The sequence below is a fragment of the Salmonella sp. 741265116_PST genome (genome assembly GCF_046567715.1).
Classification (GTDB): Bacteria; Pseudomonadota; Gammaproteobacteria; order Enterobacterales; family Enterobacteriaceae; genus Salmonella; species Salmonella enterica.
Window position 1 is genome coordinate 1 of record NZ_JBKFPH010000011.1, and the last position, 115343, is coordinate 115343.

The 115343-nt window shown below is 52.3% G+C and carries 103 protein-coding genes, 1 tRNA gene and 10 pseudogenes (1 of these 114 running past the window's edge); 39 read left to right on the forward strand and 75 right to left on the reverse strand.

From position 1 onward, the window contains the following. Both ACLD11_RS09605 and ACLD11_RS09610 read left to right on the forward strand, forming a co-directional pair. The coding region (locus tag ACLD11_RS09605; RefSeq protein WP_411014837.1) for an IS630 family transposase at positions 1-664 on the forward strand (664 nt) is incomplete at its 5' end. A 19-nt stretch (positions 665-683) separates the two neighbouring features. Further along, a pseudogene (locus tag ACLD11_RS09610) lies at positions 684-908 on the forward strand (PLP-dependent cysteine synthase family protein); the annotation flags it as partial. 52 nt (positions 909-960) lie between these two features. Here the strand turns inward: ACLD11_RS09610 and cof are convergent. Then, entirely contained in the window at positions 961-1779 is an 819-nt protein-coding gene (gene cof / locus ACLD11_RS09615) for an HMP-PP phosphatase (RefSeq protein ID WP_151354163.1), read from the reverse strand. A gap of 100 nt (positions 1780-1879) precedes the next feature. Here cof and ACLD11_RS09620 point away from each other — a divergent pair, with 100 nt between their 5' ends. After that, positions 1880-3580 carry an SgrR family transcriptional regulator gene (locus ACLD11_RS09620; RefSeq protein WP_411011431.1) on the forward strand — a complete coding sequence of 567 codons (1701 nt, stop codon included), beginning with the start codon at positions 1880-1882 and terminating at the stop codon, positions 3578-3580. Between the two features lie 64 nt (positions 3581-3644). Continuing rightward, complete coding sequence (gene queC, locus ACLD11_RS09625; RefSeq protein WP_080208067.1) at positions 3645-4340, forward strand: 7-cyano-7-deazaguanine synthase QueC; 696 nt, start codon at positions 3645-3647, stop codon at positions 4338-4340. Between the two features lie 79 nt (positions 4341-4419). Here queC and fadM read toward each other — a convergent pair whose 3' ends face one another. The 9 genes from fadM to bolA form a co-directional block, all read right to left on the reverse strand. Further along, positions 4420-4818, reverse strand: coding sequence for a long-chain acyl-CoA thioesterase FadM (gene fadM / locus ACLD11_RS09630; RefSeq protein ID WP_001194543.1), 399 nt, complete (start codon positions 4816-4818; stop codon positions 4420-4422). A 103-nt stretch (positions 4819-4921) separates the two neighbouring features. Next, positions 4922-5296: a helix-hairpin-helix domain-containing protein gene (locus ACLD11_RS09635; protein WP_000680322.1), complete on the reverse strand. Its 375-nt coding sequence runs from the start codon at positions 5294-5296 to the stop codon at positions 4922-4924. 149 nt (positions 5297-5445) lie between these two features. Then, the gene (ppiD, locus tag ACLD11_RS09640; RefSeq protein ID WP_023201994.1) at positions 5446-7317 is read right to left on the reverse strand and encodes a peptidylprolyl isomerase; all 1872 of its coding nucleotides are present in this window, start codon (positions 7315-7317) and stop codon (positions 5446-5448) included. 290 nt (positions 7318-7607) lie between these two features. Next, positions 7608-7898, reverse strand: coding sequence for a nucleoid-associated protein HU-beta (hupB, locus tag ACLD11_RS09645; protein ID WP_254888479.1), 291 nt, complete (start codon positions 7896-7898; stop codon positions 7608-7610). Between the two features lie 190 nt (positions 7899-8088). Next, on the reverse strand, positions 8089-10443 hold the full coding sequence (gene lon / locus ACLD11_RS09650; protein ID WP_001067723.1) for an endopeptidase La: 2355 nt from the start codon (positions 10441-10443) through the stop codon (positions 8089-8091). 185 nt (positions 10444-10628) lie between these two features. Next, positions 10629-11900 carry an ATP-dependent protease ATP-binding subunit ClpX gene (gene clpX / locus ACLD11_RS09655; RefSeq protein WP_000130314.1) on the reverse strand — a complete coding sequence of 424 codons (1272 nt, stop codon included), beginning with the start codon at positions 11898-11900 and terminating at the stop codon, positions 10629-10631. Between the two features lie 250 nt (positions 11901-12150). Next, on the reverse strand, positions 12151-12774 hold the full coding sequence (gene clpP / locus ACLD11_RS09660; RefSeq protein WP_000122257.1) for an ATP-dependent Clp endopeptidase proteolytic subunit ClpP: 624 nt from the start codon (positions 12772-12774) through the stop codon (positions 12151-12153). Positions 12775-13020: 246 nt separating this feature from the next. Beyond that, positions 13021-14319: a trigger factor gene (tig, locus tag ACLD11_RS09665; protein ID WP_411014838.1), complete on the reverse strand. Its 1299-nt coding sequence runs from the start codon at positions 14317-14319 to the stop codon at positions 13021-13023. A 346-nt stretch (positions 14320-14665) separates the two neighbouring features. After that, positions 14666-14983 carry a transcriptional regulator BolA gene (gene bolA, locus ACLD11_RS09670; RefSeq protein ID WP_000973433.1) on the reverse strand — a complete coding sequence of 106 codons (318 nt, stop codon included), beginning with the start codon at positions 14981-14983 and terminating at the stop codon, positions 14666-14668. A gap of 303 nt (positions 14984-15286) precedes the next feature. Here bolA and ACLD11_RS09675 point away from each other — a divergent pair, with 303 nt between their 5' ends. The 9 genes from ACLD11_RS09675 (at position 15287) to ACLD11_RS09715 (ending at position 25834) form a co-directional block, all read left to right on the forward strand. Continuing rightward, positions 15287-15865 carry a lipoprotein gene (locus ACLD11_RS09675; RefSeq protein WP_001539323.1) on the forward strand — a complete coding sequence of 193 codons (579 nt, stop codon included), beginning with the start codon at positions 15287-15289 and terminating at the stop codon, positions 15863-15865. A 43-nt stretch (positions 15866-15908) separates the two neighbouring features. Then, complete coding sequence (gene ampG, locus ACLD11_RS09680; RefSeq protein ID WP_411011432.1) at positions 15909-17384, forward strand: muropeptide MFS transporter AmpG; 1476 nt, start codon at positions 15909-15911, stop codon at positions 17382-17384. 452 nt (positions 17385-17836) lie between these two features. Then, positions 17837-18793, forward strand: a complete 957-nt coding sequence (cyoA, locus tag ACLD11_RS09685; protein ID WP_001239448.1) for a cytochrome o ubiquinol oxidase subunit II — start codon at positions 17837-17839, stop codon at positions 18791-18793. A 10-nt stretch (positions 18794-18803) separates the two neighbouring features. Beyond that, entirely contained in the window at positions 18804-20795 is a 1992-nt protein-coding gene (gene cyoB / locus ACLD11_RS09690) for a cytochrome o ubiquinol oxidase subunit I (RefSeq protein WP_000467158.1), read from the forward strand. Next, complete coding sequence (locus ACLD11_RS09695) at positions 20785-21399, forward strand: cytochrome o ubiquinol oxidase subunit III (protein WP_000179833.1); 615 nt, start codon at positions 20785-20787, stop codon at positions 21397-21399. The genes cyoB and ACLD11_RS09695 overlap by 11 nt, the downstream gene beginning before the upstream one ends. Then, positions 21399-21728, forward strand: a complete 330-nt coding sequence (locus ACLD11_RS09700) for a cytochrome o ubiquinol oxidase subunit IV (RefSeq protein WP_000019878.1) — start codon at positions 21399-21401, stop codon at positions 21726-21728. Before ACLD11_RS09695 ends, ACLD11_RS09700 begins: the two co-directional genes overlap by 1 nt. Before the next feature lie 11 nt (positions 21729-21739). Continuing rightward, entirely contained in the window at positions 21740-22630 is an 891-nt protein-coding gene (gene cyoE, locus ACLD11_RS09705) for a heme o synthase (protein ID WP_172496742.1), read from the forward strand. A gap of 333 nt (positions 22631-22963) precedes the next feature. Next, on the forward strand, positions 22964-24022 hold the full coding sequence (locus ACLD11_RS09710) for a peptidase inhibitor family I36 protein (RefSeq protein WP_183059582.1): 1059 nt from the start codon (positions 22964-22966) through the stop codon (positions 24020-24022). A 447-nt stretch (positions 24023-24469) separates the two neighbouring features. Then, positions 24470-25834: an MFS transporter gene (locus ACLD11_RS09715; RefSeq protein ID WP_411014839.1), complete on the forward strand. Its 1365-nt coding sequence runs from the start codon at positions 24470-24472 to the stop codon at positions 25832-25834. Positions 25835-25880: 46 nt separating this feature from the next. Here ACLD11_RS09715 and ACLD11_RS09720 read toward each other — a convergent pair whose 3' ends face one another. Then, a complete protein-coding gene (locus tag ACLD11_RS09720; RefSeq protein WP_001138913.1) occupies positions 25881-26372 on the reverse strand; it encodes a YajQ family cyclic di-GMP-binding protein in 492 nt (163 codons plus the stop codon). Positions 26373-26497: 125 nt separating this feature from the next. Here ACLD11_RS09720 and panE point away from each other — a divergent pair, with 125 nt between their 5' ends. Together panE and yajL are read left to right on the forward strand one after the other, a co-directional pair. After that, positions 26498-27409 (forward strand): 2-dehydropantoate 2-reductase, encoded by a 912-nt coding sequence (gene panE / locus ACLD11_RS09725; protein WP_261908284.1) that lies wholly within the window; start codon positions 26498-26500, stop codon positions 27407-27409. Further along, on the forward strand, positions 27372-27962 hold the full coding sequence (gene yajL / locus ACLD11_RS09730) for a protein deglycase YajL (protein ID WP_001275809.1): 591 nt from the start codon (positions 27372-27374) through the stop codon (positions 27960-27962). The genes panE and yajL overlap by 38 nt, the downstream gene beginning before the upstream one ends. A gap of 109 nt (positions 27963-28071) precedes the next feature. On the opposite strand, the gene ACLD11_RS09735 is transcribed toward yajL, so the two are convergent. The 3 genes from ACLD11_RS09735 to ACLD11_RS09745 are packed head-to-tail and all read right to left on the reverse strand — an operon-like array spanning position 28072 to position 31755. Beyond that, entirely contained in the window at positions 28072-28860 is a 789-nt protein-coding gene (locus ACLD11_RS09735) for a dimethyl sulfoxide reductase anchor subunit family protein (protein ID WP_058331281.1), read from the reverse strand. A 10-nt stretch (positions 28861-28870) separates the two neighbouring features. Continuing rightward, positions 28871-29419: a 4Fe-4S dicluster domain-containing protein gene (locus tag ACLD11_RS09740; protein WP_001533962.1), complete on the reverse strand. Its 549-nt coding sequence runs from the start codon at positions 29417-29419 to the stop codon at positions 28871-28873. Between the two features lie 2 nt (positions 29420-29421). Further along, positions 29422-31755 carry a molybdopterin-dependent oxidoreductase gene (locus ACLD11_RS09745; RefSeq protein WP_411014840.1) on the reverse strand — a complete coding sequence of 778 codons (2334 nt, stop codon included), beginning with the start codon at positions 31753-31755 and terminating at the stop codon, positions 29422-29424. A gap of 167 nt (positions 31756-31922) precedes the next feature. On the opposite strand from ACLD11_RS09745, the gene ACLD11_RS09750 reads away from it, so the two are divergent. Then, complete coding sequence (locus ACLD11_RS09750; RefSeq protein ID WP_000808044.1) at positions 31923-32609, forward strand: helix-turn-helix domain-containing protein; 687 nt, start codon at positions 31923-31925, stop codon at positions 32607-32609. Positions 32610-32656: 47 nt separating this feature from the next. Here ACLD11_RS09750 and thiI read toward each other — a convergent pair whose 3' ends face one another. Beyond that, positions 32657-34105, reverse strand: a complete 1449-nt coding sequence (gene thiI / locus ACLD11_RS09755) for a tRNA uracil 4-sulfurtransferase ThiI (protein WP_183059577.1) — start codon at positions 34103-34105, stop codon at positions 32657-32659. Between the two features lie 209 nt (positions 34106-34314). Here thiI and xseB point away from each other — a divergent pair, with 209 nt between their 5' ends. The 5 genes and pseudogenes from xseB to ACLD11_RS09780 all read left to right on the forward strand — a co-directional run. Further along, positions 34315-34557 carry an exodeoxyribonuclease VII small subunit gene (gene xseB / locus ACLD11_RS09760; protein WP_001124944.1) on the forward strand — a complete coding sequence of 81 codons (243 nt, stop codon included), beginning with the start codon at positions 34315-34317 and terminating at the stop codon, positions 34555-34557. Further along, complete coding sequence (gene ispA / locus ACLD11_RS09765) at positions 34558-35457, forward strand: (2E,6E)-farnesyl diphosphate synthase (RefSeq protein WP_024797529.1); 900 nt, start codon at positions 34558-34560, stop codon at positions 35455-35457. 23 nt (positions 35458-35480) lie between these two features. Continuing rightward, positions 35481-37343, forward strand: a complete 1863-nt coding sequence (gene dxs, locus ACLD11_RS09770) for a 1-deoxy-D-xylulose-5-phosphate synthase (RefSeq protein ID WP_411014841.1) — start codon at positions 35481-35483, stop codon at positions 37341-37343. A 56-nt stretch (positions 37344-37399) separates the two neighbouring features. After that, complete coding sequence (locus ACLD11_RS09775) at positions 37400-38374, forward strand: aldo/keto reductase (RefSeq protein WP_411014842.1); 975 nt, start codon at positions 37400-37402, stop codon at positions 38372-38374. A gap of 7 nt (positions 38375-38381) precedes the next feature. Then, positions 38382-38470, forward strand: a pseudogene (locus tag ACLD11_RS09780) (hypothetical protein); the annotation flags it as partial. Positions 38471-38477: 7 nt separating this feature from the next. Here the strand turns inward: ACLD11_RS09780 and pgpA are convergent. The 6 genes from pgpA to nrdR form a co-directional block, all read right to left on the reverse strand. Next, positions 38478-38993, reverse strand: coding sequence for a phosphatidylglycerophosphatase A (gene pgpA, locus ACLD11_RS09785; RefSeq protein WP_000154062.1), 516 nt, complete (start codon positions 38991-38993; stop codon positions 38478-38480). Continuing rightward, entirely contained in the window at positions 38971-39948 is a 978-nt protein-coding gene (gene thiL / locus ACLD11_RS09790; RefSeq protein WP_000752138.1) for a thiamine-phosphate kinase, read from the reverse strand. Before thiL ends, pgpA begins: the two co-directional genes overlap by 23 nt. A 78-nt stretch (positions 39949-40026) precedes the next feature. Next, complete coding sequence (nusB, locus tag ACLD11_RS09795; protein ID WP_000801129.1) at positions 40027-40446, reverse strand: transcription antitermination factor NusB; 420 nt, start codon at positions 40444-40446, stop codon at positions 40027-40029. A gap of 20 nt (positions 40447-40466) precedes the next feature. Then, positions 40467-40937 carry a 6,7-dimethyl-8-ribityllumazine synthase gene (ribE, locus tag ACLD11_RS09800; RefSeq protein ID WP_001021370.1) on the reverse strand — a complete coding sequence of 157 codons (471 nt, stop codon included), beginning with the start codon at positions 40935-40937 and terminating at the stop codon, positions 40467-40469. A gap of 88 nt (positions 40938-41025) precedes the next feature. Continuing rightward, entirely contained in the window at positions 41026-42129 is a 1104-nt protein-coding gene (gene ribD / locus ACLD11_RS09805; RefSeq protein ID WP_411014843.1) for a bifunctional diaminohydroxyphosphoribosylaminopyrimidine deaminase/5-amino-6-(5-phosphoribosylamino)uracil reductase RibD, read from the reverse strand. Between the two features lie 3 nt (positions 42130-42132). Further along, the gene (nrdR, locus tag ACLD11_RS09810; RefSeq protein ID WP_000543533.1) at positions 42133-42582 is read right to left on the reverse strand and encodes a transcriptional regulator NrdR; all 450 of its coding nucleotides are present in this window, start codon (positions 42580-42582) and stop codon (positions 42133-42135) included. 151 nt (positions 42583-42733) lie between these two features. Here nrdR and ACLD11_RS09815 point away from each other — a divergent pair, with 151 nt between their 5' ends. Together ACLD11_RS09815 and ACLD11_RS09820 are read left to right on the forward strand one after the other, a co-directional pair. Then, complete coding sequence (locus tag ACLD11_RS09815; protein ID WP_000198486.1) at positions 42734-43273, forward strand: DUF3251 domain-containing protein; 540 nt, start codon at positions 42734-42736, stop codon at positions 43271-43273. A gap of 299 nt (positions 43274-43572) precedes the next feature. Then, on the forward strand, positions 43573-44436 hold the full coding sequence (locus ACLD11_RS09820) for a nucleoside-specific channel-forming protein Tsx (RefSeq protein ID WP_000752021.1): 864 nt from the start codon (positions 43573-43575) through the stop codon (positions 44434-44436). Positions 44437-44519: 83 nt separating this feature from the next. Here the strand turns inward: ACLD11_RS09820 and ACLD11_RS09825 are convergent, their stop codons facing one another. The 9 genes from ACLD11_RS09825 to queA form a co-directional block, all read right to left on the reverse strand. Then, a complete protein-coding gene (locus ACLD11_RS09825; protein WP_000176312.1) occupies positions 44520-44627 on the reverse strand; it encodes a type I toxin-antitoxin system toxin Ldr family protein in 108 nt (35 codons plus the stop codon). A 437-nt stretch (positions 44628-45064) separates the two neighbouring features. Continuing rightward, a complete protein-coding gene (yajD, locus tag ACLD11_RS09830; RefSeq protein WP_000974818.1) occupies positions 45065-45412 on the reverse strand; it encodes an HNH nuclease YajD in 348 nt (115 codons plus the stop codon). Between the two features lie 169 nt (positions 45413-45581). Then, the gene (locus ACLD11_RS09835) at positions 45582-46274 is read right to left on the reverse strand and encodes a helix-turn-helix transcriptional regulator (RefSeq protein WP_000198318.1); all 693 of its coding nucleotides are present in this window, start codon (positions 46272-46274) and stop codon (positions 45582-45584) included. 25 nt (positions 46275-46299) lie between these two features. Continuing rightward, positions 46300-46665 carry a VOC family protein gene (locus tag ACLD11_RS09840; protein ID WP_000793037.1) on the reverse strand — a complete coding sequence of 122 codons (366 nt, stop codon included), beginning with the start codon at positions 46663-46665 and terminating at the stop codon, positions 46300-46302. Positions 46666-46812: 147 nt separating this feature from the next. Further along, complete coding sequence (gene secF, locus ACLD11_RS09845; protein ID WP_000046629.1) at positions 46813-47784, reverse strand: protein translocase subunit SecF; 972 nt, start codon at positions 47782-47784, stop codon at positions 46813-46815. A 10-nt stretch (positions 47785-47794) separates the two neighbouring features. Beyond that, entirely contained in the window at positions 47795-49642 is a 1848-nt protein-coding gene (secD, locus tag ACLD11_RS09850; protein ID WP_193580130.1) for a protein translocase subunit SecD, read from the reverse strand. Between the two features lie 27 nt (positions 49643-49669). Beyond that, the gene (gene yajC, locus ACLD11_RS09855) at positions 49670-50002 is read right to left on the reverse strand and encodes a preprotein translocase subunit YajC (RefSeq protein ID WP_000007628.1); all 333 of its coding nucleotides are present in this window, start codon (positions 50000-50002) and stop codon (positions 49670-49672) included. 22 nt (positions 50003-50024) lie between these two features. Next, positions 50025-51152, reverse strand: a complete 1128-nt coding sequence (gene tgt / locus ACLD11_RS09860) for a tRNA guanosine(34) transglycosylase Tgt (RefSeq protein ID WP_000667305.1) — start codon at positions 51150-51152, stop codon at positions 50025-50027. Between the two features lie 196 nt (positions 51153-51348). After that, positions 51349-52413 carry a tRNA preQ1(34) S-adenosylmethionine ribosyltransferase-isomerase QueA gene (gene queA / locus ACLD11_RS09865; RefSeq protein WP_411011439.1) on the reverse strand — a complete coding sequence of 355 codons (1065 nt, stop codon included), beginning with the start codon at positions 52411-52413 and terminating at the stop codon, positions 51349-51351. Positions 52414-52506: 93 nt separating this feature from the next. On the opposite strand from queA, the gene acpH reads away from it, so the two are divergent. Together acpH and ACLD11_RS09875 are read left to right on the forward strand one after the other, a co-directional pair. Continuing rightward, positions 52507-53088 carry an ACP phosphodiesterase gene (acpH, locus tag ACLD11_RS09870; RefSeq protein WP_001009858.1) on the forward strand — a complete coding sequence of 194 codons (582 nt, stop codon included), beginning with the start codon at positions 52507-52509 and terminating at the stop codon, positions 53086-53088. Positions 53089-53297: 209 nt separating this feature from the next. Then, on the forward strand, positions 53298-53900 hold the full coding sequence (locus tag ACLD11_RS09875; protein ID WP_000244731.1) for a peroxiredoxin: 603 nt from the start codon (positions 53298-53300) through the stop codon (positions 53898-53900). Between the two features lie 71 nt (positions 53901-53971). On the opposite strand, the pseudogene ACLD11_RS09880 reads toward ACLD11_RS09875, so the two are convergent. From ACLD11_RS09880 to phoB, 5 genes and pseudogenes are all read right to left on the reverse strand, one after another. After that, a pseudogene (locus tag ACLD11_RS09880) lies at positions 53972-55172 on the reverse strand (alpha amylase N-terminal ig-like domain-containing protein). Positions 55173-55333: 161 nt separating this feature from the next. After that, complete coding sequence (gene proY, locus ACLD11_RS09885; protein ID WP_183059574.1) at positions 55334-56704, reverse strand: proline-specific permease ProY; 1371 nt, start codon at positions 56702-56704, stop codon at positions 55334-55336. A 74-nt stretch (positions 56705-56778) separates the two neighbouring features. Continuing rightward, entirely contained in the window at positions 56779-58098 is a 1320-nt protein-coding gene (gene brnQ / locus ACLD11_RS09890; RefSeq protein ID WP_000149625.1) for a branched-chain amino acid transporter carrier protein BrnQ, read from the reverse strand. A gap of 408 nt (positions 58099-58506) precedes the next feature. Then, a complete protein-coding gene (phoR, locus tag ACLD11_RS09895) occupies positions 58507-59802 on the reverse strand; it encodes a phosphate regulon sensor histidine kinase PhoR (RefSeq protein ID WP_411014844.1) in 1296 nt (431 codons plus the stop codon). Positions 59803-59871: 69 nt separating this feature from the next. Next, positions 59872-60561, reverse strand: a complete 690-nt coding sequence (gene phoB / locus ACLD11_RS09900) for a phosphate response regulator transcription factor PhoB (RefSeq protein ID WP_000113921.1) — start codon at positions 60559-60561, stop codon at positions 59872-59874. Between the two features lie 213 nt (positions 60562-60774). Here phoB and sbcD point away from each other — a divergent pair, with 213 nt between their 5' ends. The 3 genes from sbcD (at position 60775) to araJ (ending at position 66459) form a co-directional block, all read left to right on the forward strand. Further along, positions 60775-61977, forward strand: a complete 1203-nt coding sequence (gene sbcD, locus ACLD11_RS09905) for an exonuclease subunit SbcD (protein ID WP_080208016.1) — start codon at positions 60775-60777, stop codon at positions 61975-61977. Beyond that, positions 61974-65114 carry an exonuclease subunit SbcC gene (gene sbcC, locus ACLD11_RS09910; RefSeq protein ID WP_411014845.1) on the forward strand — a complete coding sequence of 1047 codons (3141 nt, stop codon included), beginning with the start codon at positions 61974-61976 and terminating at the stop codon, positions 65112-65114. Before sbcD ends, sbcC begins: the two co-directional genes overlap by 4 nt. A gap of 172 nt (positions 65115-65286) precedes the next feature. Then, the gene (gene araJ, locus ACLD11_RS09915) at positions 65287-66459 is read left to right on the forward strand and encodes an MFS transporter AraJ (RefSeq protein ID WP_411014846.1); all 1173 of its coding nucleotides are present in this window, start codon (positions 65287-65289) and stop codon (positions 66457-66459) included. Here araJ and ACLD11_RS09920 read toward each other — a convergent pair. Further along, positions 66448-66570: pseudogene (locus tag ACLD11_RS09920) on the reverse strand (hypothetical protein); the annotation flags it as partial. The gene araJ and the pseudogene ACLD11_RS09920 overlap by 12 nt on opposite strands. A gap of 22 nt (positions 66571-66592) precedes the next feature. Between ACLD11_RS09920 and tnpA the strand changes: the two are divergent. Beyond that, the gene (gene tnpA, locus ACLD11_RS09925) at positions 66593-67009 is read left to right on the forward strand and encodes an IS200/IS605 family transposase (protein ID WP_411014847.1); all 417 of its coding nucleotides are present in this window, start codon (positions 66593-66595) and stop codon (positions 67007-67009) included. Between the two features lie 5 nt (positions 67010-67014). On the opposite strand, the pseudogene ACLD11_RS09930 reads toward tnpA, so the two are convergent. Next, positions 67015-67089: pseudogene (locus ACLD11_RS09930) on the reverse strand (hypothetical protein); the annotation flags it as partial. A 125-nt stretch (positions 67090-67214) separates the two neighbouring features. Here ACLD11_RS09930 and rdgC point away from each other — a divergent pair. Further along, entirely contained in the window at positions 67215-68126 is a 912-nt protein-coding gene (gene rdgC / locus ACLD11_RS09935; protein WP_000964305.1) for a recombination-associated protein RdgC, read from the forward strand. Positions 68127-68164: 38 nt separating this feature from the next. On the opposite strand, the gene ppnP is transcribed toward rdgC, so the two are convergent. The 5 genes from ppnP to ACLD11_RS09960 form a co-directional block, all read right to left on the reverse strand. Beyond that, positions 68165-68449 (reverse strand): pyrimidine/purine nucleoside phosphorylase, encoded by a 285-nt coding sequence (gene ppnP, locus ACLD11_RS09940; protein WP_115178581.1) that lies wholly within the window; start codon positions 68447-68449, stop codon positions 68165-68167. A gap of 70 nt (positions 68450-68519) precedes the next feature. After that, positions 68520-69197, reverse strand: a complete 678-nt coding sequence (locus ACLD11_RS09945) for an AroM family protein (protein WP_411011446.1) — start codon at positions 69195-69197, stop codon at positions 68520-68522. A gap of 250 nt (positions 69198-69447) precedes the next feature. After that, complete coding sequence (gene yaiA, locus ACLD11_RS09950; protein ID WP_001143166.1) at positions 69448-69639, reverse strand: protein YaiA; 192 nt, start codon at positions 69637-69639, stop codon at positions 69448-69450. A 26-nt stretch (positions 69640-69665) separates the two neighbouring features. Continuing rightward, positions 69666-70211, reverse strand: coding sequence for a shikimate kinase AroL (gene aroL, locus ACLD11_RS09955; RefSeq protein ID WP_411014848.1), 546 nt, complete (start codon positions 70209-70211; stop codon positions 69666-69668). A 184-nt stretch (positions 70212-70395) separates the two neighbouring features. Continuing rightward, a complete protein-coding gene (locus ACLD11_RS09960) occupies positions 70396-70851 on the reverse strand; it encodes a YaiI/YqxD family protein (RefSeq protein ID WP_000158134.1) in 456 nt (151 codons plus the stop codon). Between the two features lie 139 nt (positions 70852-70990). Here ACLD11_RS09960 and proC point away from each other — a divergent pair, with 139 nt between their 5' ends. Continuing rightward, positions 70991-71800 (forward strand): pyrroline-5-carboxylate reductase, encoded by an 810-nt coding sequence (gene proC, locus ACLD11_RS09965; RefSeq protein ID WP_000412193.1) that lies wholly within the window; start codon positions 70991-70993, stop codon positions 71798-71800. Between the two features lie 14 nt (positions 71801-71814). On the opposite strand, the gene adrA is transcribed toward proC, so the two are convergent. The 5 genes from adrA to ACLD11_RS09990 all read right to left on the reverse strand — a co-directional run bounded on the left by adrA (position 71815) and on the right by ACLD11_RS09990 (position 76348). Beyond that, positions 71815-72927 (reverse strand): diguanylate cyclase AdrA, encoded by a 1113-nt coding sequence (gene adrA / locus ACLD11_RS09970; RefSeq protein WP_023228277.1) that lies wholly within the window; start codon positions 72925-72927, stop codon positions 71815-71817. Between the two features lie 91 nt (positions 72928-73018). Continuing rightward, the gene (gene psiF / locus ACLD11_RS09975; protein WP_411014849.1) at positions 73019-73339 is read right to left on the reverse strand and encodes a phosphate starvation-inducible protein PsiF; all 321 of its coding nucleotides are present in this window, start codon (positions 73337-73339) and stop codon (positions 73019-73021) included. Positions 73340-73697: 358 nt separating this feature from the next. Then, positions 73698-73958 carry an anti-adapter protein IraP gene (gene iraP, locus ACLD11_RS09980; RefSeq protein ID WP_183058721.1) on the reverse strand — a complete coding sequence of 87 codons (261 nt, stop codon included), beginning with the start codon at positions 73956-73958 and terminating at the stop codon, positions 73698-73700. 296 nt (positions 73959-74254) lie between these two features. Further along, the gene (locus ACLD11_RS09985) at positions 74255-75466 is read right to left on the reverse strand and encodes a multidrug efflux MFS transporter (RefSeq protein WP_000446772.1); all 1212 of its coding nucleotides are present in this window, start codon (positions 75464-75466) and stop codon (positions 74255-74257) included. Between the two features lie 168 nt (positions 75467-75634). Continuing rightward, on the reverse strand, positions 75635-76348 hold the full coding sequence (locus tag ACLD11_RS09990; protein ID WP_411014850.1) for an extensin family protein: 714 nt from the start codon (positions 76346-76348) through the stop codon (positions 75635-75637). A gap of 77 nt (positions 76349-76425) precedes the next feature. Between ACLD11_RS09990 and ddlA the strand changes: the two genes are divergently transcribed. Further along, the gene (gene ddlA, locus ACLD11_RS09995) at positions 76426-77520 is read left to right on the forward strand and encodes a D-alanine--D-alanine ligase (RefSeq protein WP_411014851.1); all 1095 of its coding nucleotides are present in this window, start codon (positions 76426-76428) and stop codon (positions 77518-77520) included. A 25-nt stretch (positions 77521-77545) separates the two neighbouring features. Here the strand turns inward: ddlA and ACLD11_RS10000 are convergent, their stop codons facing one another. Continuing rightward, positions 77546-77761 carry a DUF2754 family protein gene (locus tag ACLD11_RS10000; protein ID WP_001239240.1) on the reverse strand — a complete coding sequence of 72 codons (216 nt, stop codon included), beginning with the start codon at positions 77759-77761 and terminating at the stop codon, positions 77546-77548. 267 nt (positions 77762-78028) lie between these two features. Here ACLD11_RS10000 and ACLD11_RS10005 point away from each other — a divergent pair, with 267 nt between their 5' ends. Beyond that, positions 78029-78337: a YaiY family protein gene (locus ACLD11_RS10005; protein ID WP_000763139.1), complete on the forward strand. Its 309-nt coding sequence runs from the start codon at positions 78029-78031 to the stop codon at positions 78335-78337. Positions 78338-78374: 37 nt separating this feature from the next. On the opposite strand, the pseudogene yaiW reads toward ACLD11_RS10005, so the two are convergent. Continuing rightward, positions 78375-79468 (reverse strand): annotated as a pseudogene (gene yaiW / locus ACLD11_RS10010) (surface-exposed outer membrane lipoprotein YaiW). 14 nt (positions 79469-79482) lie between these two features. Then, positions 79483-80703, reverse strand: a complete 1221-nt coding sequence (gene sbmA / locus ACLD11_RS10015; RefSeq protein WP_183074141.1) for a peptide antibiotic transporter SbmA — start codon at positions 80701-80703, stop codon at positions 79483-79485. A 346-nt stretch (positions 80704-81049) separates the two neighbouring features. Here sbmA and ampH point away from each other — a divergent pair, with 346 nt between their 5' ends. Further along, entirely contained in the window at positions 81050-82207 is a 1158-nt protein-coding gene (gene ampH / locus ACLD11_RS10020; protein ID WP_000830775.1) for a D-alanyl-D-alanine-carboxypeptidase/endopeptidase AmpH, read from the forward strand. 44 nt (positions 82208-82251) lie between these two features. On the opposite strand, the gene iprA is transcribed toward ampH, so the two are convergent. Together iprA and ehaB are read right to left on the reverse strand one after the other, a co-directional pair. Next, a complete protein-coding gene (gene iprA / locus ACLD11_RS10025) occupies positions 82252-82875 on the reverse strand; it encodes a hydrogen peroxide resistance inhibitor IprA (protein ID WP_411014852.1) in 624 nt (207 codons plus the stop codon). A gap of 85 nt (positions 82876-82960) precedes the next feature. Continuing rightward, entirely contained in the window at positions 82961-85972 is a 3012-nt protein-coding gene (ehaB, locus tag ACLD11_RS10030) for an autotransporter adhesin EhaB (RefSeq protein ID WP_411014853.1), read from the reverse strand. Between the two features lie 513 nt (positions 85973-86485). Here ehaB and hemB point away from each other — a divergent pair. Continuing rightward, entirely contained in the window at positions 86486-87460 is a 975-nt protein-coding gene (hemB, locus tag ACLD11_RS10035; protein WP_000130729.1) for a porphobilinogen synthase, read from the forward strand. A gap of 103 nt (positions 87461-87563) precedes the next feature. Here hemB and prpE read toward each other — a convergent pair whose 3' ends face one another. The 4 genes from prpE to prpB form a co-directional block, all read right to left on the reverse strand. Continuing rightward, positions 87564-89450: a propionate--CoA ligase gene (gene prpE / locus ACLD11_RS10040; RefSeq protein ID WP_001749094.1), complete on the reverse strand. Its 1887-nt coding sequence runs from the start codon at positions 89448-89450 to the stop codon at positions 87564-87566. Positions 89451-89490: 40 nt separating this feature from the next. Further along, positions 89491-90942: a bifunctional 2-methylcitrate dehydratase/aconitate hydratase gene (locus ACLD11_RS10045; protein ID WP_411014854.1), complete on the reverse strand. Its 1452-nt coding sequence runs from the start codon at positions 90940-90942 to the stop codon at positions 89491-89493. 39 nt (positions 90943-90981) lie between these two features. Beyond that, positions 90982-92151 carry a 2-methylcitrate synthase gene (prpC, locus tag ACLD11_RS10050; RefSeq protein WP_411014855.1) on the reverse strand — a complete coding sequence of 390 codons (1170 nt, stop codon included), beginning with the start codon at positions 92149-92151 and terminating at the stop codon, positions 90982-90984. A gap of 111 nt (positions 92152-92262) precedes the next feature. Next, on the reverse strand, positions 92263-93150 hold the full coding sequence (prpB, locus tag ACLD11_RS10055; RefSeq protein WP_000052221.1) for a methylisocitrate lyase: 888 nt from the start codon (positions 93148-93150) through the stop codon (positions 92263-92265). A 265-nt stretch (positions 93151-93415) separates the two neighbouring features. Here prpB and prpR point away from each other — a divergent pair, with 265 nt between their 5' ends. After that, on the forward strand, positions 93416-95041 hold the full coding sequence (prpR, locus tag ACLD11_RS10060) for a propionate catabolism operon regulatory protein PrpR (protein ID WP_411014856.1): 1626 nt from the start codon (positions 93416-93418) through the stop codon (positions 95039-95041). Between the two features lie 135 nt (positions 95042-95176). Here prpR and yahO read toward each other — a convergent pair whose 3' ends face one another. Continuing rightward, positions 95177-95452 (reverse strand): DUF1471 family periplasmic protein YahO, encoded by a 276-nt coding sequence (gene yahO, locus ACLD11_RS10065; protein ID WP_000848026.1) that lies wholly within the window; start codon positions 95450-95452, stop codon positions 95177-95179. 231 nt (positions 95453-95683) lie between these two features. On the opposite strand from yahO, the gene ACLD11_RS10070 reads away from it, so the two are divergent. Continuing rightward, on the forward strand, positions 95684-96316 hold the full coding sequence (locus ACLD11_RS10070) for a LysE family transporter (RefSeq protein WP_000433131.1): 633 nt from the start codon (positions 95684-95686) through the stop codon (positions 96314-96316). A 40-nt stretch (positions 96317-96356) separates the two neighbouring features. On the opposite strand, the gene foxA is transcribed toward ACLD11_RS10070, so the two are convergent. The 14 genes and pseudogenes from foxA to ACLD11_RS10140 all read right to left on the reverse strand — a co-directional run bounded on the left by foxA (position 96357) and on the right by ACLD11_RS10140 (position 110771). After that, positions 96357-98465: a ferrioxamine B receptor FoxA gene (gene foxA / locus ACLD11_RS10075; RefSeq protein WP_141028734.1), complete on the reverse strand. Its 2109-nt coding sequence runs from the start codon at positions 98463-98465 to the stop codon at positions 96357-96359. 145 nt (positions 98466-98610) lie between these two features. Then, complete coding sequence (gene foxR, locus ACLD11_RS10080) at positions 98611-99615, reverse strand: ferrioxamine uptake transcriptional regulator FoxR (RefSeq protein WP_088524231.1); 1005 nt, start codon at positions 99613-99615, stop codon at positions 98611-98613. A gap of 95 nt (positions 99616-99710) precedes the next feature. Next, a pseudogene (locus ACLD11_RS10085) lies at positions 99711-99903 on the reverse strand (hypothetical protein). Next, positions 99822-100007: a DUF2474 domain-containing protein gene (locus ACLD11_RS10090; RefSeq protein ID WP_305954967.1), complete on the reverse strand. Its 186-nt coding sequence runs from the start codon at positions 100005-100007 to the stop codon at positions 99822-99824. Before ACLD11_RS10090 ends, ACLD11_RS10085 begins: the two are co-directional and overlap by 82 nt. Continuing rightward, positions 99953-100963, reverse strand: a complete 1011-nt coding sequence (gene cydB, locus ACLD11_RS10095; protein ID WP_183058706.1) for a cytochrome d ubiquinol oxidase subunit II — start codon at positions 100961-100963, stop codon at positions 99953-99955. The genes ACLD11_RS10090 and cydB overlap by 55 nt, the downstream gene beginning before the upstream one ends. Further along, positions 100960-102363, reverse strand: a complete 1404-nt coding sequence (locus ACLD11_RS10100) for a cytochrome ubiquinol oxidase subunit I (RefSeq protein ID WP_000393711.1) — start codon at positions 102361-102363, stop codon at positions 100960-100962. The genes cydB and ACLD11_RS10100 overlap by 4 nt, the downstream gene beginning before the upstream one ends. Positions 102364-102479: 116 nt before the next feature. Then, positions 102480-102581, reverse strand: a complete 102-nt coding sequence (gene ssaA / locus ACLD11_RS10105; RefSeq protein WP_000934834.1) for a small effector SsaA — start codon at positions 102579-102581, stop codon at positions 102480-102482. Between the two features lie 277 nt (positions 102582-102858). Continuing rightward, positions 102859-105831 carry a type III restriction-modification system endonuclease gene (locus tag ACLD11_RS10110; RefSeq protein WP_411014867.1) on the reverse strand — a complete coding sequence of 991 codons (2973 nt, stop codon included), beginning with the start codon at positions 105829-105831 and terminating at the stop codon, positions 102859-102861. Positions 105832-105840: 9 nt separating this feature from the next. Beyond that, positions 105841-107799: a site-specific DNA-methyltransferase gene (locus ACLD11_RS10115; RefSeq protein WP_411014857.1), complete on the reverse strand. Its 1959-nt coding sequence runs from the start codon at positions 107797-107799 to the stop codon at positions 105841-105843. 187 nt (positions 107800-107986) lie between these two features. After that, entirely contained in the window at positions 107987-109240 is a 1254-nt protein-coding gene (locus tag ACLD11_RS10120; RefSeq protein ID WP_000288502.1) for an MFS transporter, read from the reverse strand. Between the two features lie 291 nt (positions 109241-109531). Further along, positions 109532-109651 (reverse strand): annotated as a pseudogene (gene golB / locus ACLD11_RS10125) (gold resistance metallochaperone GolB); the annotation flags it as partial. Next, a pseudogene (gene golS / locus ACLD11_RS10130) lies at positions 109641-109895 on the reverse strand (Au(I) sensor transcriptional regulator GolS); the annotation flags it as partial. The pseudogenes golB and golS, both read right to left, overlap by 11 nt. Positions 109896-110265: 370 nt before the next feature. Further along, positions 110266-110526 (reverse strand): Txe/YoeB family addiction module toxin, encoded by a 261-nt coding sequence (locus ACLD11_RS10135; protein ID WP_023218457.1) that lies wholly within the window; start codon positions 110524-110526, stop codon positions 110266-110268. Further along, on the reverse strand, positions 110526-110771 hold the full coding sequence (locus ACLD11_RS10140; protein WP_052932205.1) for a type II toxin-antitoxin system Phd/YefM family antitoxin: 246 nt from the start codon (positions 110769-110771) through the stop codon (positions 110526-110528). Before ACLD11_RS10140 ends, ACLD11_RS10135 begins: the two co-directional genes overlap by 1 nt. Before the next feature lie 478 nt (positions 110772-111249). On the opposite strand from ACLD11_RS10140, the gene ACLD11_RS10145 reads away from it, so the two are divergent. Beyond that, positions 111250-111522, forward strand: coding sequence for an ogr/Delta-like zinc finger family protein (locus ACLD11_RS10145; protein WP_080108854.1), 273 nt, complete (start codon positions 111250-111252; stop codon positions 111520-111522). On the opposite strand, the pseudogene ACLD11_RS10150 reads toward ACLD11_RS10145, so the two are convergent. The 4 genes and pseudogenes from ACLD11_RS10150 to proB all read right to left on the reverse strand — a co-directional run. Further along, positions 111499-111669 (reverse strand): annotated as a pseudogene (locus ACLD11_RS10150) (Arm DNA-binding domain-containing protein); the annotation flags it as partial. The gene ACLD11_RS10145 and the pseudogene ACLD11_RS10150 overlap by 24 nt on opposite strands. Before the next feature lie 165 nt (positions 111670-111834). Further along, a tRNA-Thr gene (locus tag ACLD11_RS10155) sits at positions 111835-111910 on the reverse strand. Positions 111911-112025: 115 nt separating this feature from the next. Then, a complete protein-coding gene (gene proA, locus ACLD11_RS10160) occupies positions 112026-113276 on the reverse strand; it encodes a glutamate-5-semialdehyde dehydrogenase (RefSeq protein ID WP_000893221.1) in 1251 nt (416 codons plus the stop codon). A gap of 11 nt (positions 113277-113287) precedes the next feature. Further along, positions 113288-114391, reverse strand: coding sequence for a glutamate 5-kinase (gene proB / locus ACLD11_RS10165; RefSeq protein ID WP_001285275.1), 1104 nt, complete (start codon positions 114389-114391; stop codon positions 113288-113290). Positions 114392-114673: 282 nt separating this feature from the next. On the opposite strand from proB, the gene phoE reads away from it, so the two are divergent. Beyond that, positions 114674-115343: the 5' portion of a phosphoporin PhoE gene (gene phoE, locus ACLD11_RS10170; protein WP_411014858.1), read on the forward strand. Its footprint extends 383 nt past the window's final position; only the first 670 of its 1053 coding nucleotides appear in the window; its start codon is at positions 114674-114676; the stop codon falls past the right edge of the window.

Genomic DNA, 115343 nt, shown 5'->3' on the forward strand with positions numbered 1-115343 from the left:
CGGTTGCCAGTTACATGCCGGAACCGTTCGCCGCTGGTTGCCGTCTGCGGGGCTTGTGTGGCGCAGGGCCGCGCCAACCCTGCGTATCCGTGACCCGCATAAAGATGAAAAGATGGCGGCAATCCACAAAGCGCTGGACGAATGCAGCGCAGAGCATCCGGTATTTTATGAAGATGAGGTGGATATCCATCTTAATCCCAAAATCGGTGCGGACTGGCAGCCACGCGGGCAGCAAAAACGCGTGGTGACGCCGGGACAGAATGAAAAATATTATCTGGCTGGCGCACTGCACAGCGGAACAGGTAAGGTCAGCTACGTGGGTGGAAACAGTAAAAGTTCAGTGTTGTTTATCAGTCTGTTAAAGCATCTGAAGGAGACGTACCGACGGGCAAAAACAATAACGCTCATCGTGGACAACTACATTATCCACAAAAGCCGTGAAACACAGCGCTGGCTGAAGGAGAACCCGAAGTTCAGGGTCGTTTATCAGCCGGTTTACTCGCCATGGGTGAATCATGTGGAACGGCTATGGCAGGCACTTCACGACACAATAACGCGCAATCATCAGTGCCATTCGATGTGGAAACTGTTAAGAAAAGTTCATCATTTTATGGAAACGGCCAGCCCATTTCCCGGAGGCAATCATGGGCTGGCAAAAGTGTAGCGGTATTTGGCACAGCTATTTAGGCCGTAAAGTCGGCGCCTCTACCGGCACGAATATGTGGGGAGCTCTGCAGCTTGCGGCCCGGATGCGCGAGGCTGGAGAAACCGGCGCTATCGTGACGTTATTGTGCGATAGCGGCGATCGCTATCTGGATACCTATTACCATCCGGCCTGGGTTAGCGACCATATCGGCGATTTGACGCCGTGGTCAGCGGCCATCGCAAAATTACTTACCGGCGACTAGAAACCCCAAAAAAAAAGCCAGACTGAATGTCTGGCTTGCTGGAAGAGATCTCTCATTCGGGGGAATAAGGTAGATGCGGATTGTCCAGCCAATGCGTCAAAAAGTGTGATACCGCTTGATTACCACAATGTCCGATAACCGAAAGGTGTGGCAGCGCGGCGATAAGCTGCGGCATGGCATTGCCCATAATGAGCCCCCGCCCGACGCTGCCCAGCATTTCCCGATCGTTCATCGCGTCGCCAAATGCCATGCAATCTGCCAGTGAAAGCCCTAAATGGTTGCTCAATACCGCCAGCGCCGATCCTTTATTGCACCCCAGCGGTAGCACTTCCAGGCAGTCGACGGCAGAGAAACAGAGGTGCGCGCGTTCTTCCAGCGCCTCATTGAGCTGAATGCGCAAACGGATCAGATCGTCATGATCGCCGCAAAAACAGATCTTCGTCACCTGATGGGCCGGAATGCTTTTTATATCGATAACCTGATAACGAAAGCCGCTGTAGACGTGCGCCTGGAGTAGCGCAGGGATCTCCTGGCCTGTAAACCAGCCGTTGTCATTAAACACATGCATACTGGCTTGGGTATCCCAGGCATGGTGCATCACCGTATCGGCAACCTGAGGATCGAGATCCTGACGATGCAACACGTCGCCTTCCAGCGAGTGAATTCGCGTCCCGTTACCGGTAATAAGATAAGCATCCAGTGAAAGCGTCCCCAGAATATGCCGCATTTCCAGCACATGACGACCCGTAGCGAATGTCAGGGTGATATCGCGTTCGCGCAGACGCGCCAGCGTGGCGATCGTTTCTCTACCCAAATGGTGATCGGGCATTAATAACGTGCCATCCATATCAAATGCTGCCAGACGGGCCATCTCTTTCTCCACACTGTGACGCGGTTAACTTGTTGTTCAGTATTACCTGAGATATACGGAAGTAATAGTGAACAGATAAAAGGAAGTGTTCCGGGTTTCTATGAGGCTACTGAATCGGCTTAATCAATATCAACGTCTCTGGCAGCCTTCCGCCGGGGAAACGCAGCATGTCACCGTTAGCGAACTGGCCGAACGCTGTTTTTGTAGCGAGCGCCATCTGCGAACGCTGCTGCGTCAGGCCCAGCAGGCGGGTTGGCTAAGATGGGAGGCGCAGTCCGGGCGCGGGAAACGTGGACGACTCCAGTTTCTGGTCACGCCGGAATCGCTCCGCACCGCCATGATGGAACAGGCGCTGGAAAAAGGGCAGCAGCTCAACGTACTGGAACTGGCGCAACTGGCGCCTGGCGAGTTACGGGCGATGCTCCAGCCTTTTATGGGCGGCCAATGGCAAAACGATACGCCGACATTGCGTATTCCCTACTATCGTCCGCTTGATCCGCTGCAACCGGGTTTCCTGCCAGGACGCGCGGAACAGCATCTCGCAGGGCAAGTTTTTTCCGGGTTAACGCGCTTCGACCGCGACAGTCAATATCCTTGCGGGGATTTGGCGCATCACTGGGAGGTTTCCGCCGACGGTTTACGCTGGGATTTTTATATTCGCTCCACGCTGCACTGGCATAATGGCGATGCGGTGGATACCGCGCAGCTACACGAACGCCTGGAAAGGCTGCTTACCCTACCCACGCTAAGCAAATTGTTTATTAGCGTCGCACGGATCGAAGTAACGCATCCTCAGTGCCTGACCTTTCTCCTTCACCGACCTGATTACTGGCTGGCGCATCGTCTGGCGAGCTATTGTAGCGGTCTGGCGCATCCTGACCTGCCGCTTATCGGCACCGGTCCTTTTCGCCTGGCGTTGTTCACGCCGGAACTGGTGCGTCTGGAAAGTCATGATCATTACCACCTCAGCCATCCGCTGCTGAAAGCGATTGAATTCTGGATCACCCCGCAACTGTTTGCCCAGGATCTGGGCACCAGTTGCCGCCATCCGGTGCAGATTGCCATCGGCAAACCGGAAGAGCTGGCGACGCTGAGTCAGGTAAGTAGTGGTATCAGTCTTGGCTTTTGTTATTTAACCCTCAAAAAGGGCTCACGGCTCAACGTACAGCAGGCGCGGCGTCTGATGCATATTATCCATCATACTTCGCTGCTGAAAACCTTGCCAGTAGATGAGAACTTGATTACGCCAAGTCAGGGGCTGCTACCCGGCTGGACAATCCCACAATGGCAGGATGTTGATGAAACGCCATTACCGAAAAAACTTACCCTGGCGTACCACCTTCCCGTAGAGCTGCATACGATGGCGGAACAGCTTCGACATTACCTGGCGACGCTCGGCTGTGAGTTAACGTTGATTTTTCATAATGCCAAAAACTGGGATAACTGCCCTGCGTTGGCGCAAGCGGATCTGATGATGGGCGACAGGCTGATCGGCGAAGCGCCGGAATATACGCTGGAGCAGTGGCTACGTTGCGATCAGATCTGGCCGCATGTCCTGGACGCGCCTGCGTTTTCCCATCTGCAGGCTACGCTTGACGCTCTGCAAATTCAGTCCAATGAAAAGGATCGCCGCGCCGCGCTACAACAAGTTTTTGCCAACCTGATGGATGACGCCACACTTACGCCGCTGTTTAATTATCACTATCGCATCAGCGCCCCACCGGGCGTTAACGGCGTTCGACTCACCCCTCGCGGCTGGTTTGAATTTAGCGAAGCCTGGCTTCCGCCGCCTTCGCCGTGAAGGAGCTGGTCGGGATTATCCGTACGCGTTACCATATTGGTTTACGTCATTGATCAGGATAACTATGAAACGCGCCGTTGTTGTATTTAGTGGAGGTCAGGACTCCACCACTTGTCTGGCGCAAGCGCGGCATCAGTATGATGAAGTGCATTGTGTCACGTTTGATTATGGTCAGCGCCACCGCGCAGAGATTGATGTCGCGCGCGCACTGGCGTTAAAACTTGGCGCACGCGCGCATAAAGTGCTGGATGTCACTTTGCTGAACGAACTGGCGGTCAGTAGCCTGACGCGGGATAGCATTCCGGTGCCGGACTATGAACCGAACGCGGACGGTATCCCCAATACTTTCGTACCGGGACGCAATATTCTCTTTCTGACGCTGGCGGCGATTTACGCTTATCAGGTCAAAGCCGAAGCGGTGATCACCGGCGTTTGCGAGACCGATTTTTCCGGCTACCCAGACTGTCGCGATGAGTTCGTCAAAGCGCTGAATCACGCGGTGAATCTGGGCATGGCGAAAGATATCCGTTTCGAAACGCCCTTAATGTGGATTGATAAAGCTGAAACCTGGGCGCTGGCCGATTATTGGGGTCAACTGGATTTGGTTCGCGAGGAGACGCTGACCTGCTATAACGGCATTAAAGGCGATGGCTGTGGTCATTGCGCGGCCTGTAATCTGCGCGCTAACGGCCTGAATCATTATCTGTCGAATAAAGCGGCGGTGATGGCGGCAATGAAGCAAAAAACCGGGTTAATGTGATTGTTTTGCCGGATGGCGATATTCACCATGGTCAATATCGCCAGGCCGGACAAGTTCAACGCCATCAGACAGCGAGGCGTTATTGCACCATCTGTTCCAGCTTTTCACGCAATTCGCCTTCCAGCGGCAGCGCTTTTTGCGTTTTTAAATCAATACAAACAAACGTGATGAGCGCATCGGCCACCACCTGCCCTTCTGGCTCCAGCGTAATCGTCTGGCTTAATACGCCGCTTTTACCGTTAAGCTGTTGTACCTGGCTGGTCACGGTCAGTAGATCGCTCAATACCGCCGGGCGACGGTAATTTATATTGATGTTTACCACCACAAAGGCAATATTGCGGGCCGTCATCCACTGAAAGCTGTCGCTGTTTTCCAGCCCATCCCAACGGGCCTCTTCCAGAAACTCCAGATAGCGGGCATTATTAACATGTTGATAAACATCAAGATGATATCCACGAACTTTGATTTGTGTTTGCATAGCGCAATAACCTTACGTTGTTGTTATAAGTAAACGACAAGTACAGAGGTCATAACTGGTATGACCTCTACAGTCTGGCAAATTTTGGCCACTGTGCAAGTGATTACAATGTTAAAACTGCCAGATTACGCTCCACCAGCGCGCTTCCCATTCCCGGCACCTGCTTTAAATCATCCACCGTTTTAAAAGGACCATACTCCTCCCGATAGCTCACAATAGCCTGCGCTTTTTTCAGCCCAACGCCGTTCATCACCCGCGCCAGATCCTCCGCAGACGCGGTATTAATGCTCACCCTGGTACCTTCATCATCGCTGGCTTTAGCAGGTAATGCCGCTTTGGCGGAGGATGAAGAAGGCGTATCCGCTTTTGTTTCCACCGCTGCATTTTTTGCGACAGGCGTCGCCGCCAGCGCGCTATGGGCCATGCCCGCGCAGGTTAAAGAAAGTGTAATAAGCAGTGCTTTAATTCCGTGTTTCATACTGTTTTCTCCTTGTTTGTTAACAGTGCAGCCACGATAGCGGGGTGGAGAAAAACGAACAAACGGCAATTCTCAGAAATGGAAAAGGCCGCGAAAGCGGCCTTTGTGGGATACAACGTTTTGCAATTTTTTGCGAAGCGCCTCGACGATTACTGCTGTTCCAGAGCGTCGCCGATTTTGATTTTCGCCTCTTTACGCAGATTGCTCATCAGCGCCTCAAAGACAATTTGCGCATTGTTCTGCGTGATGCCCTGCACCATCGCTTTTTTCTGCGCTTCCGGCATGGCGCCCGCTTTCACCTCGTCAAACGCCAGCAGAACGACGTTACCCTGCATATCGTTCGCCACGCCATAAACTGGCTTATCTTTCGTCGGAAGGCTTAACGCAAAGGCCGCCTGACTCACCGGATCCTGACTGGTACGACTTAACGTTTTAGGCTCGCCAAAACTCAGACCCGCCGCTTTCATCGCTTCCGCGCCTTTGCCCGCTTTCAGCTCGACCAGCAGTTTTTCCGCATCCAGCTTCGCCTGTTGTTCCGCTTTGTTATGCTTCACCAGGGCAGTGACCTGTTCTTTCACTTCTGCCAACGGCTTCACGGCTTCAGGTTTATGTTCGCTCACGCGCACAACAAAAGCCCGGTCGCCATCTACGGTGATAATGTCTGAATTCGGCCCCGGCGTACCATTTTCGCCCACCAGACCGCCATTAAAGATAGCATCGGCTACCGGTTTGAAGTTCAGCTCTTCCGGTAAGGTGTCATGACTAAACCAGCCGGTTTCAACCGTTTTTACGCCAGCGACCTGTTCAGCGCCTGTTAACGACTCATTGTCGTTGCTTGCCGCATCGCTCACTTTCTGCTGCAACGCATAGTAAGCATCCAGCGCTTTTTCTTGTTTCACTTTCGCGGCAATGTCGTCGCGAACCTCGCTTAACGGTTTCACTTTGGCAGGCTGAACATCATCCAGACGCGCCACCAGAAAACCGACAGACGACTTAATCACGCCAGATATCTGGCCTTTTTCTTTTAACCCGGCGTTTTTCAGTTCCGGCACCGTGGCAGACTCTTCCAGCCAGCCCATATCGCCGCCATTACGCGCAGAGATGATATCGGTAGATTTCTCTTTCGCCAGCGTGGCGAAATCTTCGCCCTTGTTCAGCGCATCCAGTACCGCTTTCGCATCATCTTCCGTTTTGGTCTGAATAATGCTGTAACGAATGCGCTCCGGCTGAGTAAACTGATCTACATGCTGGTCATAATAGGCCTGAATATCCGCATCGCTGACCGGTGCCTGCATCGTCGCAGCATCCAGCTTGATATAGCTTACGCGGAACTGTTCCGGCGTCATAAAGCGGGCTTTATTCTGATCGTAGTAGCTGGACACTTCCTGATCGGTCACCTGCTGCTTCGCCGCCAGCGCGTTGACATCAATAACGGCTTCACGCACCACGCGCTGTTGAGAGACTAATGCCGCCAGTTCGTCGGTTTCCCCTTTCAGCATAAAATCAGTGCCGGCCACGCCGTTGATCAGTTGCTGAGTGGTAAGCTGGTTACGCAGCGCCTGAGCGTACTGATCGGCCGTCATTCCCATCTGATTCACAATCGCGTTATAGCGGTTGTTGTCAAACTTACCGTCCACCTGAAAAGCGGGAGTGGCGAAAATCGCCTGCTTTACCTGCTCATCGCTGATGCCCAGTTTCAGTTCGCGGGAATATTGATCCAACAGCGCTTCATCTATCAGACGATTCAGCACCTGCTGGCGCAGGCTTTTCATATAACCTTCGTTGGCCGCCAGTTCAGAATACCTGTCGCCCAACTGCTGCTGCATACGGTTACGTTCGTTATTAAACGCATTCTCAAACTGTGCCCGGCTGATTTCCTGGCCATTCACTTTTGCGGCGTAGTTATTGCTTCCGCCAATCAGGTAACCACTAACGCCGGTCAAAATGAACGACACGATAATGATAACGAAAATAATCTTGAGCACGAGACTGTTTGCAGCCGTGCGTAAGCTGTCCATCATGGTGTAACCACACTCCGCTGTAGGTGACTTTACACTTTATCTTTCAGGCAGCTTCTCTGCTGGCAACCGAGTGATTCGCTCAGTTGCCGCGTCGACGCAACCTGAATGATTTGCGTATAGAGACTTCACGCGCATCGCATTTTCTGAACGCGGCGCGCAAAAGCCTATTGTGACAAGAAACGAGGGCAATTGTCAGCCCGCAACGCACAGAAAGTCCCGAATCGTCAATAAAAAAGGCACATCAGTTGATGCGCCCTTGTACTTTTTCACATCCCCCAAGGGGATCACGCTTAGTTTACCGCGTCTTTCAGCGCTTTACCTGCACGGAAACTCGGCACTTTGGCAGCGGCGATGGTGATCTCTTTACCTGTTTGCGGGTTGCGACCAGTACGGGCAGCACGCTCTTTAACAGCGAAAGTACCAAAGCCTACCAGTGCAACGTCATCCCCTTCTTTCAGAGATTCGGTAACAGAAGCAATAATCGCATCTAACGCACGTCCAGCCGCAGCCTTAGAGATATCAGCCCCTGCAGCAATTTTTTCGATCAGTTGAGATTTATTCACTCTTCTCTTCCTCTTTATAATTTATATCGCACCTGAATCCTTCGAAGTACGACCGCGCAGCAGTTATATCAGGCCTGCCACGCCCTTACAACACCCGTTAATGGTGGCAGACCCAATCAACCATCTAAATTAGCTATACAAAAAAAAGCTGGCAAGTCCGAAATAGCCTGCCAGCCCTGTTTTTATTAGCGCTATTTGCGCGGGGTCACTATTTTGCGGTTACAACCTGCATTCCAGACGGTTCGTTTTGCAGAGCAAGCGTCAGAACTTCCTCAATGCGCTTCACAGGATGAATATCCAGATCGGCAATCACGTTGTCCGGAATTTCCTCCAGGTCACGTTTATTCTCGAATGGAATTAAGACCGTTTTAATCCCGCCGCGATGCGCCGCCAACAGTTTTTCTTTCAGGCCGCCGATCGGCAACACCTGACCACGCAGGGTGATCTCACCGGTCATTGCCACATCTGCGCGCACCGGATTACCGGTCAGGCAGGAAACCAGCGCGGTACACATCGCGATACCGGCGCTTGGACCATCTTTCGGCGTTGCGCCTTCCGGCACGTGAACGTGGATATCGCGTTTTTCGTAAAAGTCCGGATTAATACCCAGTTTTTCCGCGCGCGCGCGCACCACGGTCAGCGCCGCCTGAATAGACTCCTGCATCACTTCACCGAGCGAGCCGGTGTAGGTCAACTTGCCTTTGCCCGGTACGCAGGCGGTTTCGATGGTCAACAGATCGCCGCCCACTTCCGTCCACGCCAGCCCCGTCACCTGACCTACGCGGTTTTCGCTATCCGCGCGGCCATAATCAAAGCGCTGCACACCGAGGTAGTCGTGCAGATTATCGCCGTTAATTTCGATATGTTTTAACGACTTATCGAGCAACAGTTGTTTAACCGCTTTGCGGCACAGTTTGGAGATTTCACGCTCCAGGCTACGTACACCCGCTTCACGCGTGTAATAGCGGATAATACCGATAATTGCGCTATCGTCGACCGTCAGTTCGCCTTTCTTCAGCGCGTTACGCTCGATCTGCTTCGGCAGCAGGTGACGTTTAGCAATATTCAGCTTCTCGTCTTCGGTATAACCGGACAGACGGATTACTTCCATACGATCCAGCAGCGGCGCCGGAATGTTCATGGAGTTGGAGGTGGCGACGAACATCACATCGCTGAGATCGTAATCCACTTCCAGGTAATGATCGCTGAACGCCACGTTCTGCTCTGGATCCAGCACTTCCAGCAGTGCGGAAGCCGGATCGCCGCGCATGTCCGAGGACATTTTGTCGATCTCATCGAGCAGGAACAGTGGGTTTTTAACCCCCACTTTGGCCATTTTTTGGATCAGTTTACCCGGCATAGAGCCAATGTAAGTCCGGCGATGACCGCGGATTTCCGCTTCATCACGCACGCCGCCCAGCGCCATACGGATGTATTTACGCCCTGTTGCTTTAGCGATGGACTGGCCCAACGAGGTTTTACCTACCCCCGGCGGTCCCACCAGACACAGGATCGGCCCCTTGATTTTATTTACACGGCTTTGTACCGCGAGATACTCAAGGATGCGGTCTTTCACGCGCTCCAGACCATAATGGTCAGTATCGAGGATTTCCTGCGCCTGACGCAGGTCTTTTTTGACCTTGCTACGCGCATTCCACGGCACCTGCACCATCCAGTCGATGTAGCCGCGCACCACGGTCGCTTCCGCCGACATCGGAGACATCATTTTCAGCTTCTGCAGTTCCGCTTCCGCTTTCTCTTTCGCCTCTTTCGGCATTTTCGCCGCGTCGATTTTACGCTTCAGCGCTTCGTTTTCGTCCGGCGCGTCGTCCATCTCGCCAAGTTCTTTCTGAATCGCTTTCATTTGCTCGTTCAGATAGTACTCGCGCTGGGATTTCTCCATCTGCTTTTTCACGCGGTTGCGAATGCGTTTCTCAACCTGCAGCAGATCGATTTCAGATTCCATCATCGCCATCAGATATTCCAGACGTTCGTTAACGTCGGACATCTCCAGTACGGACTGTTTATCCGCCAGTTTCAGCGGCATATGCGCGGCGATGGTGTCAGCCAGACGTGCGGGGTCGTCAATGCTATTGAGTGACGTCAGCACTTCCGGCGGAATTTTTTTGTTCAGCTTGATGTAGCCTTCGAACTGGCTGATAGCGGTACGCACCAGCACTTCTTGTTCTCGCTCATCAATGGCTGGCGAATCAAGGTACTCCGCCTTTGCGGAGAAATGTTCGCCGTTGTCAGACAGCGCAGAAATACGCGCACGCTGTAACCCCTCGACCAGCACTTTTACGGTGCCGTCAGGCAGTTTCAACATCTGCAAAATAGAGGCCACGGTCCCGACGGTGAAAAGATCGTTTACACCCGGCTCATCCGTTGATGCTTCCTTCTGGGCGACTAGCATGATTTTTTTATCATGGTCCATAGCCGCTTCCAGACAACGGATAGATTTTTCCCGCCCTACAAATAAGGGTATGACCATGTGCGGATAAACCACCACATCGCGCAACGGCAATACGGGGATTTCAATGCGTTCAGAACGCTCAGGATTCATAGAGCTCTCTCTTAGTTTAGTGTCCGCCAGGTAATCAGATAGTATAGCTGTGCTCCATACCACCTATAACATGTACGTCAGTATATGGGGATGTTTCCCACACATTCAACGGCGTGTTTACAGGAAAAACGAAAGGGGAGATAAAATCCCCCCTTTTTTGGCTAACTGATTGTATGAATGTTTAATTATTCGCCAGAAGCCTGCGCTTCCGGTTTGCCGTAAATCAGCAACGGCTTACTCTGACCGGCAATAACGGACTCGTCGATCACCACTTTTTCGACGTCTTCCATAGATGGCAAATCGTACATGGTATCCAGCAGCGCCGCTTCGACGATAGAACGCAGACCACGGGCGCCGGTTTTACGCGCCATTGCTTTCCTGGCGATAGCGTCCAGCGCTTCGTCACGGAATTCCAGATCGACACCTTCCAGGTTAAACAGCGCCTGATACTGCTTGGTCAGCGCATTTTTCGGCTCTTTCAGGATTTGAATAAGCGCTTCTTCGCTGAGTTCGTTCAGCGTCGCCACCACTGGCAGACGACCGATAAACTCAGGAATCAGACCAAATTTGATCAAATCTTCCGGTTCAACCTGCGACAACAACTCGCCTTCGCTGGCTTTGTCGGATTTCGCTTTCACCGTCGCGCCAAAACCAATGCCGGAGCCGGTTTCAACACGGTTAGCGATCACTTTATCCAGACCGGCAAACGCGCCGCCGCAGATAAACAGAATCTTAGAGGTATCTACCTGTAAGAACTCCTGCTGCGGATGTTTGCGACCGCCCTGCGGTGGAACCGCGGCGACGGTGCCTTCGATCAGTTTCAGCAACGCCTGCTGTACGCCTTCGCCGGAAACGTCGCGGGTAATGGACGGATTGTCTGATTTACGCGAAATCTTATCGATTTCATCAATGTAGACAATCCCACGCTGCGCTTTTTGCACGTCGTAGTCGCATTTCTGCAACAGTTTCTGAATGATATTCTCGACGTCTTCACCCACGTAACCCGCTTCGGTCAGCGTGGTCGCATCCGCCATAGTGAACGGCACATCCAGCAAGCGCGCCAGCGTTTCCGCCAGCAGCGTTTTACCGGAACCGGTCGGTCCAATCAGCAGAATGTTGCTTTTGCCTAACTCGACGCCATTGCTGGTATCGCCGTTACGCAGACGCTTGTAGTGGTTATAGACCGCCACCGCCAGCACTTTTTTCGCCTGCTCCTGGCCGATAACGTAATCGTCCAGGTGAGTACGAATTTCATGCGGCGTCGGCAGCGCACTACGTTCACGGTGCGGAGCAACTTCTTTAATTTCTTCGCGAATAATGTCGTTACATAAATCGACGCATTCGTCGCAGATATACACGGATGGACCGGCAATCAGCTTGCGCACTTCATGCTGGCTTTTGCCGCAAAAAGAGCAGTACAACAATTTGCCCGAGCCATCTTTGCGTTTATCTGTCATGAGTCAAAACCTCTTCTTTGTTCTTTGTGCCGCACACGACGACGCAAATGCCATTCTCAGGCGCAAGCCGCTAATCAGCGTTGTGCCGCCCTTCATTAGTATATACACAAAATCATTCGAGCTACATCAAGGCGGCAACTCAGCGACTCCACAGCGCTTACATAAGTAAGTCACCGGGAGGCGCGCTGGCAGCCAACACCGAGGTAGCGTGAAGGATGAAGTGTATAGCGGCACACTTGCGTCCAGGGCATCAATTACGATGGGTCAAAATTGAGTCAACCAAACCGTACTCTACCGCTTCAGGCGCGGAGAGGAAGCGATCGCGCTCAGTATCACGTTCAATCTGCTCAAGAGATTGACCCGTATGGTGCGCCATAAGTTCATTCATGCGCCCTTTTACTTTCAGAATTTCGCGGGCGTGAATTTCAATATCCGTCGCCTGGCCCTGGTAACCGCCCAGCGGCTGGTGGATCATGACGCGAGAGTTCGGCAAGCAGAAACGTTTGCCTTTCGCCCCGGCAGTCAGCAGAAACGCCCCCATAGAGGCCGCCTGTCCCATACAAATGGTGCTGACGTCTGGCTTAATAAACTGCATGGTGTCATAGATGGACATCCCCGCAGTAATTACGCCGCCAGGAGAATTAATGTACAGATAGATATCTTTTTCCGGGTTTTCCGCTTCCAGGAACAGCATCTGCGCCACGATCAAGTTAGCCATATGGTCTTCGACCTGGCCGGTCAGAAATATGACGCGTTCCTTAAGTAGACGAGAATAGATATCAAAAGAGCGCTCACCGCGTGAGGTCTGTTCAATGACCATCGGCACCAGCGCCATATGAGGGGCCAAATTATCTCGTTCTCCGCTGTATGACATTTCCGTCTCCTGGATAAAAATTGAAAAAATCTGCTGTACTGATTGTAACCTGATGGACGGATTATCAGCCAGTCCCTCTGTAATGGGTACGGCATCGCCATAATTCAAGCATAACAATCTTTTGCTCTAACGCTAACACTGAAACGCGGTTTTCGCACCCTTACCATGCAAAATGCGTGACAAAAAAAACCCGTCACTGAAAGGTGACGGGTTTTTGTGCAAATTTCGTGCTTTTAACGCGAAAAATTACGCCTGCTGGTTCATCAGCTCATTGAAGGAAGTGGCTTTTTCAGACACTTTCGCTTTTGCCAGAACCGCTTCAACAGCCTGTTCTTCCAGAGCGACGTTACGCATATTGTCCATCAGCTCTTTATTTTTGCTGTAGAACTCAATCACTTCTTGCGGATCTTCGTAAGCAGACGCCATCTCTTCGATCAGGCCTTTAACGCGTTCTTCGTCCGCTTTCAGCTCGTTGGTACGAATGACTTCGCCGAGCAGCAGACCGACAACTACACGACGCTTAGCCTGTTCTTCGAACAGTTCGCGCGGCAGCTCCAGAGCCTGTTTCTCGTTACCACCAAAACGCTGCGCAGCCTGACGACGCAGAACGTCGATTTCGCTGTCGATCAGCGCAGCCGGTACGTCGATGTCGTTAGCTTTTACCAGACCTTCGATCGCCTGAGACTTAACGCGGTTACGCACCGCACCTTTCAGCTCGCGTTCCATGTTTTTACGTACTTCAGCGCGCAGACCGGCTACGGAACCATCTTCAACGCCGAAACGTTTGATGAATTCTTCGGTCAGTTCCGGCAGTTCGCGTTCTTCAACTTTCTTCAGGTTGATAACGAACTTAGCCGCTTTACCTTTCAGGTTTTCAGCGTGGTACTCTTCCGGGAAAGTCACATCGATAGTGAACTCTTCGCCAGATTTGTGGCCTTTAACGCCGTCTTCAAAGCCCGGAATCATACGACCCTGGCCCATCGCCAGAACGAAATCGGTCGCTTTGCCGCCTTCGAACTCTTCGCCGTCTACAGAGCCGGTGAAGTCGATGGTCACGCGGTCTTCCGCATCGGCAGCGCCGTCTTTTTCTTTCCAGGTCGCCTGCTGCTTACGCAGGGTGTCCAGCATCACATCAACGTCAGCGTCGGTGACTTCAACAACCGGTTTTTCAACTTCGATGGACTCGAGGCCGGTCAGCTCAACTTCCGGATAGACTTCAAACTCGACGGAGTAAGTGAAGTCTTCACCCACTTTGTATTCGCCCGGAACATAGTTCGGCGCGCCTGCCGGGTTAATTTTTTCTTTGATGATCGCGTCAACGAAGTTGCGGCTCATCAGATCGCCCAGCACGTCCTGGCGAACAGAAGCGCCATAACGCTGAGCGACGATATTCATCGGTACTTTGCCTTTACGGAAGCCGTCAATACGTACTTTTTTCGCTACGTTGACCAGCTCGCTTTTTACAGCGGTCTCGATGCTGTCAGCAGCGATTGTAATCGTTACACGGCGGCCAAGGCCCTGAGTGGTTTCAACTGAAACTTGCATCTTGTTACCTCAAAAAATCACAGTGCTCGGTCAACTCTACTCCGCAAGCACGTGCTATTTGCTTCGCGGAACCGGGATGTTCTCATAATCAATCACATTCCCTGTCGTCAGAATCATCCCGAAGACGTTCATATATAAGACGGCGCATTATAGCGGCATCACTTTTGTGAGTCGAGAACGGTGATTGTGCGATGCTGCGGCGGTTTTCACAATTCTCGGCTAATTTTTGTCTGAATACTGTACGACACGCTCAAAATTCAGACAAAACAAAACGGCCCGCAGGCCGTTTTCACATAATTCTGTAGCAACATACTGGAAAAGCGGAGGTAGTTGCAAATCCGTTTTGCTACGCGATGCTTCCCGCGCCGCGACAAGGAGGCGACGCGAAGATAGTATCCTGCAACCCTTCCCACTCTTTGAGGGTATAAGTATGCAGTGCCAGCGCATGTACGGTTGTGGAGAGTTCCGCCGTTAACGTACCGTAAATCATCCGATGACGATTAAGAAAACGTTCGCCTGTAAAGCGATCGCTCACCAACACGACCTTAAAATGGCTTTCCGATCCTGCAGGAACATTGTGACGATAGCTTTCATCCACAACTTCGAGAAACACGGGGTCGAACGCTGTCCTTAATTTTTCTTCTATTTGCTCACGTATCATCATGAAAATCTCCTCCGACAACGCTGTGATGTCACCCATCCCTTTAAATACTAGCCGCTTTTACCGTTTCCATTACAGCATGACAACAAAAATTTAGCTTTCGTCTGATTATTTCAGCCAAACGTATGAAGTTTACTGCCTTAATCATTCTTTTAGCGCTCAAAATCCCCGCTTGCGCCGTTATCAATAACAAATCGGACATTGCGACGAATTTACCTGCGTTGACCACTTCCCCTCGCCGTTAGCGGTGTTATGATGGCGGGAATTTTTACCTATCACGTTTTAAGCGCCATTGAGAGCCTGAATATGTTAAAAAAACTTCTCTTTCCGTTAGTCGCTCTGTTTATGCTGGCAGGATGCGCCACACCGCCGACGACCATTGACGTCGCGCCGAAGATCACCTTGCCACAGCAGGACCCAAGCCTGATGGGCGTCACCGTTAGCATTACCGGCGCGGACCAACGCCAGGATCAGGCGTTAGCGAAAGTCACGCGTAACAACCAGTTGGTAACGTTAACCGCCTCCCGCGATTTACGCTTCCTGTTACAAGAAGTTCTGGAAAAACAGATGACGGCGCGGGGCTATATGATCGGGCCTAACGGCGCGGTTAATCTGCAGATTATTGTTAACCAACTGTATGCAGATGTTTCCCAGGGTAGCGTGCGCTACAACATCGCGACCAAAGCAGATATCGCGATTATTGCGACCGCGGCAAATGGCAACAAGATGACCAAAAACTATCGCGCCAACTACTCTATTGAAGGGGCGTTCCAGGCCTCTAACCAGAATATTGCCGACGCGGTGAACAGCGTTCTGACCGATACCATCGCTGATATGTCTCAGGACACCAGTATTCACGATTTTATCAAGCAAAACGCCCGTTAATAGCAACAACAAGACCCGGCAGAAGCCGGGTCTGTAGATGCCTATGTCAAGTCAATATTTACGTATTTTCCAGCAACCGCGCTCAGCCATTCTGCTGATATTGGGTTTTGCCTCCGGCCTCCCGCTGGCGCTCACCTCCGGTACGCTACAGGCGTGGATGACCGTCGAGAATATCGATCTTAAAACGATTGGCTTCTTCTCGCTGGTTGGTCAGGCCTATGTGTTTAAGTTTCTCTGGTCCCCGCTGATGGACCGCTACACGCCGCCTTTTTTAGGTCGTCGCCGCGGTTGGTTACTCGCCACGCAACTGTTATTACTGGCGGCGATTGCGGCGATGGGCTTTCTTGAACCCGGTACGCAGCTACGCTGGATGGCGGCGCTGGCGGTGGTGATTGCTTTTTGCTCCGCCTCGCAGGATATCGTGTTCGACGCCTGGAAAACCGATGTTTTACCCGCAGAAGAACGCGGCGCTGGCGCGGCAATCAGCGTGCTTGGCTACCGGTTGGGGATGCTGGTTTCCGGCGGACTGGCGTTATGGCTGGCCGATCGCTGGCTCGGCTGGCAGGGCATGTACTGGCTAATGGCGGCATTGCTGCTTCCCTGCATTATCGCCACCTTACTGGCGCCGGAGCCGACCGAGACCATCCCGTCCCCGAAATCGCTGGAACAGGCCGTCGTCGCGCCGCTACGCGATTTTTTTGGCCGTAATAACGCCTGGCTGATTTTACTGCTCATTGTGCTTTATAAATTAGGTGACGCCTTCGCCATGAGCCTGACCACCACCTTTTTGATTCGCGGCGTCGGCTTTGACGCCGGCGAAGTCGGCGTGGTCAATAAAACGCTGGGCCTGCTGGCAACGATCGTCGGCGCGTTATACGGCGGTATATTAATGCAGCGTCTTTCTCTGTTTCGCGCGCTGCTGATTTTCGGCATTTTGCAAGGCGCGTCCAACGCCGGTTACTGGTTGCTCTCCATTACCGATAAAAACATGTTCAGCATGGGCGCGGCGGTCTTTTTCGAAAATCTGTGCGGCGGGATGGGTACTGCCGCCTTTGTCGCCTTATTAATGACGCTATGTAATAAGTCGTTTTCCGCAACACAGTTTGCCCTACTGTCGGCCCTCTCCGCAGTAGGCCGCGTTTATGTTGGTCCTGTAGCGGGCTGGTTCGTTGAAGCGCACGGCTGGCCGACATTCTACCTCTTCTCAGTTGTCGCCGCCGTTCCCGGGCTGTTACTGTTGCTGGTCTGTCGGCAAACGCTGGAATATAGCTGGCAGAGCGAACGTTTCATTCCCCGCACGCAATACCGTGGCGCCTACAATTTCGCGCTTTCAATCCTGCTCGCGGGCGCCGCTTTGCTGGCGGTCTGGGTACTCCTGCTGACCATGAACGCGGTGGATTACACTAACTTCTTATTCCTGCCCGAATTGCTTGAGACTGCGGTAGCGGTTGCCGTGTGCGGCATTGTCTTTGGCGGGTTGCTGGACTACCTGGCGCTACGAAAAACACGCCTGCTCTAAAACATTATTTGCCGTTGTAATAACGACCCGGAATTATAACGGCTAAATAACCATCAATTGATAAAAAATATATTTGTCTTTTTGTGCGCAACAGAATTTTGGAAATTATTGGTAATTTCTACGCTACCTATTTTCTTTACACGATTCAGCCGATTAAATTTAAATTTCTGCCGTTGATTGTCCTTTTATTGATAATAAATTGTTAAGTAATTGTTTTATTTTTACATTGGTTATACCAATTATCCCTCAACATCCCACTTACAGACCTCATCCGTTATAACGCAAAGTTTCAACAGTGTCTTAAAGTTATTTCGACATACCTGGCAACATATGTGACATGCGCGGCAGAACTTGGTAACACAGAACCAATCATGTTTACAGTAATGTAACCTTACCGTAAAATGCCCCTACACTTTAAACGCCACCAGGTCCCGTGGAATTGAGGTCGTTAAATGAGACTCAGGAAATACAATAAAAGTTTGGGATGGTTGTCATTAATTGCAGGCACTGCATTACTCAGTGGCTGTAATTCTGCGCTGCTGGATCCCAAAGGACAGATTGGACTGGAGCAACGTTCGCTGATACTGACGGCATTTGGCCTGATGTTGATCGTCGTTATTCCTGCCATCTTGATGGCTGTTGGTTTCGCCTGGAAGTATCGCGCGAGTAATAAGGATGCGAAGTATAGCCCGAACTGGTCACACTCCAATAAAGTGGAAGCTGTGGTCTGGACGGTGCCTATCTTGATCATCATTTTCCTTGCCGTACTGACCTGGAAAACCACGCACGCGCTTGAACCAAGCAAGCCGCTGGCGCATGACGAAAAACCGATCACCATCGAAGTGGTTTCCATGGACTGGAAATGGTTCTTCATCTATCCGGAGCAGGGTATCGCCACCGTCAACGAGATCGCCTTCCCGGCGAACACGCCGGTTTATTTCAAAGTGACCTCCAACTCCGTGATGAACTCCTTCTTTATTCCGCGTCTGGGTAGCCAGATTTATGCCATGGCCGGTATGCAAACACGTTTGCATCTGATCGCCAACGAACCCGGAACCTACGATGGCATCTCCGCCAGCTATAGCGGACCGGGCTTCTCTGGTATGAAGTTTAAAGCTATCGCCACCAAAGACCGCGCAGAATTCGACCAATGGGTCGCAAAAGCGAAGCAGTCTCCGAACACCATGAATGATATGGCGGCGTTCGAGAAAGTGGCTATGCCAAGCGAGTACAACAAGGTGGAATATTTCTCCAGCGTGAAACCAGATTTGTTCAAGGACGTTATTAACAAATTCATGGACCACGGTAAGAGCATGGACATGACCCAACCTGAAGGTGAGCACAGCTCGCATGAAGGAATGGAAGGTATGGACATGAGCCACGCGGAATCCGCCAACTCCAAGGGTTGAGGAAGATAAGATGTTCGGAAAATTATCACTGGATGCAGTACCGTTCCATGAACCTATCGTCATGGTAACGATCGCTGCAATTATCGTCGGGGGACTGGCGATACTGGCAGCGATTACTTACTTCGGTAAGTGGACCTACCTATGGAAAGAGTGGTTAACGTCGGTTGACCATAAACGCCTCGGCATCATGTATATCATCGTCGCGATTGTGATGCTGTTACGTGGTTTCGCCGATGCCATCATGATGCGTAGCCAGCAGGCGCTTGCCTCCGCAGGCGAAGCGGGTTTTCTACCGCCGCACCACTACGATCAGATCTTTACCGCTCACGGCGTAATCATGATCTTCTTCGTGGCGATGCCCTTCGTTATCGGTCTCATGAACCTGGTGGTTCCGCTGCAGATCGGCGCGCGCGACGTTGCGTTCCCTTTCCTGAACAACCTGAGCTTCTGGTTCACCGTTGTCGGCGTTATCCTGGTTAACCTCTCGCTGGGCGTGGGTGAATTCGCGCAGACAGGGTGGCTGGCTTATCCGCCGCTATCGGGAATAGAGTACAGTCCCAGCGTCGGGGTCGATTACTGGATATGGGCGTTGCAACTCTCGGGAATTGGTACGACGTTAACCGGTATCAACTTCTTCGTGACGATCCTGAAGATGCGTGCGCCGGGTATGACGATGTTCAAGATGCCGGTCTTTACCTGGGCCTCTTTGTGCGCCAACGTACTGATCATCGCCTCTTTCCCGATTCTGACGGTTACCGTCGCGTTGCTGACCCTGGATCGCTATCTGGGCACCCATTTCTTTACCAACGATATGGGCGGCAACATGATGATGTACATCAACCTGATTTGGGCCTGGGGCCATCCGGAAGTGTACATTCTGATTCTGCCGGTCTTCGGGGTATTCTCCGAAATCGCAGCGACCTTCTCGCGTAAACGTCTGTTCGGCTATACCTCGCTGGTTTGGGCGACCGTCTGTATTACCGTACTGTCGTTTATCGTTTGGCTGCACCACTTCTTCACGATGGGCGCGGGCGCGAACGTTAACGCCTTCTTCGGTATCACCACCATGATTATCGCCATCCCGACCGGGGTGAAGATCTTCAACTGGTTGTTCACCATGTATCAGGGCCGTATCGTCTTCCATTCCGCAATGATGTGGACCATCGGCTTTATCGTGACCTTCTCGGTCGGCGGTATGACCGGCGTTCTGCTGGCGGTACCGGGCGCGGACTTCGTCCTGCACAACAGTCTGTTCCTGATTGCGCACTTCCATAACGTGATCATCGGCGGCGTGGTGTTTGGCTGCTTCGCGGGTATGACCTACTGGTGGCCGAAGGCGTTTGGCTTCAAGCTGAACGAAACCTGGGGTAAACGCGCCTTCTGGTTCTGGATTATCGGTTTCTTTGTAGCCTTTATGCCGCTGTACGTACTGGGCTTCATGGGCATGACCCGTCGCCTCAGCCAGCAAATTGATCCGCAGTTCCATACGATGCTGATGGTTGCCGCCGCCGGCGCCGCGCTGATTGCGCTGGGTATCCTGTGCCAACTGATTCAGATCTTCGTTTCTATTCGCGACCGCGATCAGAACCGCGATCTGACCGGCGACCCATGGGGTGGCCGTACGCTGGAGTGGTCAACCTCGTCTCCGCCGCCGTTCTATAACTTTGCCGTTGTGCCGCACGTTCACGAACGTGACGCCTTCTGGGAAATGAAAGAAAAAGGCGAAGCGTACCAACAGCCTGGACAGTATGAAGAGATTCATATGCCGAAAAATAGCGGTGCCGGTATTGTTATCGCCGCCTTCGCGACGGTATTTGGCTTCGCCATGATCTGGCATATCTGGTGGCTGGCGATAGTGGGTTTCGCAGGCATGATCATCAGCTGGATTGTAAAAAGCTTTGATGAAGATGTGGATTACTACGTGCCGGTCCCGGAAGTCGAAAAACTGGAAAACCAGCATTTCGATGAGATTACTAAGGCAGGGCTGAAAAATGGCAACTGATACTTTAACGCACGCGACTGCCCACGCGCACGAACACGGGCACCATGACGCAGGCCAGAACAAAATCTTCGGATTTTGGGTCTACCTGATGAGCGACTGCATTCTGTTCTCTATTCTGTTTGCTACCTATGCCGTTCTGGTGAACGGCACCGCTGGCGGCCCGACAGGTAAGGATATTTTTGAACTGCCGTTCGTTCTGGTTGAAACCTTCCTGCTGTTATTTAGCTCCATTACCTACGGCATGGCGGCGATCGCCATGCACAAGAACAACAAGAGCCAGGTTATCTCCTGGCTGGCGTTGACCTTCTTGTTCGGTGCCGGATTTATCGGGATGGAACTCTATGAATTCCATCACCTGATTGTTAACGGTATGGGTCCGGATCGCAGCGGCTTCCTGTCTGCGTTCTTCGCGCTGGTCGGCACTCACGGTCTGCACGTCACTTCCGGTTTGATCTGGATGGCGGTGCTGATGGTGCAAGTTGCCCGTCGCGGTCTGACCAGCACTAACCGTACCCGCATCATGTGCCTGAGCCTGTTCTGGCACTTCCTGGATGTGATTTGGATTTGCGTATTCACTGTTGTTTATCTGATGGGGGCGATGTAATGAGTCATTCTACCGAGAGCGGCGGCGCATCCCACGGCAGCGTAAAAACGTACATGACCGGCTTTATCCTGTCGGTCATCCTGACGGTTATTCCATTCTGGATGGTGATGACCGGCGCTGCCTCTCCGGCCGTTATTCTGGGATCTATCCTGGCAATGGCAGTGGTGCAGATTCTGGTGCATCTGGTGTGTTTCCTGCACATGAACACCAAATCTGATGAAGGCTGGAACATGACGGCCTTCATCTTTACCGTGCTGATCATCGCCATCCTGGTTGTGGGCTCCATCTGGATTATGTGGAACCTCAACTACAACATGATGATGCACTAAGAGCGGCGAGTATGATGTTTAAGCAATACCTGCAAGTAACGAAACCAGGCATCATCTTTGGCAACCTGATCTCGGTGATCGGGGGATTTCTGCTGGCCTCAAAGGGCAGCATTGACTATCCCCTGTTCATTTATACGCTGGTCGGGGTGTCACTGGTTGTGGCGTCGGGTTGTGTATTTAACAACTACATCGACAGGGATATCGACAGGAAGATGGAAAGGACCAAGAATCGGGTGCTGGTCAAAGGCCTGATTTCTCCTGGCGTCTCGCTGGTATACGCCACCCTGCTGGGTATTGCTGGCTTTATGCTGCTGTGGTTTGGCGCCAATCCTCTGGCCTGCTGGCTGGGGGTGATGGGCTTCGTGGTCTACGTTGGCGTGTACAGCTTGTACATGAAGCGTCACTCCGTCTACGGAACGCTGATTGGTTCTCTCTCCGGCGCAGCGCCGCCGGTGATTGGCTACTGCGCCGTAACGGGCAACTTTGATAGCGGCGCGGCGATCCTGTTGGCTATTTTCAGCCTCTGGCAGATGCCGCACTCTTACGCCATCGCCATTTTCCGCTTTAAGGACTATCAGGCGGCCAATATCCCGGTTCTGCCGGTGGTAAAAGGAATCTCAGTCGCTAAAAACCACATCACGCTGTACATCATTGCGTTTGCCGTTGCAACGCTAATGCTAACGTTGGGCGGTTATGCCGGTTACAAATACCTGGTGGTCGCCGCGGCGGTCAGCGTTTGGTGGCTCGGCATGGCGCTACGCGGTTACAAAGTGGAAGATGATAAGGTCTGGGCGCGTAAGCTGTTCGGCTTCTCTATCATTGCGATTACCGCGCTGAGTATCATGATGTCCGTTGATTTTATGGTGCCGAATTCGCAGAATCTGCTGACTTACGTCTGGTAAGTTCATCGTCACATCTTCTATGCCGGATGGCGGCTTATGCCTTATCCGGCCTACAAAAGCACGTTACCTGTAGGCCGGATAAGAGACGTAAGTATCGCCATCCGGCATTTTTCGTTTAAAATTAAAACTATTTATGAATTTTATTTACTTATCACTGTTAATTTTATATGTGATAAACATAAAATTGATTAGCTTATATACATTATAAGTTATCTTTATCTCAAATGACTCCTGTTTATCGACGAAATGAACGTAAAGTTATTCCACGGCAGAGTTACTATCTCCGTTAATGACTAATCGATACAATTTTAAATTGATAAACAGGAGTTTATTATGAACGATCAAGATGTCTATTTGCTTAATAATGAATCCGGTGCCGATAAGTGCCCATCAGGCAAACTGGCGCTTTATACCAATATCGACTTTAATAAAAGTGAAATGGGTGACATCTTAATTATCTCACCCAATATTTCGCTAAATAAATCTCAGTTAGCAAGTTATGGTTTTATTGTTGGTGAACATGATGGAGTGTCATCCGTAGTCAATAATATGAATCAGAATGCAACTCTAGTTTCTGGACTTTACCTGGATGGAGAAACTCTTGTCGTGAAACCAGGATCGCAGATATCCAGTCTTTTAGATTATCCGCTGGGAAAAGGTAACTGGAACGATGCGGTTAACTCGGTCGTTTCGGCTGACACTCAATCCGTTGACCTGACGATGAATGTGGAAAGTGAGATTTATCTCGAAGAGGAAGAAGAATACTCTGCACTGCTGCAAATTCAAAACAATACCGGTGAGGCGGTCGAGAATGTAACAATGTCAGCCACCTCCAGTAACTCCGCCATTTTTTCAGTCAAACTTGATCCACAAACCCTAAGTATTCCTGGCAATGAAACGGTTAATGTACGTATTCCTGTTGAGGGAAAAAGTCAGGGGCAAGCAACGCTAACGTGTCAACTCACTATGCCAGTAGGTATTATTAACAATGGCAACAATATGACACAAACCACTGTTACCGTAAGCGAATCTCGCGCATTACAAGTGACCCAAACTTTCGCCGGGGACTGGGCCGATATCTGGCCCAGCACAAATTATATTTATAGTTATAAACTTATTCTCAGCTCTGCTGATACTGAAGTTGATAAATGGGAGCTGTCTTTCTTATTGCCTGAAGGGGCTGAAGTATCCCCTGAATGGTTGGAAACTGAAAGCAGCTGGGTTCAGTTAAATACCGAAAAATCAGTTAATGGCAACGTCTATCTGGATAGTCAACCAGGCCATGTTATCGCTCCAGAGAAAGATATTGAACTGGATATTCAAATTATCTATCCAAATCAATCTACTGATTATCAGACGCTGAAAAACCTACGACTCATGCAGAAAGGTTAATCATCTGCTTACTCGTCAATACAGGTACTTTCATCTTTTCGGGTGAATATGCCTAAACAAAGTTAAGGTATCTGTTGAAGTGAATATTTGCTTATACCCAAAATAATTCGAGTTGCTTAAAGGCGGCAAGGGAGTGAGTCCCCAGGAGCATAGATAACTATGTGACTGGGGTGAGTGAGCGTAGCCAACACATAAGCGACTTGAAGTATGAAGGGTATATATCCTTAGTAAATCGTCACACCTTCTATGCCGGATGGCGGCTTATGCCTTATCCGGCCTACAAAAGCACGTTACCTGTAGGCCGGATAAGCGACGTGAGTATCGCCATCCGGCATTTTTCGTCTCTCGTGGCCTCCCCTCATCACCACAACATTTGTTAATAAAGCGCATATTTACCCAACCAACGTAGCGCTTTACACTAGGTGCGAATTTCATACAGAGGTGGCAATGAACGATTATAAAATGACGCCAGGGGAGCTGCGTGCCACATGGGGTTTAGGGACCGTCTTTTCGTTGCGTATGCTGGGCATGTTTATGGTTCTACCGGTACTGACCACATACGGTATGGCGCTACAGGGCGCCAGCGAAGCATTAATCGGCATTGCGATCGGCATTTACGGGCTGGCGCAGGCTATCTTTCAAATTCCCTTTGGGCTGCTGTCCGACCGCATTGGCCGTAAACCGCTGATTGTCGGCGGACTGGCGGTATTTGTCGCGGGTAGCGTCACTGCCGCACTCTCCCACTCAATCTGGGGCATTATTCTGGGGCGAGCGCTACAGGGGTCCGGCGCCATTGCCGCTGCCGTCATGGCGCTCCTGTCTGACCTGACCCGAGAGCAAAACCGCACCAAAGCGATGGCGTTTATCGGCGTCAGCTTTGGTATCACCTTCGCGATTGCGATGGTATTAGGGCCAATTGTTACCCATAGTCTGGGATTGAACGCGTTGTTCTGGATGATCGCCGCCCTCGCCACCCTGGGCATTCTTCTGACGATCTGGGTGGTTCCCAACAGTACCAACCATGTGCTGAATCGCGAATCCGGGATGGTCAAAGGCAGCTTCAGTAAAGTGCTGGCGGAGCCGAGGCTGCTCAAGCTCAATTTCGGCATTATGTGTCTGCATATTTTATTAATGTCCACCTTTGTCGCCCTGCCCGGCCAGCTTGCCGATGCCGGTTTCCCTGCCGCCGAACACTGGAAGGTGTATCTGGCAACCATGGTGATCGCCTTTGCCGCCGTCGTGCCTTTTATCATCTATGCTGAAGTCAAACGGCGGATGAAGCAGGTATTCCTGTTCTGCGTGGGGCTCATTATCGTCGCAGAAATCGTGTTGTGGGGAGCGGGCCAGCATTTCTGGGAGCTGGTGATTGGCGTACAACTCTTTTTCCTCGCCTTTAATCTGATGGAGGCGCTGCTGCCTTCGCTGATTAGCAAAGAATCGCCCGCGGGGTATAAAGGAACGGCGATGGGCGTCTATTCTACCAGTCAGTTTCTTGGCGTGGCGCTTGGCGGCTCGTTGGGCGGCTGGATAGACGGCACGTTTGATGGGCAAACCGTTTTTCTTGCCGGGGCCGTACTGGCGATGGTATGGCTGGCGGTGGCAAGTACCATGAAAGAGCCGCCCTATGTCAGCAGCCTGCGCGTGGAAATTCCAGCGGATATCGTTGCTGACGACAGGCTAAAACAGCGACTGTTGGCAATGAAAGGCGTAAGCGAAGTGCTGATCGTGGCGGAAGAGCATTCCGCTTACGTCAAAATCGACAGCAAAGTGACCAATCGCTTTGAAGTTGAACAGCTTATCAGCAAAGGATAAATACTGCATTGCCGGATGGCGGCGAGGCTCTATCCGGCATAACAACTTAATCGCGGAAGTTTTTGAACTGGAACGGCTGGCCCAAATCGCCGCCGCGAACCAGCGCCATTACCGATTGCAGATCGTCACGTGATTTGCCCGTCACGCGAATCTCTTCCCCCTGAATTTGCGCCTGCACCTTCAGTTTGCTGTCTTTAATCAGCTTGACGATTTTCTTCTGCACGGCGCTTTCAATGCCCTGCTTCAGCTTCGCTTCCACATACCAGGTTTTACCGCTATGCACGAACTCGTCCGGTACATCCAGCGAAGCGCCTTCAATACCGCGTTTAAGCAGCTTGGCGCGCAGAATATCGAGCAACTGATTGACCTGGAAATCGGACTCGCTCAGCACCTTGATGGTTTTATTGGCATCGTTCAGTTCAATAGTCGCCTCTACGCCACGAAAGTCAAAACGAGACTCAACCTCGCGAACCGCGTTATCCACGCCGTTACGCGCTTCCTGCAGATCAACTTCAGAAACAATATCGAAAGATGGCATCTTTTCTTCTCCCTTCATTTTCGTTGCGTTGCATAATACCTGCAACGAGGCTTAACGAGAAGCTTAGCTGATGACGCTATAATTAGCGCCACAACACCTGGCGCTGTTGCAGGTGAGGAGGAACAATGAAAATTACTGTACTGGGATGCGGAGCCTTAGGACAACTTTGGCTTTCGGCACTGTGCAAACACGGACATGACGTACAGGGCTGGCTACGGGTGCCACAACCTTATTGCAGCGTAAATCTGATCGACACCGATGGTTCCTTTTTCAACGAATCACTGACGGCAAACGATCCAGATTTTTTGGCGAAGAGCGAACTGTTATTAGTCACGCTGAAAGCGTGGCAGGTTTCCGACGCAGTACGAACCCTGGCGTCAACCCTACCGGTGACATCGCCTATCCTGCTCATTCATAATGGAATGGGAACCATAGAAGAACTGCAAAATATCCAACAGCCGATGTTGATGGGGACTATCACCCATGCTGCGCGCCGCGACGGTAATATCATTATTCATGTCGCTAACGGTACTACGCATATTGGCCCGGCGCGCGAGCAAGACGGCGATTACAGTTATCTCGCCGATATCCTGCAGGGGGTACTGCCCGATGTCGCCTGGCATAACAATATCCGCGCAGAGATGTGGCGTAAACTGGCGGTCAACTGTGTTATCAACCCGCTCACCGCGCTTTGGAACTGCCCGAACGGCGAGCTGCGCCATCATACTGATGAAATCAACGCGATTTGCGAAGAGGTCGCCGCCGTGATTGAACGTGAAGGCTACCACACATCGGCAGACAATTTACGCTATTATGTTGAGCAAGTGATTGACAGTACGGCAGAAAACATCTCATCCATGTTGCAGGACGTGCGCGCCATGCGCCATACCGAAATTGACTACATTACCGGTTATTTACTCAAGCGCGCCCGCGTGCACGGTCTCGCCGTTCCGGAAAATAGCCGCCTGTTTGAAATGGTAAAGCGAAAGGAGAGTGAGTATGAGCGCTCAGGCACTGGTATGCCTCGCCCCTGGTAGTGAAGAGACCGAAGCGGTCACCACTATCGATCTGCTGGTTCGCGGCGGAATCCACGTCACCACCGCCAGCGTCGCCAGCGATGGCAACCTGACGATTGTCTGCTCACGCGGTGTAAAGCTACTGGCGGATGCGCCGCTGGTTGAAGTTGCCGACGGCGATTATGACATCATCGTGTTGCCCGGCGGAATTAAAGGCGCCGAGTGCTTTCGCGACAGCCCGCTGCTGGTCGAAACCGTAAAACAGTTTCACCGCTCCGGGCGCATTGTCGCAGCCATTTGTGCCGCAGCCGCTACAGTGCTCGTGCCGCACGATATCTTCCCTATCGGCAATATGACCGGTTTTCCGGCGCTGAAAGATAAGATCCCCGCCGAACAGTGGCAGGATAAGCGTGTGGTGTGGGATGCGCGGGTAAAATTATTAACCAGCCAGGGACCGGGTACCGCTATCGATTTTGGTTTGAAAATCATCGACCTGTTGGTTGGTCGTGAAAAAGCGCATGAAGTGGCTTCGCAACTGGTGATGGCGGCGGGGATTTATAACTACTACGAATAAGAATGATTGCCGGATGGCGGCGTAAACACCTTATCCGGCCTACAAATGTGCAAGAACCGTCGGCCCGGTAAGCGTTGCGCCACCGGGCAATACTCAGCTTCCGTGCTGATTAGAACCACGGCGATCCGCTCATCACATTGCTATAAAACAGCATTCTTCCCGCCAGCTCACCGGTCACAATGAAGGCGATCCACGCCCAACTATGCACACCGTAGCGCAAACGAGAAACGCCCCATACCGCGACACAAAGGCTGGCGCATAACTGCCACCAGAGTAACGGGCTTGCAGCATCAGCGCCCGGAACACGGTATCGGACCCACAACGCGCCTGCGCTCAGCACGATGCCAAGCACAATGCCTCCCCGACACAACGCTGAAAACGAGTTATACCAATAACTATACGCCACCGCGACGCTCATAAAACCAAGCAGTACCGCCGTGCCCAGGAACCCCACCGGCGTAGCGACCGTGTGCCACAGCGGATGCAGCGCCATCTGATAATAGACTTGCGACGTCACCAGAATAGAAGCCAGCCCCACCAGCGCCGTCACCCCGCCCAAAATGCGCACCAGATAATGATTCGGCTTAAGCCAGCCTAACGCTAACCAGCAAAACATCGCGCCATTCAGCAAAATAAAGGCTATCACTTCCCGGCTAAGCCAGGACTTGCCTAACCCAACCAGCGAGCGGTATGCGCCAGCAGGTGTCCCCAGATGCACGAGAGAGGCCAGTGAACCTGTCACCGTAACGATCCAGAATAGCAACGCTAACAGGCGCTGCTGTTTTGCACTAAATTTCGCCGAGCTGAAATGCTGACACAGCGTTAACGCCAGCACGCCACCAATTCCCCATTGCGCGAAAACGGTGAAAAAGACCAATGGCAATTCATAGTGTTCCATTTTTCGCTCCTTAGCTCCGCGCCGGAATAATGACGATATTAGGTCCGCTGAGATTGTGATCCGGCAAGCCGTAGCGTTTTTCCAGCACCGTCCACTCCGTAGTGTATTCTTTGCGTAGCTCCTCAATATCACCAAAGCGCAGCACGCCTGCCGGACAGGATTCCACGCAGCGCGGCAGCAATCCTTCATCCAGCCGCTCCGCACACAGATTACACTTACTGGTTTTTCCCTCTTGCGGATCGTAAACCGGCGCGCTCCACGGACAGGCCATGATGCACATCCGGCAGCCAATACAGCGTTCATGATCCTGTACCACAATACCGTCCGCCCGCTTGGTATACGTGCCCGCCGGACACACCTTCATACACTGGGGATCGTCACAATGGTTGCAGGACATGCTGATAAACGCCTGCGTGTTGGGTTCATCGGTACGGCATTCGCGCACTCGACGCCATAACACGCCAAGCGGCGTCATATTTTCGGATTTGCAGGCCATGCTACAGGTCTTGCAGCCATAACAGTTCTGCATATCGATAAGAAATCCATATTGCTTCGTCACGATTAAGCCTCCCTTCTCACATCAACCAGTGTGCTGTTACAACAGTGTCCGTTGCTCAATAGCTCCACCTGATCGTTGGTCACATGGCTACTGCTTCCGCCCTGCTGCTCCCACCAGCCATTATCGAGGCTCACCACGCCTTGCTTAATATGCGTTGTGACGTCGGCAATGGCCCGGTGCTCGCCACGATGGTTGAAGACGACGACCCATTCTCCCGCCTTAATCTGGCGCTGACGCGCATCTTCCGGATGGATCATCACGTTAGGGCGATTACGCTGAACTTCCAGAATCCATTCATTCATACCATGACTGGAATGCACGCTACGCGCCAGTTTGCGCTGTACCGCCATCAACGGATATTGGCGGGCAAGTTCTGGCGATCCTTTCACCGACTCGCTGACCTGTTTCCACGTCACTACGGGCAGAAATTGCTTTTCCGCCCACTCCTCAATATAAAAATGGGCCTTGCCAGTAGACGTGCGGAACTGACCATCTTTGAAGGGAACCCAGTCCTCCTCAACGGGACACACCGGTCCTTTCTTCAACATTTCACGGGTGATACCCGATCCTTTAAGACAGGCGTCGATATAGTGCTCGATGGGTTGATTAAACACCTCGCCAAAACCAAAACGTTCAGCCAGACGGGCAAAAATCCAGTAGTCGGGCTTTGCTTCTCCAGGCGGCTCTACCGCTTTTTCCATTAACTGTACATAGTGGCTGCGCACGCCCGCCATTAAACTGACATCTTCAAAAATCGTCGTGACGGGCAGCACCAGATCGGCATACAACGCAGACGAACTCATCAGGTTATCCGCTACCACGACAAACGGTACTTTTTTAAAGGCCTCCCGGACCTGATTAGTATTGGGAAGTTGCGTCATCGCGCCCAGCGTCATGTTCCACCAGAACTTAATAGGATGCGGTTTTTCATTAACGATCCAGTCGCCGATTTTAGGAATGGGAATCGGGGGGATTTTTGCCGCATGGGACGCAGGAGGAATAATCGGCGAAAATTTTGCCATCTGTCTGACGCCGCCAGCATCACAAACGCCCGCGCCACGTTTACCGATATTGCCAGTGATCAATGCCAGGTAAAACTGGCTGGCGGCGACATAGGTGCCAAACTCCGTTCGCTGCGCCCCTGACATATTCTGGATAATCATCGCCGGCTGGGTAGAGGCATAGTCGCGCGCCAGGCGTAACACGGTCTGCGCAGGCACGTCGGTTTCGGTTTCTACTTTCTGCGGCGTCCAGGGTTTCGCCTGTTCCCACACCGCATCCAGCACCGTGGTAAATGCGCTATTGGTCGGCAGCTCCTCGCTGAGCAGTGCCGGAACCACGCCCGCTTCATCATGCCGCTTCAACGTTTTGGTCACGGTATCAAAGACCAGATAGCTATCTTTATCCTGTGGATCGGCGCGCATGAGCTGCTGTTGGTCATCCACCAGATACACCGCGCCCGTATGCGCGCGCAGAAAATCAGCATCGTGCCGCTTTTCCTGCATAATAATGTTAATCATTCCCAGCGCCAGCGCGATATCCGTACCGGGGACAATCGGCACCCACTCGTCCGCTTTGGCTGCGGTTTCATTAAATCGGGGGTCGATAACCACCATCCGCGCCCCATTACGTTGCGCCTGCGAATAATGTTTAAAATAGGCGTGCATGGTCACTGCCGGGTTATTTCCCCAGCACAGGATATAACGACTTTCGGCTATTGTGTCGCGGGTATCGGCATAGCGTAAACCGACCATCGGCATCATAGCCGCAGTGACGGCGGCGCAGCATAACGATCCGGCATGTTTTGTCGAGCCGCCCAGATAATCAAAAAATGCCTTACCCATATCATTCTTGATGGAGTCCATGTTCCCTGATGCGGCAGTCAGTAATAAACCTTTGTTGCCGTCCGTAGCGAGGGTTTCGCGAATTTTCTCCTCAATTAAATCCAGCGCCGCATTCCAGGTAATCGGTTTAAATTTGCCTTCGCCTTTTTCTCCCGTCCGCAGCAAAGGTTGTGTCAGACGTAACGGGTGGTACACCCATTTCGTGCGGCTAATTCCGCGCAAACAGCACTTCACGTTGAAACCTTTCGTCGCTTCGATTTTCATTAAGCGATCTTTCCATACGTAAGCGGTGAGATTGCAGTGCAGACACTCCATGGCACAGGTCGACTGAAATGTGCGGTAATCCGACGCCTTCAGGCGAAAACGCGGCAGCGGCGTACCGTTAGCCTGCCGTAACGTTAGAAAACTCGCGCTCAACGAGGCCAGCCCCACGACTCCCAACCCTTTCAATAAGGTTCTTCTTTTTAAACGAATATGACGTAATGCTTCCATGATTCAATCTCCAGAATGTTCACTATTAGTGAACCAAAGTACACCATTGATTAACTTGAGATGTATCAAGATCTAATCACTTAGTGGTAGATCTTTTTAAAAGGCAAAAGCAGTCATGATTTCCCGCACGATGGTATAATTGCGGGGAATTTGAGAAGAGAAAAAATATGGCTGAAATATCTCAAGGCGTGAATTCGGTTGATATCGCCGTTAACATTCTGACTTTTGTTGCCAGCCAGAACGGTCAGGCCAGGGCTATTGATATCGCGACAGGCTGTAACCTGTCTAAAAGCCGCTTACATAAATATCTGGTCTCTCTGTGTCGTACTGGCATGTTATGCCAAAATGAGAAAGGGCTTTATTTGTTGGGCGCAACGCTACGCCAACTGGTAGAAAGTCGTTCATTTGAACACGATCCGATCCGCGACCTTAACAACGTATTGATCACGTTTCGCGATACCTTTAATCACTCCACCGGCGTTGTGGTGGCGACGGATGCCGGGTTAGTGCTTAAACATTATCATCGCAGCTTCCGTAACGTTGATATCGATTTTCTTCCCAATACGCCGGTTCCGCTCCACGCCAGCGCCGCAGGGCAAATATGGATGAGTTTTTCCGGCTTTGAGGCGCAAGACAAAACGCAAGCAGAGCTGATTAGCCAGGCAAAAATGAAGGGTTATGCGGTTCGCTACAATCCAACGCAAGGGATCCCTGGCGCGCAGTCTATTGCCTGCCCGCTTCTGGATAGTAAAGAGAAGTTAATTGCGATTGCGGTGACGATGGGATTTTTTAGCACAGAAGCCATTCCAGATATCGCCAGCCAGCTACTACACGCGCTCGCCCCTCTGCATTAACGGGAGGCGCTTTGCCCCGGCGCGTATCGGTCCGGGGCAAATGGTCATTACGGGCGATACACCTTCACATTGGCAAACCCCTGCTCGCGCAGATAGAGCGCCTGCAGGCGACTCATTACGCCGCGTTCGCACCATAGCAGCCAGGTTTTGCTCTGATCGAGGTCGCCAAATTTAGTGCTCAGCTTGTAGAAAGGCAGCGAAACGACGTCGACGCCTTCCACTTTCAGCGGCTTGTCATCCTGCTCATCGACAGAACGGATATCCAGAATCACATCGTTGGCGCCAAAACCGCTAACGGTTTCTACTTCCACCACCTCCTGCTGGGTCTGCTGGGCGATTTCACGAATATCGACGTTGTTCGCTTCTTCTACCACCTTATCGAGAATACTGAAGTCGAAATTTTCTTCTTCGGCTTCAATTTTCGCTTTAATGGCTTTCACCGTCGGACTTTTTGAAATCACGCCACAGTATTCCGGCATCGTACGGGCAAAATCTTCCGTACCAATCTGGCGCGCCAGGTTGATAATGTGCTCTTTATCGTAAGAGATCAGCGGGCGCAGGATCAGCGTGTCAGACACGTTATCGATCAAGCGCAAATTGGTTAGCGTCTGGCTGGACACCTGGCCCAGCGCTTCGCCGGTCACCAGCGCCTGTACGCCGTAACGTTCCGCCACTTTCGACGCCGCGCGTACCATCATACGTTTGAGCACCACGCCCATCTGGCCGTCGTCAACTTTCTCCAGAATCTCGCCGACCACCGGTTCGAAGTTAATCGCCACAAAACGCACGCGATGGGAGCTGCCAAAGCGGTTCCACAGGTAATGCGCCACCTGGCGAACGCCGATTTCATGCGCCGCGCCGCCAAGGTTAAAGAAGCAGTAGTGTACGCGGCAGCCGCGACGCATCAGCATATAGCTGGAGACGCCGGAGTCAAAACCGCCGGAGATCAGCGACAGCACATCTTCCTGGGTGCCAATCGGGAAACCGCCAATACCTTCATAACGCCCTTTGATCAGCAGCAGGCGATCATCTTCCACTTCCAGATGCACCGTCACATCCGGGTTAGTGAGCTTCACGCGCGCCGATTCAATATGCTGATTTAATCCGCCGCCGACATAGCGCTCCACCTCAATGGAGCTAAACTCATGCTTACCGCGACGTTTTACGCGCACGCAGAAGGTTTTGCCTTCAAGCTGCTCGCGATACTGCACCAACGCTTTCTCGAAAATGTCGTGCATATCGGTGAACGGCACATCTTCGACTTCAAGAATATGGTGAATCCCCGGAATGCGGGTCAGCGCGTCGCGAATCGCCAGACGCTGGTTTTCATCTTTGGCGCGAACTTCAATGTTATCCCAGTGACGGACAACCGCGAGGGTCTCGTCGTAGTGCTTTAAAACGTTACGGATGTTCCCGGTTAAAATTTTTATAAAGCGCAAACGCACAGATTGGCTTTTGATAGTGATTTCCGGGAACAATTTAATGATAAACTTCATGGCGGCAATGGTTCTTTAGCAAGCTATCTAAGGCTTGTCGTGGAGAAATAGTACAGCAGCCCATACCTACGGCTGCATCCAGGCGCGGAAGTATATCACCATCACGGACATCTTGCGCATTTCCCCTTACCATTGCGCGTTATTTGCTTATCAGTGTGAGTCCGTTACCATAGACTTGTGCTGCCATTACAGAGAGTCAAACAGTCATCATGCCGAAGAAAAATGAGGCGCCCGCCAGCTTTGAAACTGCGCTGAGCGAGCTGGAACATATTGTTACCCGCCTGGAAAGCGGCGATTTGCCGCTGGAAGACGCGCTGAATGAATTCGAGCGCGGCGTACAACTGGCGCGTCAGGGGCAGGCAAAACTGCAGCAGGCGGAACAGCGCGTGCAAATTTTGCTGTCTGATAATGAAGAGGCTTCACCTGAGCCTTTTATCGCGGATAATGAGTAAATGGACTTTACGCAGCAGCTACAGGCTTGCGTAACGCAAGCGAATCAGGCGCTGAGCCGTTTTATCGCGCCACTGCCCTTTCAGAACACTCCCGTGGTCGAAGCCATGCAGTATGGCGCATTATTAGGCGGTAAACGCCTGCGGCCATTTCTGGTTTACGCCACCGGTCAAATGTTTGGCGTCAGTACGACAACGCTGGATGCGCCAGCTGCGGCGGTCGAATGCATTCATGCCTATTCGCTGATCCATGACGACCTGCCAGCAATGGACGATGACGATTTGCGTCGCGGCCTGCCGACTTGCCATATTAAATTTGGCGAAGCCAACGCAATCCTGGCGGGAGACGCGTTGCAGACGCTGGCGTTTGCCATTATCAGCGATGCGCCGATGCCGGAAGTCGCCGATCGCGATCGTATCGCGATGATCGCCGAACTGGCAAACGCCAGCGGCATCGCCGGTATGTGCGGCGGTCAGGCATTGGATCTGGCGGCAGAAGGCCAGCGGATCACTCTGGACGCGCTGGAACGCATTCATCGCCATAAGACCGGCGCGCTCATTCGCGCCGCCGTTAGACTTGGCGCGTTGAGCGCGGGCGATAAAGGACGGAATACTCTGCCGATACTTGACCGCTATGCAGAGAGTATCGGCCTTGCCTTCCAGGTTCAGGATGACATTCTGGATGTGGTGGGCGATACTGCAACGTTAGGTAAACGTCAGGGCGCAGACCAGCAGCTTGGCAAAAGTACCTACCCTGCACTTCTGGGTCTTGAGCAAGCCCGGAATAAAGCCCGGGACCTGATAGAGGACGCCCGTCAGTCGTTACATCAGCTGGCCGCGCAATCACTGGACACCTCGGCACTGGAAGCGCTAGCGAACTACATAATCCAGCGTGATAAATAAACCCCATATCCAATGAGCTTGCGATGAGTTTTGATATAGCCAAATACCCTACCCTGGCATTGGTCGACTCCACCCAGGAGTTACGACTGTTACCGAAAGAGAGTCTGCCGAAACTCTGCGACGAGCTACGCCGCTACTTACTCGACAGCGTAAGCCGTTCCAGCGGGCACTTCGCTTCCGGGCTGGGCACGGTAGAACTTACCGTGGCGCTGCATTATGTCTACAACACCCCGTTTGACCAGCTAATCTGGGATGTTGGACACCAGGCTTATCCACATAAAATCCTTACCGGTCGTCGCGACAAAATCGGCACCATTCGCCAGAAAGGCGGTCTGCACCCGTTCCCGTGGCGCGGAGAAAGCGAATACGATGTGCTGAGCGTTGGGCATTCCTCCACCTCCATCAGCGCCGGTATCGGCATTGCCGTGGCGGCGGAGAAAGAAGGCAAAGATCGCCGCACCGTCTGTGTGATCGGCGACGGCGCCATCACCGCCGGTATGGCGTTTGAAGCAATGAATCACGCAGGCGATATCCGGCCCGACATGCTGGTCATTCTGAACGACAATGAAATGTCGATTTCGGAAAACGTCGGCGCGCTCAACAACCATCTGGCGCAGCTACTTTCCGGTAAGCTTTACTCTTCTCTGCGCGAAGGCGGAAAAAAGGTCTTCTCCGGCGTACCGCCAATTAAAGAACTGCTCAAGCGTACCGAAGAACATATTAAAGGCATGGTTGTGCCGGGAACACTGTTCGAAGAGCTGGGCTTTAACTACATCGGGCCGGTCGATGGTCACGATGTCATGGGGCTTATCAGCACATTGAAGAACATGCGCGACCTGAAAGGCCCGCAGTTCCTGCATATCATGACCAAAAAAGGCCGCGGCTATGAGCCCGCGGAAAAAGATCCGATCACTTTCCATGCGGTGCCTAAATTTGATCCTTCCAGCGGATGTTTGCCGAAAAGCAGCGGCGGTCTGCCAGGTTATTCAAAAATCTTCGGTGACTGGCTGTGTGAAACCGCCGCCAAAGACAGCACGCTGATGGCGATCACCCCGGCAATGCGCGAAGGTTCCGGCATGGTGGAATTTTCACGTAAATTCCCGGATCGCTATTTTGACGTCGCCATCGCCGAGCAGCATGCCGTCACCTTCGCCGCAGGTCTGGCGATTGGCGGCTATAAGCCCGTCGTGGCGATCTACTCTACTTTCCTGCAACGCGCCTACGATCAGGTCATCCATGACGTCGCTATCCAGAAACTGCCGGTCATGTTCGCCATCGATCGCGCCGGTATCGTTGGCGCGGATGGGCAAACGCACCAGGGCGCGTTCGATCTCTCCTATCTGCGCTGCATCCCGGATATGGTGATCATGACGCCAAGCGACGAAAACGAATGTCGCCAGATGTTATTTACCGGGTATCACTATAACGACGGCCCGACGGCAGTACGTTATCCACGCGGTAATGCGCAGGGCGTGGCGCTAACCCCGCTGGAAAAACTGCCTATTGGTAAAGGCCTTGTGAAGCGTCATGGTGAAAAACTGGCGATTCTGAACTTTGGCACCTTAATGCCTGAGGCGGCGAAAGTCGCCGAAGCGCTGAACGCCACGCTGGTCGACATGCGCTTTGTTAAGCCGCTGGACGACACGTTAATTCTGGAGATGGCCGCGCAGCATGACGCGCTGGTGACGCTGGAAGAAAACGCCATTATGGGCGGCGCTGGCAGCGGCGTAAACGAAGTGCTAATGGCCCATCGTAAACCTGTACCTGTGCTGAATATCGGTCTTCCGGATTTCTTTATCCCGCAAGGAACGCAGGAAGAAGCCCGCGCGGAACTGGGGCTTGACGCCGCAGGCATTGAAGCCAAAATCAAGGCCTGGCTGGCATAATTCCCTCTTTGCTCCTGCTATGCTTGAAGAGTGACGGATATAACAGGAGCGGAGTCATGCAATACAACACGTTAGGAAATACCGATCTTCAGGTGTCCCGCCTTTGTCTGGGCTGCATGACATTCGGCGAGCCGAGTCGCGGCAATCACGCCTGGACGCTTCCCGAAGAGAGCAGCCGTCCCATCATCAAGCGCGCCCTTGAGGGCGGCATTAACTTTTTTGATACCGCCAACAGCTACTCCGACGGCAGCAGCGAAGAGATTGTCGGCCGCGCGCTGCGTGATTTCGCCCGGCGCGACGAGGTGGTGGTAGCGACGAAAGTCTTCCATCGCGTCGGCGATCTGCCGGAAGGATTGTCCCGCGCGCAAATCCTGCGCTCTATTGACGATAGCCTCGCCCGTCTGGGAATGGAGTATGTCGATATCCTGCAAATCCACCGCTGGGATTACACCACGCCGATAGAAGAAACTCTGGAAGCGCTAAACGACGTGGTGAAGGCGGGTAAAGCCCGCTATATCGGCGCTTCCTCAATGCACGCCTCACAATTTGCCCAGGCGCTGGCGCTACAAAAACAACACGGCTGGGCGCCGTTTGTCACCATGCAGGATCACTATAACCTGATCTACCGCGAGGAAGAGCGTGAGATGCTACCGCTGTGCTGGCAGGAAGGCGTCGCCGTGATTCCGTGGAGTCCGCTGGCGCGCGGGCGCTTAACTCGCCCCTGGGGAGAAACCACGGCCCGCCTGGTCTCGGATGACGTGGGCAAAAATTTATACGCTGAAAGCGATAAAAATGATGCGCAAATAGCGGAACGGCTGGCTGGCGTCAGCGAGGCGCTTGGCGCAACGCGAGCGCAGGTCGCGCTGGCCTGGTTGCTCAGCAAACGAGGCGTCGCCGCGCCGATTATCGGCGCTTCGCGTGAAGAGCAGTTAGATGAGTTGCTGAATGCCGTTGATTTAACGCTCAAACCGGAGCAGATTGCCGAACTCGAAACACCGTACAAGCAGCATCCGGTGGTGGGATTTAAATAATCTGCCATTGCCCGATGGCGCGGCGCTTATCGGGCCTGCGAAATCGACATATTGTTCGGGGGGAGGCCGGATAAGGCGTTTACGCCTCCATCCGGCAACCCCTTTAAATGACCCCGATCGGCCAGTGATGACCGATAAAATACAGTATGCCGGCGGATATCACCCCGGCGACGATATCATCGATCATAATCCCCATGCCGCCGTGTACGTTGCGATCAAACCAACGGATCGGCCAGGGTTTCCACATATCCAGAATGCGGAAAATAACGAACCCGGCAGCCACCCACTGCCAGTCCGTCGTCGGCAACGCCATTAGCGTTATCCACATACCGATAAATTCATCCCAGACAATACTGCCGTGGTCGTGTACGCCCATATCTTTCGCCGTCTGATGGCAAAGATAAACGCCAATGCAGATCCCAAACATCACGACCAGCGAATAAAGCTGCCACGGCAGAAACGTCATCAGATACCAGAAGGGGATCGCCGCCAGCGAGCCCATCGTGCCCGGCACCACGGGGCTCAGCCCGCTGCCAAAGCCGGTAGCGAGCAGGTGCCACGGATTGCGCAAATTCAGGCGGCTTTTCGCAACATCTTTATGGCGTGGCAAAATGGTCATATCCTTTCCAGTCAAAGGTGACAGGCATTCCGTCACGTACAAAATTCAGCCCTTCAATATCTGCGCTCATTTGACCTATGCAGGTAAAGGGAACACCCAGTTGACCAATGGCGACATCCAGCGCGCCACGGTTCAGTTCCGGCACTGTAAAGCACAGCTCATAGTCTTCGCCGCCGGAAAGCGCCCAACGCAGCGCCTGCCCGTCATCAACATGGCGCATCATCGCATCGGATTTTGGCAGCGCATCAACATCTACTCTTGCTCCACAACCGCTGGCCTTGACGATATGCCCCAGATCGGAAATCAAACCATCGGAGAGATCGATAGCCGCGCTGGCGATATCACGCAGCGCCTGGCCGTGTAAAATACGCGGCGTCGGGCGTAAATGCCGTTGAATTAAATAGTGAGCGTCTGTCTCCTCCGACACCTGTAGCCGGTTTTGCAAAACCGCCAGCCCGGCAGCGCTGTCGCCCGGTGTACCGGTGACATAAATCCAGTCGCCCGGCTTCGCGCCAGATCGCTTGAGCGCGCGCCCTGCCGGGATATAACCGTGGATACCCAGCGTCATCGACAGCGGTCCACGCGTGGTGTCGCCGCCAATGAGCTGCATATCGTAGTAATTCAATAGCGCAAACAGACTGTCGCTAAAAGCTTCCAGCCACGGCTCATCCACTTCCGGCAACGTTAACGCCAGCGTTAACCAGGCCGGGTCGGCCCCCATCGCGGCCAGATCGCTTAAATTCACCGCCAACGCTTTATAAGCCAGATCGGCAGGATCGATATCAGGGAGGAAGTGGTTGCCCGCCACCAGCGTATCGGTACTGATCGCCAGGGTCTGCTTTTCAGGAATATTCAGGAGCGCGCAATCGTCGCCAATACCGGTTTCAACATCAAGACGAGAGCTTCTTACACGGTCAAAATAACGGGCAATCAGGGAAAACTCGCCACATGCCATACGTTATGCCTCAGCAGAAAAAAAGAAAAGGCCGGAGACGGCGGGTATCGATCGCCCGCTATCTTTCCGGCCTGTGAATCACTTTTTGTTGGGACGAATCACCGGAGCTGCTTTATCCAGTACGCCGTTGACGAATTTGTGGCTGTCTTCAGCGCCAAAGGTTTTCGCCAGTTCAATCGCTTCGTTGATGGCCACTTTATAAGGCACATCGCTGCGTTTTGACAGCTCAAACAACGCAATACGCAGCACGGCTTTTTCAACCTGTCCCAGCTCTTCAAGCAGGCGGGACAGATACGGTTTCATTAAACCATCCAGGTACGCGCTGTTAGTCGCCACCCCGGATAGCAGTTCACGGAAATAGAGAACGTCGACGTCTTTTACGTCCTGTTCCGCCAGGAACTGGTATTCAACATCAGCGATGTCGTTCTGGGACAACTGCCAGGAGTAAAGCGCCTGGACGGCACACTCACGGGCGCGGCGACGAGCAGCAGGTTTCACGGAATTCCCCTTACAAAAAATCAGGCCTTAATGGCTTTCAATACATTAATCATTTCAAGCGCGGTCAGCGCAGCTTCTGCGCCTTTATTACCGGCTTTTGTACCAGCACGTTCGATGGCTTGTTCAATACTCTCGGTGGTCAGAACACCAAAGGCTACCGGCACGCCGCTGTCCTGGGCAACGCTTGCCAGGCCATTGCTGGCGCCGCCTGCCACATATTCAAAGTGCGCAGTCCCCCCGCGAATCACGGTTCCCAGCGCAACCACGGCGTCATATTTACCGCTTTTCGCCAGCGCATCGGTCGCCAGCGGCAGTTCATAGGCGCCAGGCACCCACACTACGGTAATATTATCATCTTTTACCTGACCAATACGCGTCAGGGCATCAACCGCGCCATCCAGCAGGCTGTCGTTGATAAACTGATTGAAACGCGCAATAGTGATGGCGACGCGAGCGTCAGGGGCTGCAACGTTAGCTTTAATAATGTTCATATTCTCTCTTCCAGGGTTCATTTGGCCCCGCAGGGGGGCGGATTTTATCATAATAATTTGAGCGCTGCTCCCCTTTCGACGGGAGAACTCATGCGCTCACCATATGCAGGCAAACATCCGGGCCGACATGGCGTATTTCGCTGAAGGTAAATTGCGGCGCGTCGGCGAGCTTCTCAAGCCCCGGCAATTCGCATAATCCCCGCGCCTGGGTTCCCAACAATTTAGGCGCGACATAGACAATCAGTTCATCCACCAGCCCGGCTTGCAGCAACGCGCCCGCCAGTCCCGGTCCGGCTTCAACCCATATGCTATTAATCTGCTGCCTGCCTAACTGCATCATCAGCACAACCAGATCCAAATGTCCGTTGTGCGCCGGCACGCTGATAGTACGAACCGCATCGGGCCACGCGCGGCTATCTTCCTGGGTACGCGCGATCCACGTTTCGCCAGGCTGCTGCACAATACGATGCGCAGGCGTTACCCGGTTTTGGCTGTCGATAACAATTCGCACCGGCTGGCGCAGATTTTCCTGCGGGTAAGACGCCTGCGTAGAAGCGTCTAGCTCCGCCCAACGCACCGTCAAGGCCGGATCGTCAGCCAATACCGTCGCGCTACTGGTTAAAATAGCGTGACTTTGCGCACGCAAGCGCTGAACGTCGCGCCGGGCCTGCGGCGAGGTGATCCACTGGCTTTCGCCGCTGGCCATCGCCGTCCGTCCATCCACGGAGGCACCCAGTTTAAGCTGAAGATAAGGGAATCCGGTACGCATCCGCTTGAGGAAGCCTTTATTGAGCGCCTCCACTTCACTCATCATTAACCCGTGGCTGACCGCAATACCCGCCTGTTGCAGACGATACAGCCCGCGCCCGGCGACCTGTGGGTTCGGGTCCTGCATCGCGGCGACCACGCGCGCGACGCCGGCCGCAATCAGCGCATCGCAACATGGCGGCGTTCGCCCATGATGGCTACAGGGTTCAAGCGTGACATAGGCGGTTGCGCCTTTGGCTTTTGCGCCCGCCATCCGCAACGCATGGACCTCGGCGTGCGGCTCTCCGGCGCGATGGTGATAATCTTCGCCGACGATGTCGCCATTGTTAACAATGACACAGCCGACATTAGGGTTGGGGTGAGTGGTGAAACGTCCACGCTGCGCCAGTTTGAGCGCTCGCGCCATGTAAAACTCATCCTGCATGGCTTAGTCCTGTAGGCGAGCGATTTCTTCGCCAAAGTCTTTGATATCTTCGAAACTGCGATAGACGGAGGCAAAGCGAATATACGCGACTTTATCGAGTTTTTTCAGTTGCTCCATGACCAGGTTGCCAATCATCTTGCTGGGAACTTCACGCTCGCCAGTGGCACGTAATTGTGACTTAATATGATTCAATGCCATTTCAACATCGTCTGCGCTGACGGGCCTTTTTTCCAGCGCTCTCAACATGCCGCTACGCAGCTTATCCTCATTAAAGGGTTCGCGCACATCGTTGCTTTTTATCACGCGCGGCATGACCAGTTCAGCCACTTCAAAGGTCGTAAAGCGTTCATTACACACCAGGCACTGCCGACGGCGGCGCACGGACGAGCCCTCGCCTACAAGACGAGAGTCAATGACTTTGGTATCTACGGCGAAACAAAATGGGCAATGCATACGGCGTCCTGACCAGATGATTTAGAAAACACTATTTTACCCTGAACTGGCGCGACAACAAAGGCGGAGCGCTTTTGAGATAAAGGATCGGTGCCTTTATGCGTATAGCGCACTACCATTACGCTATCGTACCATGAAGGAAATGATCGACATGACAAGACGTTACCTAAGAATTCTCCTGGTGGGAAGTCTCTTGAGCCTGACCGCCTGCGCGCCGCAGAGCGAAGTTCGCCAGATGCATCAAAGCATTAGCACCCTGAATAAAGAGATGACCCAACTGAATCAGGAAACGGTAAAAATTACCCAACAAAATAAGCTGAATGCGGAGTCAACCCGCGGCGTCTATTTGTTGCCTGGCGCCAATACGCCTGCCCGGCTGGAGAGTCAGATCGGTACGCTACGTATGACATTGCTGGAAATTACGCCTGTCGCAGACGGCGCTCACGCAACGTTACGCATTCAGGGCGAGTCCCGCGATCCGCTGCCGGCATTCAGCGCTACCGTAGAGTACGGGCAAATTCAGGGCACTACGGAGAACTATCAGGAGGTGAATGCACAGAGCCTTCTGGTAAATGCCCCTGCCAGCTTGCTGGCGCCCAGTGATGTCAATATTTCGTTACCGTTGAAGGGGATCACACCGGCGCAGTTAGGCTTCATTCGCATCCATGATATTCAGCCTGTTAATCAATAAACGTTCTGGCGGAGCGTTTTGTGCGTTCCGCAACATCCCCCGCGCGACTTTTGTTGCCCTACTGACATTTTCGTCATTTATGACATAGATTGGTAATATTCATGAAATGCAGTACTGTCGCCGCACCTAAAATGCGCAAACGTGAACGCAATCGATTACGTAAATGATAGATATGTGAAACAAGACATATTTTTGTGAGCAATGATTTTTATAATAAGCTCCGCAGAAACACGAAATATTTAGAAACGCAAATTGCGTTCTTTTCACTCCCGTAAGGGATTTCAAACAGTGGCATACATATGAAAAAAACTTTACTCGCAGTCAGCGCAGCGCTGGCGCTCACCTCATCTTTTACTGCTAACGCAGCAGAAAATGATCAGCCGCAGTATTTGTCCGACTGGTGGCACCAGAGCGTAAACGTGGTAGGCAGCTACCATACCCGTTTCTCGCCGAAATTGAACAACGACGTCTATCTGGAATATGAAGCATTTGCCAAAAAAGACTGGTTTGATTTCTACGGCTATATCGATATTCCCAAAACCTTTGATTGGGGTAACGGCAACGATAAAGGTATCTGGTCCGACGGTTCTCCGCTGTTCATGGAAATCGAACCGCGTTTCTCGATTGATAAGCTGACCGGCGCAGACCTGAGCTTCGGCCCGTTTAAAGAGTGGTATTTCGCCAACAACTACATCTACGATATGGGCGATAACAAAGCCAGCCGCCAGAGCACGTGGTATATGGGTCTGGGGACCGATATTGACACCGGCCTGCCGATGGGCCTGTCGCTGAACGTGTATGCGAAATATCAGTGGCAAAACTACGGCGCGTCCAATGAAAACGAATGGGACGGCTACCGTTTCAAAGTGAAATACTTCGTCCCCATCACCGATCTGTGGGGCGGTAAACTGAGCTATATCGGCTTTACCAACTTTGACTGGGGATCTGATTTAGGCGACGATCCGAACCGTACCAGCAATTCCATCGCTTCCAGCCATATCCTGGCGCTGAACTACGATCACTGGCACTACTCGGTCGTTGCGCGTTACTTCCATAACGGCGGACAGTGGCAGAATGGCGCAAAACTGAACTGGGGCGACGGCGATTTCAGCGCGAAATCTACCGGCTGGGGCGGCTACCTGGTCGTGGGTTATAACTTCTAAACCTGCAAAAAAGGCCAGAGGTCGCCCTCTGGCCCGTTTCGGGCGCATGCTGCCATGCGGCGGCGAGTCGCGCCCACTTCACATTACTTCCGGCGATGCCACCAGCCTAAAAACAGACCTGTCGCAATCCCGACCAGCGTTGGTGCCGCCAGATCATGCCAGATAGTAATGCTCAACTCTGTGAGCGTCATATTGCCGCCTTTGTTGCAATGGCAACGGTTCGCGGCTATCCTCAACTTGTCTAGGGTCAAGTTAGCCCCCGTAATGTTGCCGGTGAATACCGAACAATGTGCGGGGGTTTTCTCTTTCCAGCGACAAGGCCACCGGGGATCAAGCCCCCGCAACATTGCGCCTCACCGGGTTGCCCCGGCTTACCGCTGATTCTACTCTGCTCGCCAGTATCGGCATGAATTAAAAACAAAAAAATCCCAACCTTGCGATCGGGATTCCAGTGACAATGTATGCGTTACAGGACGTTTGGGGCTGGCGACAAACTCCGGGGCTGAAAAAATGTCAGATTGCATCCGACCTACGAAAACCAATAATTCATTTATATTGCGGATTCCGTTGGGTGGAGCGAAGCGTAACCTAACATTCAACAGCACCAACAGCTTTGCCAGCAGTCTGCTTATTTCTTCTTGTTCATCATCGCTTTCAGATCGGCAAACGGGTTATAAGTCGCCTCGCCGACATCTTTTTGCGCATCTTCCCCGGCAATGACCGTCGAACCGTACTGATCGGCTTCGGTATATTTAGAATGCTCATGATCGTGGCAGTAGAGGCACAATAGCTCCCAGTTGCTGCCGTCTTCCGGATTATTGGTGTGGTCATGATCGATATGATGCACCGTCAGCTCACGCAGATTTGAATACACAAACTCACGGGAACAACGTCCGCACACCCACGGAAACAGCTTCAGCGCTTTTTCACGATAGCCGCTTTCCAGGCGCGCGTAGTTTTTTGGGATGATAGCCATAATTAACAGGTACCTGAATAATACAAAGAGTTATGCGCAGTTTCCCGCGAAGCCGGGCTTTTAGCAATGATTCTGTGCAACTTATATATCCAGGTAAGGAAGGCTATTTCAGGCAAACTGATGATCAATCAACCCGTTTGACAAGCGTTGGAGTTATCGCTATCACATCTTACGGCATTTTTTCGTGCTCGACTTTACGCAAAAAATCACGCAAAGAACGGTCGATTGTTTCACGAAATCGCCGGTTAAGCGGAGTAATTTGTAAACAACGATCGAGGCGAAAACACCGATAGTCTTCCCGTCTCTCACACCAGGCAACCAGTAGCCAGTGCTCTCCCCAGAAAAACAATCCCAGCGGTTGTATATCCCGCGAAGAGAGATGCCCCGCTTCATCACGATAATGTAGCGCCAACACCTGCTGCGCCGAAACGGCCTGATGGATAAGATCAAACGCGCTGCGCGAATGTGGAGATGTACCCAAATCCGGAGCGTAAATCCGTGTCTGCTCCGCTTTACGACGGCTCTCTTCCGGTAAAATAGCCAACACTTTTTCCTGGGCGGATTCAAGCTCGCGCGATAGCGAATCGCCGCCCCAGGTTTTCAATAACCGTATAGCCACCATCAGTGCTTCCGATTCACGATGGGTAAGCATCAAGGGCGGCAGATCAAAACCCGCCATTAAACGGTATCCGCTCCCCGCTTCACCTTCGACAGGCACACCGGATAACGACAGATCGCGAATATCGCGATAAATCGTCCGTTCAGAAACCGCAAGCCGCTGTGCCAACAGCGCTGCCGTCGTCAGTCGTCTACCCCGCAAAATTTGCACGATCTGAAACAAACGGTCAGCGCGTCTGGTCATATTGACTCTCTACATTTAGCAAATATCACGCAGGTTGATGTAAACCTATTCGGTTACCTTCGCTGTCAATAAACAACGCGATGGTTCCAATGTCATCTCCGGGAACCATGGGTTCCAGAACACACTTGCCACCAGCAAGGACGACACGTTCAATCGAGGCTAACAAATCGGCGGTATGCAAATAAATAACGACTCCCTGCGCAACTGGAGCGACATCATCCTGCTTTATCAGCGCTCCGCCGGGTCCGGGTTCAACATACGGGAATACGGCCAGGTCCGCCCCATCCATGGTTTCCCGACGTAACGATATCTGCATCACTTGCTCATAAAAGGCGATTGCACGCGCCATATCAGTAACTGGAATTTCAAACCAGTTAATCAAGTTTTTCATACATCCTCCTGCGAGTGTGGGTAAATTCATGAGGAGTGTATGACAGGGCTCCTGACAGCATACTGTCAGTAATGTTTATCGTCATGGTACATAAATAAAAAAATCCCGATCGCATGACCGGGATTCAGATAACACTTAAATACGTGTTTACGGCAGAATGGACGGTTGATCCGCCCCTTCTTTTTCGACTTTCTGCTGCAGCATATGCTCGCGCTTCATACCGAGTTTCAGCGCCAGCGCCGATGCGACATAGATAGAAGATGCCGTACCAATAGAGACACCGATCAGCATCGTCAGCGAGAAGCCTTCCAGTACCGGACCGCCGAAGAGGTACAGCATCAGAATTACCACTAACGTTGTCCCGGAGGTAATCAACGTACGGTGCAACGTCTGGGTCAGCGACACGTTAAAGATTTCATAAGGCGTCCCGCGACGGATTTTGCGGAAGTTTTCACGAATACGGTCGGAGACCACGATACTGTCGTTCAGCGAGTAACCGATCACCGACATCAATGATGCCACAATGGTCAGGTCAATCTCGATATGGAAAAGCGACAGTATCCCCAGCGTAATGATCACGTCGTGCGCCAGCGCGATGACCACCCCTGCCGCCAGTCGCCACTCAAAGCGGAAACCGACATAAACGAGGATAGAGATCAACGCCACCAGCAGCGCCATGGCGCCGGTTTGCGCCAGATCGGCGCCCACGCTTGGCCCCACGAATTCAATACGCTTCACGGCCGCGTTCTGGTTGGTGGCTTCATTAATGATCGTCACCACTTTGCTACCCAGTACCTGACCGCCGGTTTCACCTTCGGTTGGCGGCATACGCACCATAATGTCGTGACTGCTGCCAAAGTTCTGCAACTGCGGCTCTTCATAGCCCGCTTTTTGCAGCGCTTCGCGCATCACGTCCATTTCAGCCGGTTTTTCCAGCGTGATTTCAATTACCGTACCACCGGTGAAATCCAGCCCCCAGTTAAACCCGCGTACGCCCATAATGACAATGGCCGCGATCAGCAACAGCCCGGAGATGCCGAATGCCCAGAAGTCCCAGCGCATAAAGTCATAGACTTTACGGCCGTGGTTTAGTTGTTCAACAGTGTATTCCTGTGCCACATCGCACTCCTCAGATTGACAGCTTAGTGACGCGCTTGCCGCCATATAGCAGGTTTACGATAGCACGCGTACCGATAATCGCGGTAAACATCGACGTCGCCACACCGATACCGGTCGTAATCGCGAACCCTTTAATTGCCCCGGTACCGACAGCATACAGAATGATGACTTTAATCAGCGTCGTGATGTTCGCATCAAAGATGGAACTGAACGCGCCGGCATAGCCTTCGTTTATCGCCTGCTGTACCGTGCGGCCATTACTCAACTCTTCTTTGATACGTTCGTTAATCAGAACGTTGGCGTCGACCGCAACCGCAAGGGTTAACACGATACCCGCAATCCCCGGCATACTGAGCGTTGCCCCCGGCAACAGCGACATGATACCGACAATCAACACCAGGTTAGCCACTAACGCGCTGGTCGCAATCAGACCAAACTTCTTATAGAAGAAGATCATGAACAGGATGGAGACCACCAGACCGGCCAGACAGGCTTCCAGGCCCTGCTTGATGTTCTGCATACCCAGAGTCGGGCCAATGGTGCGCTCTTCAACGATCTGAATCGGCGCAATCAGGGCACCCGCGCGCAGCAACAACGAGAGCTGGCGCGCTTCGTTCGGGTTGCTGATACCGGTAATACGGAAGCTGTTACCCAGCCGAGACTGGATGTTGGCAATGTTAATCACCTCTTCCTGTTTCACCAGTACGGCGCGACCGTTAGCGTCTTTCTTACCGCTGTCTTTATACTCCACAAACAGGGTCGCCATCGGTTTGCCGATATTGTCCTTAGTGAAGTTAGACATGATATTGCCGCCTGCGCTATCCAGCGAGATGTTAACCTGCGGTTGGTTATATTCATCCTGGCTGGACGTCGAGTCGGTGATATGGTCGCCGGTGAGGATCACGCGTTTGTACAATACCACCAGCTGACCTTCGCGGGTCTGTTTCACTTCGGAATCACCCGGTACGCGCCCGGCAGCAGCGGCGGCCTGGTCAACGTTGGTATTCACCAGACGGAATTCCAGCGTCGCGGTCGCGCCGAGAATTTCTTTCGCGCGAGCGGTATCCTGGATACCCGGCAGCTCAACCACAATACGGTCTGCGCCCTGGCGTTGTACGACAGGCTCCGCGACGCCCAGTTGGTTAACACGGTTACGCAGAATATTAATGTTCTGCTGAACGGCGTATTCACGCGCTTCGCTCAGGCGCGCATCGGTCATTACCGCGCGAAGTTGATTGCCGCTCTGGCTGGAAATCACCAGGTCACGATGACGCGGCGTCAGATAGGCGATCGCCTCATCACGCGCTTTGCTGTCACGGAACGTGATGCTCAGCCCATAATTATTTTCTTTACGAACGGTGGTATAAGGAATGCCTTTTTCACGCAGATCGCTGCGCAGGCTATCGATATTTTGTTCCTGGAGTTTACCTAACGCGGTATCCATATCCACTTCCATCAGGAAGTGAACGCCGCCGCGCAGATCAAGACCGAGCTTCATCGGATCGGCGTGAATAGCCGCCAACCAGCGCGGCGTAGCCGGCGCAAGGTTAAGCGCCACGACATATTTATCCCCCAGCACGCTCATCAGCGCTTCACGGGCGCGTAGCTGGGTATCGGTGGTGTCGAAGCGCGCAAGAATAGCGCCCTCTTCCAGTGCCACAGACTTAGCGGGAATTTTTTCTTCTTGTAACGTTTTCTGGACCTGGATCAGCGTTTGCTCACTGGCGGCGACGCCGCGCACGCCAGTGATTTGAACAGCCGGATCCTCACCATACAGGTTGGGAAGTGCGTAAAGCAGGCCGACGATAATTACGACGACCAGCATGATGTACTTCCACAAAGGATAACGGTTTAACACGGCAGTTCCCTTTGGGAAAACGAAATATTACAGCGCCTTCATGGTGCCTTTCGGCAGAACGGCAGCTACGAAGTCACGTTTGATAACCACTTCCGTGGTGTCATTCAGCGCGATGGCAATGTAGCCGGCTTCCGCTACTTTGGTCACTCGACCAACCAGACCGCCATTCGTCAGAACTTCATCACCTTTCGCAATGGAGTCCATCAGCTTTTTGTGCTCTTTGGTGCGCTTCTGCTGCGGGCGCAGGATCATGAAATAGAAAATCAGACCAAACACCACCAGCATTAAAATCAGAGACATCGGGCTGCCCTGCGCCGGAGCACCTGTTGCCGCTACCGCATCAGAAATAAAAAAGCTCATTCAAATTCCCTCATTATTAAAATTAATCAACGTTCAAAGGTGGAACGGGTCGCCCCTGACGTTGGTAAAACTCGGTTACGAAGCTCTCTAATTTACCCTCTTCAATAGCCTTGCGTAAACCCGCCATCAAACGCTGGTAGTAACGCAAGTTATGAATGGTATTGAGACGCGCACCTAATATTTCGTTGCAACGGTCGAGATGATGCAAGTAAGCGCGTGAATAATTGCGACAGGTGTAGCAATCGCACTCGGCGTCAAGCGGGCTGGTGTCGCTTTTATGCTTTGCATTACGAATCTTCACCACGCCGTCGGTCACAAACAGATGACCATTACGGGCATTTCGCGTTGGCATGACACAGTCAAACATATCAATACCGCGACGCACCCCTTCCACCAGATCTTCCGGTTTACCCACGCCCATCAGGTAACGCGGTTTGTCAGCCGGGATCTGCGGGCAAACGTGCTCCAGAATGCGGTGCATATCTGCTTTCGGCTCACCAACAGCCAAACCGCCGACAGCGTAGCCATCAAAGCCAATCTCTACCAGACCTTTCACCGAGATATCGCGTAAATCTTCGTAAACGCTGCCCTGAATGATGCCAAAAAGCGCATTCTTATTGCCAAGGCTATCAAAACGGTCGCGGCTACGCTTCGCCCAACGCAACGACATCTCCATCGAGCGTTTAGCATAGTCCCAGTCTGCCGGGTACGGCGTACATTCATCAAAGATCATCACGATATCGGAACCGAGATCGTACTGGATCTCCATCGACTTTTCCGGATCGAGGAAAATCGGATCGCCGTTGATCGGGTTACGGAAGTGCACACCTTGCTCGGTAATCTTACGAATATCGCCGAGGCTGAAGACCTGGAAGCCGCCGGAATCGGTGAGAATCGGCCCTTTCCACTGCATAAAATCGTGCAGGTCGCCATGCAGCTTCATGATTTCCTGACCCGGGCGCAGCCACAGGTGGAAAGTGTTGCCGAGGATGATTTGCGCGCCGGTCGCTTCCACTTCTTCCGGCGTCATGCCTTTTACGGTACCGTAAGTACCCACAGGCATAAAAGCAGGCGTTTCCACTACGCCACGATCAAACACCAGACGACCGCGACGCGCGCGACCATCGGTGGTATCTAACTCAAATTTCATTATCACTCCTGCGTCAGAAAAACAGTCTGACGTTTAACGACTCGCTACGGAATGATTCCATAGCTAATAAATTCCCGAAGGCGTCATCGGCGCAGCCAGTTTGGGGTCGGCCAGCGCGCAGTCACCGGAGCGTACACGCAGTACGTGAGGATAGCGAGCACTGCCCGGCGTCAAAATGGCAAGTGAGATAGCCTTCTTACGGACGCTCAAAAATAGCCTGCGGATTGTACGTGATAAACATCGCGTCCCCGTAGCTAAAAAAGCGATATTTTTGTTCTACCGCAGTCTTATAGGCATTCATGGTGTGTTGATAACCGGCAAATGCGGAAACCAGCATAATCAACGTCGATTCCGGCAGATGGAAGTTGGTGATCAGCGCATCAATCACTTTGTATTGATAACCTGGATAAATAAAGATTTGCGTATCGCCGAAGAAGGGCTCTATCAAATCGCTTTTTGCCGCCTGCGCCGCGCTTTCCAGTGAGCGTACCGAGGTCGTACCGACGGCGATAACCCGGTTGCCGCGCGCTTTCGCCGCCAGCACCGCGTCGACCACCTCCTGCGGCACCTCAGCATATTCGGAGTGCATGATGTGATCTTCAATGGTATCGACACGCACCGGCTGGAAAGTGCCCGCGCCTACGTGTAGCGTAACAAACGCCATTTCGACACCTTTCTCACGAAGCGCCGCCAGCAGCGGCTCATCAAAGTGCAGCCCCGCGGTCGGCGCGGCGACGGCGCCCGGTTTTTCACTGTAGACCGTCTGGTACAGTTCGCGGTCGGCGTCTTCGTCCGGACGGTCGATGTACGGCGGCAACGGCATATGGCCGATGGTGTTAAGAATATCCAGCACCGGACGCGGGTCATTAAACTCAACTTCAAACAGAGCGCCGTGACGCGCGGTCATGGTCGCGTGAATACTTTCGTCGTCGCCCAGTAGCAGTTCCGTGCCCGGTTTTGGCGCTTTAGAAGCGCGAATATGCGCCAGGATACGTTTATCATCGAGCATACGTTCGACCAGCACTTCTATCTTGCCGCCGCTGGCTTTACGGCCAAAGAGCCGCGCCGGGATCACGCGGGTATTATTGAAGACCAGCAAATCGCCAGGGTTGAGCTTATCGAGCAGATCGGTGAAAGTACCGTGCGTCAGCGCGCCCGTCGGCCCCTCTAATGACAGCAAACGGCAGCGACTGCGTTCCGGCTGTGGGTAGTGGGCAATCAGGGATTCGGGTAGTTCAAAGGAAAAATCGGTAACGCGCATGACTCTGACTCAGACTAAAATAAGAGGCGGGTAGTCTAGTGCCGGGACGTTCCCGCTGCAACCGTTACCCGCTTTTTGGACAGAGAATCAATAATGAATTTTCTTGCTCACCTGCATCTGGCGCACCTTGCCGACAGCTCGCTTTCCGGTAATCTGCTGGCCGATTTTGTCCGCGGTAACCCGGCAACGCATTATCCTCCTGACGTGGTAGAGGGTATTTATATGCATCGGCGTATTGACGTCATGACCGACAACCTGCCGGAAGTTCGTGAGGCGCGAGAGTGGTTCCGCCATGAAACGCGGCGCGTGGCGCCCATTACGCTGGACGTCATGTGGGATCATTTTTTATCGCGCCACTGGACGCAAATCTCCCCTGATTTTCCACTTCAGGCGTTTGTCGGCTACGCCCATGCGCAGGTCGCGACGATTCTGCCCGACTCCCCGCCGCGCTTTGTCAACCTAAATGATTATCTTTGGTCAGAAAAATGGTTAGAGCGGTATCGCGATATGGATTTCATTCAAAACGTGCTGAATGGCATGGCGAATCGCCGTCCCCGGCTGGATGCCTTGCGTGATTCCTGGTACGATCTGGACGCACACTACGACGCGTTAGAAGAGCGCTTCTGGCATTTTTATCCGCGTATGATGGCACAGGCCGCCCGCAAAGCGCTGTGACGGCCTGATAGCGAGGGCGTGCGTCAGATCCGCCGTTGGCAGAAAGATGGTTCGCTGTCATAAAGGGGTCATCATTACGATTTATAATGATCCGATCGATAGGCAAAAGCTGTCTCATTGATTGTCAAGACCGCATTGTTTTGTCGCTTCGCCCTCCCTATACTGCCCGCGTTGCGTTCTAAAACCCTTAATATTGCAGGAGAATTATTATGGTACTGGTTACTCGTCAGGCCCCGGATTTCACCGCTGCGGCGGTACTGGGTAGCGGTGAGATTGTTGATAAATTCAACTTCAAACAGCACACCAATGGTAAAACAACCGTTCTGTTCTTCTGGCCGATGGACTTCACTTTTGTTTGCCCGTCTGAGCTGATCGCCTTCGATAAACGTTATGAAGAATTCCAGAAGCGCGGCGTTGAAGTAGTCGGCGTTTCTTTCGACTCTGAGTTTGTCCACAACGCATGGCGTAACACCCCTGTCGATAAAGGCGGCATTGGCCCGGTGAAATACGCAATGGTCGCCGACGTGAAGCGTGAAATTCAGAAAGCTTACGGTATCGAACATCCGGACGAAGGCGTTGCGCTGCGCGGCTCTTTCCTGATTGACGCAAACGGTATTGTTCGCCACCAGGTCGTAAACGATCTGCCGCTGGGTCGTAACATCGACGAAATGCTGCGTATGGTCGACGCGCTGCAGTTCCACGAAGAGCACGGCGATGTCTGCCCGGCGCAGTGGGAAAAAGGCAAAGAAGGCATGAACGCCTCTCCGGACGGCGTGGCTAAATACCTGGCTGAGAACATTTCCAGCCTGTAAGTCAGTGCATTGATAAAAGGCTCGCCATCGCGAGCCTTTTTTATGCGTGAGGTGTTACGAACCACCTCGCCTCAACGATTCATCCATACCGTCGCGGAAATCGCGGGTAAATTAAGTCTTCCCTCGCGGATGTCACCGCTTCCTGTTTTACATTGCCATCCGGCCACGTTCAGCAACGGCAACGCTTCCAGCGCCACTTCACAGGCCTCGCCCCGGTTAATCGCCACCAGCGCCCGCTGCTGCTGATAAACTCGCACGAATACCACTACGTCACCTTCGGCATACAGCGCCTGGCATCCGCCACGACGTAGCACCAGACTGCGCCGGCGCAGTTTCGCCATACGCTGGTACAGCGCCAGCAAGTTGCCGTCCTGCTTGCGTTCATCCCACGGGAACGGTTTGCGGCACATGGGGTCATTTGCGCCGTCCACGCCGACTTCATCGCCGTAATAAATACATGGCGGCATCTTCCACATCGGCCTGTAGCCACTGCCGCGCATTGCCGAAATGTTCCCCCACAATATAGTCTTCAGGCTGCGCCTCTTTTGCCGCCCGGGTAATGCCAGCGACGTGCTGCAAATTGTGGCGCGCCCCGCCCGCCTCGCCCAGTATATGTACGACATCCAGCCGCCAGCCGTCCATATTCCACGGTGCCTTTAGCTAGTGACGAACGATACTGTCCTCACCGCGATAGATCTCATCCACCAGCGTTTCTGATTGATAATCGAGTTTCGGCAGGCTCGGATAACCCAGCCAGTCCAGCGCCACGCCTTGTGGTGAAAAGGAGTACCAGTCGCGCAGCACAATCTCCTGACCCGCGGCATGATGGTAGTACACCCGGTCCTGATCGGCTTCACGCGTCGCGCTGCGGGCAAAACGATCCGGGAAGATCTGATAAAAAATTTGATCGGCGACCCACTGCGGGCCGCTATCCGGCGCATCAACGGCAAATTGTTCCAGACGCGCAGGCGGAAAACGGCTAAATCCCTGCGGCGTAAACCAAAGCTGGCGGTCATGCCAAAGCAATTTAAAACTGTAACGGCGACGGGGTTGCCCTAACGCGATATTGAGCGTCGCTCGCCACGCCGTCACGCCCGGCTGCGGCTGGCGGCGTTGTTTGCGCATCGCCAGTGAGATTTCTTCATTATCGAATTCTGAGCGCAACGTCACGCGAGACGGCGGATTTTCTCCGCTCAGCCACAGCGTAATGGTTAATTTATCGCTATGTTGCTTCACAAATGGGGCAACCGGTAAGTGCCAGGCATTCAACATCTCGTATCCCCTCTACTGAAAATGGGGCCACCTTGCCATAGAGATTTAAAGGATAACTCATCATCCAGGGGTTTATTAGGGGAGGAGACTCCAGGAGGAGAAGCGGCTCCGCTTATCCGGCCTACCGTTGCCTGCAGACCGGATAAGGCAGAGAAAAACGACTACGCCTGCGCCAATTGACGGTCGCGACGGCGTTTAAATATCCAGCCAATCAACAGCAGAACTATCCAGGCGAAGCCCACATACAGTGAGATGCGGGTATCCGGATGGTAGCCGATAAGCGCAATAATGAAGACCAGGAAAATCAGACCCGCTATCGTCGTTACGACACCGCCCGGCACCTTAAACTTCAACGCTTTTACCTCTTCCGGCGGTAAACGACGGCGGAAGGCGATTTGCGACAGCAGGATCATAATCCATACCCATACCGTCGCAAACGTCGCCAGCGAGGCAATCACCAGGAAGACGTTTTCCGGCATGATGTAGTTCAGGTAAACCGCAAACAGCAGCGCAATCGTCATCACCAGCACAGTGACCCACGGAATACCACGGCGTGACGTTTTAGCAAAGATTTTCGGCGCGCTCCCCTGCTCCGCCATACCATGCAGCATACGGCCTACGCCAAACACATCGGAGTTGATAGCGGAAAGCGAGGCGGTCAATACCACAAAGTTCAGAATGCTGGCGGCAAAGGTAATCCCCATATGCTGGAACGTCAGCACAAATGGGCTGCCGTCTGTGCCGACCTGATTCCACGGATAAATAGACATAATGACGAACAGCGTGCCGACATAAAATACCAGGATACGCATCGGTACTGAGTTAATAGCGCGCGGAATGGATTTCTCCGGGTCTTTCGCTTCCCCGGCGGTGATACCGATAATTTCAATCCCGCCGTAAGCGAACATCACCATTTGCAGCGACATGATCATTCCCAGCCAGCCATTGCTGAAGAAGCCGCCGTTGCTCCACAGGTTATGAATGCCGGTCGGCTGCCCGCCGTTGCCAATTCCCCACACAATGATGCCGATACCCGCGACAATCATGATAATAATGGTGGCGACTTTGAAGAAGGAGAACCAAAACTCCAGCTCGCCGAACACCTTGACGCTCATCAGGTTGATGGCGCAAATGATCAGCACCACGCTAAGCACCCAAATCCAGTGCGGCACGGCGGGGAACCAGACCCCCATGTAAATGCCGAACGCGGTCACGTCGGCAATGGCGACGATCAGGATCTCAAAACAGTAGGTCCAGCCGGTAATGTAGCCCGCAAGCGGGCCGAGGTTTTCCTGCGCATAGCGCGAAAATGAGCTGGCGGCAGGGTTGTGAACGGACATTTCCCCCAATGCGCGCATAATGATATATGCCGCGACCCCGCCAATAATATAGGCCAACAGCACGCTCGGCCCCGCCATTTTGATGGCGTCCGCCGAGCCGTAAAACAGGCCGGTGCCGATTGCCGAACCTAATGCCATAAAGCGAATGTGCCGGGTGCTCAGCCCACGCTTTAGCTTATTATTGCTTTCCATCAATTTCTGACCTATCAATACAATAAAAAACCACGGGGCGTTAAGCCCCGTGGTGTACACATATGTCAGCGATTTTAGTGAGCGCTGGAGGTCACCTGCCGACCCGCCGCGCGATCCCAGATAATCGCCAGGATCACCATCACCACCGTTGGCATCAACCACGCCAGTCCCTGTTCCGCCAGCGGCAAACGCTGACTCCAGGCTGGCAACATATCGCCAAAGGCAGATGCTTTGATGCCGTCAAGGATACCAAAAAGCAGACTGATAAACATGGCCGGCGCGATGATGCGGGTGGAATTATGCCACCATGAGCGGGTAAAACTTAATACAACCAGTGCGATACACGGCGGATAGATAGCGGTCAGCACCGGAATGGAGATTTGAATCAGATGGCTCAGTCCAAGGTTTGACACCACCATCGAGAAGCCGCCGAGAATAAAGACCAGCGTGCGGTAAGACAGCGGAATATACTGCGCGAAAAACTCAGCGCAGGCGCAGGTCAGCCCCACCGCCGTCACCAGACACGCGATAAAGATCAGCGCCGCCAGCAGGAAGCTTCCCGCGCCGCCAAAGGTATGCTGAACGTAAGCATGAAGAATCGCCGCGCCGTTCGCTGACTGATCGACCAGCGTCGCGCTGTCAGAACCTAAGCGGAACAAGGCAAGGTAAAGCAGCGTCAGCCCCACGCCCGCCATCAGGCCGGCCCAGACCGTGTAACGCGTCAACAGGCGCGCTTCGGTCACGCCGCGAGAACGCGCCGCGTTCACAATAACGATACCAAACACCATCGCGCCAAGCGTATCCATCGTCAGATAGCCGTTCACAAATCCGTTAGAAAAGGCCGCATTCTGATAAGCGTCCAGGGCGTTGCTGATTGGACCGGCAGGCCAAACGATAGCCGCGACGGAAAGGATGACCAGCGCAATAATTTTCAACGGCGCCAGGAAATTCCCCACCGTATCCAGCAGCTTACCCGGATAGAGGGAAACCAGAATAACGATAGCGAAATAGACCACGCTGTAAATCAGCAACGGCATTGCAGAATCGCCGGTCAACGGAGCGATACCGACCTCAAACGACACCGTCGCGGTACGCGGCGTCGCAAATAACGGCCCGACGGCCAGATAGCAAACGGTCGCCAACAGGAGTCCCGCCACTTTACCAATCGGCGTACTGAGGCTGTCTACGCCGCCGCCGACTTTCGCCAGCGCCACAACAGTAAGAACCGGTAGCCCCACGGCGGTAATCAGAAAGCCAATAGCGGCTGTCCAGACGTGTTCACCCGCCTGCAAACCGACCATAGGAGGAAAGATAATGTTGCCTGCGCCAACGAACAGCGCAAATGTCATAAAGCCCAGGGCGATGATATCGCGCGATTTTAACTGATGGGTCATAAAGTCTTACTGCCTGTGGATGGTGATGTTGTAAACATTAAAATTTTTGCCTTTCCCGGAGGATTATAAAGCGGCGTTTTTTATCAATTTCAGCGGGAAAAGCTCCCGGACCGATGCGGCGAAGAATTGTTTTTCGATTTACCGCGCAAATGCAGTCGTAATGACAGCACCTGAAGCGCAATTTAAACGCTTATAACGTTTTAAAGCAAGGTGGGATCTAAAAACCAGATGAATATAGCGATATGAAATTTACAACCAGAATAAAACACCATTCTCATGAAAAAGTTATGGCTAATCATGCGAACAAAAAATCACCAAACGTTGAATGTTTCAACGAGCCCGTCTTAACTGCAAAGAAAATAAGCCAGCATCCGCTGGCTTATGGAAAGTTATACTTACGAAAGGCAATTAATCGCTATTTTTGGCAATTAAACGTTCCGGCAGCACAAAGCTAAATCGCGTTTCTTTGCCAGGCGAACTGTCGATTTCAAGGCGGCTTTCATGGTGATTCAACGCATGTTTCACAATCGCCAATCCCAGGCCGCTGCCGCCCGTTTGCCGCGAACGCGCTTTATCGACACGGTAGAAGCGTTCGGTCAGACGAGGAATATGCTCGGCAGCAATCCCCGGACCGTTATCTTGAATGCAAAATTCAGCGCCATGCGCGGCACGTCGCCAGCTCACCGTAATATGCGTTCCCGCCGGCGTATGGTTTACCGCGTTATACACCAGGTTTGAGATCGCGCTACGTAGCTGCTCTTCGTTGCCCAGAACGCTAAGACTATCGTCGACCTCAAACGTAAAGGTATGTTTCTGCTGGCTGAGCGTCTGCGCTTCCCGCTCCACGACCCGCAGCATCATCGGTACATCCACTTTTTCATTTAATAACAGCGCCGGGGCCGCCTCAATTTTAGACAGAGTAAGCAGTTGTTTTACCAGCCCTTCCATACGATACGTTTGCTCGCGCATCGTATGCAGCGCTTTCTCTCGCGTCGCCCCCTCCAGCGCCTGTTCCTGCATCATTTCCAGATAGCCTTGCAATACCGTCAATGGCGTACGCAATTCATGGCTAACGTTGGCGAAAAAGTTACGCCTGGCGCCTTCAAGCTGATGCATGTGCGTCACATCGCGCGCTACCATCAGAAGTTGTTTATCGGTATAAGGCATGACGCGGATCTCCAGGTGCCGCCCGGTATTGAGCACCAAATGAAGCGGACGGGTGAAATCACGCGTTTTTAAATACTGGGTAAACTCCGGATAACGCAGTAGATTGAGAATATTCTGCCCGTTGTCATCCGGCCAGCGTAGCCCCAGTATCTGTTGCGCCAAACCGTTACACCAAAAAATGCCGCCCTCTTCTGTGGTCAGTACCACGGCATCAGGCAGCGACTCCGCACCGCTGCGAAAACGTTTAATCAGGTTCCCCAGCTCGCGGCGACGCTTCTTATTTCGCAACTGCATCTGGTGTAAACCGTATAACAGCGGTTCCCAACTTCCCCGTCCCGGCGGCGGCGTCATACTTCTGTCGACCCAAAGCCACCAGGAGAGACGTAATAAATTCCAGAAATGCCAGACAAGCAGTCCCGTCACCGCCGCCAGTAAAAACCACGGCAGATAACCCAAAAAAGCGCTAAGGATAAGCGCGGGGATGCAACAGAGCACCAGCTCCAGCACCAGCCTTTTCCATGACAGCCGTTCCAGCACGCGTCATACTCCCTCAAGAATGGAAAGCCTTCTCCGCCAGAAACCTGTGATCAACTGGCGGAAAAGGCATTAAAAGCGGGTCGAAAAACGATACCCTGTCCCGCGTACCGTTTGCACCATCCGGTCGTGGCCGCTGTGCTCCAGCGCCTTACGCAAACGGCGAATATGCACGTCGACCGTCCGGTCTTCAACGTACACATTGGTGCCCCAGACATGATTGAGTAGCTGCTCGCGACTGTAAACCCGTTCCGGGTGCGTCATAAAGAAATGGAGTAATTTAAATTCGGTCGGCCCCATATCCAGCGGGCTGTCGCCGGTCATCACGCGGTGAGAGCCTGGATCAAGGCTCAGTCCCTGCATCTCGATCACCTCTTCGACCGCCATCGGCGAGATGCGCCGCATAACGGCTTTAATGCGCGCCACCAACTCCTTGGGGGAAAACGGCTTGGTAATGTAATCGTCAGCGCCGGTTTCCAGCCCGCGCACGCGATCTTCTTCCTCACCTCTCGCGGTCAGCATAACCACAGGAATATCCCGGGTCATGGCTTCACGTTTAAGATGTTTAATAAACTGTAACCCTGACCCGCCGGGCAACATCCAGTCAAGAAGGATGAGATCCGGCCAGGGTTCATTAAGTTTATTCACCGCACTGTCATAATCTTCGGCTTCTACGGGCTGAAAGCCATTTTGTTCGAGCACAAAGCACACCATTTCACGGATCGGCGCCTCATCTTCTACGACCAGAATACGTCTCGCCATAATTTGCCCTGTTAGTCGTTAGTTATCAATGCCGCGCCATTATGCGTCAGATTTATGACAGATTTATGAAAAAAAAGGCGGCATTGACAGCATGTTGATGATTTATGACAGCGGTGAAACCGTGCATTACCGTATATCGGCGGTAAATTGCGCCCAAAAATGGAGGGGATGACGTGTATAATCCCGTTCACGCTTTTTTTGCATGGAACAATTATGCGCATCCTCCACACCTCTGACTGGCATCTGGGACAAAACTTCTACAGTAAAAGCCGCGCCGCGGAGCATCAGGCTTTTCTGGACTGGCTGCTGGAGACCGCGCAGACCCATCAGGTGGATGCCATTATTGTCGCTGGCGATATTTTTGATACCGGTTCGCCGCCAAGCTATGCCCGAGAACTTTATAACCGTTTCGTCGTTAATTTACAGCAAACGGGCTGTCATCTGGTGGTGCTGGCTGGTAATCATGATTCCGTCGCCACGCTAAACGAGTCGCGCGACATTCTGGCGTTTCTCAATACAACCGTGATCGCCAGCGCGGGCTATGCACCGCAGCTACTTCATCGTCGCGACGGTTCTCCGGGCGCCGTACTGTGCCCCATTCCCTTTTTGCGCCCGCGCGACATTATTACCAGTCAGGCGGGATTATCCGGCAGCGAGAAACAGCAGCAACTTCTTCATGCGATTGCCGATTATTATCAACAGCAGTATCAGGAAGCGTGCCAGCTACGCGGCGAACGAAAGCTGCCGGTTATCGCGACGGGACATTTAACCACCGTCGGCGCCAGCAAAAGCGATGCGGTTCGCGACATTTATATCGGTACGCTGGATGCCTTTCCGGCGCAGCATTTCCCCCCAGCGGATTATATCGCATTGGGACACATTCACCGCGCGCAATGTGTCGGCGGCACAGAGCATATCCGCTATTGCGGCTCGCCCATCGCCCTCAGCTTTGATGAGTGCGGCAAAAGCAAATGCGTGCATCTGGTGACCTTCGAGCAGGGGAAATGGCAAAGTACCGAAAGTCTGGCTGTCCCCGTGACTCAACCGTTGGCGGTTTTAAAAGGCGACCTGGCGTCAATTACCGAACAGCTTGAGCAGTGGCGCGGCGTTGAGCAATCGCCTCCCGTCTGGCTGGATATTGAAATCACCACCGATGATTATCTGCACGATATCCAACGCAGAATACAGACGCTAACGGAGTCGCTACCCGTAGAGGTGTTACTGGTGCGCCGTAGCCGCGAACAGCGCGAGCGCTCGCTGGCGAACGAACGGCGGGAAACATTAAGCGAGCTTAGCGTGGAAGAGGTTTTTGCGCGGCGTCTGGCGCTGGAAGCGTTAGATCCCCCGCAGCGCGAGCGCCTGAATCAGCTCTTTTCCAGCACGCTCTACGCGTTGAATGAGGAGCATGAGGCATGAAAATTCTCAGTTTGCGTCTGAAAAACCTGAACTCGCTGAAAGGAGAATGGAAGGTCGATTTTACCGCCGAACCGTTTGTCAGTAACGGGTTATTCGCCATTACCGGCCCGACCGGCGCGGGAAAAACCACCTTGCTTGACGCCATCTGCCTGGCGCTGTACCACGAAACGCCGCGCCTGAATACGGTATCACAGTCGCAAAACGATTTGATGACGCGCGATACGGCGGAATGTCTGGCCGAAGTGGAGTTTGAGGTAAAAGGCGAGGCCTGGCGCGCGTTCTGGAGCCAGAACCGAGCCCGAAATCAGCCTGACGGCAATCTCCAGGCCCCACGCGTGGAGCTGGCGCGGTGTTCAGACGGAAAGATCTTTGCCGATAAGGTAAAGGATAAACTGGAGATGATCGCCACGTTGACCGGGCTGGACTACGGGCGCTTCACCCGTTCGATGTTGTTATCACAGGGGCAGTTCGCCGCCTTTCTTAACGCCAAAGCGAAAGAGCGCGCAGAGCTTCTGGAGGAGCTCACTGGCACTGAGATTTACGGGCAGATCTCCGCACAGGTATTTGAAAAACATAAATCAGCCCGTCTCGAACTGGAAAAGTTACAAGCGCAGGCCAGCGGCGTCGCCCTATTGGCGGACGAACAGTTACAGCAACTGGAAGCCAGTTTGCAGGCGCTTACTGACGAAGAGAAACGCCTGCTGGCCGACCAGCAGGGACAGCAGCAGCACCTTCACTGGCTGACCCGAAAAAACGAGCTCCACACTGAATTACACGCCCGGCAGCAGGCGCTGTACGCGGCGCAAGAGGCGCGAGAAAAAGCGCAGCCGCAGCTCGCGGCGTTGACTCTGGCGCAACCTGCTCGCCAGTTGCGCCCGCATTGGGAGCGCATTCAGGAACAAACCCGCGCCGTTGAGCGTGTTCGTCAGCACAGTGATGAAGTGAATGCTCGCTTACAAAGCGCGTATCGCCTGCGCCAGCGTATCCACGCCTGCGCGCATCGACAATTCACGCAACTGAACGCCACAGGGCAACGGTTGAAGACATGGCTGGCGGAACACGACGGCATCCGCGTCTGGCGCAGCGAACTGGCGGGGTGGCGAGCATTATTAACACAACAATCCCACGATCGGGCGCAACTGAGCCAATGGCAACAGCAGTTGCTGAGCGATACGCGTCAGCGTGATGCGCTACCGCCGCTCACGCTCGACCTCACGCCACAGGCCCTGGCGGAAGCCAGGGCATTGCATACCCGACAGCGTCCGCTACGCCATCGTCTCGCCGCGCTTCAGGGGCAAATTCTCCCGAAACAAAAGCGCCAGGCGCAGCTACAGGCAGCTATCGCGCGTCATCATCAGGAGCAGACGCAATACACCCAACATCTGGCGGATAAACGCCTGAGTTATAAGACTAAAGCGCAGGAGCTTGCGGACGTTCGCACTATTTGCGAGCAGGAGGCGCGCATCAAAGATCTGGAAAGCCAGCGGGCGCACTTACAGTCCGGCCAGCCGTGTCCGCTTTGCGGCTCGACGACGCACCCCGCCATCGCCGCCTATCAGGCGCTGGAACTGAGCGCGAATCAAACCCGCCGCGACGCGCTGGAAAAAGAGGTCAAAACGCTGGCGGAAGAAGGCGCGGCGCTGCGAGGACAGTTAGATGCCTTAACGCAACAATTACAGCGGGATGAAAGCGAGGCGCAGTCGTTGTTGCAGGAGGAGCAAGCGCTTACTGAGGAATGGCAAACGCTGTGCGCTACGCTGGGCGTTCAGCTCCAGCCGCAAGAAGACCTCGCGGGCTGGCTGACCGCCGCGGAAGAGCATGAGCAACAGTTGGATCAGCTCAGCCAGCGTCATGCTCTACAAACGCAAATCGCGGCGCATACTGAACAGGTAGCGCGCTTTACCGCGCAGATTGCGCAGCGTCAGGCGTCGCTGACGGCTGATTTGGCGCAGTATAAGCTTTCCCTTCCTGCGCCAGAAGACGAGGCCGCATGGCTGAATGAGCGCGTCGACGAAGCGAAAATATGGCAACGGCGTCAGACAGAGTTCGCGGATTTGCAAACGCAGATCGACAGGCTTACCCCGTTGCTGGAGACGCTACCGCAAACGGATACCGTGGATTCCGACGATGACGTGCCGCTGGATAACTGGCGGCAGGCGCATGATGAGTGCGTGTCATTACAAAGCCAGTTGCAAACCCTGCAGGAACAGACGACACAGGAGCAGCAGCGCGCCGCCGAGGCGATAGCGCACTTTGATGCAGCGTTAAAAAATAGCCCGTTTGACAGCCAGGCAACGTTCCTGGCGGCGTTGCTGGATGAAGAGACCGTGACCCGTCTGGAAAAACAACAACAAACGCTGGAAAGTCAGCTACAACAAGCGAAGGCGTTAAGCGCGCAGTCCGCGCAGGCGCTGGCTGACCATCAGCAACAGCCGCCCGCCGGTCTGGACCCAACGTGTACGGCGGAGCAGCTCGCGCAGCGGCTGGCGCAGTTGGCGCAACAACTGCGTGAAAACACGACACGTCAGGGGGAAATCCGCCAGCAAATTAAACAGGATGCAGATAATCGGCAGCGCCAACGGGCGCTGATGGCGGAAATGAAGCAAGCCTCTCAGCAAGTGGAAGACTGGGGCTATCTCAATGCGTTGATCGGCTCTAAAGAAGGTGATAAGTTCCGCAAATTCGCCCAGGGACTGACGCTGGATAATCTGGTCTGGCTGGCGAATCACCAGCTCACCCGCCTGCATGGCCGCTATTTGTTGCAGCGCAAAGCCAGCGACGCGCTGGAACTGGAGGTTGTCGATACCTGGCAGGCCGACGCCGTGCGCGATACGCGAACGTTATCAGGCGGCGAAAGCTTCCTGGTCAGCCTGGCGCTGGCGCTGGCGTTATCAGATTTGGTCAGCCATAAAACGCGCATTGATTCTTTGTTCCTCGACGAAGGCTTCGGCACGCTTGATAGCGAAACGCTGGACGCCGCGCTGGATGCGCTCGACGCGCTGAATGCCAGCGGGAAGACCATCGGTGTGATTAGCCACGTGGAAGCCATGAAAGAACGTATCCCCGTGCAGATAAAAGTGAAAAAAATCAATGGACTTGGTTATAGCAAACTGGACAAAGCGTTTGCCGTGGAGTAACGCCAGTGTCATCCTGGGCACAACATACTGTCATGACATAGCATAATAATGAATACACAAAGACGGATAAGGAATGGTATTACCTCGCGCTTATCCGCAAGCTATATGTTGATTGGCTGTGACAATTCACAGCCGCAGCGCGCAACATGCGCCTTTATTTTCGGCAGGTGGTATGAAAAAAGTTATTTTTTCTTTGGCGCTGGGTACGTTCGGCCTGGGGATGGCCGAGTTTGGCATTATGGGCGTGCTGACGGAGCTGGCACGCGATGTCGGAATAACGATTCCCGCCGCCGGGCATATGATCTCGTTTTACGCCTTCGGCGTCGTGCTGGGCGCTCCCATTATGGCGCTCTTTTCCAGCCGCTTTTCGCTTAAACATATACTGCTGTTTCTGGTCATGCTGTGCGTGATGGGCAATGCCATATTTACCTTTTCCTCGTCATATCTGATGCTCGCCGTCGGCAGACTGGTTTCCGGCTTTCCGCACGGCGCCTTTTTTGGCGTCGGCGCCATTGTCTTGTCAAAGATTATCCGCCCCGGGAAGGTCACCGCCGCCGTCGCGGGTATGGTTTCAGGGATGACGGTGGCGAATCTGGTGGGCATTCCGTTCGGCACGTACCTGAGCCAGGAATTTAGCTGGCGCTACACCTTTTTATTGATCGCGGTTTTCAACATCGCTGTGCTCACCGCAATTTTCTTCTGGGTGCCGGATATTCGCGACAAAGCCCAAGGCAGCCTGCGCGAGCAGTTCCACTTCTTGCGTAGCCCCGCGCCGTGGCTCATTTTCGCCGCCACGATGTTCGGCAATGCGGGCGTTTTTGCCTGGTTCAGCTATATCAAGCCATTTATGATGTACATCTCCGGTTTTTCGGAGACGAGCATGACGTTTATTATGATGCTGGTCGGGCTGGGGATGGTGTTAGGCAATCTGTTAAGCGGCAAACTCTCCGGCAGATATACTCCGCTGCGCATCGCGGTAGTGACTGACCTCGTTATCGTGCTCTCTCTCATGGCGCTCTTTTTCTTCAGCGGATACAAAACAGCATCGCTGACTTTCGCGTTTATCTGCTGTGCTGGTCTGTTTGCGCTCTCTGCGCCGCTGCAAATCCTGCTGCTGCAAAACGCCAAAGGCGGCGAACTGCTGGGCGCGGCGGGAGGACAAATCGCGTTTAATCTCGGTAGCGCGATTGGCGCCTGGTGCGGGGGGCTGATGCTGACACTAGGTTTTACGTACCACTACGTGGCGCTTCCCGCCGCCCTGCTCTCGTTTTCCGCCATGTCGTCGTTGCTGGTATACGGACGTCTAAAACACAAGCAGCCATCGGTCACGCCGGTTGCCGGATGACGCCATCCGGCTAAAAACGTTACGCCGGCGGCCATATGCGAAGCGCCTCATTTCACGCGCCTGTTGACCACCTGGTCTTAACTGGAATTTAAATGCCTGTAGTCGTTTCACAGGTCAAATTATACTTTGGTCTATGAAAAAAGAAGCCGATATCCGACGTGGAAGACACTGTGTTTTCCTGACGAATGTTCACCTGGTCTTTGTCACCAAATACCGACGCCAGATTTTTGACCATGACGCGATAGAAAAGCTACGCACTTACTTTTCAAATATATGTGCTGATTTTGAAGCTGAACTGGTTGAAATGGATGGCGAACCAGATCACGTCCATTTGTTAATTAACTCTCCTCCCAAACTGGCGATATCCAGTCTGGTAAACAGCCTCAAAGGCGTATCGAGTAGGTTACTGCGACGAGATCGACCAGATATTGCAGTCAGGTATTACTACAAAGGCGTTTTGTGGAGTCCCAGCTATTTTGCCAGTAGCTGCGGAGGTGCGCCAATATCCGTCATCCGCCAATACATTGAACAACAGCAAACACCTGGTTAGGTGGAAAACCGCTGCTCTCCTGCATCATCAAGCGCAATGACTTCCGTTTTTGTGCCGCCTAAATCGATACCAATACGCACATACCGCTCCTCATTTTTTGGGAATATCAACAGGGTAGAATTCACCGTTCTGATTGGCAATGCAAGCCTGCCGACAATTCGTTACTATACCGCCTGGATTTAACGACAAGGCCGTGGAAATTATCATGCTGTGGTTCAAAAATTTAATGGTTTACCGTCTTAGCCGCGATATTACATTACGCGCCGAAGAGATGGAGAAACAGCTCGCCTCAATGACGTTTACCCCATGCGGTAGCCAGGATATGGCCAAAATGGGCTGGGTTCCGCCGATGGGCTCTCACAGCGATGCGTTAACGCACACCGCCAATGGCCAAATTATTATTTGCGCGCGCAAAGAAGAGAAAATCCTGCCATCGCCAGTGATCAAACAGGCACTGGAGGCGAAAATCCAGAAACTGGAAGCCGATCAGGGTCGCAAGCTGAAGAAGACGGAAAAAGATTCCCTGAAGGATGAAGTGTTGCATTCGTTGCTGCCGCGCGCGTTTAGCCGCTTCAGTCAGACAATGATGTGGATTGATACCGTTAACGGCCTGATTATGGTTGACTGCGCCAGCGCGAAAAAAGCGGAAGATACTTTGGCGCTACTGCGTAAAAGTCTTGGCTCGCTGCCGGTCGTCCCGCTGGCGCTGGAAAATCCGATTGAGCTGACGCTCACAGAGTGGGTGCGCTCCGGGACGGTCGCTCAGGGTTTCCAGTTGCTGGACGAAGCCGAATTGAAAGCGATGCTGGAAGATGGCGGCGTGATCCGCGCGAAAAAGCAGGATCTGGTCAGCGACGAGATCGCCGTTCATATTGAAGCGGGTAAAGTGGTCACGAAGCTGGCGCTCGACTGGCAGCAGCGCATTCAATTCGTCATGTGCGACGACGGCTCCATTAAGCGTCTGAAATTCTGCGATGAGCTGCGCGATCAGAACGAAGATATCGACCGGGAAGATTTTGCCCAACGTTTTGACGCGGACTTTATCCTGATGACCGGCGAGCTGGCGGCGCTGATTCAAAGCCTGGTGGAAGGATTAGGCGGCGAAGCGCAGCGCTAACCAGAGGGTCCCCTCTCCGGCGGAGAGGGGGCTCACCGTTACAAATAGCGGCACAGATACGAGGTGGGCTCAGCAACCTGGAGATGAAACTCGCTGTGGCCAGACACATTAAACACCTCACCGGCTGTATACACTTTCCATTCGACAGTTCCCGGCAACAGTACCTTCAACGCGCCGCTCACAACCGTCATCTCTTCGGGTTCGGCGGTGCCAAAGGTATACTCCCCTTCCGCCATCACACCAACGCTGGCCCGGCCGGTGCTACTGCTGGTAAATCCAATAGACTTCACTTTCCCGGAAAAGTATTCATTGCTTTGTAGCATAATCAGGCCCCGTCTCATTATTAAATTAACACCCAATATAGAGTCCTGACGTTCGGCCTGTCACGTAAAATTAGACAAGCAGTTCTGAAGCTAAGCGCGCAATCAAAACATTAGAGAGTAAAACCGGCACATCCAGCGCCTGCTGTAAAATATCCCGATGACGCTGATGAAACCCCAGACAATCAAGCATAATGACGTCCGCGCCTTGATCCAGTAGCGCCTGCCCGGCATCAATTAACTGTTGCTCAGAACCGTGAACCGGATTCGCCAGCGAATACACCGGCGGCATTTGCAATACCTGCCATTTTTTCTCCTGGGCCGCCAGAAGTTCTGCAACAGGCACAATCACGCCAACCTGATGCCCATCCACAATAGAGGCGACAAGCGGTGGAATAATACGCAGCGGCTCAAGCAAAATAGAATTACGGACAGCCATACTTTTAATCGCCGCGGTGCTCATCAGTATAATGACATCATAACCCTGGTTATCCAGCACCTCGACAACGCTCTGTAAATCTCGCTCCACCTTCTGGCGGGAAACATGGGCTATCTGGTTATCATTCAGCAACGTCAAAAGCGGATCGTCGCCAGGCTCTACAGCGTAATCCGCCATAACGTCTTCCCGGCTCATTTTTCCCAGCAGGCTATGATGGGTGATGTGTTGTTCGTCGATGTATTCCGTCAGAAGCGGTAACACTTCGCTCATTGGCACAACGCCGATTGTGAGGATTGCCAACGACGCACTCATTTTTATTCCACCTTATTACTTCGTCGTAATTCCTGGGCAAATATGCACACGTCCACCGCGCTACCTGCCCTACAAATCTCAGAAAGCGTAGCAGCAGATGAGCAACGTATTGTGTAAAGATTCCAAATAACTCCAATATTGTATTGTTATCGCTTAATTTACGGTTTTGGTTGTCAGTATAAATGTTTCAAGAATGTGATGAAGATACAATTCAGGGGTACTCAGAATCCCTTCCGAGTGGTTCATGCGTCTATGATTTATCCGGATCTTCGTAACGTTTTTTCGCATCCATCGCTTCTTCTGCAGTCGGATGCTCGCTGATGAGCGAATCAGGTTTTGGATGGTCAGCCCGTAGCTGATACCACGTCACCGTCTGGCCAGGCACGCCTTTTTCAATGGTGACGATATAAGCTTCCCGCGGATAAGGTGGTCTGGTTGGCATAGTGTTTCCTTTATTCTGGGTGAGCGTTAAGTATAGACATCTCCCTGTAACCGTTGCATCGACGGCGGCAGCGCCGCAATAATTTCAGAAACGACCTGGGCCGGCGCTTTCGTCGCGTCAATAATGTAATGCGCCGTTTCGCGATACAACGCGTCACGCTGCTCAAGCACTTCCCGAACCTCTTCGCTCAACGGCTTGCCGGTGAGGGTCGGGCGCAGATCCGCTTCAGGTTCAGCCTCAAGCCGGTTAACCAGCGTGGATACCGGCGCGCACAGATAAATCACTACGCCAACACGGTGCATATAACGTCGGTTATACTCCGTGAGAATAATACCGCCCCCCGTCGCCACGACAGTCGAAGGCGCGCTCACCGCTTCCAGGGCCGCGGTTTCCCGGGCGCGGAACCCTCCCCAGCCTTCTTTTTCAACGATATCAGCGACGCTCATCTGCACGTGCGATTGCAGCCAGTGGTCGGTATCTGCAAACCGGAAACCGGTTGCCTGCGCCAGCGCCATACCGATGGTGGTTTTCCCACAGCCCCGCGGGCCAACAAGATAAAGAGGTTGCATCATAGCAGGCGTTCCCCCAGGAACTGCGCATACGCAGGATTTGATATCAGCAATGTTATAATCATATCATCTAACTAGTACAACGCATAAATGTAAATAATAATTTACACAAAGGTACTAAAGTCACAATATTAGTACTATAGCAAGAATCAGAAACGAATAAACTGTAAATATTTCATTACACGATTTATTTTTTACGCTGACTTTCCAGCCACCACTTATCCAGCTCGGCGGCAAAATGCTGACGATCGCGCGGCGAGAGACTGTTTGGTCCCCCCGTTTGTACGCCGCTGGCGCGTAGCGTGTCCATAAAGTCACGCATCGTCAGACGTTCGCGAATCGTGGCGTCGCTATAGCGTTCTCCCCGGGGATTAAGAGCCGCAGCGCCTTTTTCCAGCACTTCAGCCGCCAGCGGAATGTCCGCGGTAATCACCAGATCGCCCGCTTCGCATTGACGCACGATTTCGTTATCCGCCACGTCAAACCCGGCGGCCACGCGGAGCGTGCGGATAAAACGCGAAGGCGGCACGCGCAAGGCCTGATTGGCAACCAGAATAAGCGGCAACTGCATCCGTTCGGCGGCGCGGTACAAAATTTCTTTAATGACATTCGGACACGCATCCGCATCCACCCAGATGGTCATAATGTCTCCCGTACGGTATACAATCTTTTATTGTCTCGCGCTTTTGCCTTTCATCAAAGTGCTGTTTCTCCTTCTGCCCGTTTTCAATCCGCGTTAAGCTAACCATTCCCCATAACACACAAACATAGGGAGTGACGAGATGGAGAAGAAAATCGGTTTTATTGGCTGCGGTAATATGGGCAAGGCTATTCTTGGCGGACTGATTGCCAGCGGTCAGGTACTTCCCGGTCAGATCTGGGTCTACACCCCCTCCCCCGATAAAGTTGCCGCCCTGCATGACCAGTACGGCATTAATGCGGCGCAAAGCGCGCAGGAGGTCGCTCAGGTCGCGGATATCGTTTTCGGCGCGGTAAAACCGGGCATTATGGTGAAAGTGCTCAGTGAAATCTCCTCCAGCCTGAACAAAGACTCGCTGGTGGTCTCTATCGCCGCAGGCGTAACGCTTGATCAGCTTGCGCGCGCGCTGGGACATGACCGTAAAATCATTCGCGCTATGCCGAATACGCCATCGCTGGTCAACGCAGGAATGACCTCCGTCACGCCAAACGCGCTGGTCACACCGGAAGATACGGCTGATGTCCTGAATATTTTCCGCTGCTTTGGCGAGGCGGAAGTGATTGCTGAGCCGATGATCCATCCGGTGGTTGGCGTGAGCGGATCTTCGCCGGCCTATGTCTTTATGTTTATCGAGGCGATGGCGGACGCTGCCGTTCTGGGCGGTATGCCTCGCGCTCAGGCCTATAAATTCGCCGCGCAGGCCGTTATGGGGTCGGCGAAAATGGTACTCGAAACCGGAAAGCATCCCGGCGAACTGAAAGATATGGTGTGCTCGCCTGGCGGAACGACGATTGAAGCCGTACGCGTTCTGGAAGAACGTGGCTTCCGCGCTGCGGTAATAGAAGCGATGACGAAGTGTATGGAAAAATCAGAGGCGCTCAGTAAATCCTGAAGCCCGGCTGGACGTCATGCCGCCACTTCGGTGCGGTTACGTCCGGCATTCTTTGCTTTATAAAGCGCCATATCCGCAGACTTTAGCCATTCCCGATAATGACCGATTTGTGGCGTTAACGGCGCCACGCCCACGCTGATACGTAACATGACCTGCGGCGCGCCCGGCAAGCGTAAGGTATTTAGCCGTTCATGCACTCGCGACATGGCGGTAATCGCGCTGTCTGCCGGCGTTCCGCACATAATCACCGCGAATTCGTCGCCGCCAAAGCGCCCGATAATATCACTCCCGCGTAGCGTTATCTGTAATTGACGCGTCAGGGCGATAATAGCCTCATCCCCAACATCATGCCCCCAGGTGTCGTTAATGCTCTTAAAATGATCGATGTCGATAATCAACAATGTCGCCTCCCGATGGTGGCGTCGGCTGTGATCGAATTCATTACGTAATAAAATTTCCCAGTGGCGTCGGTTATAGACGCCGGTCATGCCATCCCGCGAGCTCATCGCCTGCAAGCGTCGCTTATGTTCCGCTAATTTAATGGCCGTTTGATAACTTACCCAGGCGAACAAAAGCGGATACAACATAATGACGGGCAAAGAGAGCGTGACTTCCAGCGACGAGCTTCGCATAGCGACGGGTAGCCCGGTAAGCTGCAACGTCACCAGACATGACGCCAGCAAAAGCCCCATTCCGGCAGTGAATAGCCGCCGCCCGCCAGCCCCCATCAGATTCATGCTCATCATCATAAACAGCGCGGCGGCAGGCAACATATTGACGCCCATCAGCGCGATCCACATGCCGGAGAGGATCGCATCCACTTTCAGGTTGTAAATTTCCTGACGTAGCGGATCAAGGGCTTTCGCCGACCACTGCCACGCCAGATGCGGCCAGACAAAAGACCAGCCGACCAGCAACAGCCACCAGCCGCCAAAGACAGGTTGCGTCACTAACACGGCGGCCACCGGTAAAAACATCCCCCCTAACCCCACCGCACGCGGTAGCCTGATGCGCCGGGCGAAGCGCAACCCGGAGCGCTGACGATCATCAGAAGGGTCAGGCGGCGCTACCGCCTGTTCAACCGCTTTTCGGTAAAAATTTTCATCATTCATTATTTTTGGGAACATTTAGAAACAATTTTCCCAAATTATAGAAACAGAGCGCATGGAGGAAGTATGAAATTTCGGGTGAGTGTTTTTCAGGGCTCACCCGATAGCACTACGCCGCTTTTTTCAGGCAGGCGCTCATAAACTTGCTACGGTCATCGCCTTTCAGAGATTGTTCCGTCGCCTGAACATTGCATTCACGCATTTTCTGCTGTTGCGGCGTCAGGCTTTTCTCGCCAGGGGCTGACTGACTGTTTTTCAGGCAGTCGCTAAGGTAAGTTTTACGCGCATCGCCTTTCAGCGCTTGCGCTGTCGCCTGCTGATTACAGGTCGTCATGCGCTGCTGTTGCGGCGTTAACGGTTTCTCGGTTGCGCCGACGGCGGTTAAAAAGACCAGGCCAAAAAATAAAGTCACCAGTAATGTTATTTTCATAGCACCATCCTTTTGTCAGTGTACACATTACACGTTGTCCCTTTGGGAGATATCCCAGGGACTTTATATAAGTCTGGCTGTTACTGGCAAAAATACCACCCGGCAGTAAAAGTATTACTTACCGTTAGCAATATAGGCTTTATTGATTGACAAACCGTAGGCTACTGTGCAATTCGATTATCCACAGTCACACTGGCAGGATACAGAAGAACAACGCATAACGTTACACTGTTATTACCATAGCCGCTTCGTTTTTATTTTGCTCTGTATTAACTATTAACCAGAAGAAAATAAAAACGAAGCAGCTATGTTATTTCATAAAAGTAACGTTATAACAACTGTGTTGTTTTAGATACGATTAGTGCCGGGGGTGTCTCAGCAACTTTTTTACATATTGGCGCAGCAATTCCGTATCGTGATCAGGAACGCTGGCATCCGGCTTTACGCCTTCAAGTGCCCCTTCTACCTGACGTATCAACATCTCCTGCTCGCTTTGCGCCATGTTACGTAACATTGCTGTGACGATAATCTCTAACGCTTCTACCTGAGCAACCAGTTCTTTCGACTCTTCTTCTTTTTGGGCTAGCTTAAGCAACAACTCTGCTATGAGATTTTTCATGACCATATTTCCTTATTAGTTCCAGGATGACGTTATCACTATGAAGAACCACTGCCTAGAGGCTGAAAGTACTATTTTTATGATACAGGAAGAACTTTACACAAATAATTATCAATGTCGCCGCAGCGAAACGTTTCTCAGACCGTAAACGAGACGATAATAAACCATCAAAAAACAATAATCACGCTATATCATAATTTAAAGTTATGCCATCTATAGAAAAACTTCACGGATAAAGAATATATCTTTTAATTTAAACCATATCGTAACGGCAGAAGCGCCGTTACGATGCACCGCTATTGGCCTTTCGCTTTTTGCGCGTTACGCCGACGACGTAACGCCAGAGTCAGTTGCCCAATATTGATCAATACGATCGCCGCCGTAGCGATAAAAACCCAGCGGAAACCGGCCATCGCCGATACCGTCGCGCCCATCAACGGCCCAACCACGTTGCCCAGGTACATAAATGACTGGTTGTAGCCAAAAATACGTCCGGTAATTTGGTCGCTGGAGTATTTCACCAATAGCGTTTGTACGGCGGGTAACATCGCGCCATCGGCAAAGCCTAACAAGAAACGCAACAGCCCCAACTGGAACGGCGTGGTGACCCAGGACATCGCGAAGAAAAGCAGCACTGCGCAGATAAGCGTGGCCATCAGAATTCTTTCCGTGCCGATTCTGTCGCCAAGTTTTCCCAGGCGAGGCGCGGAGATAAGCGCGGAGATACCGGGCACCGAGGCAATTAACCCGCTAAGAAAGGCGATGTTATTACTGTCCGGCATCATTGATTTGATAAACAGCGCCAGAATTGGACTGATGGAACCATTACAGAGTTGAATGACCATCGTGGTAAAAAACAAACTGATCACCAGCGCAGGATAAGGTAACGACGCAAAAACGGCTTTACCGCTCAGGCGTTCGCTTTTCCTGATGACCGGACGCACGCCTTCTTTAATTAAAAATAGCGTGACCAGAAAGCTCACCACCAACAGCATGGCGGTAATCAGAAATACCGCCCGCAGTCCGATATGATCCGCGACAAAGCCGCCCATTAACGGCCCGCCGATAACGCCGCTGATCTGCGCGGTAGAAAGCGTACTGAGCGCCCAGCCGCTACGTTCGCGCGGTACCTGAGAGGCTACCAGCGCCATGGCATTGGGGATATAGCCTGACGTTAACCCCATGATTCCGCGCAGCAGGAAAAGTTGCCAGACATGGGTCGCGAATGCCTGCAGTAGAATAGCAATCGCCATCCCGAGCGACGCGCGCAATAGCATCAGTTTACGCCCTTTACGATCGGCGAGACTGCCCCACATTGGCGACACAATGGCGGAAATAAGAAACGTAATGCTAAACGTTAACCCGGACCACATTGATAACGCTTCATGGGAAGAGACGCCAAGCTGGGAAATATAAAGGGGTAAAAATGGCAGGATTTGACTGATTGCCAGACCGGTAAAAAAACATCCAAACCAGACGGAAATTAGATTAACTTTCCAGGATTCCATAAGACTCGTAACGATAAGTAGCTGAAAATACGCGTTAGCTTAGCAGGCTCTCTTTTTCCTGGTGGTTCCAGAGGTGCGATACGTCACACTTTGCTATTTTGTCTCCCCGTTCATCATTTTTGTGAAACATATCACATTATATAGCCGCGCAAGGCAGACGTTTATGCTTTAACGACACACGCCGTAGCCATGCATTCCAAGATGAAAATGGTTAGCATGAGCAGCGTTATAGTCAGGCCCGAGCCCATTGCCATAATAATGGCAACTGGCGTTTAACATAGCGCGTAACCAGGGCCCCGTCTCCTCACGCCCCCAGCCGCGCAGAACAGTGATTTTTCGGCCATCCGATAGCTGAAACCCGCTGACATCCAGCGCTTCTGCGCTGGCATGTTCACTGCGACGCGCATCCGGGCGGTGATAAATATTACGGCAGGCATAGCTGCCCAGATGTTCGATGCGGGTCAGGCGGCGCTTCATCCACGTTTCTGTTAAAGGTTTTACCTGCTGTTCGACAAACAGCGCGGAGCGCAGCGCCAGCGGGCAGGAGGCTAAAAAACTGCTGCTCAGTTTGACCTGGCCAAAATCTCTGACGCGCACAACATGGGACAAGGGACATTCACCAGCGCTATCCGCAACAGGTTGTGATGAAATTAATCCCTGTTGATTGGCCGCCGTTAAAAGCTCCCGGCACTGCGACGGCGTAAGGCGCTGTAGTTTAAAGGTAGTGATCCAGCCTGGCGGATCGGCAAGTTGTAGCGGAGCAAAAGGATTATAATAAGAGGGAAGATAACGATATCCCTGCCCGCCAATGCCGCCCAACAGCACAATAATCAGAAAACCCTTACCTCTCACGCGGCCTCCGTTCTCACATCCCATAAACATTATGGCAGAAGCCCGCGAAACCCGCGTTTTGTCGTGGTAATGTATACGCTTTGCATTCGATGGAATGGGTTTTTAAGATGGCGAAATTGCGGGTAGGAATAGTATTTGGCGGTAAGTCGGCGGAACATGAAGTGTCTTTGCAATCAGCGAAAAATATCGTTGATGCGATCGATAAAACCCGCTTCGACGTGGTGCTGTTAGGGATAGATAAGGCAGGACAATGGCATGTTAACGATGCGGAAAATTATTTGCAGAATGCAGACGATCCGGCACATATCGCGCTACGTCCTTCGGCAATCAGTCTGGCCCAGGTGCCTGGCAAACATCAACACCAATTGATTAACGCCCAGAACGGGCAGCCGCTACCGACGGTAGATGTTATTTTTCCTATCGTCCACGGTACGCTGGGCGAAGACGGCTCATTGCAGGGGATGCTGCGCGTCGCAAACTTACCGTTTGTCGGTTCAGACGTGCTGAGCTCCGCAGCCTGCATGGATAAAGACGTCGCCAAACGACTGCTACGCGATGCAGGACTGAATATCGCCCCGTTTATTACACTCACCCAAACGAATCGTCACGCGTTTAGTTTTGCCGAGGTTGAATCCCGTCTGGGACTGCCGCTGTTCGTTAAGCCCGCCAATCAGGGCTCTTCGGTCGGCGTCAGTAAAGTCACTAACGAAGCGCAATATCAGCAGGCGGTCGCGCTGGCTTTCGAATTCGATCATAAAGTGGTGGTGGAGCAAGGGATCAAAGGGCGCGAAATCGAATGCGCCGTATTAGGTAACGATAACCCACAGGCCAGTACCTGCGGCGAAATCGTACTGAATAGCGAATTTTACGCCTACGATACTAAGTATATTGATGATAACGGCGCACAAGTTGTCGTGCCTGCGCAGCTCCCTTCCGGGGTGAATGACAAGATCCGCGCGATTGCGATCCAGGCTTATCAGACGCTGGGGTGCGCGGGTATGGCGCGTGTCGATGTCTTCTTAACAGCAGACAATGAGGTCGTGATTAACGAGATCAATACGCTGCCAGGTTTTACCAATATCAGTATGTATCCAAAACTCTGGCAGGCGAGCGGATTGGGCTATACCGATTTGATCAGTCGCCTGATTGAGCTGGCGCTGGAACGCCATACGGCGAATAACGCCTTAAAAACCACGATGTAATAGCGCACGCCCGATAGCGCAACGTTTATCGGGCGTCTTTTACCTCATCATCTTCGCGCCGGCGAATGATGAACCCCGCCAGCCAGAAGCTGATAATCCACGTTACCAGCCCAACGCCATAGGTTTGCCATCCTTTCGCCTCAAAACCCAGCAATCCTACGACACCATTCAAAATAAAGATAAGGCCAATAGAGAAGGCATAGTAGTGCCAGTCACGACGAATTTTTACAGGCAAACGCATAACGACTCCGACGTATTAACAGCAACAAAAACGTATTTTTGCATACTTCTGGCGAGCGAGTCTGTGGGGGATACGGAATTTCTTAAATGTTAATTGATTTTGATAAAAGTGATCTTTTTGTGACAACTAACAAAAATTTACGCGATGGATACATTCCGTATGTGAAATTACCATGATTCTGATATTGACAAACACAATGACCTGTCAGACTTCACAGTAAGCCGATGGCATAACGCCAGATCGTAGCCGATCATCCTGGAGGTCTTTATGGCTGATTTCACTCTCTCAAAATCGCTGTTCAGCGGGAAGCATCGAGAAACCTCCTCTACGCCCGGAAATATTGCTTACGCCATATTTGTACTGTTTTGCTTCTGGGCCGGAGCGCAACTCTTAAACCTGCTGGTTCATGCGCCGGGCATCTATGAGCATCTGATGCAGGTACAGGATACAGGTCGACCGCGGGTAGAGATTGGGCTGGGCGTCGGGACGATTTTTGGCCTGGTACCCTTCCTCACGGGCTGCCTCATTTTTGCCGTTATCGCCGCGTTTTTACGCTGGCGTCACCGTCACCAATAAACCTTAGCGCGCTGGAGAAAATATCCCAGCGCGAAATTTATCGCCCCATACAGCGCGCCCGCCGCTCATCAACTCGTTTAGCAAACCAGGCGGTCGTCAGCTTGCGCGTGATCTTCGGGCTTTCCAGTTGAATACCGGGCAACATTTCCCGCGCAAGCGTCTTGCCCGTTTTGGCCTCGGCCAGTTTATAGACTTTCTTGTAGAGCGCCGTTTTTTCAAACGCCAGGCTATCGCCTTTCTCCAGTTGGCTGCGAATTTCACGCTCACTCATTCCCAACTGCCCTGCCAGTTTGCGCACCGCTAACTCTGTTTTGCCCGGTTCCTTGCTGTTATAACGAATCAGATCGCCATCCAGCGCCAGTTTTACCCCACTGGCTTTACTGACGGCATTCTGGAACGCAGCGTTACGGCTGGCGTACCATCCCGCGTTGAAGTCGGCGAAGCGGAAAACAGGCGCACTGTAGTTCGCCGGGTAATTCAGCAAATGGTAGGTTCCAAACCACAACCCGCCACGGCGCGTAAAGACCTCCTGACGTACCGTACCCGCCATCGTCCATGGATAGCCTTTCGCGTGCTGTTCGGCAAAGGCAATGCTGACCTGCATCGGGCCGCCCGTATGCACCGGGTTATATGAGCCAAATAGCGTCTGCCCCATAGGAACCATATTGATAAAGTCGTCAAAAATAGCGCTAAGCTGTTTTTCGGTTCTTACCGTGTCCAAGCGTTCGCTATAGCTCTTGCCGTTGGGGGAGTTAATTTTCAGCGCGGTGTGCACCAGAAACAGCGGAATGTGTAGTCGTTCAGCACGACGATCAATCTCCTGCCAGGCGATTTTACTTAGCCCCGGCACGACAGGATCCGCCTGATAACCGGACTCCTGCTGGGCGACAGCCAGCACCGAACAGATATTTTCTACCGTCGGCGCCAGCCCCTGCTCTTAAACGTTGTCGCGATATCTTTCGCCCAGGCCTCTCTGTCTTTGACACTGGCCGGCATTTTCTGACGTACTACGCTTGCCACGTCGACAGGCTTCTCGCCCTTGCTCACCGGCTGCCCGGATTGACTACTACAGCCAGCCAATATGGCAACCGCCAGAAAAGGCAGAGGATAAAGACGGGACGCCGCCGACATAACGTTTCCTTCTGTTAGCTAAAAGAGTGGGTCACTTCCTGAACTGGCTGATCATCTAACTGGCGTTCAAAGCTACGTAAACGTTTATAAATAGACATCAGCTCCACCAGAGTCGTCCAGGAGTTAATCAAATACTGGAACGAACCGCGCACCTGGCCAAACACGTTGGTGATTTGCGTCATCAGCCCCAGCGTAATCGTACCGGCAACAATGGAAGGAAACAGCAGGAACAAACCGAAAACGTTATCGACCTGCAAATAGAGAATGCGCGCGATGTTGAAATACATATAGTGAAAGTAGAGACGGAAGTAGTTATGGCGCACCGCGCTAAACAGTTCACGGACGGTTGGCGGCGTGGCGCGGCTGGCGTCATCTTCACCGTAGACCAGCTCCTTACGATAAGCTGCTTCCACTCGCTGATTTTTAAATTCCAGCCCCGGCAATTTGATCCCGACGACTGCCAGCAGGCCCGTCCCCATTAATGACCAGACTATGGCGGCAATGACCAGGCCGTAAGGGATATGTCCTACGACGGGTAAATCCGGCACATGCGCTGACAGGGTGACCAACACCGGCAGAAAGGCGATGAGCGTCATAATGGCATTGATAAAACTCACGCCCATATTCTCCAGTGTAGAGGCAAAACGCATGGTGTCTTCCTGCACACGCTGGGCGGCCCCTTCGATATGGCGCAGGTACTGCCAGTGCGCCATATAGTGCTCATTCATTGCGGTACGCCAGCGAAATACATAGTGGCTGACAAAGAAGTTGTTCAGCACACCGATCACCACGGCGATAAGCGCAATACCGAGAAACACCCCCACTTCATGATAAAATTGACCAAGAGTGACCTTGTGCGGCGAGCTGAGCGCCGTTTGAATCAAATCATAGAATGGTGCGTACCAGGCGTTAACCGCAACGCCAACCTCCACCAAAAACCAGGTGACAAAAATAATGAGCGAGGTGCCAAGTATCGACCAGTACTGCCAGCGGTGCGGGCTATAGATAAACCAGAACGTTGCAAATAATCCCACGCAAATCAGGTAATAAGCATAAAAAATCAGATAGTCCAGCGACCAGAAGCGCGCTGCGCTGATAGGCACTTCATCGGATGCCCCCACAAGTCGCGCCACCCAATCTCCTCCTCCCGCCTGCCAGAAAATGACGGCGATCAGCGCCCAAACAAACGCCGACATGAAAAACGGCCCTGGCTTTGGGAAAAAAGATTTAAACATCATGCTCTCCTGCTAACTTCTTATCTTTATTACGGCTGCTGTGACGGCGGCAATAGCACGCCATGCCCACGCAAATGAAAGGGCTAAACCAGGCATTGTGACCTACGTTGTGACGCTTAGTTCGCACTTCTGCTCAACAGAATTGTTTCGACGAGTTTCATTCTAAGCAGGCAGGCTGGCGCTATTAGGTTATCACAAGCGCTTTATCACAAAAGTAAACATTCTTCATCACGAAAACCCGCCGTTACGTTTTTTCACCCACTTTTTTCTCTTTAACGTTTTGCAATGTGCCGCCGGGTAGTATAAATACGCATAACCACCGTTATTTCACTTATGGACATCACCGTTGAAACGTAGTCTGCTTTTTACTGCCATGCTGTTTGCGGCATCACTTACTTCTGTCCAGGCGGCTCAGCCGATTGCCGATCCGGTTTTTGCCTCTGATATCGTTGATCGTTATGCCGAGCATATCTTTTATGGTAGCGGCGCCACGGGCATGGCGCTGGTGGTGATCGACGGCAATCAACGCGTGTTTCGTAGTTTCGGTGACACCAGACCGGGCAATAATGTTCGTCCACAGCTTGATTCGGTCATTCGTATCGCTTCTCTCACCAAGCTAATGACCAGTGAAATGTTGGTAAAATTGCTCGATCAGGGAACGGTAAAATTAAACGATCCTCTCAGCAAATATGCGCCTCCCGGCGCGCATGTCCCGACGTATCAAGGCACGCCGATTACGTTGGTCAACTTAGCGACCCACACCAGCGCGCTTCCGCGAGAACAGCCCGGCGGCGCGGCGCATCGTCCGGTATTTGTCTGGCCAACCCGCGAACAACGCTGGAACTGGCTCTCCACAGCAACGTTAAAAGTCGCGCCAGGCTCGCAGGCGGCCTATTCCAATCTGGCGTTCGACCTGTTAGCCGACGCGCTGGCGACCGCCTCCGGCAAACCTTATACGCAACTGTTTGAAGAAAAGATTACCCGCCCGCTGGGAATGAAAGACACCACGTTTACCCCCTCTCCCGATCAGTGTAAGCGTCTGATGGTGGCAGAAAAAGGCGCAAGCCCCTGTAATAATACGCTGGCTGCCATTGGCAGCGGCGGGGTCTATTCTACGCCAGGAGATATGATGCGCTGGATGCAACAGTATCTGTCGTCAGATTTCTATCACCGTAGCCATCAGGCCGATCGTATGCAAACGTTGATTTATCAGCGCACACAGTTAAAGAAAATCATCGGGATGGACGTACCAGGTAAAGCCGACGCGCTCGGTCTGGGCTGGGTCTATATGGCGCCAAAAGACGGACGTCCTGGCATTATCCAGAAAACAGGCGGCGGCGGCGGTTTTATTACCTATATGGCGATGATCCCACAATATAATATTGGCGCTTTTGTGGTCGTAACCCGTTCCCCCCTCACTCGTTTTACCAATATGAGCGACGGGATTAACGATTTGGTTACTGAGCTAAGCGGCAATAAACCGATTGCTATTCCTGCATCCTGAGTCGTCGCGCCTCGCGCTATATCAGACGAGGCGCAACATTTTTGTTAATATTCGGAGGGCAAACGGTTAATACTGATCAGTTTGCCTTTATTCATTTCAATATAATTACCCTTACGCAGGGCCGCGAGGACTTCCGCCACCACCGATCGCGATACACGCGTTCGTTGATGAATATAGTTCATAACACCAATACGTGATCGAAGTTCTTCATCCCACTCAATCATTGTCATTAACGTCGCACGAATCTGGTCGTAAGAATTATTACCAATGAGCTGCTTGTCACGAAGTTCCAGTACCTGGCTTTTCCATACTAGCCAACTGAAGGCTTCACGCCACAGTTGGTTCTGCTCAATGATGGCGAGAGTTTGTGATGATGAGAGGCGATAACCAATGCAACCGCTCTCCGCAATTAATTTATATTGTGCCTCTTTTTTCGCCACACCATCGGCTAAGCCGAAAATAAAGGGGGCCTGCACAATACCAATAAGAACTTTATCACCCCGAACTAACGAAACAACCCCCTCTAAAATAACAAAGGTATGGGTATTACTTTCATCAGGTGAACAGATAATCTCTTTATCGTTAACAAACTCGAAACGCGTACCATACTTAGAAAGGCATTTATCGAGTTTATTGAATTCCTGTAGTGGCTTGCTTAAAGATAACATATGCATTCCTTGCAATAATGCCCGTCAAGTCCTTGACGGGCATTTTTCAGTTTAAATTACCTTTATTTCTCCTGAGAGAAAATGATTACCAGGTATATTTAACACCAACGTTTGCAGACCAGTCTTGATCAACATCACCGCCGCCGAGGTAGTTAGCATCGGTGTAAGCGCTGAAGTTCTTCGTGAAGCTGAACTGAGTACCCAGACCAACACGTACCGCAGAACCTTCTACGCCGTTGTCGATAGAGTCGCCGTTTACGTCAGCATCGTTGTTGGAGTCGTCGTAAACGTAAGCCAGTTTGAAGTACGGCGTCAACGCCTGATCTTCGCTGTAAGTGAAGGTATAACCTGCATCTACACCGAGTTCATAACGCATGCTGTCGTAGGACTGACCGTCAACTTTCATGTCGTTGCTCAGTTGGTAGTCGTCGCCAGACTGGAACAGACCAGACACGCTGCCGTACGGAGTCAGGTAACCTGCATCACCCAGTTTCCAGTCGTAGCCCAGTTTCAGACCGAAGCCCCAGGCGTCAGAAGAGGTGTTGCCGTCAACGTAAGTACCGTCGCTCATGTTAGCAGACAAATCGTTGTTGAAGTGAGAGTAGCTCAAGTTACCGTCAACAAAGATGTTGTTTGCGAAGCGAGCGGAAGAGTAGATGTAGGCAGACTGGCTGTCCTGATCCACCTGACCGGTACGATCGCTCAGATCGCCTTTCGCGAAACCTGCTGCCGCACCAACGATCCACTTAGCGTTGTTACCGTCAACTTTGGTATCAACACCGACCATGATGCCATTAACATCCTGATCGTAGTTAATGGTGCCGTTGTCGCCGTTGAAGTTACCGCCGAAGTAGCTTACCCATGCGCCGCCGTTATCCGCCAGGCCATGACGAGCGTTGGTCAGACGAGTACCAACGGTGTCTTGTTCCAGGTTCCAGATATTGGTGTTCGCAGAAGGAATGCTCAGCGCCATGTTAGCGTAGTCGGTCAGTTCCATCTGTTCCAGCACGACAGTGTTGCCTTCCTGCTTAGCCTGATAGGTGTAAGCACCCAGGTCAGCTTTGTTTGCTGCAGAGAAGGTTGCGGTGCTGTTCTTATCGTTAACATAGATCAGCTCATTACCTTTATAATCCGCAACAGAACCCGCGCCAGTGGCGTTGTCGATACGCACTTTATAATTACCGGTTGCAGCTGCAACATTGTCACCAACGTTATCAACTTCATCCTGACCTGCTTCCGTCTGGTCGGTATCGTAAGTATCGCCGTTACCGTTAATGGTCAAATGACCATCAGAGTTCATCGCAATCACGCCATAACCGTAGTTAGACTTAGTCGTGTCGTTAGTACGATCGTTAGTCAGGTCAGCATCCAGTACGAAACGGTTACTTTCGATGTTGAAGACACCAGCGTTCACATAACCGTTAGCATCGGTGTAGCTGGTCAGGTTCAGAGTATCAACCTGCAGCGCATTAGAAGCGCTATTACCAACATCCAGTACACCATTATTGGTTACGTTGATAGTGTTTGCGTACAGGGCAGCATCATTTACGCTCCAGCCAGCAGAAACATCATCAGCAATCGTAACGGTACTGTTATCGATAGACAGGGTATCAGTTGCAACATGACCATCTTCATTGATGTTCAGAGCAGAACCACCAGTCAGGCCGATAGTGTCAGAAACCAGAGTAGAATCAGCAACATTGACAACAGAACCACTATTGATACTCAGCGTATCAATCAGAGAAGTTTTAGTAGTGTCCCACTGTGATCCGGTATTCAGGGTCACGTTAAACAGGCCGCTCTGATAAACTTCGTTACCAACGATATGGTTATACTCACTGTAGTCAGTATAAATGTTATCAACACCTACAGTTGATAATGGCCACAGACTATTAGCTGCGATATCGATCAGATTTGCAGTTGCCTCGGTACCTACAGCATAAGAATCGTAAACTCCATCCGGAGATGTGGCATCAAGAATACCGTCACCGTTAGTATCTACAGTATATTCAAAAACACCGTCTCCATCGGCATCAGTACCAGTGTCTGTCATATGTACAGACATTGCTGCACCAACCCATTTGCTACCATTATTCAGGGTAACATCCATACGGTCAGTGCCATCCCAACCGTTCGTGTCGCGGTCAGCATCAGTATCACGATAGCTATCCGCTCCATTCGGGAAGAAGTTCTCATCGAAATTGCTGGAGAATACAACATCGCCCATCAGCGTGGAGTTGCTGAGGTTGACCGTCGTCTGCATTGCATTATCAGCGTATGGGTTTGCAATTGCCGCAATCGCAATGTCATCAGCAGTATAAGAACCGCTGTAATCGCTAGCGTTATTAGTATTACCAAACCAGCCGGAAGTACCTTCATCAGACCATGAACCAGAGGTTACGGTAGAATCAGCAACATTGATTGTGTTATTAAATACTTCACCGCTGTTTACGCCAGTGCTAACGGTGTTATCGTCGATATCTTCCCATTCGTAGCCCTGAGTCAGGGTAATACCAGCAACATGAGAATTATTTACAATAGACAGATCAACTTCCTGATCCAGTGTAATCGCGGTACCCATGTCATAAACATCAACAACATGCGTATCCGCAGTACCATCGGTATAGGTACCGTTATAGGTATAATGCTCGTAGTTGTCGTCAATGGTAGAGTTATCAACGGTCAGCGCCAGGCGATCATATACATACCCAGTGTCACGATTTACGCAATCGGTAGTCATACACTCGGAGGTAATCATACCATGAATAGTACTGTTTTTAATTGTCAGGCTATTCGCATTAGTATTGGTAGTAACGCCATCATCCAGATAGTAGGTAGAAATAACGCCATTAACTCGCGCGTTATTGATTACAGGATAAATGTCACCGTTATAGTAACTATCAGTTGCGTAGTTGTTCCAACCTACATAGCCATCATAATAAACGCCATCAGCGTAGGTCGCATCGTTGTAGTGATGAAACGTATTGTAAGTGGTACCAGAAATATCATTAGTAGTAGCATTCGCCTGAGAAGTGATTGCCAGAGTGCAAGCCAATGCTAATTGTGAGACTACAAGTTTCTTTTTCCAGGAGTGCATTTGTCATCCCTCCTCAGGGACGTAATATAGTTGATCCATCAATTATCAATGCATAAAAACATATAAATGTTTAGCAAGGAGGATTATGCGGCGTCATTGCTAAAAGGTTCAATTATTCTTTATCCTCAGTCCGGATTCGGACATGAATTAAAAAGACGTAATGAAAGGAAAATAGATAATTAAAAATCATTCTTTTTCATGAGGTTACAAGAAAATAAAAAAAATAAAATACATATGAGATAAATATGGATCAAAGAAAAATAAAATAAATATGAATAATGTTAAAACCCACATTTACTTAAATGACGATGAAATAAAACTAAAAACAACGTAAAACTAATTCTTATTTAAAATGATATAGTGCCTGAGGTATTAATCTCCGGTATATAAAAGAAGCGCCATGTTCTGCCGCCGCCGGGGCTGCGCCTGCTACGTTAAGGACCGTTTTCGTAAAACATCTGCCTGCAGATTCAGGTATACTGGGCCTTCGATTCCACAAACATCAGGCAGACCATGACAGACCTTATCCATCGCCCTCGCCGCCTGCGCAAATCCGCTGCGCTGCGCGCTATGTTTGAAGAGACAACACTTAGCCTGAACGACCTGGTGTTGCCGATCTTTGTTGAAGAAGAACTCGACGATTACAAAGCTATTGATGCCATGCCCGGCGTAATGCGTATCCCGGAAAAGCAGCTGGCGCGAGAGATTGAACGTATCGCAAATGCTGGTATTCGTTCCGTTATGACCTTCGGCATTTCCCACCATACTGATGACACCGGCAGCGATACCTGGAAAGAAGACGGCCTGGTGGCAAGAATGTCCCGCATCTGTAAGCAAACCGTGCCGGAGATGATCGTCATGTCCGACACCTGCTTCTGCGAATACACCTCGCACGGCCACTGCGGCGTGTTGTGCGAACACGGTGTGGATAACGATGCGACGCTGACCAACCTCGGCAAGCAGGCCGTTATCGCGGCGGCGGCTGGAGCAGATTTTATAGCGCCCTCCGCAGCCATGGATGGACAAGTCCAGGCTATCCGCCAGGCGCTGGATGCCGCCGGTTTTACCGATACGGCAATAATGTCCTACTCCACCAAGTTCGCCTCTTCTTTCTACGGCCCCTTCCGTGAAGCAGCGGGTACCGCGTTAAAAGGCGACCGCAAGACGTATCAAATGAATCCGATGAACCGCCGTGAAGCGATTCGCGAATCACTGCTCGACGAAGCCCAGGGCGCGGATTGCTTGATGGTGAAACCGGCCGGCGCGTATCTGGACGTGCTGCGTGAAATCCGCGAACGCACAGAGTTGCCGCTTGGCGCTTACCAGGTGAGCGGTGAATACGCCATGATTAAATTTGCTGCTATGGCTGGCGCCATCGATGAAGAAAAGGTCGTGCTGGAAAGTCTGGGCTCGATTAAACGCGCCGGCGCCGATTTGATTTTCAGTTACTTCGCGCTGGATCTGGCTGAGAAAAATATTCTGCGTTAATTCTGTTACAGGGCGGCGCTCTGCCGCCCTTTCCCGACTTTACACCCCACTATTCAGTCGCTGAGTCTAACCCGTTGCCGGACGCGGCTTATCCGGCTTACGGCTATTCCTCGATCGCCTGGCGAATTTGCTGCAACGACGCGGGATCGTCAATGGTTGTCAGATCGCCCGGATCGCGGCCTTCACAGATCGCCTGGATCGTGCGGCGAAGCATCTTTCCGGAACGCGTTTTGGGGAGCTGCGAAACAAACCAGACATGCGCCGGACGACCAAAGTGACCGATCTGGTTGTCCACCAGCGCCATAATCGCTTTTTCCTCGTCGCGCGCCGCCTCGCGATCCGCCAGCGTATCGCTCTGCTTCGGAATGACAAACGCCACCGCCACCTGCCCTTTCAGAGCGTCTTTTATCCCCACCACCGCCACTTCCGCTACGTTCGGGTAACTGGAGATACTTTCTTCTATTTCTCGCGTCCCCAGCCGATGACCCGCAATATTAATCACATCATCGGTACGGCCCAGAATAAAGTAATACCCCTCGGCGTCGCGGATTCCCCAGTCGAAGGTGGCATAAACCTGACGGTTAAACAGCGACCAGTAAGTCTTCACAAAACGCGCATCGTCACCCCAAATAGTCTGAATACAGCCCGGCGGCAGCGGCCCTTCGATCACCAGCATCCCCTTTTCATTTATGCCGCAGGGCTCGCCGGTGACTTCATTGAGTAGCTGGACGTTATAACCGTACATCGGCACGCCGGGACTTCCCAGACGCGACGGCCTGTCGTCCAGCGCGCGGGCCAGCGCCATGATCGGCCAGCCGGACTCCGTCTGCCAATAATTGTCGATGACCGGTACGCCCAGCGTCTCCGTTACCCAACTGGCCGTCGGCTCGTCCAGCGGCTCACCGGCCAGATAAAGCGCCTCCAGCGAGGAGAGATCGTGATTACGGATTTGCGCCGTCGGGAATTTTTTCAGCACGCGAATCGCGGTCGGGGCGGAAAACATCCGGTTAACCTGGTATTTCTCGACAATTTTCCACCAGACCCCGCAGTCCGGGTACGTCGGCAGTCCTTCGTAAACAATAGTCGCCATGCCTGCCAGCAGCGGCGCGTAAACGATATAGGAGTGGCCGACGACCCAGCCGATATCCGATGCGCAAAAGAATACGCCGCCCGCCTTGCCGCCAAAAATGGTGTCCATCGAGGTTGCCAGCGCCACCGCATAACCGCCGACGTCGCGCTGGACGCCTTTCGGTTTGCCGGTAGTGCCGGAGGTGTAAAGAATGCATGAGGTTTCATTGGATTCCAGCCACGCCACCGGCACACTCGCGCCGAGATGCTGCTGGCGCAACGTGGCAAAATCCAGATCGCGCCCATCCACCCACGCCATTTTCGCCAGCCCTCTGTCCACCAGCAGAACGTGTTTCGGCTGATGCTGCGCCTGCGCAATAGCGTCATCGAGCAGCTTTTTATACGGCAGAATTTTACCGCCCCGCGCTCCGGCATCCGCCGACACAATCAGCGCCGGTCTGGCATCGTCAATGCGCGCCGCCACGCTGTGCGAGGCAAAACCGCCAAAGACCACCGAATGGATCGCGCCAATACGCGCGCAGGCCAGCAGGGTTATCTGCGCTTCGGCAATCATCGGCATATAGACCAATACGCGATCGCCACGCTGCACGCCCAGCGACAGCAGCATGGCGGCCACAGCGTTGACTTCATCATGCAACTGGCTGAAGGTAAATGTACGCTCTTCATCGGTCTCTGATGAGACGGCAATCAGCGCCAGCGCCTCCGGCTGTTTATCCAGCCAGCGGTCGACGGCGTTATGACATAAGTTAGTGGTGCCGCCGCAAAACCAGCGGGCAAACGGTGGACGGCTATGATCCAGCGTCTGCGTAAACGGCTGTCGCCAGTCGATACGTCGGGCCTGCTCGGCCCAGAACGCCTCCGGTTCGTTAATGGAACGCTGATAAAATTCGCTAAAAGACATCACGCTCTCCTGTTGAACTTACGCCTTACTGCTGGCTGGCTCAGATGACATATAAATCGAGGTATTCGTTAACCGGCATCTGCTCCAGGCGGGCTCTGTCCAGGGAGACATCCAGAATGCGTTGCTGCTGGCGAGTCGGGAACTGACGCGCCAGGTTAATTTTAAATTTTTCGATAAGCTTCGGAATACCGTCGGCGCGGCGACGCGCATGACCAATCGGATACTCCACGACAATCTCGCCAAAGCGTGAGCCATCAGTAAACTCCACGGTGATCGCATTGCCGATAGCTCGTTTTTCCGGGTCGTGATAGTCGGCGGTAAAAGCCGGGTCCTCATAACACACGATTTTCTCGCGCAGGGCGTCAATACGCTTGTCCTGCGCCACCTCGTCTTCATAATCCGCCGCGGTTAACCGTCCGAACAGCAACGGCACGGCGACCATATACTGGATACAGTGATCGCGGTCCGCCGGGTTATTGAGCGGGCCTTTTTTATCGATAATGCGGAGACAGGCTTCGTGGGTGCGGATGGTCACTTTCTCGATATCCGCTGCCGTTTTACCCGCGGCCTGCATCTGCTCATACAGCGTCATCGCCGCTTCGACGGCGGTTTGCGAGTGGAATTCTGCCGGGAAAGAAATTTTGAACAGCACGTTTTCCATCACGTAGGAGCCGTAAGGACGCTGGAAACGGAACGTTTCACCTTTGAATGAAACGTCGTAGAAGCCCCAGGTTTTGGCGGTGAGCGCCGAGGGATAGCCCATCTCGCCGGTTTTCGCCATCAGCGCCAGACGTACCGCGCGCGAAGTCGCATCGCCCGCCGCCCAGGATTTGCGCGTACCGGTATTCGGCGCATGACGATAGGTACGCAGCGACTGGCCATCCACCCACGCCAGCGATACCGCGTTGAGGATCTCATCGCGCGTCAGCCCCAGCATTTCAGCGACCACCGCGGTCGAGGCCACTTTGACCAGCAGCACATGATCAAGCCCGACACGGTTGAAGGCGTTTTCCAGCGCGATGCAGCCCTGAATTTCATGGGCTTTGATCATCCCGCTCAATACCTGTTTCATGGTCAGCGGCGCTTTGCCGGCGGCGACGGCGTTGCGTGACAGCCAGTCCGCAATCGCCAGAATACCGCCCAGGTTATCAGAAGGATGGCCCCACTCGGCGGCAAGCCAGGTATCGTTAAAATCGAGCCAGCGGATCATCGCGCCAATGTTAAAAGCTGCTTGTACCGGATCGAGCTGGAACTGGGTGCCCGGCACGCGTGCGCCGTTGGGCACCACCGTGCCTGGTACGATCGGCCCAAGCAATTTTTTACAGGCCGGGTATTCCAGCGCTTCCAGACCACAACCGAGCGTGTCGAGCAGGCAATAATGCGCGGTGTCGTACGCCACCTTTGAGGTGATGTCGTAGTTCATCACGTAATCCACGATATCGACGATTTCGCGGTCAAAGTCCGGGCGGATGTTCAGTTCTTGGGTAGACATAGGGTACGTTTCCTGCGTTTTATTTTTAATAAGAGTGAGTTAGCAACGATCGTCTATCGAGACAAACGGACGATCTTCCGGCCCGGTATAGTTGGCAGAGGGGCGAATAATTTTGTTGTCCTGACGCTGTTCAATAATGTGCGCCGCCCAGCCGGTAACGCGGGCGATGACAAACAGCGGGGTGAACATTTCGGTAGGGACGCCCATCATGTTGTAAGAGACCGCCGAAAACCAGTCGAGATTCGGGAACATCTTTTTGGTCTCCCACATCACCGTTTCCAGACGGTCGGCGATGTGGTACATCTTCAGCGAGCCGCCTTCTTTCGAAAGCTGTTTCGCCACCCGTTTGATCACCTGATGGCGCGGGTCGGCGATGGTGTAAACCGGATGTCCAAAGCCAATCACCACCTCTTTGTTTTCCACGCGCTTACGGATATCCGCCTCTGCCTCGTCCGGCGTTTCATAACGCTGTTGAATTTCCAGCGACACCTCATTCGCCCCGCCGTGTTTCGGGCCGCGTAGCGCGCCAATCGCGCCGATAATCGCGGAGTAGACATCCGAGCCGGTCCCGGCAATCACCCGGCTGGTAAACGTCGAGGCGTTGAACTCATGCTCGGCATACAGCACCAGCGAAATATGCATCGCCTTTTCCCAGCTTTGGGTTGGCTTTTCACCATGCAGCAGATGCAGGAAATGGCCGCCGATGGAATCATCGTCGGTTTCCGGCTGAATACGTTCGCCGTTGTGGCTGTAGTGATACCAGTAAAGAAGGATAGAGCTGAGCGAGGCCAACAGCTTATCGGCAATATCGCGCGCGCCGGAGACGGTATGTGCCTCTTTTTCCGGCAGGGTGCAGCCCAGCGCGGAAACGCCGGTACGCATCACGTCCATCGGGTGCGAGGCCGCCGGTAACGCTTCCAGAACGGTACGGACATTGGCGGGTAATCCGCGCAGCGCTTTTAACTTGCTTTTATACGCGTTCAGCTCGTCGCGGGTCGGTAATTTTCCGTGGATCAGTAAATGCGCGACTTCTTCAAATTCGCAGTGCTCCGCCAAATCGAGAATGTCGTAACCGCGATAGTGCAGATCGTTACCGCTTTTTCCCACGGTACACAGAGCGGTATTTCCGGCTGGTACGCCAGACAAGGCGACGGATTTTTTGGGCTTAATGACATGGTTATTATTTTGCAGGATCGTGGTATCGCTCATAGTGTCCTCGTCATTTTTTTTAATGTGTAGGGTATTGAGGCGTATAGGCCGGATAAACGTAGTGCCATCCGGCATTGCCTGATGGCGGCTTCGCCTTATCAGGCCTACAGGCTACGATTTTTTATTCCTGTACAGCGCGTCCAGCTTCTCTTCGAACTGGTAGTAATTGATGCTTTCGTATAGCTCGTTGCGGGTCTGCATGATGTCGATCACGTTCTTTTGCGTCCCTTCCTGGCGCAGCACGGTATAGACTTTTTCTGCGGCGCGGTTCATGGCGCGAAACGCCGACAACGGATAGAGCGCCATCGCCACGTGTGCGCTGCGCAACTCGTCGGTCGTAAACAGCGGCGTCGCGCCAAACTCAGTGATGTTGGCGAGGATCGGCACCTGCGCCACGTCGGCGAACTGGCGGTACATCGACAGTTCGGTGATCGCCTCCGGGAACAGCATGTCAGCCCCCGCGTCCACGTAAGCCTGCGCACGATCGAGAGCCGCCTCCAGCCCTTCCACCGCCAGCGCATCGGTACGCGCCATGATCACAAAGTTCGGATCGGTGCGTGCATCCACTGCCGCCCGAATTCGGTCTACCATCTCCTCTTTCGAGACGATCGCTTTGTTTGGACGGTGTCCACAGCGCTTAGCGCCAACCTGGTCTTCAATATGCAGCGCGGCGGCGCCCGCTTTGGCTATGGACTTTACCGTCCGCGCGACATTAAAGGCGGAGGAGCCAAAGCCAATATCCGCATCCACCAACAGCGGCAGCGGACAAACATCCGTGATGCGCCGGATATCGGTTAACACATCATCCAGCGTCGAAATCCCCAGATCCGGCAGTCCAAGCGAGCCCGCCGCTACGCCGCCGCCAGAAAGATAGATAGCCTGATACCCGGCCCGTTGGGCCAACAGAGCATGGTTGGCATTGATCGCGCCGACAATTTGTAATGGATTCTCTTTAGCGAGCGCGGCGCGAAATGCCTGCCCCGGCGAATGTAAAGACATATCTCGTCCTCATGTTAGTAAATTGTTACTCAGAATGTATTCACCAAAGCAAAGGCTATGCCAGGCAAAGAGGCAGCAAGAAAATTAAATACAATGAGATTTAAAAACAGGTGATTACAGTCATTCCTGTTATGAATAAGCGCGATTAAGGGAAAAGAAAAACGTGTCAGCTAACGTTTCATGAAACGAATCGCTCCGTTTCATTGCAACATTTATGAAACATGTTTAAAACAAAAAATCGCCCCTTAAAGATGAACCTACTGCGATGACGACTGCTCACAGCGCTCCGCGCGATAATAGCGATAAACCGGTGATCTGGACGGTCTCCGTAACGCGTCTGTTCGAACTGTTTCGGGATATCAGCCTGGAATTCGATCATCTGGCGACCATCACGCCTATTCAACTCGGCTTTGAAAAGGCGGTGACCTACATTCGCAAAAAACTGGCGACCGAGCGCTGCGACGCGATTATCGCGGCGGGTTCGAATGGGGCCTATTTAAAAAGCCGCCTGTCAATACCGGTGATCCTCATCAAGCCCAGCGGATTCGATGTATTACAGGCGCTGGCGAAAGCGGGAAAGCTCACCTCATCTATCGGTATCGTGACCTATCAGGAGACCCTTCCGGCTTTACTTGCCTTTCAGAAAACGTTTCACCTCTGTCTTGAACAGCGAAGCTATGTCACCGAAGAGGACGCGCGCGGGCAAATTAACGAACTTAAGGCCAACGGTATTGAGGCCGTCGTCGGCGCGGGATTGATTACCGATCTGGCGGAAGAAGCGGGTATGACCGCCATCTTTATTTATTCCGCGGCGACCGTTCGTCAGGCTTTCCATGATGCGCTGGATATGACCCGTCTGACACGGCGACAGCGCGTGGATTACCCATCCGGCAAGGGATTACAAACCCGGTATGAACTGGGTGATATACGCGGCCAGTCGCCGCAAATGGAGCAGGTCCGCCAGACGATTACACTCTATGCCCGCTCCCGTGCGGCAGTGCTGATTCAGGGGGAGACGGGGACCGGAAAAGAGCTGGCGGCACAGGCGATTCACCAGACGTTTTTTCACCGCCAACCTCACCGTCAGAATAAGCCATCCCCTCCCTTTGTCGCCGTCAATTGCGGCGCGATTACCGAGTCGTTGCTGGAAGCGGAACTGTTTGGTTATGAAGAGGGCGCGTTTACCGGTTCACGACGAGGAGGCCGGGCGGGGCTGTTTGAAATCGCACACGGTGGCACGCTGTTTCTGGATGAAATCGGCGAAATGCCCTTGCCGTTACAAACCCGACTTTTGCGCGTACTGGAGGAAAAAGCCGTCACTCGCGTCGGCGGACACCAGCCGATCCCGGTGGATGTCCGGGTGATCAGCGCCACGCATTGCGATCTGGATTGGGAAATAATGCAAGGACGTTTTCGCCCCGATCTCTTTTACCGCCTGAGTATTCTGCGTCTGACGCTTCCTTCTTTGCGCGAGCGGCAGGCTGATATTTTGCCGCTGGCGGAAAGCTTTTTAAAACAGTCGCTGGCGGCGATGGAAATTCCGTTTACCGAATCGATACGTCATGGATTAACACAGTGTCAGCCGCTTTTGCTGGCCTGGCGCTGGCCCGGTAATATTCGCGAACTGCGTAATATGATGGAGCGCCTGGCGCTTTTTTTAAGCGTCGATCCCGCGCCAACGCTGGACAGGCAGTTTATGCGGCAGTTATTACCTGAGCTTATGGTGAACACAGCAGAACTGACGCCTTCAACCGTGGATGCGCACACGCTACAGGATGTGCTGGCGCGCTTTAAGGGCGATAAGACCGCGGCGGCGCGTTATCTGGGGATTAGCCGCACCACTCTGTGGCGTCGTTTAAAAGCAGGAGCCAAAGACCAGTCGGATAATTAAGACAAATGACAGCGTCCTGAATGCCTGATGGCGCTACGTTTACTGCAGGCCGTCATCCGGCAAAACGGATGCCGGTTGCCAGGAATAAATATACCCGCCGGAAACCCAGGCGGGTATTTTTATGATGCAACGCTTTTATTTCTTTTTATAAATATCAGCCGTACCATGAATTTTATTTTCTGTCTGCCCGGACGTCAGCACCACCACATCCGCCCCTTTTTCATCCGCCTTTTTGATTAAATCTTCTCTGGCGTCCAGCGGCGACATTTCCCCGGTGGTGGAAATCGTGCCAATTTTCGTGTATTCGGAGGCGACTTTATCAAAGTCCGTTTTTTTCATGATTTCTGCGGCATAAACGTTTGTCACAACAAACGCTAATGCGCCAAGCATAACCTTGTAGCCAGTTTTCATAGCAAAACCCTCGTTTTATTATTACGCCATCATCGCTTTATCAGAACAAAAAGGCCGTTCGGACTGATTAAATAAGTAGTGTAGATTGCTGGAAAAATCCAGTCAGCCCCCGTTCTGTCGGCGTAACAACGCGGATTAAAACGCCCCTGCTTTGTGATCTCACTCGCAATCATCTGGTTTGACTATTAATAAGATGAAGGTTATTTCTTGAGGCTAAGAGAAGAGTTGCCTATGGAGCCGTTTCATGCCGTTGTGCTTACCGTCAGTCTGTTTGTGTTAACCTTTTTTAATCCCGGCGCGAATCTGTTTGTGGTGGTGCAAACCAGCCTCGCATCAGGACGCCGGGCGGGAGTCATCACCGGCCTGGGCGTCGCCACGGGAGACGCCTTTTATTCCGGGCTGGGGCTTTTCGGTCTGGCGACGCTCATTACGCAATGCGAAGCGGTATTTTCTCTTATCAAAATTGTCGGCGGCGCCTATTTATTATGGTTCGCCTGGAACAGTATTCGCCACCAGGCGACGCCGCAAATGAGCACGCTCCAGACGCCGATTGCCGCCCCGTGGACAATTTTCTTTCGCCGGGGATTAATGACCGATTTATCCAATCCGCAAACCGTACTGTTTTTTATCAGTATTTTTTCCGTAACGCTTAGCGCAGAAACGCCCACATGGGCAAGGTTAATGGCCTGGGCCGGAATTGTGCTGTCATCCGTTATCTGGCGTATTTTTCTCAGCCAGGCCTTTTCGCTTCCCGCAGTCCGCCGCGCTTATGGGCGTATACAGCGCATTGCCAGCCGTGTTATCGGCGCCATTATCGGGATGTTTGCGCTCAGACTTCTCTATGAAGGCGTGACGCACCGCTAATGTTTGCCCGGTAGCCTTTGCTACCGGACGATAAGCGTTATCAAAACGCCCATGACACGCTGCCTACAATGCTACGCTCGGCGCCAAAATAACAATAAGAGAGCGAATTACAGGCAGCGACATAGCGTTTGTCCGTCAGGTTATTTACGTTGAGCTGGGCGCTCAAGCCATTTAACCCAATGCTGGATAAATCATACCCAACTACCATGTCGACCAGTGTATAGGACGGCAACGTGTGGGTATTCAGGCGATCGCTGGTCACGCCGTTGACGTACCGGATGCCGGAGCCCAAAGTCAGCCCCTCTAACAGACCGCTTTTCACATCGTAGCTTAGCCAGGCGCTGGCCTGGTTCCGTGGAGCATAAACCGCGCGCTTACCCTGCTCTTGCGGGCTACTTTTCTTATAACGGATATCAGTATAGGTATACGCCGCCTGCAAACGGACGCTATCCGACAAATGGCTAATGGCCTCCAGTTCCACCCCTTTAGACTCAATTTCACCAATCGAGCGGTACGGATCGGTAGGTTCTTCTTTGGTCGCGATATTGGTCTGGTTAATACGATACACGGCGGCGCTAAACTGGCTATTCCCCCCCAGCGGTTCGTATTTTACCCCCGCCTCCCACTGCTTGCCTTTCATCGGTTCCAGCACATTGCCGTTTTCGTCGGCGAAGCTGGTCGGCGTAAACGCGGTAGAATAACTGAGATAGGGGGCGACGCCATTGTCGAACAGATAAAGCAACGCGGCACGGGTACTGACGTTGTTTTTATCGAGATCGCTGCGTGAATCATGAAGTTTGTCGATGTTAGACACGCTGACCCGATCGTAACGACCACCCAACGTAAAACGCCAGCGATCCCATGACATCTGATCCTGTAAATAGTATCCGGTCTGCCGCAGCTTATGTTTTTCACGGCTATACAACGTAATGTAATCCGGCTGAGCGCCATAAACAGGGTTGAAAGCGTCAATCGGCGGAAACGCGCCATAATAGCCAGTAGTATGATTACTGCGATCCTGATAATCGATCCCCACCAGCAGACGATGATTAATCGCCCCGGTATCCACACTGCCGTCGAGCTGATTATCCAGCGCGATAGCCGACATTTTCTCCCCGGAGCCGGAATAGCCGCGATTCAGCGCCGTTTCATTCAACCAACCTGCGGCATAGACCTGATTCAACGTCACTTTGGTATGCAAATAGCGCAATTTTTGCCGTACCGACCAGCCGTTATCGAACAGATGCTCAATGTTATAACCCACCATATTTTCACGGCGATCGTATTTGTCGTAGTCATCTTCACCTTCAAAGAAAGTGTTAGAAATTTTTCCGCCGTTATAAGGTACAACCGTGCCTTGATAAGGCAGTCCGGAGTGGCTACCGCCTTGCGGATCACGGTGCAGATAGGCCATAAGCTCAAGACGCGTCCGATCGGTAATTCGCCAGGTCAGGCTCGGCATCAGCGCATAACGTTCCTCTTTCAAGGGGGTAAACTGCGAATCGGCGTAACGTGTCATGCCGCTAAGACGCGCCGCCACACGTTCATTGTCATCCAGTGGGCCGGTCACATCAAAAGCCGCCCCGCGCTGGTTGTGATTGCCGGCAAACAGCTTCACCTCTCCCCCGGCATCAAACGCCGGTTTTCGCGACGTCAACGCGACAATGCCGCCTGGCGATGAACGTCCATACAGAACGGACGCCGGGCCGCGTACCACCTCGATATCTTCCAGAAACCAGGGGTCAACCACCAACGAACTGTGCGAATTGGTGTCGCCCATCATTTTTAACCCGTCGAGATAGACGTTATCCAGACTACCGTCCGAAAAACCACGCAATACGATGTAATCAAAGCGGTTAGAGGCGCCTATCTGATTACTGTATACGCCTGGGGTGTAGCTGACCGCCTGACGCACGCTGGTTGCGCCCTGCTCTTCAAACTGCTGGCGGGTAATAATGGATACCGACTGCGGCGTTTCAATATCTGGCGTCGCCAGCTTGGTCGCGCCACTCTGAACGGGCGAGGTGACAATGACGGTATCATTTTTTGTGGTTTCCTGGGCAGAAAGAGGAAAAGTCGCGCCGCCGATAGCTCCGCCTATCAATAGCGCCATACGCGTTGTCGCAAACATGAACATCTCCAAAGGCATCTTTATTGTAAATAAGAATTATTACCTTTTAGAGATAACGGACCACTATGCGTAACGCCAGATTGCCTATGCGCAATGATAAAAAATCACCCAAAGCGGCAGAAAACCGGGTTAGCGGCGGATATTACCGCTCTGGCGGGGCGCGTTACGCACAGTGTCGGGACGCCGTCAGAGACGCGTCACGCAGCTCGCCGGGCGAGCAGCCATAACGCCGACGAAATGCCGTCGCAAAGTTTGTGGCATGTTGATAGCCTGACATCCAGGCGGCCTGCTGCACGCTGTATCCCTCCATCAGATAACGACGCGCGCGCGCCAGGCGGCAATCGCGCAGATAATCAAACACGGTACACCCATAGGCATGGCGAAACTTGCACCGCAGGCTACTTGGACTCATTGCCGCCCGATGCGCCAGTTCGTTCAGCGTGTAGGCTTTTTCCGGCGTCTGCTCCAGTAAACGCCGAATGAGCTCCAGCCGCTGGTATTCACCGGTGACGGGAAGCCCGCGTTTTTGCGTTGCGGGCTGACATAGATTTAGCGCATAGCCCAGCAATTGCAGCATGATGCCTTCCAGCATTAACTGGCGTGACGCCGCATGAGGTCCGGGCTGCTGCGCATAACGTAGCCCTGAAAGCAGAAACTCCGGCACCTGCCAGACCCTCGCCGAGGCCGCGCTACGTTCCCACTCGTCTGCCAGCGAGACAGGCAAACGCTCCCGCCACCCGCCGTCCGGGTACATTCCCAGCGATAAGGTGCGCAATTTACTGTCTGCGCCGTGATGGGCGCGTATCGTCTGCTGCTCACTCAGTTGCGAGCAAAACGCCATCCCCGCGCTCAACAAAAAGGTCTGCTCATTGACAGCCAGCGCGACGTTACCTTCCAACACCACCAGCATATACAGCGGACTGCTATGGCGAGAGGTGGTTTCATAAGGTTGTAACACGTGAACATCCGAGCGTGTAATGCAAATCCCGCCGGGAAGCGCTATCTCTTCGATATCGCCATGAAGTACGGGACTACTCTGCGTATACTGCGGTAACGCAGGGAAGCGGTAATCAATGCCATAACGCTCGCCAAACGCGATGAAGTCGCTGACGGAAAAGATCTTTTTCATCGCCGGAGCGGCGGAAGAGTGACAGGAGATCGGAGACATTATCAATACCGTTTATCTGCGTTATACCAGAGCGTTAGCCACTGTGTAACCATATCACTGCGGCCCGGGAACGACAATAAAGATGAGAATAATTATCAACCGCCATTGAGGGGAGGGATAAGGCGAGCAACCGTGATCGATAAACACCGATCTGTCGATAAAAACGCGCTTTCGCCAAAGACGAAAGCGCGTCCGGGGGGTATCAGTCAGGAGCGAAATCCTGCGGAGGTCATGAGCAGTCTGAACAACATTCCGACGCCCGCCAGCAGAAGCACGCTGGCGCACCATATCGCGACCATCCATACGACTCGCCGCGACCATTTTTTCACTTTAACCATCAGTGATATCCCTCTCCATGTCGCACTTTTCCACGGAAGACGTAGTAGCTCCAGAAGGTATAAGCCAGAATAATCGGGATGATTATCAGCGCCCCAACCAGCATGAAGCTTTGACTTTGCGGCGGCGCGGCGGCGGCATACAGCGAAATATCCGGTGGAATAATATTCGGCCAAATACTGATGCCTAACCCGCTGAACCCCAGAAAAATCAGCCCTAGCGTGAGAATAAATGGACGCGCATGGGATTCTGGTTTTTTCACGCTGCGCCATAGCCAGACGCTAAAAGCCAACACCAGCACAGGCACTGGCAGGAAGTAATATAAATTGGGCAGCGTGAACCAGCGCTCGGCGATGTCGTCGTGAGTGAGCGGCGTCCACATGCTGACGCCTCCCATCACCAACAACAAGACGATCAACAACGGGCGCGACAGCGCGCACATCCGGCTATGCAGCGGATCTTCGCTTTTCATAATCAGCCAGGTAGCGCCCAGCAGCGCATAGGTGACGACCAGACCGACGCCGCAGAACAGGTTAAACGGCGTCAGCCAGTCAAGCTGCGAACCGCTAAAGGTTCGCCCTTCCACCTGAAAACCGCTCACCACCGCCCCCACCACAACCCCCTGGGCAAAGGTCGCCAGGATTGACCCGACGATAAAGGATTTATCCCAGAACGCGCGATGCGACTCGGTGGCTTTAAAACGGAATTCAAAAGCGACGCCGCGAAAGATAAGACCAAGCAGCATAACCACCAGCGGGATAGTCAGCGCGTCGGTGATGACGGCATAAGCCAACGGGAACGCGCCAAAAAGCCCGGCCCCGCCCAGCACCAGCCAGGTTTCGTTCCCGTCCCATACTGGCGCGACCGAGTTCACCATAACATCGCGATCGTGTTTATCGCGAATAAACGGAAACAGGATACCGACGCCCAGATCGAACCCATCCATTACGATATACATCAGCGTGGCGAACACGATAATAGCAAACCAGATAACCGGAAGATCGATGGTCATTCGCGTTTCTCCTGCTCAAGCGATTCTCCCACGGCAGAGATAGGACGCGCGGGTCTGCCATCGGTTTCAGCGGTCGGTGTCTCCGCCGGCTGCGGCCCTTTCTGGATAAGGCGAATCATATAAATATAGCCAACCCCAAAGACCAGGGAATAGACCACAAAGAAGGCCAGCAAACTGATGCTCATCTGCAAGGTGCTGTGCGCGGAAACCGCATCACGCGTTCGCAGCAGGCCATAGACCACCCACGGCTGACGTCCTACTTCAGTCGTCACCCATCCGGCAAGGATGGCGATAAGCCCGGACGGCCCCATCCACAGCGCAAAGTGCATAAAGGGCCGCGAATGATACAGTCGGCGTCGGTAGCGTAGCCACAGGCTGGCCAGCCCCAGGAAGATCATCAGTACGCCCATGCCCACCATCAGACGGAAAGACCAGAACACCACGGTAGAGTTGGGGCGATCCTCTTTGGGATAATCTTTTAGCGCAGGCACCTGTTTGTCCAGGCTATGCGTCAGGATCAGACTGCCCAACGCCGGGATCTCAAGCGCATAGCGGGTCCGTTCTGCCTCCATATCCGGCCAGCCTACCAGCGTAAGCGGCGTTGGCTCGCCGGGCGTATTTTCCCAGTGCCCCTCAATCGCGGCGATTTTGACCGGCTGATGCTTCAGGGTGTTAAGGCCATGCATATCGCCAATCAATGCCTGAACGGGCGCCACCACGACCGCCATCCATAACGCCATCGAGAACATACGGCGGATAGCCGGCGTATCGTTACCTTTCAGTAAATGCCAGGCAGCGGACGCGCCGACAAACATCGCGCTACTTAAAAACGCCGCAACGGACATATGCAACAGGCGATACGGGAACGACGGGTTGAAAATCACCGCGAACCAGTCCACCGGGACCACCTGACCGTTATGAATTTCAAATCCCTGCGGGGTATGCATCCAGCTGTTAGACGCCAGAATCCAGAACGTCGACATTAACGTGCCCAACGCCACCATACAGGTAGACAAGAAATGCAGGCCCGGCCCGACTTTGTTCCAGCCAAAAAGCATCACGCCTAAGAATCCCGCTTCCAGGAAGAATGCGGTGAGCACTTCATAGGTTAATAAAGGCCCGGTGATACTGCCGGCGAACTGGGAGAAACCGCTCCAGTTCGTTCCGAACTGGTAAGCCATGACCAGACCGGAGACCACGCCCATCCCGAAGTTGACGGCAAAAATTTTGAGCCAGAACTGATAGAGCGAGCGCCAGACAGGATTACGCGTTTTTAGCCATAAACCTTCCAGTACCACCAGGTAACTGGCTAAGCCAATCGTAATCGCGGGGAAAATAATATGAAAAGAGACGGTAAAGGCAAACTGGAGTCTCGCTAAAAAGAATGCATCAAACTCCATGTTCCCTCCCGTTTATATATAGTCACTTCGTGTAAAATATTCACTGTTCGCAACCAGGTTGAAACGAAACGGTTATTTTCCCCAAACGTAAAAACGTCGGGGAATATCCAGATAAATTACGATTTTTTTTGCGGCTGGCTGTCAGGCTTATCGCCCGACTCTGGCGCTTCGGAGGGGTCGTCTTTTTCGACAGCGAAACGGTAGTATCTATTTAGCATAACATGTCTCCCTTAGTTACATTCAATTGGCAATATCTACCCGGCCGTTATAAAAATAACGGCAAAACAAAAAAACAGCGTCCTCAAGACTATTTGCAATTTCAGCAAAATACGCTTAGCTGAAAGTTAAGAATAGACGTAAAACGATAACCTTCAAGTCAACGCGGTTTACGGGACGGGGGGATTAGCGCAGGGAGAATGACCGCAACGCTCGCTGCGCGGCGGCCATTTTATATGGTCTATCAAAAAGATAACCGTTAAGGTCCATTCAAACCCGTTAGTTTGCCTTCCCCTCAATCAAGCCATTGATCGTAGAAAATACCGCCGGCGCGCTGGTCGCTTCCGCAAACTCGACATTGATATTTTGCCGACGCAGCATATCGAAGAATTTACGTTGCGCATCAAGAATAACCTGATCGCCTACGCGCATATTTTCTGCTTTAGTTTCAACCAGTAAATAAACGCTGTCGGCGTCCTGACGCTCAATACGGTACACAAAATCCGGCGTAGTAGAGCCCCCCGTATATTTGGGGATCTGAATGGCCCGCTTAGGCAGTTTGCCAAACACAGAAACCTGTTGCGGATAATCGTATTTTAATAGCGGCAATTCTGGATCGACGCTGTCATAACGCAACGGCGGTATTTGATAGAGAGAACGGGGATCGTCTATCGCATTCTCATCCACATTTTTCCCGACAATTTCAGCGCTAATCTCCTCTCTGAACTGCCGTGCCGTGGAATCAAATACCGACGTTGAAGCCTGAAAATCGAGAGGCAGATAATCGTGGCGCTGCGCAAAATGCGCATTAATCCGCACCTGTAATGCGCGGGTCATATTGTCCAACGAGATCTCGCTTAAATAGTGTGAATCTCCGTGCAAAACATCACGCAGCATCGCCATTAACACCGGATGCAGGAAGTTAACCGGCAGACTGGTGCGTAACGCCAGTTGCTTAAGAAAATGGCCATATTTCATGCCCGCCATAAATTCGCTGGCGGCTAATTCGCCTTCCCGCTGTGCCACTTCAAAACGGCCATTATCTTCATTCGATACCAGCCGTTGTTGCACCTGGCTTGGCTTCTGGCGTATATACAGCGCCGGATCGCGCAGCACCTCGGCGGCAATCTGTTCCAGAGAAGCGCCGCTACGCTCGAATTGCAGCATATAACGGCGGGAAAACTGCTCCCAGATACTGCTAAGTTGTTCCCAATTCTCTTTGCGTAACCTGACTCGCAATCGGGAGGCGGGCTTATTGTCACGAATGCGATCCGCTCGCACCCGCGCCTGCGTCAGCTCAGGGTAGAACTCCAGTAGCCACGCAAAACCACTTTTGGTTTCCCCGTTAAGCGTGACGCTGGGTTTAAACTCATTACTCCGGTTGATCAGTTTTTTATCATCCAGATCTTCCAGCAAACGAAGCTCCGTAAACGCAGGATCGACTTTTTGTCGCTCGGTGACGATGAGTGTGATCATCGCCTCATCCAGTTTCTGCTCGTTAAGCTGAACTTTGCTGTCGCGATTAATCTCATCAACCAGCATACTGGCAAACGTTTTTTCATCATAACCAATCAGAAACGACAGCCGGGACGGCCACTCTTCCTGATGAACGCGATGGCCGTTTTCATCTACCGGTAGCCGCAGGCCGCGCCCCACTTCCTGAATTTTGCTCGACTCGCTACCGGAAGAACGTAATTTAGCAATGACAAAAACATTCGGGTTATCCCAACCTTCGCGAAGCGTCCATTTTGAAAACAGAAAGCGGCGCGTTTCCCAGTTGCCGTGATGGTCTGAAAAACTGAGCAACTTCTCTTTATTTTTCAGAATATCATCTACTTCAGCCTGGATCGCCTCATCGCCGCTTCCCCGGTCTTCGCCAAAGTAACCGGCGTGAACGTTTTGGTTATCCGAGTGCAGGCTGGCGAGCGTGGCCTGCAGAAATGACAGATACTCCACTTCTCGCGGCAGAGTCTTGCGCTGATAATCGTCAATCAGTTGCGTCAGTTTCTTTTTCAGCAAACGCTCAAAAGTGACTTTCAACCAGCCTTCGTCATCACGATAGCTTTTAATACTGTCAATAAAGAAAAGGCTTAAGGTCTTAATACGCGGGGCATTATTTTCTGGCTCATTGCTGCGTAAAAAATTTGCCTGCTCGGTGTCAAAATGCTTATCGATGGCGTCCTGAATAATCAGTTCCTGGTAGCTCGCGCCAAAGGTTCCTGGCACCAGCGCCATCCCTGCCTCCAGCTCCAGATCGTTCGACAACATTTTACTGCCGGCATATTCGATACTGCCTTCAAATCCTGCATCGACATCGGCGAGATTTTCGCCCACGCCAACCTCGGCAATTTTGCTCCCCCGTCGGAGGATTAATTTCTTTGCCGTGACGCTGTCAACGATATAACGATTGTTGGCCTGTTCTTCGGGGAGATTCGGGTAATAAATATCAATACCTTTCACCAAACCATCGTTAAAACTGTCCACCGCGTTGAGATCAAACTGCGGTTGTCGGCGATAGTAATCTTTACGTACACATTTATTTTTACCCTTACCTTCGACAATATCCGGGAAGGTAGCGCCAAAGCGGACGATCATTTGCGGCTGAATGGCCTGAATCGCTCGATAAAATTTGTTATCTCGCGCAAAACGATGCGGTTCATCAATAATGACCACCGGTCGCGTCATTTGCAGCCCTTTAACAGGCGACGTCAACCCGCCCAGTAGCGTTTGATCGTAATCGTCTCGCGTCATACTGGCGGAATTGAGCATTTGCGCATTGATCAGCAAAACCTGAATCGTATGGCTATCACGACGGCTGGCATCAGTAAAACTTAATAACTGGGCCGGAAAATTTTTACGCCCCGACTTTACTTTAAAATCACCGGCGTTGATGGTGCAAAGTTCCATCCGCGTATTTTCGTAGAACTGTGAAAAATGCTGTCTGGCGTAATCGCTGGTAATAAAGTTCCGCGCACCTTCTTTAATGGCTGGCGTCGGCACCACCAGCACAAATTTGAAGAGGCCGTAGTTCTGATGCAGTTCATACATCAACCGGGTATAGACATAGGTTTTACCCGTCCCGGTCTCCATTTTAACGTCAATATTGGCCTTATCGTCGTAACGTTCCTTAATCAGCGGATTAGCATAGTGATTATGATCGGCCTGAGCGTGATCGATACCGGTGAAACTCGCCAGAATCGCCGCTAACGCCTGTTCCTGATGGGGAAGTTCTTCCAGTAAAATATTCATCATCATCCCCTCTTAATAACGCTTCACCAGGTTCACTTTTTGATCAAGCTGTTTTAAGCCGATGTCCAGTTCACGAATGGATTCAAGGTCGAAAGAGTAGCCGTAAATGACAATAGTCTGAACCGGAAGCTGGTGCGTACCAATGTGGTTGAGAAGATCGCGGGTCTGCTCGGTTCCCCATCGTTCATCAATCAGATACAGGCGCGTATTATCAACATACCTGGCGCAATAGCCGGAAAAATCAATGGCCTGTACGTCAATATCCATTTTATAACCATCGGCGACCAGCCATGTCGTTAATAAGGTCTCTTCGCCGCTTGCGCCGCCCGGCACGCCCAATCCTCTGGCGGAAAAAGGATTGATCATGTCGGTAAATCCTGACTCGGTAAAAGCGGCCAGTTGACCGCTGGTATTGATAAAATGGCCGGTAGCAATATCGAAGCTATCCAGATCGTCCAGCGTCTGCTGTGTCGGAGTGGCAAAACGATAATGTTTAAAACCGAGGTCGCTATTGGTCGCGGGATTGTTGGCGCGGATCTTCGCCGCAACGCGTGTAATTCGCTCGCGGCTGATTTCATCAATAGTGTTATAACCTGCTTTTTTCGCGATAGTGTTATTGCTTAATGCCTGATCGATAGTACACAGAATAAACGTGCGCTGCCCCCCATCTTCTTCATTCAGCGCCATCACCGCATGGGCCGTAGTGCCGGAACCGGCAAAAAAGTCCAGAACGACGCCGTCTTTATCGATAGCGAGCTTGATGATTTTCTTCAATAATGCGGTCGGTTTCGGCGTATCAAAAACGTTGTCGCCGAAGAGATCCAGAATCTCCTTTTTCCCCTCTTTATTCGACGCTACGTTATCCCAGTAATTGGTCGTTGGCTGCCCTTTACTGTGGTGCGCGTACATGACTCGCTGGGGAATACCGCCGTTATCTTTGCCAAAATAGACCAGATTATCGGCCACCAGTTTTTGGTAACTGGCTTCAGGATAAGCCCATAGTCTTTCGTGTACCGTACCGTTCGGCGTGGTAATTTTATAGGTATAGCCGCCGCCGCTCAGCCCCTTTGACACCGTTAACGGCACCGGCCGCCATTTCCCTTCTGGAAACTGTTCGGTCGGTTCTTTATAGGATTTCTGAATATACTCTTTAGAAAGCGGTTCTAAACGTAAAGCGCCCTGACCGGTTTTGGCGTAAACAAGAATGTATTCCCCCTGGATGGAAACGTTATCAGAGTCGTTAGAAATCTCTTTTTTGCGCTTCCACATCACATTGGTGACAAATCCGCCTTCGCCAAAAATCTCATCCATCATTAATTTAAGATTGGCGTACTCATTATCGTCGATAGAGATAAAAATAAACCCGGTATCTTTCAGGAGCTTCCTGGCCAGGAAAAGACGCGGATACATGAAAGATAACCACGCGGAGTGCGTCGATTTACCCTGAATGGATTTTAAACGTGCCAGTTCAGTATCATTAAGACCAAACATATCCTGCAACGCCCGATCGCTATATTCAAAATGATCGGGATAGACAAACCCGTCCGACCCGGTGTTATAAGGGGGATCGATATAGATCATATCGACGGTATCGGCGTAATTATTTTGCAGATGGCGTAACACATCCAGATTATCTCCGGTCAGAAAAAGATTATGGCTGTTTTTATTTTCTGCCAGAGTATTGTGTTCCACGTCAGGAACGATAACGGTAACGGATTTTTCACCCGCCTGTTTTTTTGCGTAATCTTTGCCAATAAAATCAATCTGATAACCGCTAGTCAGCTCATCAATATTACGCGCTTTCAGCGCGCGCTCAAATTTGGCGAGATCAAATCCGCCTTTCGCGATCAGTTCGCCCTGCTCGTTATAGCGATCGGCGATAAAAAATTCCGGTAATGCACGTTGTAACTCAGACAGAAAGGCGCTATTCGGGGCAACAGACTCGTTGTGTTTTTGGTTATCTTTCAACATGATATCTTCGCTCCGTTGATAATTTTAAGGTCCAACAATCAATTTCTTATAAAGAAAAAAGTAAGCGATGATTGTAATGGTCACGAAAGGCAGATGCCATCATTAACCTTTGTTGTTCGTTGAAAGGGCGTGAAAACGACGGGGGAAGGCGTGCTCCCGGCGACAGTATGCGCCAGGAGCGTAGTGTTTACGTGCGATGACCGATGGCCGACTCCGGGAGGGCGTCGCTATCTGTACCGGAGATGACGACTCCCCGGGTCTCGCGACCAAATGCCACAAATACACAGATTAAAATAGCCACCGCGCCAGCCACGATCGCCATTGCCAACCCGTAATTGCCACCATGCGTTTCCGCGATGCGGGCCTGTAACGTCGCATTAACCGACGCCAGTAAATTACCCAGTTGGTAAACAAACCCTGGCAGCACGGCGCGCGCATTCGCCGGAACCAGCTCGTTTAGCCAGGTCGGTACGACTCCCCAGGCGCCCTGCACCATAAACTGCATCAGGAACGCGCCCAGGCCAATCGTGAATGATCCGCTGGAAAATGCCCATAGCGGGAGTACCGGAAGCGCAAGAAAGGCGGCGATCATGATCGCTTTTTTACGCCCAATACGTTCCGATAGCGTACCGTAGAAAATACCGCCGAGCATGGCGGCAATGTTATAAAAAATCGCAATGATACTGATCAGATGCGGATCAAAACCATGCTGCATCTTCAGGAAGGTAGGATAGAGATCCTGCGTGCCGTGACTGAAAAAATTAAAGAACGCCATGACCAGCACCAGATACAGACACAACTTCCACTGTTTGCGCAGAACAGGAAGCAGCGCGGTATTCTCTTTACGCGCTCTGGCCGCCAGCCAGACGGGGGATTCCGGCACTTTAAACCAGATATAAGGCAGTAAGACAACAGGCAGGGCGCCAATCAGGAACATGCCGCGCCAGCCTACCATACTGTAGAAGAGGCCAAAAATAACCGAGGCGAACAGATAGCCGCAGGGATAGCCCGCCTGAAAAATGCCCGACATCAGGCCACGCGAACGATCGGGAATGGTTTCCATCGCCAGTGATGACGCAACGCCCCATATCCCGCCCATCGCCACGCCGTACATGACCCGAAAAATCAGAAATGCCATGAAGGTGGGCGACCAGGCGGAAAGCAGTTCAAACACCGTGAAGAACAGAATATTGAGCATCAGTATCGGTCGACGTCCGTACTTTTCCGCCATTCGACCAAATAGCAGCGCGCCAATGGGACGTACCGCCAGGGTCAGCATAATCGCAATGGAAACGTCCGATACGGAAGCGTGAAACCATTCGGCGAGATCGCTAAGTACAAAGACAAGGATAAAGAAATCAAACGCATCCAGCATCCAACTGGTAAAGCTGGCAAACGCCACATGTCGTTGTGTCGTCGTCCAGTTCAGGGGGGTGTACATAGGTAGTGTCCTGCATCAAAAAATAACATCAAGCTTTGAAGCGGCGAAACGCCGGAGCGCTCCCGTCGTCAAAGCGACGTAACAAGGTAGCGTTGCGCTACTTATTTGTTATCTTTTTGTATATAGCAGGTAAAATGTTAGCAAAAATAGACAAATCATTACATATTATTAACAAAGCTTACTGGCACATGATTTGTCACAGTTTTTATGGGGATTATCTCATGCAAAGAAAAGCGAAGCGTGGCTAGCGTATCGCGACCGGCCTGTCGCCAGACCGATCGCCATTGACGATTACCTCTCGCGCGGCGGGAAACCGGCCTTTTGCAGGGCGGCGGCAATTTGCTCCGCGGATAGCGATGTTTCAACGTCAACCAGACGCGTCGCCGGGTCGGTTCTCACCGTCGCCAGCGCAGCAGTGAATCAGCGCTTTGAGGGTTTGCGCCATGTGCTGCATGTTCTGGATACGTCTGTCCAGTTCATCAATATGCGTCTGCACCAGGCGTTTAGCGTCTGCGCTTTGTCGCGGCTGGTTATTCCAAAGATTCAGTAAGCCGCTGATTTCAGCAACTGAAAAGCCGAGGTCGCGCGCGCGGCGTATAAAATGCAATTGATTAACATCAGCCTGGGTATAGGCCCGATAGCCGGAATCCGTTCGATGCCCCTGGAAGCGAGCATTGAAATCTATGGGCCTGCGCCCATTCCTGATGATTTCAGGGTTTAGTGAACTTCCGCTTCTTGCTCAAAAACGCCTGTCAATTTAGCAGGATATTGGATGCATTATTTTGTCAGAGATGACACAAGTAAAATGTAAGTGGGTAGTCGGTAATAAGAGCCAAATATACAATGTAACGCTATGTTTATTATTAATTTATTACATAATGGCTATATAACATACCCCCAATTATACCCTCATGCACTTTTACGCCCATAATGATTGATTTTTTTATACTGCACTTGGGGAGAGTAACGGGCGGTTGATCTAAGCTGGCAAAGTTAAGATAACCCCGCCAACCAGGGAAAAGCCGCTAGATCGTGGTGTAGTGATAACGACACGCAACAATGTACAGATCGCCTTGCTCAACGTAATATACCAGGCGATGTTCTTTCGTGATGCGACGTGACCAGAGGGGCTTACGGTGCTTTAGCGCCTCCGGCTTCCCTATCCCCTTGAAGGGGCTTTCCTTAGCCGATTTGATTAACTCCATTACCTTGTTATGCGTCTTTGGGTCAGTCTCGGCCCAGTATTGAAGATCGCTTTTTGCCTGCGGAGATATCCTGACTTTCATTAAATGTCCAGTTCCTCATAATCGCCGCGTTCGAGCGATGCAAGGCTGGCTTCAATGTGTGCGGCGTTCGCCGGGTTACTGAACAGGTGTAGCGTTTCCTGAATCGAGGCAAATTCTTCCGCGTCGATCATTACCACGCTTTTAGCACCTTTACGCGTAACCAGGATAGGCGCGCGATCATCATTAGCCTGTTGCATCAGGTCAGCTAAATGCTGCCGAGCATCGGTATAGTTTACATGTTGCATTTGTTTGCTCCGCCAAAGTTCTTACGGTGTAAGTATGTCACACGTACAACTAGTTGTACATGTGGTTGTGTGTTACTTACTTGTTACGGCATAAACGGCAGCGGGACGAAAACCGCCCTCACCCGCACGCCCGCGGCGTTTACGTGGTGAGAATTTTTTCAGTTTCGAAAATTCAGGAAGGAAGCGCCAGAACAGGCATTAGACGGGGTTTTACATGAAATTTGAGACTGAAAAAAATGCAATCAATTGCAAAGGATTTCAATAATTACAGTCGTCGTAAAATTCAACCTTCAATAAAAGCAACATAATCATATGAAAATTAAAATAAAAAATTAAATTACGTGACCATAAGAGAAAAGCAGAAAAAAGAATAAAGCCACGTAACATAATGATATAAAAGGTAATTTATATCTCTTTACTTTCTAAATTCGGCATAGACAATGATATAATAATGTTTCTTTGTCGAATGATGATTATTATGCGCAGCCCTAAAATTATTTGCCCTGAATGTGAAAGTAATTCAGTGATAAAAAAGACCGTCCGTAAACACCCTCACCTTTCTGATGTTTATTGTGCATGTAATAACGTGGAGTGCGGACACACCTTTGTTGTGAATATGACGTTCTCCCATACGCTAAGCCCCAGCGCGCTGACCGGGGATAAAGCAGTAAAAACAATGATTGATATGATCACACCGAAACAAAAAGCAATGATAAAAGAATTGCTTCGGATATACCCCCAGCGCCAGTAGCTTTTCTTTTCCGGCTACCCGGTACTTTAAACGCCAGTACCGGGAACCATTGGGATTAACAAGCAGATAAAGCCCGCCACCATCGGCCAGCTTATAGGGTTTCTCTTTCGGTTTGGCCGTACCGACCTGGCGGGCATTCAGTTTCATTTGGGGGTATCTCCAGCAGCCCACACAGCACATACCCCCGAATATACCCCCAAAAAGATGTAGATTTCAGGAGACATTGATAGACGTTAAAACACTATCGAGAGCGCTCAAAGCTAGAATATATGCGGGTTTATTGGATTTTAATAGACGGAAAAGACGTTGAAATGGTGCCGATAATAGGAGTCGAACCTACGACCTTCGCATTACGAATGCGCTGCTCTACCAACTGAGCTATATCGGCCCTGAGAAGGGTGTGTTCATGTGAGTGAATCACGGGGTAGAAGGTTAAAACTAACCGGGCGGTGCGTCAATAGCCTTGCTACTCAACCGGCTATTTTTGCACCGCTCGACATTAATTACGCACGAATCGTACCATCGCCAAAGCCTATCCACTTATAGGTGGTAAGCGCTTCAAGCCCCATCGGACCGCGGGCATGTAATTTCTGCGTGCTGACCGCCACTTCTGCGCCAAGCCCAAACTGCCCGCCATCGGTAAAACGGGTAGAGGCGTTGACATAAACCGCAGCGGAATCCACTTCGTTCACGAAACGCGCAGCATTATGCATATCACACGTCAAAATCGCATCGGAGTGCTGAGTACCATGTTCGCGAATGTGAGCGATAGCGCCATCCATATTTTCGACCACCACAACGTTCAGATCCAGAGACAGAAACTCGTTATCCAGCTCTTCCGGTTTCAGCGGCACCAGTTTGGCAGGACCATGCAGTGCCTGCATGACGGTTTCATCCCCATGCAGCGTCACGCCACTCTCCGCCATCTGCTTGCTCAGCGCAGGCAAAAAGCGTTCTGCGATGTCCTGATGCACCAGCAAGGTTTCCACCGTGTTACAGGTGCTCGGGCGCTGGGTTTTGGCGTTGACGATAATCTTCAGCGCCGGGGCGATGTCTGCGCTGCTATCGACAAAAATATGGCACACGCCAATCCCGCCGGTAATCACCGGAATGGTGGATTGCTCGCGACACAGTTTATGCAAGCCTGCGCCGCCGCGCGGGATCAGCATATCGATATACTTATCCATACGCAGCATTTCATTGACCAGCGAACGATCCGGATTATCAATCGCCTGAACCGCCGCCTCCGGTAAACCGCAAGCTTTCAACGCCTTCTGAATGACACGAACGGTTGCGGCATTCGTGCGATGCGTCTCTTTCCCACCGCGTAGAATCACCGCATTACCGGTTTTCAGACACAAAGAAGCTACATCAACGGTAACGTTCGGACGCGCCTCATAGATAACGCCAACCACGCCTAACGGCACGCGGCGGCGCTCCAGACGTAGCCCGCTGTCCAGCAGGCCGCCGTCGATCACCTGCCCGACCGGGTCGGCGAGATTACAGACCTGGCGCACATCGTCAGCAATCGCTTTCAGACGCGCAGGGGTCAGCGCCAGGCGGTCCAGCATCGCTTCGCTCAGGCCGTTGGCCCGCGCCTGCTCAACATCTTGTACGTTCGCGCTGAGGATACTTTCCATTTGCGCTTCCAGTTCATCGGCTATTTTTTCCAGCACGCGATTTTTTTCGCCGCTGGAGAGCAGCGCCAGCTTATACGACGCCGCTTTAGCAGCAATGCCCATTTGTTCCAGCATATGCCTGTTCCTTATCGAGTAATCATGTCATCACGATGAACAGCGACCGGGCCATATTCATAGCCCAGAATCGCATCGATTTGTTGAGAGTGGTGACCGGCTATCCGCCGCAGAGCATCACTGTTATAACGACTGACGCCATGAGCGATATCACGCCCTTGCAGATTACAAATTCTGATGACCTCCCCCCGCGAGAAATTGCCCGTCACGCTTTTGATGCCTTTTGGCAGAAGTGAACTGCCACGTTCCAGCATTGCCGCGGTCGCGCCTTCATCAACCGTAATTTCGCCTGCCGGCGGCGCGCCGAAGATCCAACGTTTGCGGTTCTCCAGCGGCGAGGCTTGCGCATGAAAACGGGTGCCGACGGAAATCCCCTCCATCACATCGCCGATCACGCCCGGTTTACTGCCTGAGGCAATAATCGTATCAATACCCGCGCGACAGGCCACGTCTGCCGCCTGAAGCTTAGTGCTCATACCACCGGTCCCCAGTCCGGAAACGCTGTCTCCCGCGATAGAGCGCAGCGCATCGTCAACGCCATACACATCTTTGATAAGCTCCGCCTGCGGATTGCTACGCGGATCGGCGGTAAATAATCCTTGCTGATCGGTCAGCAGCAGCAGTTTATCCGCGCCTGCCAGGATCGCCGCCAGCGCGGAGAGGTTATCGTTATCGCCCACTTTAATTTCCGCTGTCGCAACGGCATCATTTTCATTGATAACCGGCACAATATGGTTATCCAGTAATGCACGCAGCGTATCGCGGGCGTTCAGAAAGCGCTCTCTGTCTTCCATATCCGCACGCGTCAACAGCATCTGCCCGATATGGATACCGTAAATTGAAAACAACTGCTCCCACAGTTGAATCAGGCGGCTTTGCCCTACCGCCGCCAGAAGCTGTTTAGAGGCGATCGTTGCCGGCAGTTCCGGGTAGCCGAGATGTTCACGTCCGGCGGCAATCGCGCCAGAGGTAACAATAACAATACGATGTCCCGCGGCATGTAGCTGCGCGCACTGGCGGACAAGTTCTACGATATGGGCTCGGTTCAGGCGGCGCGATCCGCCTGTTAGCACGCTGGTGCCGAGTTTTACGACCAGCGTCTGGCTGTCACTCATGATTCTCTGCCGTTCAAAATAAGAAATAAAGACCAAATGAACGTTTTAGCAGGACTGGCTCCGGTTGCCAACAACCTGTACGCGTAGCGTGAAATTTTGTTGCGCAGGATCAGCAAGCGTAGCGGCAGAATTTGACAATTTTATTGCCGCAACAATTAAACATATTTTTTAAAAAAAATTCTCATTTTGTCATAAATCTTTCATTACCGAACGTTAAAAACCTTCCTGTTTTTAACCGGGTTTCCCGACAAATCATAGCGCGTAATTAAAACAGGAATGGAAATGAATAAGAGCACTCTGGCAATAGTGGTGAGTATCATCGCATCAGCATCTGTTCACGCCGCCGAGGTTTACAATAAAAACGGTAATAAGCTTGATGTGTATGGAAAAGTTAAAGCCATGCACTATATGAGCGATTATGACAGCAAAGATGGCGATCAAAGCTACGTTCGTTTTGGTTTTAAAGGCGAAACGCAAATTAACGATCAATTGACCGGCTACGGGCGCTGGGAAGCTGAGTTTGCCGGTAATAAAGCCGAAAGTGATTCGTCCCAGCAAAAAACCCGCCTGGCCTTTGCTGGCCTGAAATTAAAAGATATCGGTTCTTTTGACTATGGACGTAACCTGGGCGCGCTGTACGATGTTGAGGCCTGGACGGATATGTTTCCCGAATTCGGCGGCGACTCTTCCGCTCAGACCGATAATTTTATGACTAAACGCGCCAGCGGCCTGGCGACTTACCGCAATACCGATTTCTTCGGCATCGTTGATGGACTGGATCTTACCTTACAGTATCAGGGGAAAAACGAAGATCGCGATGTGAAAAAGCAAAACGGCGACGGCTTCGGCACATCCGTGAGCTATGATTTCGGCGGCAGCGATTTTGCCGTCAGCGGCGCTTATACTCTCTCCGATCGCACCAGGGAGCAAAATCTGCAGCGCCGCGGTACGG

Coding starts and splice junctions, on each gene's coding strand:
- foxR (WP_088524231.1), bottom strand. CDS start 99,615: ATGTCTCCGATCTCCTGTCACTCTTCCGCCGCTCCGGCGATGAAAAAG.
- proC (WP_000412193.1), top strand. CDS start 70,991: ATGGAGAAGAAAATCGGTTTTATTGGCTGCGGTAATATGGGCAAGGCT.
- ACLD11_RS09840 (WP_000793037.1), bottom strand. CDS start 46,665: ATGAAAAACTTGATTAACTGGTTTGAAATTCCAGTTACTGATATGGCG.
- ispA (WP_024797529.1), top strand. CDS start 34,558: ATGGACTTTACGCAGCAGCTACAGGCTTGCGTAACGCAAGCGAATCAG.
- ACLD11_RS09825 (WP_000176312.1), bottom strand. CDS start 44,627: ATGACGCTCACAGAGTTGAGCATTACTATCTGGCATGATCTGGCGGCA.
- ppnP (WP_115178581.1), bottom strand. CDS start 68,449: ATGCTACAAAGCAATGAATACTTTTCCGGGAAAGTGAAGTCTATTGGA.
- cof (WP_151354163.1), bottom strand. CDS start 1,779: ATGGCCCGTCTGGCAGCATTTGATATGGATGGCACGTTATTAATGCCC.
- ACLD11_RS09695 (WP_000179833.1), top strand. CDS start 20,785: ATGGCAACTGATACTTTAACGCACGCGACTGCCCACGCGCACGAACAC.
- adrA (WP_023228277.1), bottom strand. CDS start 72,927: ATGTTCCCAAAAATAATGAATGATGAAAATTTTTACCGAAAAGCGGTT.
- thiL (WP_000752138.1), bottom strand. CDS start 39,948: ATGGCATGTGGCGAGTTTTCCCTGATTGCCCGTTATTTTGACCGTGTA.
- hemB (WP_000130729.1), top strand. CDS start 86,486: ATGACAGACCTTATCCATCGCCCTCGCCGCCTGCGCAAATCCGCTGCG.
- ACLD11_RS10005 (WP_000763139.1), top strand. CDS start 78,029: ATGGCTGATTTCACTCTCTCAAAATCGCTGTTCAGCGGGAAGCATCGA.
- ssaA (WP_000934834.1), bottom strand. CDS start 102,581: ATGCTAAATAGATACTACCGTTTCGCTGTCGAAAAAGACGACCCCTCC.
- ACLD11_RS09990 (WP_411014850.1), bottom strand. CDS start 76,348: ATGTTTATGGGATGTGAGAACGGAGGCCGCGTGAGAGGTAAGGGTTTT.
- ACLD11_RS09635 (WP_000680322.1), bottom strand. CDS start 5,296: ATGAAACACGGAATTAAAGCACTGCTTATTACACTTTCTTTAACCTGC.
- sbcC (WP_411014845.1), top strand. CDS start 61,974: ATGAAAATTCTCAGTTTGCGTCTGAAAAACCTGAACTCGCTGAAAGGA.
- ACLD11_RS10100 (WP_000393711.1), bottom strand. CDS start 102,363: ATGGAGTTTGATGCATTCTTTTTAGCGAGACTCCAGTTTGCCTTTACC.
- ACLD11_RS09815 (WP_000198486.1), top strand. CDS start 42,734: ATGACAAGACGTTACCTAAGAATTCTCCTGGTGGGAAGTCTCTTGAGC.
- yaiA (WP_001143166.1), bottom strand. CDS start 69,639: ATGCCAACCAGACCACCTTATCCGCGGGAAGCTTATATCGTCACCATT.
- ACLD11_RS10140 (WP_052932205.1), bottom strand. CDS start 110,771: ATGCAACATGTAAACTATACCGATGCTCGGCAGCATTTAGCTGACCTG.
- ACLD11_RS09700 (WP_000019878.1), top strand. CDS start 21,399: ATGAGTCATTCTACCGAGAGCGGCGGCGCATCCCACGGCAGCGTAAAA.
- sbcD (WP_080208016.1), top strand. CDS start 60,775: ATGCGCATCCTCCACACCTCTGACTGGCATCTGGGACAAAACTTCTAC.
- ACLD11_RS09745 (WP_411014840.1), bottom strand. CDS start 31,755: ATGGAAGCATTACGTCATATTCGTTTAAAAAGAAGAACCTTATTGAAA.
- queA (WP_411011439.1), bottom strand. CDS start 52,413: ATGCGCGTTACCGATTTTTCCTTTGAACTACCCGAATCCCTGATTGCC.
- ACLD11_RS09750 (WP_000808044.1), top strand. CDS start 31,923: ATGGCTGAAATATCTCAAGGCGTGAATTCGGTTGATATCGCCGTTAAC.
- ACLD11_RS09835 (WP_000198318.1), bottom strand. CDS start 46,274: ATGACCAGACGCGCTGACCGTTTGTTTCAGATCGTGCAAATTTTGCGG.
- clpP (WP_000122257.1), bottom strand. CDS start 12,774: ATGTCATACAGCGGAGAACGAGATAATTTGGCCCCTCATATGGCGCTG.
- ACLD11_RS10135 (WP_023218457.1), bottom strand. CDS start 110,526: ATGAAAGTCAGGATATCTCCGCAGGCAAAAAGCGATCTTCAATACTGG.
- yajD (WP_000974818.1), bottom strand. CDS start 45,412: ATGGCTATCATCCCAAAAAACTACGCGCGCCTGGAAAGCGGCTATCGT.
- ribD (WP_411014843.1), bottom strand. CDS start 42,129: ATGCAGGATGAGTTTTACATGGCGCGAGCGCTCAAACTGGCGCAGCGT.
- ACLD11_RS09960 (WP_000158134.1), bottom strand. CDS start 70,851: ATGACCATCTGGGTGGATGCGGATGCGTGTCCGAATGTCATTAAAGAA.
- ACLD11_RS09875 (WP_000244731.1), top strand. CDS start 53,298: ATGGTACTGGTTACTCGTCAGGCCCCGGATTTCACCGCTGCGGCGGTA.
- ehaB (WP_411014853.1), bottom strand. CDS start 85,972: ATGCACTCCTGGAAAAAGAAACTTGTAGTCTCACAATTAGCATTGGCT.
- lon (WP_001067723.1), bottom strand. CDS start 10,443: ATGAATCCTGAGCGTTCTGAACGCATTGAAATCCCCGTATTGCCGTTG.
- yahO (WP_000848026.1), bottom strand. CDS start 95,452: ATGAAAACTGGCTACAAGGTTATGCTTGGCGCATTAGCGTTTGTTGTG.
- nrdR (WP_000543533.1), bottom strand. CDS start 42,582: ATGCATTGCCCATTTTGTTTCGCCGTAGATACCAAAGTCATTGACTCT.
- sbmA (WP_183074141.1), bottom strand. CDS start 80,703: ATGTTTAAATCTTTTTTCCCAAAGCCAGGGCCGTTTTTCATGTCGGCG.
- ACLD11_RS09720 (WP_001138913.1), bottom strand. CDS start 26,372: ATGCCATCTTTCGATATTGTTTCTGAAGTTGATCTGCAGGAAGCGCGT.
- araJ (WP_411014846.1), top strand. CDS start 65,287: ATGAAAAAAGTTATTTTTTCTTTGGCGCTGGGTACGTTCGGCCTGGGG.
- prpB (WP_000052221.1), bottom strand. CDS start 93,150: ATGTCTTTACATTCGCCGGGGCAGGCATTTCGCGCCGCGCTCGCTAAA.
- cyoA (WP_001239448.1), top strand. CDS start 17,837: ATGAGACTCAGGAAATACAATAAAAGTTTGGGATGGTTGTCATTAATT.
- yajL (WP_001275809.1), top strand. CDS start 27,372: ATGAGCGCTCAGGCACTGGTATGCCTCGCCCCTGGTAGTGAAGAGACC.
- tgt (WP_000667305.1), bottom strand. CDS start 51,152: ATGAAATTTGAGTTAGATACCACCGATGGTCGCGCGCGTCGCGGTCGT.
- iraP (WP_183058721.1), bottom strand. CDS start 73,958: ATGAAAAATCTCATAGCAGAGTTGTTGCTTAAGCTAGCCCAAAAAGAA.
- fadM (WP_001194543.1), bottom strand. CDS start 4,818: ATGCAAACACAAATCAAAGTTCGTGGATATCATCTTGATGTTTATCAA.
- ACLD11_RS09710 (WP_183059582.1), top strand. CDS start 22,964: ATGAACGATCAAGATGTCTATTTGCTTAATAATGAATCCGGTGCCGAT.
- proB (WP_001285275.1), bottom strand. CDS start 114,391: ATGAGTGACAGCCAGACGCTGGTCGTAAAACTCGGCACCAGCGTGCTA.
- tnpA (WP_411014847.1), top strand. CDS start 66,593: ATGAAAAAAGAAGCCGATATCCGACGTGGAAGACACTGTGTTTTCCTG.
- ampG (WP_411011432.1), top strand. CDS start 15,909: ATGTCAAGTCAATATTTACGTATTTTCCAGCAACCGCGCTCAGCCATT.
- iprA (WP_411014852.1), bottom strand. CDS start 82,875: ATGTTATCTTTAAGCAAGCCACTACAGGAATTCAATAAACTCGATAAA.
- ACLD11_RS09735 (WP_058331281.1), bottom strand. CDS start 28,860: ATGGAACACTATGAATTGCCATTGGTCTTTTTCACCGTTTTCGCGCAA.
- ACLD11_RS10115 (WP_411014857.1), bottom strand. CDS start 107,799: ATGTTGAAAGATAACCAAAAACACAACGAGTCTGTTGCCCCGAATAGC.
- dxs (WP_411014841.1), top strand. CDS start 35,481: ATGAGTTTTGATATAGCCAAATACCCTACCCTGGCATTGGTCGACTCC.
- brnQ (WP_000149625.1), bottom strand. CDS start 58,098: ATGACCCATCAGTTAAAATCGCGCGATATCATCGCCCTGGGCTTTATG.
- ribE (WP_001021370.1), bottom strand. CDS start 40,937: ATGAACATTATTAAAGCTAACGTTGCAGCCCCTGACGCTCGCGTCGCC.
- prpR (WP_411014856.1), top strand. CDS start 93,416: ATGACGACTGCTCACAGCGCTCCGCGCGATAATAGCGATAAACCGGTG.
- ACLD11_RS09620 (WP_411011431.1), top strand. CDS start 1,880: ATGAGGCTACTGAATCGGCTTAATCAATATCAACGTCTCTGGCAGCCT.
- xseB (WP_001124944.1), top strand. CDS start 34,315: ATGCCGAAGAAAAATGAGGCGCCCGCCAGCTTTGAAACTGCGCTGAGC.
- prpE (WP_001749094.1), bottom strand. CDS start 89,450: ATGTCTTTTAGCGAATTTTATCAGCGTTCCATTAACGAACCGGAGGCG.
- rdgC (WP_000964305.1), top strand. CDS start 67,215: ATGCTGTGGTTCAAAAATTTAATGGTTTACCGTCTTAGCCGCGATATT.
- ACLD11_RS10110 (WP_411014867.1), bottom strand. CDS start 105,831: ATGATGAATATTTTACTGGAAGAACTTCCCCATCAGGAACAGGCGTTA.
- queC (WP_080208067.1), top strand. CDS start 3,645: ATGAAACGCGCCGTTGTTGTATTTAGTGGAGGTCAGGACTCCACCACT.
- acpH (WP_001009858.1), top strand. CDS start 52,507: ATGAATTTTCTTGCTCACCTGCATCTGGCGCACCTTGCCGACAGCTCG.
- cyoE (WP_172496742.1), top strand. CDS start 21,740: ATGATGTTTAAGCAATACCTGCAAGTAACGAAACCAGGCATCATCTTT.
- ACLD11_RS09820 (WP_000752021.1), top strand. CDS start 43,573: ATGAAAAAAACTTTACTCGCAGTCAGCGCAGCGCTGGCGCTCACCTCA.
- thiI (WP_183059577.1), bottom strand. CDS start 34,105: ATGAAGTTTATCATTAAATTGTTCCCGGAAATCACTATCAAAAGCCAA.
- panE (WP_261908284.1), top strand. CDS start 26,498: ATGAAAATTACTGTACTGGGATGCGGAGCCTTAGGACAACTTTGGCTT.
- ACLD11_RS10145 (WP_080108854.1), top strand. CDS start 111,250: ATGCGCAGCCCTAAAATTATTTGCCCTGAATGTGAAAGTAATTCAGTG.
- bolA (WP_000973433.1), bottom strand. CDS start 14,983: ATGATGATACGTGAGCAAATAGAAGAAAAATTAAGGACAGCGTTCGAC.
- aroL (WP_411014848.1), bottom strand. CDS start 70,211: ATGATGCAACCTCTTTATCTTGTTGGCCCGCGGGGCTGTGGGAAAACC.
- ACLD11_RS09715 (WP_411014839.1), top strand. CDS start 24,470: ATGAACGATTATAAAATGACGCCAGGGGAGCTGCGTGCCACATGGGGT.
- proA (WP_000893221.1), bottom strand. CDS start 113,276: ATGCTGGAACAAATGGGCATTGCTGCTAAAGCGGCGTCGTATAAGCTG.
- clpX (WP_000130314.1), bottom strand. CDS start 11,900: ATGACAGATAAACGCAAAGATGGCTCGGGCAAATTGTTGTACTGCTCT.
- ACLD11_RS09945 (WP_411011446.1), bottom strand. CDS start 69,197: ATGAGTGCGTCGTTGGCAATCCTCACAATCGGCGTTGTGCCAATGAGC.
- ppiD (WP_023201994.1), bottom strand. CDS start 7,317: ATGATGGACAGCTTACGCACGGCTGCAAACAGTCTCGTGCTCAAGATT.
- pgpA (WP_000154062.1), bottom strand. CDS start 38,993: ATGACCATTTTGCCACGCCATAAAGATGTTGCGAAAAGCCGCCTGAAT.
- ACLD11_RS09775 (WP_411014842.1), top strand. CDS start 37,400: ATGCAATACAACACGTTAGGAAATACCGATCTTCAGGTGTCCCGCCTT.
- cydB (WP_183058706.1), bottom strand. CDS start 100,963: ATGACCATCGATCTTCCGGTTATCTGGTTTGCTATTATCGTGTTCGCC.
- ddlA (WP_411014851.1), top strand. CDS start 76,426: ATGGCGAAATTGCGGGTAGGAATAGTATTTGGCGGTAAGTCGGCGGAA.
- psiF (WP_411014849.1), bottom strand. CDS start 73,339: ATGAAAATAACATTACTGGTGACTTTATTTTTTGGCCTGGTCTTTTTA.
- foxA (WP_141028734.1), bottom strand. CDS start 98,465: ATGCCTTTGGAGATGTTCATGTTTGCGACAACGCGTATGGCGCTATTG.
- ACLD11_RS10120 (WP_000288502.1), bottom strand. CDS start 109,240: ATGTACACCCCCCTGAACTGGACGACGACACAACGACATGTGGCGTTT.
- ACLD11_RS10000 (WP_001239240.1), bottom strand. CDS start 77,761: ATGCGTTTGCCTGTAAAAATTCGTCGTGACTGGCACTACTATGCCTTC.
- proY (WP_183059574.1), bottom strand. CDS start 56,704: ATGGAAAGCAATAATAAGCTAAAGCGTGGGCTGAGCACCCGGCACATT.
- phoB (WP_000113921.1), bottom strand. CDS start 60,561: ATGGCGAGACGTATTCTGGTCGTAGAAGATGAGGCGCCGATCCGTGAA.
- ACLD11_RS10045 (WP_411014854.1), bottom strand. CDS start 90,942: ATGTCTACCCAAGAACTGAACATCCGCCCGGACTTTGACCGCGAAATC.
- cyoB (WP_000467158.1), top strand. CDS start 18,804: ATGTTCGGAAAATTATCACTGGATGCAGTACCGTTCCATGAACCTATC.
- yajC (WP_000007628.1), bottom strand. CDS start 50,002: ATGAGCTTTTTTATTTCTGATGCGGTAGCGGCAACAGGTGCTCCGGCG.
- ACLD11_RS09985 (WP_000446772.1), bottom strand. CDS start 75,466: ATGGAATCCTGGAAAGTTAATCTAATTTCCGTCTGGTTTGGATGTTTT.
- ACLD11_RS10070 (WP_000433131.1), top strand. CDS start 95,684: ATGGAGCCGTTTCATGCCGTTGTGCTTACCGTCAGTCTGTTTGTGTTA.
- prpC (WP_411014855.1), bottom strand. CDS start 92,151: ATGAGCGATACCACGATCCTGCAAAATAATAACCATGTCATTAAGCCC.
- tig (WP_411014838.1), bottom strand. CDS start 14,319: ATGCAAGTTTCAGTTGAAACCACTCAGGGCCTTGGCCGCCGTGTAACG.
- ACLD11_RS09675 (WP_001539323.1), top strand. CDS start 15,287: ATGTTAAAAAAACTTCTCTTTCCGTTAGTCGCTCTGTTTATGCTGGCA.